This is a genomic window from Rhodopseudomonas sp. NSM, from assembly GCF_052445935.1.
Classification (GTDB): Bacteria; Pseudomonadota; Alphaproteobacteria; order Rhizobiales; family Xanthobacteraceae; genus Rhodopseudomonas.
In genome coordinates this window covers 113,624-228,966 of the sequence record NZ_JBQTCH010000008.1, presented here as the reverse complement: position 1 = coordinate 228,966, position 115,343 = coordinate 113,624, and the positions used below count along the sequence as shown (strand labels likewise).

Annotated in this window: 99 protein-coding genes and 2 tRNA genes (2 of these 101 running past the window's edge); 55 read left to right on the top strand and 46 right to left on the bottom strand. The window is 63.7% G+C overall.

From position 1 onward, the window contains the following. The 5 genes from ACTZWT_RS20190 to ACTZWT_RS20170 all read right to left on the bottom strand — a co-directional run. A protein-coding gene (locus ACTZWT_RS20190) for a Crp/Fnr family transcriptional regulator (RefSeq protein WP_444771466.1) crosses the window boundary here: on the bottom strand, positions 1-468 show its 5' portion. It extends 243 nt beyond the left edge of the window; the window shows 468 of its 711 coding nt (coding positions 1-468); it begins with the start codon at positions 466-468; its stop codon lies beyond the left edge, outside the window. Between the two features lie 153 nt (positions 469-621). Beyond that, positions 622-900, bottom strand: coding sequence for a type II toxin-antitoxin system RelE/ParE family toxin (locus ACTZWT_RS20185; protein ID WP_444771465.1), 279 nt, complete (start codon positions 898-900; stop codon positions 622-624). After that, positions 897-1,124: a hypothetical protein gene (locus tag ACTZWT_RS20180; RefSeq protein ID WP_444771464.1), complete on the bottom strand. Its 228-nt coding sequence runs from the start codon at positions 1,122-1,124 to the stop codon at positions 897-899. The genes ACTZWT_RS20185 and ACTZWT_RS20180 overlap by 4 nt, the downstream gene beginning before the upstream one ends. 43 nt (positions 1,125-1,167) lie before the next feature. After that, positions 1,168-1,446, bottom strand: a complete 279-nt coding sequence (locus tag ACTZWT_RS20175) for a hypothetical protein (protein WP_444771463.1) — start codon at positions 1,444-1,446, stop codon at positions 1,168-1,170. 561 nt (positions 1,447-2,007) lie between these two features. Continuing rightward, on the bottom strand, positions 2,008-5,199 hold the full coding sequence (locus ACTZWT_RS20170; protein ID WP_444771462.1) for a PAS domain-containing protein: 3,192 nt from the start codon (positions 5,197-5,199) through the stop codon (positions 2,008-2,010). A 350-nt stretch (positions 5,200-5,549) separates the two neighbouring features. Between ACTZWT_RS20170 and ACTZWT_RS20165 the strand changes: the two genes are divergently transcribed. The 4 genes from ACTZWT_RS20165 to ACTZWT_RS20150 all read left to right on the top strand — a co-directional run bounded on the left by ACTZWT_RS20165 (position 5,550) and on the right by ACTZWT_RS20150 (position 8,421). Further along, a complete protein-coding gene (locus tag ACTZWT_RS20165) occupies positions 5,550-5,933 on the top strand; it encodes a phasin (protein ID WP_444771461.1) in 384 nt (127 codons plus the stop codon). A 232-nt stretch (positions 5,934-6,165) separates the two neighbouring features. After that, complete coding sequence (locus ACTZWT_RS20160) at positions 6,166-6,597, top strand: phasin (RefSeq protein WP_444771460.1); 432 nt, start codon at positions 6,166-6,168, stop codon at positions 6,595-6,597. Between the two features lie 157 nt (positions 6,598-6,754). Continuing rightward, positions 6,755-6,831 (top strand) — tRNA-His (locus ACTZWT_RS20155). 909 nt (positions 6,832-7,740) lie between these two features. Continuing rightward, positions 7,741-8,421, top strand: a complete 681-nt coding sequence (locus tag ACTZWT_RS20150) for a class I SAM-dependent methyltransferase (RefSeq protein WP_444771459.1) — start codon at positions 7,741-7,743, stop codon at positions 8,419-8,421. Positions 8,422-9,617: 1,196 nt separating this feature from the next. Here the strand turns inward: ACTZWT_RS20150 and ACTZWT_RS20145 are convergent. Then, positions 9,618-10,688, bottom strand: a complete 1,071-nt coding sequence (locus ACTZWT_RS20145) for a nucleotidyltransferase family protein (protein ID WP_444771458.1) — start codon at positions 10,686-10,688, stop codon at positions 9,618-9,620. Beyond that, the gene (locus tag ACTZWT_RS20140) at positions 10,675-11,811 is read right to left on the bottom strand and encodes a PqqD family peptide modification chaperone (protein ID WP_444771457.1); all 1,137 of its coding nucleotides are present in this window, start codon (positions 11,809-11,811) and stop codon (positions 10,675-10,677) included. The genes ACTZWT_RS20145 and ACTZWT_RS20140 overlap by 14 nt, the downstream gene beginning before the upstream one ends. Before the next feature lie 132 nt (positions 11,812-11,943). Here ACTZWT_RS20140 and ACTZWT_RS20135 point away from each other — a divergent pair, with 132 nt between their 5' ends. After that, complete coding sequence (locus ACTZWT_RS20135) at positions 11,944-12,204, top strand: hypothetical protein (protein ID WP_444771456.1); 261 nt, start codon at positions 11,944-11,946, stop codon at positions 12,202-12,204. A 740-nt stretch (positions 12,205-12,944) separates the two neighbouring features. Then, positions 12,945-13,160: a hypothetical protein gene (locus ACTZWT_RS20130; RefSeq protein WP_444771455.1), complete on the top strand. Its 216-nt coding sequence runs from the start codon at positions 12,945-12,947 to the stop codon at positions 13,158-13,160. A gap of 37 nt (positions 13,161-13,197) precedes the next feature. Here the strand turns inward: ACTZWT_RS20130 and ACTZWT_RS20125 are convergent, their stop codons facing one another. Then, positions 13,198-13,590, bottom strand: a complete 393-nt coding sequence (locus ACTZWT_RS20125; RefSeq protein ID WP_444771454.1) for an H-NS histone family protein — start codon at positions 13,588-13,590, stop codon at positions 13,198-13,200. A 458-nt stretch (positions 13,591-14,048) separates the two neighbouring features. Here ACTZWT_RS20125 and ACTZWT_RS20120 point away from each other — a divergent pair, with 458 nt between their 5' ends. Beyond that, the gene (locus tag ACTZWT_RS20120; RefSeq protein ID WP_444771453.1) at positions 14,049-14,429 is read left to right on the top strand and encodes an H-NS histone family protein; all 381 of its coding nucleotides are present in this window, start codon (positions 14,049-14,051) and stop codon (positions 14,427-14,429) included. Positions 14,430-14,578: 149 nt separating this feature from the next. Beyond that, positions 14,579-14,764 (top strand): hypothetical protein, encoded by a 186-nt coding sequence (locus ACTZWT_RS20115; protein WP_444771452.1) that lies wholly within the window; start codon positions 14,579-14,581, stop codon positions 14,762-14,764. Positions 14,765-14,785: 21 nt separating this feature from the next. On the opposite strand, the gene ACTZWT_RS20110 is transcribed toward ACTZWT_RS20115, so the two are convergent. From ACTZWT_RS20110 to ACTZWT_RS20095, 4 genes are all read right to left on the bottom strand, one after another. Then, positions 14,786-16,243, bottom strand: coding sequence for an undecaprenyl-phosphate glucose phosphotransferase (locus ACTZWT_RS20110; protein ID WP_444771528.1), 1,458 nt, complete (start codon positions 16,241-16,243; stop codon positions 14,786-14,788). Positions 16,244-16,412: 169 nt separating this feature from the next. Then, on the bottom strand, positions 16,413-18,407 hold the full coding sequence (locus ACTZWT_RS20105) for a hypothetical protein (RefSeq protein ID WP_444771451.1): 1,995 nt from the start codon (positions 18,405-18,407) through the stop codon (positions 16,413-16,415). Between the two features lie 474 nt (positions 18,408-18,881). Then, positions 18,882-20,021, bottom strand: coding sequence for a polysaccharide biosynthesis/export family protein (locus ACTZWT_RS20100; RefSeq protein WP_444771450.1), 1,140 nt, complete (start codon positions 20,019-20,021; stop codon positions 18,882-18,884). A 249-nt stretch (positions 20,022-20,270) separates the two neighbouring features. Further along, on the bottom strand, positions 20,271-22,661 hold the full coding sequence (locus ACTZWT_RS20095) for a polysaccharide biosynthesis tyrosine autokinase (protein ID WP_444771449.1): 2,391 nt from the start codon (positions 22,659-22,661) through the stop codon (positions 20,271-20,273). A gap of 238 nt (positions 22,662-22,899) precedes the next feature. Between ACTZWT_RS20095 and rfbB the strand changes: the two genes are divergently transcribed. From rfbB to ACTZWT_RS20025, 14 genes are all read left to right on the top strand, one after another. Continuing rightward, complete coding sequence (gene rfbB / locus ACTZWT_RS20090) at positions 22,900-23,952, top strand: dTDP-glucose 4,6-dehydratase (protein WP_444771448.1); 1,053 nt, start codon at positions 22,900-22,902, stop codon at positions 23,950-23,952. A 103-nt stretch (positions 23,953-24,055) separates the two neighbouring features. Continuing rightward, positions 24,056-24,928, top strand: coding sequence for a glucose-1-phosphate thymidylyltransferase RfbA (gene rfbA, locus ACTZWT_RS20085; protein ID WP_444771447.1), 873 nt, complete (start codon positions 24,056-24,058; stop codon positions 24,926-24,928). 589 nt (positions 24,929-25,517) lie between these two features. Further along, positions 25,518-25,847, top strand: a complete 330-nt coding sequence (locus ACTZWT_RS20080) for a hypothetical protein (RefSeq protein WP_444771527.1) — start codon at positions 25,518-25,520, stop codon at positions 25,845-25,847. Continuing rightward, a complete protein-coding gene (locus tag ACTZWT_RS20075) occupies positions 25,825-28,050 on the top strand; it encodes a peptidase domain-containing ABC transporter (protein ID WP_444771446.1) in 2,226 nt (741 codons plus the stop codon). Before ACTZWT_RS20080 ends, ACTZWT_RS20075 begins: the two co-directional genes overlap by 23 nt. A 1-nt stretch (position 28,051) precedes the next feature. Beyond that, entirely contained in the window at positions 28,052-29,479 is a 1,428-nt protein-coding gene (locus ACTZWT_RS20070; RefSeq protein ID WP_444771445.1) for an HlyD family type I secretion periplasmic adaptor subunit, read from the top strand. A gap of 191 nt (positions 29,480-29,670) precedes the next feature. After that, positions 29,671-30,729, top strand: a complete 1,059-nt coding sequence (locus tag ACTZWT_RS20065) for a Gfo/Idh/MocA family protein (RefSeq protein ID WP_444771444.1) — start codon at positions 29,671-29,673, stop codon at positions 30,727-30,729. A gap of 80 nt (positions 30,730-30,809) precedes the next feature. Further along, on the top strand, positions 30,810-32,285 hold the full coding sequence (locus ACTZWT_RS20060; RefSeq protein WP_444771443.1) for an oligosaccharide flippase family protein: 1,476 nt from the start codon (positions 30,810-30,812) through the stop codon (positions 32,283-32,285). Between the two features lie 31 nt (positions 32,286-32,316). After that, positions 32,317-32,823 (top strand): DapH/DapD/GlmU-related protein, encoded by a 507-nt coding sequence (locus ACTZWT_RS20055; protein WP_444771442.1) that lies wholly within the window; start codon positions 32,317-32,319, stop codon positions 32,821-32,823. A gap of 150 nt (positions 32,824-32,973) precedes the next feature. Then, positions 32,974-34,083: a DegT/DnrJ/EryC1/StrS family aminotransferase gene (locus tag ACTZWT_RS20050; protein ID WP_444771441.1), complete on the top strand. Its 1,110-nt coding sequence runs from the start codon at positions 32,974-32,976 to the stop codon at positions 34,081-34,083. A 72-nt stretch (positions 34,084-34,155) separates the two neighbouring features. Continuing rightward, on the top strand, positions 34,156-35,151 hold the full coding sequence (locus ACTZWT_RS20045) for an NAD-dependent epimerase/dehydratase family protein (protein ID WP_444771526.1): 996 nt from the start codon (positions 34,156-34,158) through the stop codon (positions 35,149-35,151). Positions 35,152-35,367: 216 nt separating this feature from the next. After that, a complete protein-coding gene (locus ACTZWT_RS20040) occupies positions 35,368-36,228 on the top strand; it encodes a glycosyltransferase (RefSeq protein WP_444771440.1) in 861 nt (286 codons plus the stop codon). A gap of 212 nt (positions 36,229-36,440) precedes the next feature. Further along, positions 36,441-36,956 carry a UDP-N-acetylglucosamine--LPS N-acetylglucosamine transferase gene (locus ACTZWT_RS20035; protein ID WP_444771439.1) on the top strand — a complete coding sequence of 172 codons (516 nt, stop codon included), beginning with the start codon at positions 36,441-36,443 and terminating at the stop codon, positions 36,954-36,956. Further along, complete coding sequence (locus tag ACTZWT_RS20030; protein WP_444771438.1) at positions 36,953-37,447, top strand: glycosyltransferase; 495 nt, start codon at positions 36,953-36,955, stop codon at positions 37,445-37,447. The genes ACTZWT_RS20035 and ACTZWT_RS20030 overlap by 4 nt, the downstream gene beginning before the upstream one ends. 249 nt (positions 37,448-37,696) lie before the next feature. Beyond that, entirely contained in the window at positions 37,697-38,845 is a 1,149-nt protein-coding gene (locus ACTZWT_RS20025) for a DegT/DnrJ/EryC1/StrS family aminotransferase (RefSeq protein ID WP_444771525.1), read from the top strand. 82 nt (positions 38,846-38,927) lie between these two features. On the opposite strand, the gene ACTZWT_RS20020 is transcribed toward ACTZWT_RS20025, so the two are convergent. Continuing rightward, complete coding sequence (locus ACTZWT_RS20020; RefSeq protein WP_444771437.1) at positions 38,928-40,235, bottom strand: glycosyltransferase family 4 protein; 1,308 nt, start codon at positions 40,233-40,235, stop codon at positions 38,928-38,930. A 208-nt stretch (positions 40,236-40,443) separates the two neighbouring features. On the opposite strand from ACTZWT_RS20020, the gene ACTZWT_RS20015 reads away from it, so the two are divergent. The 4 genes from ACTZWT_RS20015 (at position 40,444) to ACTZWT_RS20000 (ending at position 45,342) form a co-directional block, all read left to right on the top strand. Next, a complete protein-coding gene (locus ACTZWT_RS20015; protein WP_444771436.1) occupies positions 40,444-41,934 on the top strand; it encodes a class I SAM-dependent methyltransferase in 1,491 nt (496 codons plus the stop codon). Beyond that, on the top strand, positions 41,931-43,106 hold the full coding sequence (locus ACTZWT_RS20010; RefSeq protein ID WP_444771435.1) for a glycosyltransferase family 4 protein: 1,176 nt from the start codon (positions 41,931-41,933) through the stop codon (positions 43,104-43,106). Before ACTZWT_RS20015 ends, ACTZWT_RS20010 begins: the two co-directional genes overlap by 4 nt. A gap of 5 nt (positions 43,107-43,111) precedes the next feature. Then, a complete protein-coding gene (locus ACTZWT_RS20005; protein WP_444771434.1) occupies positions 43,112-43,828 on the top strand; it encodes a polysaccharide deacetylase family protein in 717 nt (238 codons plus the stop codon). 107 nt (positions 43,829-43,935) lie between these two features. After that, positions 43,936-45,342 (top strand): O-antigen ligase family protein, encoded by a 1,407-nt coding sequence (locus tag ACTZWT_RS20000; RefSeq protein WP_444771433.1) that lies wholly within the window; start codon positions 43,936-43,938, stop codon positions 45,340-45,342. Here ACTZWT_RS20000 and ACTZWT_RS19995 read toward each other — a convergent pair. Next, on the bottom strand, positions 45,306-46,022 hold the full coding sequence (locus ACTZWT_RS19995) for a hypothetical protein (protein ID WP_444771432.1): 717 nt from the start codon (positions 46,020-46,022) through the stop codon (positions 45,306-45,308). The two genes, ACTZWT_RS20000 and ACTZWT_RS19995, sit on opposite strands and share 37 nt — an antisense overlap. A gap of 177 nt (positions 46,023-46,199) precedes the next feature. Here ACTZWT_RS19995 and ACTZWT_RS19990 point away from each other — a divergent pair, with 177 nt between their 5' ends. The 4 genes from ACTZWT_RS19990 to ACTZWT_RS19975 all read left to right on the top strand — a co-directional run bounded on the left by ACTZWT_RS19990 (position 46,200) and on the right by ACTZWT_RS19975 (position 54,314). Next, positions 46,200-47,228: a glycosyltransferase family 2 protein gene (locus ACTZWT_RS19990; protein ID WP_444771431.1), complete on the top strand. Its 1,029-nt coding sequence runs from the start codon at positions 46,200-46,202 to the stop codon at positions 47,226-47,228. 733 nt (positions 47,229-47,961) lie between these two features. Further along, on the top strand, positions 47,962-50,961 hold the full coding sequence (locus tag ACTZWT_RS19985) for an Ig-like domain-containing protein (RefSeq protein WP_444771430.1): 3,000 nt from the start codon (positions 47,962-47,964) through the stop codon (positions 50,959-50,961). Positions 50,962-51,261: 300 nt separating this feature from the next. Continuing rightward, a complete protein-coding gene (locus ACTZWT_RS19980; RefSeq protein WP_444771524.1) occupies positions 51,262-53,004 on the top strand; it encodes a type I secretion system permease/ATPase in 1,743 nt (580 codons plus the stop codon). Further along, the gene (locus tag ACTZWT_RS19975; RefSeq protein ID WP_444771429.1) at positions 53,001-54,314 is read left to right on the top strand and encodes an HlyD family type I secretion periplasmic adaptor subunit; all 1,314 of its coding nucleotides are present in this window, start codon (positions 53,001-53,003) and stop codon (positions 54,312-54,314) included. The genes ACTZWT_RS19980 and ACTZWT_RS19975 overlap by 4 nt, the downstream gene beginning before the upstream one ends. 66 nt (positions 54,315-54,380) lie before the next feature. Here the strand turns inward: ACTZWT_RS19975 and ACTZWT_RS19970 are convergent, their stop codons facing one another. Beyond that, positions 54,381-55,190 carry a metallophosphoesterase family protein gene (locus ACTZWT_RS19970; protein ID WP_444771428.1) on the bottom strand — a complete coding sequence of 270 codons (810 nt, stop codon included), beginning with the start codon at positions 55,188-55,190 and terminating at the stop codon, positions 54,381-54,383. A gap of 195 nt (positions 55,191-55,385) precedes the next feature. Between ACTZWT_RS19970 and ACTZWT_RS19965 the strand changes: the two genes are divergently transcribed. Continuing rightward, on the top strand, positions 55,386-56,003 hold the full coding sequence (locus ACTZWT_RS19965; protein WP_444771427.1) for a hypothetical protein: 618 nt from the start codon (positions 55,386-55,388) through the stop codon (positions 56,001-56,003). Positions 56,004-56,053: 50 nt separating this feature from the next. Here ACTZWT_RS19965 and ACTZWT_RS19960 read toward each other — a convergent pair whose 3' ends face one another. After that, complete coding sequence (locus tag ACTZWT_RS19960) at positions 56,054-61,585, bottom strand: DUF4082 domain-containing protein (RefSeq protein ID WP_444771426.1); 5,532 nt, start codon at positions 61,583-61,585, stop codon at positions 56,054-56,056. Between the two features lie 513 nt (positions 61,586-62,098). Here ACTZWT_RS19960 and ACTZWT_RS19955 point away from each other — a divergent pair. The 3 genes from ACTZWT_RS19955 to ACTZWT_RS19945 all read left to right on the top strand — a co-directional run bounded on the left by ACTZWT_RS19955 (position 62,099) and on the right by ACTZWT_RS19945 (position 63,996). After that, positions 62,099-62,530 carry a hypothetical protein gene (locus ACTZWT_RS19955; RefSeq protein WP_444771425.1) on the top strand — a complete coding sequence of 144 codons (432 nt, stop codon included), beginning with the start codon at positions 62,099-62,101 and terminating at the stop codon, positions 62,528-62,530. Between the two features lie 114 nt (positions 62,531-62,644). Then, a complete protein-coding gene (locus ACTZWT_RS19950; protein ID WP_444771424.1) occupies positions 62,645-63,268 on the top strand; it encodes an acyltransferase in 624 nt (207 codons plus the stop codon). A 56-nt stretch (positions 63,269-63,324) separates the two neighbouring features. After that, on the top strand, positions 63,325-63,996 hold the full coding sequence (locus ACTZWT_RS19945) for a hypothetical protein (protein ID WP_444771423.1): 672 nt from the start codon (positions 63,325-63,327) through the stop codon (positions 63,994-63,996). Between the two features lie 125 nt (positions 63,997-64,121). On the opposite strand, the gene ACTZWT_RS19940 is transcribed toward ACTZWT_RS19945, so the two are convergent. Further along, a complete protein-coding gene (locus ACTZWT_RS19940) occupies positions 64,122-65,513 on the bottom strand; it encodes an aspartate aminotransferase family protein (RefSeq protein ID WP_444771422.1) in 1,392 nt (463 codons plus the stop codon). Positions 65,514-65,990: 477 nt separating this feature from the next. On the opposite strand from ACTZWT_RS19940, the gene pdxR reads away from it, so the two are divergent. Then, positions 65,991-67,484, top strand: a complete 1,494-nt coding sequence (gene pdxR / locus ACTZWT_RS19935; protein WP_444771421.1) for a MocR-like pyridoxine biosynthesis transcription factor PdxR — start codon at positions 65,991-65,993, stop codon at positions 67,482-67,484. 59 nt (positions 67,485-67,543) lie between these two features. Here pdxR and ACTZWT_RS19930 read toward each other — a convergent pair whose 3' ends face one another. The 3 genes from ACTZWT_RS19930 to ACTZWT_RS19920 form a co-directional block, all read right to left on the bottom strand. Further along, entirely contained in the window at positions 67,544-69,061 is a 1,518-nt protein-coding gene (locus ACTZWT_RS19930) for a serine hydrolase domain-containing protein (RefSeq protein WP_444771420.1), read from the bottom strand. After that, on the bottom strand, positions 69,062-70,426 hold the full coding sequence (locus ACTZWT_RS19925; RefSeq protein WP_444771419.1) for an acyclic terpene utilization AtuA family protein: 1,365 nt from the start codon (positions 70,424-70,426) through the stop codon (positions 69,062-69,064). It lies immediately after the preceding gene. A gap of 111 nt (positions 70,427-70,537) precedes the next feature. Further along, positions 70,538-71,014 (bottom strand): Lrp/AsnC family transcriptional regulator, encoded by a 477-nt coding sequence (locus tag ACTZWT_RS19920; RefSeq protein ID WP_444771418.1) that lies wholly within the window; start codon positions 71,012-71,014, stop codon positions 70,538-70,540. 156 nt (positions 71,015-71,170) lie between these two features. On the opposite strand from ACTZWT_RS19920, the gene ACTZWT_RS19915 reads away from it, so the two are divergent. After that, the gene (locus tag ACTZWT_RS19915; protein ID WP_444771417.1) at positions 71,171-71,485 is read left to right on the top strand and encodes an alanine racemase C-terminal domain-containing protein; all 315 of its coding nucleotides are present in this window, start codon (positions 71,171-71,173) and stop codon (positions 71,483-71,485) included. Further along, the gene (locus ACTZWT_RS19910) at positions 71,482-72,777 is read left to right on the top strand and encodes a D-amino acid dehydrogenase (RefSeq protein ID WP_444771416.1); all 1,296 of its coding nucleotides are present in this window, start codon (positions 71,482-71,484) and stop codon (positions 72,775-72,777) included. The genes ACTZWT_RS19915 and ACTZWT_RS19910 overlap by 4 nt, the downstream gene beginning before the upstream one ends. Before the next feature lie 120 nt (positions 72,778-72,897). On the opposite strand, the gene ACTZWT_RS19905 is transcribed toward ACTZWT_RS19910, so the two are convergent. Further along, positions 72,898-73,482: a DUF4142 domain-containing protein gene (locus ACTZWT_RS19905; protein WP_444771415.1), complete on the bottom strand. Its 585-nt coding sequence runs from the start codon at positions 73,480-73,482 to the stop codon at positions 72,898-72,900. A 294-nt stretch (positions 73,483-73,776) separates the two neighbouring features. Between ACTZWT_RS19905 and ACTZWT_RS19900 the strand changes: the two genes are divergently transcribed. The 3 genes from ACTZWT_RS19900 (at position 73,777) to ACTZWT_RS19890 (ending at position 75,671) form a co-directional block, all read left to right on the top strand. Continuing rightward, the gene (locus ACTZWT_RS19900; RefSeq protein ID WP_444771523.1) at positions 73,777-74,649 is read left to right on the top strand and encodes an SDR family oxidoreductase; all 873 of its coding nucleotides are present in this window, start codon (positions 73,777-73,779) and stop codon (positions 74,647-74,649) included. Positions 74,650-74,759: 110 nt separating this feature from the next. Continuing rightward, positions 74,760-75,065: a hypothetical protein gene (locus ACTZWT_RS19895; protein ID WP_444771414.1), complete on the top strand. Its 306-nt coding sequence runs from the start codon at positions 74,760-74,762 to the stop codon at positions 75,063-75,065. A gap of 177 nt (positions 75,066-75,242) precedes the next feature. Continuing rightward, complete coding sequence (locus ACTZWT_RS19890) at positions 75,243-75,671, top strand: hypothetical protein (protein WP_444771413.1); 429 nt, start codon at positions 75,243-75,245, stop codon at positions 75,669-75,671. Between the two features lie 31 nt (positions 75,672-75,702). Here the strand turns inward: ACTZWT_RS19890 and ACTZWT_RS19885 are convergent, their stop codons facing one another. From ACTZWT_RS19885 to ACTZWT_RS19820, 14 genes are all read right to left on the bottom strand, one after another. Then, on the bottom strand, positions 75,703-75,897 hold the full coding sequence (locus tag ACTZWT_RS19885) for a hypothetical protein (RefSeq protein WP_444771412.1): 195 nt from the start codon (positions 75,895-75,897) through the stop codon (positions 75,703-75,705). A 142-nt stretch (positions 75,898-76,039) separates the two neighbouring features. Further along, entirely contained in the window at positions 76,040-77,155 is a 1,116-nt protein-coding gene (locus ACTZWT_RS19880) for an endo-1,4-beta-xylanase (protein WP_444771411.1), read from the bottom strand. Continuing rightward, positions 77,152-77,562, bottom strand: coding sequence for a hypothetical protein (locus tag ACTZWT_RS19875; protein WP_444771410.1), 411 nt, complete (start codon positions 77,560-77,562; stop codon positions 77,152-77,154). The genes ACTZWT_RS19880 and ACTZWT_RS19875 overlap by 4 nt, the downstream gene beginning before the upstream one ends. An 8-nt stretch (positions 77,563-77,570) precedes the next feature. Continuing rightward, positions 77,571-78,794, bottom strand: a complete 1,224-nt coding sequence (locus tag ACTZWT_RS19870; RefSeq protein WP_444771409.1) for a glycosyltransferase family 4 protein — start codon at positions 78,792-78,794, stop codon at positions 77,571-77,573. Next, on the bottom strand, positions 78,791-80,071 hold the full coding sequence (locus ACTZWT_RS19865; RefSeq protein ID WP_444771408.1) for a glycosyltransferase family 4 protein: 1,281 nt from the start codon (positions 80,069-80,071) through the stop codon (positions 78,791-78,793). Before ACTZWT_RS19865 ends, ACTZWT_RS19870 begins: the two co-directional genes overlap by 4 nt. Then, positions 80,068-80,862, bottom strand: a complete 795-nt coding sequence (locus ACTZWT_RS19860; protein ID WP_444771407.1) for a WecB/TagA/CpsF family glycosyltransferase — start codon at positions 80,860-80,862, stop codon at positions 80,068-80,070. The genes ACTZWT_RS19865 and ACTZWT_RS19860 overlap by 4 nt, the downstream gene beginning before the upstream one ends. 220 nt (positions 80,863-81,082) lie before the next feature. Next, complete coding sequence (locus ACTZWT_RS19855; RefSeq protein ID WP_444771406.1) at positions 81,083-82,519, bottom strand: oligosaccharide flippase family protein; 1,437 nt, start codon at positions 82,517-82,519, stop codon at positions 81,083-81,085. A gap of 3 nt (positions 82,520-82,522) precedes the next feature. After that, positions 82,523-83,578 carry an acyltransferase family protein gene (locus ACTZWT_RS19850; RefSeq protein WP_444771405.1) on the bottom strand — a complete coding sequence of 352 codons (1,056 nt, stop codon included), beginning with the start codon at positions 83,576-83,578 and terminating at the stop codon, positions 82,523-82,525. A gap of 23 nt (positions 83,579-83,601) precedes the next feature. After that, on the bottom strand, positions 83,602-84,681 hold the full coding sequence (locus ACTZWT_RS19845; RefSeq protein ID WP_444771404.1) for a glycosyltransferase: 1,080 nt from the start codon (positions 84,679-84,681) through the stop codon (positions 83,602-83,604). A 9-nt stretch (positions 84,682-84,690) separates the two neighbouring features. Then, positions 84,691-85,977 (bottom strand): VpsF family polysaccharide biosynthesis protein, encoded by a 1,287-nt coding sequence (locus ACTZWT_RS19840; protein WP_444771403.1) that lies wholly within the window; start codon positions 85,975-85,977, stop codon positions 84,691-84,693. Positions 85,978-86,087: 110 nt separating this feature from the next. Continuing rightward, complete coding sequence (locus ACTZWT_RS19835; RefSeq protein ID WP_444771402.1) at positions 86,088-88,409, bottom strand: polysaccharide biosynthesis tyrosine autokinase; 2,322 nt, start codon at positions 88,407-88,409, stop codon at positions 86,088-86,090. Next, positions 88,390-89,661, bottom strand: a complete 1,272-nt coding sequence (locus ACTZWT_RS19830; protein WP_444771401.1) for an outer membrane beta-barrel protein — start codon at positions 89,659-89,661, stop codon at positions 88,390-88,392. Before ACTZWT_RS19830 ends, ACTZWT_RS19835 begins: the two co-directional genes overlap by 20 nt. Before the next feature lie 676 nt (positions 89,662-90,337). Further along, a complete protein-coding gene (locus ACTZWT_RS19825; protein WP_444771400.1) occupies positions 90,338-90,943 on the bottom strand; it encodes a polysaccharide biosynthesis/export family protein in 606 nt (201 codons plus the stop codon). 98 nt (positions 90,944-91,041) lie between these two features. After that, positions 91,042-91,779, bottom strand: a complete 738-nt coding sequence (locus ACTZWT_RS19820) for a metallophosphoesterase family protein (RefSeq protein ID WP_444771399.1) — start codon at positions 91,777-91,779, stop codon at positions 91,042-91,044. Between the two features lie 501 nt (positions 91,780-92,280). Here ACTZWT_RS19820 and ACTZWT_RS19815 point away from each other — a divergent pair. The 4 genes from ACTZWT_RS19815 to ACTZWT_RS19800 all read left to right on the top strand — a co-directional run bounded on the left by ACTZWT_RS19815 (position 92,281) and on the right by ACTZWT_RS19800 (position 96,404). Further along, on the top strand, positions 92,281-93,030 hold the full coding sequence (locus ACTZWT_RS19815) for a sugar transferase (protein WP_444771398.1): 750 nt from the start codon (positions 92,281-92,283) through the stop codon (positions 93,028-93,030). A 155-nt stretch (positions 93,031-93,185) separates the two neighbouring features. Further along, a complete protein-coding gene (locus ACTZWT_RS19810) occupies positions 93,186-93,977 on the top strand; it encodes an FkbM family methyltransferase (RefSeq protein WP_444771397.1) in 792 nt (263 codons plus the stop codon). Positions 93,978-94,034: 57 nt separating this feature from the next. Continuing rightward, entirely contained in the window at positions 94,035-95,360 is a 1,326-nt protein-coding gene (locus ACTZWT_RS19805) for a UDP-glucose dehydrogenase family protein (protein ID WP_444771396.1), read from the top strand. Positions 95,361-95,369: 9 nt separating this feature from the next. Beyond that, positions 95,370-96,404 carry an NAD-dependent epimerase gene (locus tag ACTZWT_RS19800; protein ID WP_444771395.1) on the top strand — a complete coding sequence of 345 codons (1,035 nt, stop codon included), beginning with the start codon at positions 95,370-95,372 and terminating at the stop codon, positions 96,402-96,404. A 64-nt stretch (positions 96,405-96,468) separates the two neighbouring features. On the opposite strand, the gene ACTZWT_RS19795 is transcribed toward ACTZWT_RS19800, so the two are convergent. Then, positions 96,469-96,876 (bottom strand): hypothetical protein, encoded by a 408-nt coding sequence (locus ACTZWT_RS19795; RefSeq protein WP_444771394.1) that lies wholly within the window; start codon positions 96,874-96,876, stop codon positions 96,469-96,471. A gap of 118 nt (positions 96,877-96,994) precedes the next feature. Next, complete coding sequence (locus ACTZWT_RS19790) at positions 96,995-97,123, bottom strand: hypothetical protein (protein ID WP_444771393.1); 129 nt, start codon at positions 97,121-97,123, stop codon at positions 96,995-96,997. Between the two features lie 75 nt (positions 97,124-97,198). Here ACTZWT_RS19790 and ACTZWT_RS19785 point away from each other — a divergent pair, with 75 nt between their 5' ends. From ACTZWT_RS19785 to ACTZWT_RS19775, 3 genes are all read left to right on the top strand, one after another. Further along, complete coding sequence (locus tag ACTZWT_RS19785) at positions 97,199-97,423, top strand: hypothetical protein (RefSeq protein WP_444771392.1); 225 nt, start codon at positions 97,199-97,201, stop codon at positions 97,421-97,423. Positions 97,424-98,000: 577 nt separating this feature from the next. Continuing rightward, on the top strand, positions 98,001-98,396 hold the full coding sequence (locus ACTZWT_RS19780; protein WP_444771391.1) for a hypothetical protein: 396 nt from the start codon (positions 98,001-98,003) through the stop codon (positions 98,394-98,396). 153 nt (positions 98,397-98,549) lie between these two features. Next, positions 98,550-99,230: an AAA family ATPase gene (locus tag ACTZWT_RS19775; protein WP_444771390.1), complete on the top strand. Its 681-nt coding sequence runs from the start codon at positions 98,550-98,552 to the stop codon at positions 99,228-99,230. A gap of 360 nt (positions 99,231-99,590) precedes the next feature. Here the strand turns inward: ACTZWT_RS19775 and ACTZWT_RS19770 are convergent, their stop codons facing one another. Further along, positions 99,591-100,514, bottom strand: coding sequence for a LysR family transcriptional regulator (locus tag ACTZWT_RS19770; protein ID WP_444771389.1), 924 nt, complete (start codon positions 100,512-100,514; stop codon positions 99,591-99,593). A 2-nt stretch (positions 100,515-100,516) separates the two neighbouring features. After that, positions 100,517-101,482, bottom strand: coding sequence for a thioredoxin-disulfide reductase (gene trxB / locus ACTZWT_RS19765; RefSeq protein WP_444771388.1), 966 nt, complete (start codon positions 101,480-101,482; stop codon positions 100,517-100,519). Between the two features lie 259 nt (positions 101,483-101,741). Between trxB and ACTZWT_RS19760 the strand changes: the two genes are divergently transcribed. Next, positions 101,742-102,224, top strand: a complete 483-nt coding sequence (locus ACTZWT_RS19760; RefSeq protein ID WP_322513851.1) for an Lrp/AsnC family transcriptional regulator — start codon at positions 101,742-101,744, stop codon at positions 102,222-102,224. A 27-nt stretch (positions 102,225-102,251) separates the two neighbouring features. Here the strand turns inward: ACTZWT_RS19760 and ACTZWT_RS19755 are convergent, their stop codons facing one another. From ACTZWT_RS19755 to ACTZWT_RS19740, 4 genes are all read right to left on the bottom strand, one after another. Continuing rightward, the gene (locus ACTZWT_RS19755; protein WP_444771387.1) at positions 102,252-102,659 is read right to left on the bottom strand and encodes a DoxX family protein; all 408 of its coding nucleotides are present in this window, start codon (positions 102,657-102,659) and stop codon (positions 102,252-102,254) included. Positions 102,660-102,865: 206 nt separating this feature from the next. After that, positions 102,866-103,342 (bottom strand): transcription elongation factor GreA, encoded by a 477-nt coding sequence (gene greA / locus ACTZWT_RS19750; protein ID WP_322513849.1) that lies wholly within the window; start codon positions 103,340-103,342, stop codon positions 102,866-102,868. 232 nt (positions 103,343-103,574) lie between these two features. Then, the gene (gene carB / locus ACTZWT_RS19745; protein WP_444771386.1) at positions 103,575-106,904 is read right to left on the bottom strand and encodes a carbamoyl-phosphate synthase large subunit; all 3,330 of its coding nucleotides are present in this window, start codon (positions 106,902-106,904) and stop codon (positions 103,575-103,577) included. A 168-nt stretch (positions 106,905-107,072) separates the two neighbouring features. Beyond that, positions 107,073-107,148: transfer RNA gene (locus ACTZWT_RS19740), tRNA-OTHER, on the bottom strand. A 241-nt stretch (positions 107,149-107,389) separates the two neighbouring features. On the opposite strand from ACTZWT_RS19740, the gene msrA reads away from it, so the two are divergent. From msrA to ACTZWT_RS19720, 4 genes are all read left to right on the top strand, one after another. Beyond that, positions 107,390-108,100 carry a peptide-methionine (S)-S-oxide reductase MsrA gene (msrA, locus tag ACTZWT_RS19735; protein WP_444771385.1) on the top strand — a complete coding sequence of 237 codons (711 nt, stop codon included), beginning with the start codon at positions 107,390-107,392 and terminating at the stop codon, positions 108,098-108,100. Positions 108,101-108,131: 31 nt separating this feature from the next. Then, complete coding sequence (gene msrB, locus ACTZWT_RS19730; protein WP_444771384.1) at positions 108,132-108,545, top strand: peptide-methionine (R)-S-oxide reductase MsrB; 414 nt, start codon at positions 108,132-108,134, stop codon at positions 108,543-108,545. Positions 108,546-108,663: 118 nt separating this feature from the next. After that, a complete protein-coding gene (locus tag ACTZWT_RS19725) occupies positions 108,664-108,828 on the top strand; it encodes a DUF3309 family protein (RefSeq protein WP_444771383.1) in 165 nt (54 codons plus the stop codon). A gap of 182 nt (positions 108,829-109,010) precedes the next feature. Beyond that, a complete protein-coding gene (locus ACTZWT_RS19720) occupies positions 109,011-109,301 on the top strand; it encodes a hypothetical protein (protein WP_444771382.1) in 291 nt (96 codons plus the stop codon). Between the two features lie 31 nt (positions 109,302-109,332). On the opposite strand, the gene ACTZWT_RS19715 is transcribed toward ACTZWT_RS19720, so the two are convergent. Further along, positions 109,333-109,674, bottom strand: coding sequence for a hypothetical protein (locus ACTZWT_RS19715; protein ID WP_444771381.1), 342 nt, complete (start codon positions 109,672-109,674; stop codon positions 109,333-109,335). A 248-nt stretch (positions 109,675-109,922) separates the two neighbouring features. Here ACTZWT_RS19715 and ACTZWT_RS19710 point away from each other — a divergent pair, with 248 nt between their 5' ends. After that, positions 109,923-110,324: a hypothetical protein gene (locus ACTZWT_RS19710; protein WP_444771380.1), complete on the top strand. Its 402-nt coding sequence runs from the start codon at positions 109,923-109,925 to the stop codon at positions 110,322-110,324. A gap of 15 nt (positions 110,325-110,339) precedes the next feature. On the opposite strand, the gene ACTZWT_RS19705 is transcribed toward ACTZWT_RS19710, so the two are convergent. Then, entirely contained in the window at positions 110,340-111,533 is a 1,194-nt protein-coding gene (locus ACTZWT_RS19705) for a CaiB/BaiF CoA transferase family protein (RefSeq protein ID WP_444771379.1), read from the bottom strand. 116 nt (positions 111,534-111,649) lie between these two features. After that, a complete protein-coding gene (locus ACTZWT_RS19700; protein WP_444771378.1) occupies positions 111,650-113,146 on the bottom strand; it encodes a phosphomannomutase/phosphoglucomutase in 1,497 nt (498 codons plus the stop codon). A gap of 361 nt (positions 113,147-113,507) precedes the next feature. Here ACTZWT_RS19700 and cysD point away from each other — a divergent pair, with 361 nt between their 5' ends. Both cysD and cysC read left to right on the top strand, forming a co-directional pair. Then, positions 113,508-114,392 (top strand): sulfate adenylyltransferase subunit CysD, encoded by an 885-nt coding sequence (cysD, locus tag ACTZWT_RS19695; RefSeq protein ID WP_444771377.1) that lies wholly within the window; start codon positions 113,508-113,510, stop codon positions 114,390-114,392. Next, positions 114,392-115,343 carry the 5' portion of an adenylyl-sulfate kinase gene (cysC, locus tag ACTZWT_RS19690; protein WP_444771376.1) on the top strand. 941 nt of this gene lie beyond the right edge of the window, so 952 of the gene's 1,893 nt are visible here — the first part of the coding sequence; the start codon lies at positions 114,392-114,394; its stop codon lies off the right edge, out of view. Before cysD ends, cysC begins: the two co-directional genes overlap by 1 nt.

Genomic DNA, 115,343 nt, shown 5'->3' with positions numbered 1-115,343 from the left:
ATGCGCGACGCGCTGCTCGACCTGCTGGGTCGACATTTCGATGACGCGGGAATGGGTTTCCTGCAGCCGCGTGCCGACCGCGCGCAGCGTGTTGGTGGCGAGCGACGGATAGCGCTCGACCAGGCGCGGCCACGCCGCGGTCGGCCACGCCAGCACGACGCTGTCGTCGACCGCGGTCGCCGTCGCCGGATAGTTCTGAAGCCCGATCGCCATCGCCACGCCCAGCGTCTCGCCGGGCGCCACATAGCGCACCACCACCTGCTCGCCGGCCGGCGTCATCTTGCTGGCGCGGACATGGCCGTGCAGCAGTACGAAGAACGAATGCGCCTCCTCGCCCTGTTCGAACACGTTGGCGTTCTTCGGAACCCGGATCGAGCGGGCCTCCCTGAGGATGGCGTCGAGCTCGTCGGCGCTGCAGCCGGCGAACAGCGGCAGCTTGGCAACGAGTGAGATGTCGATGGTCGCCATGCGATCCTGCGGTTGGTTGGTGCGCAGCCAGCTAAATCGCGGATGGCCTGCTGAGGCAAGGGTCGATGAAGTAGGGCGGATAGCGCAGCGCCATCCGCCATTGCGGCGCGGTCGGCGGATGACGCCTTCGGCTTAACCGCCCTACGACACTGCTTACTGCCGAGCGGGCTTGCGGGCGCTGTGGCGGATACCGTGGATGACGATCTCCTGCTCCGTCGCCCGATAGAAGATCAAATAGGGATATGGATACGCCACCACTCGGCGCATCCCCCTCACGGTTGGCCGACCCGCGGCCGGGTGTTGAAGGAGCAGGCCGATGACAGCATGGATGCGCTTCTTGACGTGCAACGCACCCTGCGGTGATCGATCGTCAATGTAGCTTAGAATCTCGTCGAGTTCGGCTGCAGCGCGAATGGTGAAGCGCAGCTTCACAGCCCATGCTTCGCCCAGATCGCACGGACCAGCTCGTCGCTGGCGAATTCGCCATGCTCGGCCTGTGCCAGTGATTCATCGAACGAAGCGGCTTCTTCCGGCGTGAGATCCAGGGTTGGCTGCTCGACCCCGACGAATTGCAGCAACAGCCGCGCCAACTCATCCTGCCGATCGGCGGACAGCTCTCGGACGGATTCGATTGCCTGGTCGAGAAGTCTGGTCATTCAGAAACCATAGCCGATTTCCCAATTGTCAGATAGCCTTGGCTCAGGTCGGCAATCCGTTTAGGTCATAGCCAAGAATATCGTCGGGGCTCAGCCCGGTGTCCGGTAGTGCGGCGTAGCGCGCGCCGATCTCCAGCAACTTTGCGGCGATCTCGGATGGTGCTCGACCAGCCGACGCCGGCGAGGTCGCCGGGCCGTTCGGCGCGTCGGCGTCATCCGTGTGTTGCTCGCGCTTTCTGCCATGGCGACCTCTGCAACGATGCCGACAAACTCCCCCGGCATGGTGCGGCGACCATGCGGCTCGATGAACGGCGTCGATCATAGTCCTTGGTCCTGACGAATGACATTGCCGCATTGATGGCTGCGGCTCGGCGAGGCGCGCAAAATAGCGATTGACAATTCTTGCGTATCATGATTATATTCCCATCACCTCATCCCATCGAGGGGCGTTTCCTGGGACGCTTGGAGATGTGGGGTGAGGCGGTGGCGCCTGCGGGCGGGGGCAGACGTGCTCCCCGCCTCCGGGAGGCCGAGGGGACCGACCGCCGCTACTACGAGCGGCCGCCGCTTTCGTGTCTGGACGGGGGCGCCAGAGGCGGGAGAAATCCCCGCAGATCCGCGCACCCGGAAGAACGGCCTGAGGCCAAAAATCGCTACGGTGGAGCGTCGAAAGGCGTTTCCGCGGCCTCTGCGGTCCGGCGATCCGGACCACATGCTGCGGCCACTACGACAAAGTCGCGCCTTTCGGCGCTCCGCCTCCCTCGGCTTGATGCCGGTGCGGAGGCCCCCGGAACCGGCCGCTCACGCAATCGGATTTGCGGGCAACGCATCGGCGTGCCCGCGCACGGCCGTGCTACGTGTTATTTCGCTTCCCGCGTGACGCTCACGCCTGCGCGGTCGCGTGGGAAAATACGACTTCGATCAGCGTGCCGGATTGCGGCGCGCTCTTGATGTGGAACTGGGCGCGGTTGGCTTCGACCAGCGCCTTGGTCAGCGACAGGCTGACCCCGGAGGCTTCCGAGCGGTCGCTCGGCGCCGGGGTGCTGAACGGCTGCAGCGCTGCGGCGATTTCGTCGTCGTTGAGGCGATGGCCGGTGTCGCGCACGCGCAACACCACTTCGCCGAAATCGCTCAGCGCGGTCGAGACGATCACCTGGCCGCCGGCATTGGCGAGATGGATCGAGGTGCCGATCAGGTTCAGCACGATCTGCCGCAGCGCCTGCGCGTCGGCTGTGACGCTCGGCAGCGCGTGCGCCAGCGAGCTGCGGATGATGATGCGCTCGCGATTGGCGCGCGGCTGCATCACCGCGACGCATTGCTCGACCAGTTCGTTGAGGTTCTGGCTGGTGAAGGCGAGGTCGAGCTTGCCGGTCTCGATCCGCGACAGATCGAGCAGGTCGCCGACGATGCCGATCACGCGTTCGCCCGAGGCGCGGATGTCCTTCAGGTAGTCGGCGTAGCGTTCGTTGCCGAGCGCGCCGAAGCGCTCCTCGATCATCACTTCGGCGAAGCCGATGATGGCGTTCAGCGGCGTGCGGATCTCGTGGCTGAGCCGCGCCAGCACGTCGGCTTTGGCGCCGGCCGCGCGATCGGCGAGCTTGCGCACCTGGTCGAGTTCGACCTCGATCCGGCGCGCCTGCGACAGATCGCGGAACACCGCGAAGTAATTCGGTCCTTCGGGCTGTGTGCGGCCGATCGTCATCGTCAACGGAAACAGCCCGCCTTCGCGGACGCGGCCGAGCGCCTCGAGGCCGTGATCGAGCAGGCTCTCGGCGCTGCCGCTCTTCACGCTGTCGAAATAGGCGCGCACCGCATCGTTGCTCTCGGGGGCGAACAGCTCGGCGATGTTGAGCCGGACCAGATCGTCGCCGTCATAGCCGAACAGCGCCTCGGCGCTGCGATTGCAGGCGCTGATGCGGCCGGCTCCGTCGAACATCAGAATGCCTTCGGCGGTGGTGTCGAGGATCGCGCCGAGTTCTTCCGCATTGGCGTGGCCGACATCCGACGGCGCATGCGCCTCGGGCGCGATCGATGCCGCGGCGACGACGCTGCTGGCCTGGTCTGCGGTGCCGGAGAAGATCAGCGCCAGCGCCTGATCGCCGTCCCATTCGATAGTGTGCAGCCGGGCTGCGGTCGGCGCGGAATAAGGCGTCGCGACGGTGATCGGCGCGCCGGTTTCCGACGTGCCGCTCGAACCGCCGGCTCCTTCCTCGACATACAGCGCATCGAGGCCGCCTTCTTCTTCGAGCGCCGCGAGGCTGGCATGGCCCATCCGCTGCAGGAATGCGGCGTTGGCATAGAGCAGGCGGTCGAGCCGATAGATCAGCACGCCGACCGGCATCAGATCGAGCAGCATGCGGTCGCGCGCGCTGTCGCCCTTGGCCGGCGTCGCGAGCGGCGCGAGCCAGTCTGCCTTCGGGGCTTCGGGTTCGGACGGCACAGCGGGTTCGTCGGTCGAGGCGTCCGCGTCGATCGACGCCGTTTCGGCGAGGGGCGTGTCGTCGGCCGGCGCGTCCGGCTTCTCGTCGTTGGCGGCCTGCGCGAACAGCCGCTCGGCGGCGCCTGCGGCTTCGCTCTCCAGCCGTTCCGCCAACTGCCGCGCCAGTTCGTTGAAGGCGCTGTTCTCGACCGGCGTCAGCGCCGGCGAACGGGCGTCCTGGACGGGCCGGAACGGAAGAACGTTTCTCGGGGTTTCCACGATGATATCCGATTGTTGTTGTTGGTCAGGCGTGTCGGTCCCGGGCGCTCGATCAGCATCCGGGGTGAGCGTTGCGTCGCGCGGCGTCGAATCCGCCGACAGCGACCGCGGCGGATGTTCGCCCGCATCGTCGCGCTGGCGCAGGGCCGCGAGCCGATCGAGGCCGTCGAGATCGCGGCAGACGCCGAAGCCGCGATAGAGAATGAAGTTGCCGTCGCGGTCCTGCACAGGCAGGCCGGACATTTCCACCGGCAGACGAAAGCTGGCGCCGTCGGCCGGCCATTGCAGCGTGACGCCGCTCCAGGTGCGGCGCGACGTAATCGCCTGCGCGAAGCGGTCGTCGGGATCGAGCGCGAGCGCTGCGCGGATCTCGGCCCATGGCCGACCGAGATGCGCGGCCGTGCGCGGCCCGATCAGACCGATGAACGCGTCCGAATTCACCGCGAAGCGGCTGTCTCCGTCGAGCTGCCAGACGAATCGCAGCGGATGTTGACGCGGCGGCAACGGCAAGGGCGTTGCCACGTCGTCCTGCGGCTGCGCCGGCGCGCCATCGGCTTGCGGCTTCGCCATCGTTTCGTCGAGCAGGGTGAATTCGGCCGGGGCCTCGCTGATGGTGTCGATCGCCTCGTAGTCCGGGACGTTCGATTCCGGCGGCGCCGTCTCGCTCGGCGCATCGATCGGGATATCGGACGCGACGGGCGCGGACTCGGCAGTCGGGACGTCCGGCTCGTTCGGCTCGAGCAGTGCCACCAGTCCGATATCGCTGCCGCTGCCGACGCGTTGCAGCACCATCCGGCCGATCCCGATCGGCGTTTCGGAGCGGCCGTTCTGCAGCGCATCGGCGCGGGCCTGATCGAGGCCGGCTTCGGTCAGGTTGCGGAAGCCGAGCAGGGTGCGCGCCGCCGCGCTCGAGCCGACGAACAGACCGTCCCGGCCGAACGCCGCGATCGGCGTGTCGCTGCCTTCGACGAGGGAGCGCAGCCGGTCGACCAGCGGCATCGGCCGGCCGATCGGTTCGACGGCGGCGATCAGCACGCCGGAACTGCCGTCGGCGAATTCCAGTCGCGTGCAGGCGCAGGTCACCAGCGCGCCGAGCCGCGCGCCGAAGCCGCGCAGCCGCTCCAGCCGCGTGGCGCCGTTCGGCGGCAGTTTGCCGGCCAGTTGCGCAACCAGCCGGCGATGCGGATCCGCCGGGCCGAAGATTCGCGCGCCGAGAGCCCTGCCGTTGTCGGCGCCGAATAGCCGGGTGCCGACCGGGTTGGCCCACAGCAAGAGGGTGCCGTCGACCGACCACAGCCAGACTGGCAGCGCGCCGGTGGCGTGAACCGCAAGCCGCGGATCGTCGACCCCTCGCAATTGAAAATTCGACCTCGTCATCGATGCCCGCGCGGCGTTCCCGTCCGGTTCCGGGCCGCTCGCCTTCGAGAGGCGCGGCCGGCAAAGAACCTTAACAATTCATTATCGCTTTCGGTCGACCCCAGGTCCATGATTGCCGGAGCGCTATCCCAACCTAAGCGCGGATAACCTTAATTCGGCCACCTGGAAGAAACCTTGTCGGCGGCGTTCGCGTTGTAAGGTTGCAAAAAATGTTCGTTCGGTCACGATGCGCCAGGCTGCCATCGGTCGGTCACACCAGCGATGCGAGAGAGCATTAAGGTGGCTCCTGACCGGATCGGCGGTCGAATCGGGTGGGGCCGTCGAGGCCCCGGGCGCGACAGGAGTGGATCATGGATCAGGATGGACGTGACCGTTTCGAAATTCCGAAGGAAATGCGCTCCGTAGCCGAGGCCGGCTTCGACCAGGCACGCAAGGCGTTCGAGCAAATGCTCGCCAACGCCCAGCAGACCGCCACCACCATCGAAGACCGCGGCGCCACCGTCCGTGCCAACGCCCGGGAGATCACCACCAAGGCCGTCAGCTTCGCCGAACGCAACGTCTCGGCGGCGCTCGATTATGCCCAGCAACTGGTCCATGCCAAGGACCTCGGCGACGTGCTGCGGCTGCACAGCGAATATGTCCAGGGGCAGATGAAGGCGCTGGCGGAGCAGGCGGCCGAACTGGGCCAGGTCGTAACCAAGGCCGCGCAGGATGCGTCCAGGCCGAAGAGCTAGGTCCCCCCATCCCTCGGATTTCTGATCGTCAGCCCCAATTCGGTCGCGGATTGGCGAGGATCTTGGCAGTGCAATGCAAATCTATGTTGCAATGCACAAAATGTGAGTTATTATAGGCACGAAAGGATGACCAGCGCGGGTTGTCCTTCCCCAGACTCGGCGTTCGGCCCATTTTTTGATCAGGTCTTTCGCGCGGGTCACTTCGATTTCCCCACCACCGAAGGATGTCCCCATGGCCGATTCGAACGATCCGTTCTCCACCGTCATGCCGTTTCAGCTTCCGGAGCAGATGCGCGCCTTCGCCGAGAAGGGTGTATCGCAGGCTCGCGAAAGCTACAGCAAGTTGCGCGACGTCGCCGAAACCAACAACGGCGCGATCGAGGCGGTGTTCTCCTCGGCCAGCAAGGGCGCGACCGACTACTCCACCAAGGTGTTCGACTTTGTAAAGACCAACACCAGCGCCAATTTCGATTTCGCGCACAGCCTGTTCGGCGCCAAGACCCTGCCGGAAATCATGGAAATGTGGACCTCGCACGCCAAGAAGCAGGTCGAGGTGCTGACCACCCAGACCAAGGAACTGACCGAGCTGAGCCATAAGGTCGCGTCCGAGACCGTCGAGCCGATCAAGGCCAGCGCCTCGAAGATGTTCACCCCCGCCGGCTGATCCTGCGCCACTCGTTCGATTTCGAAAGCCCGGGCATCGTCCCGGGCTTTTTTGTCGACGCCGACCCACGACATTCGTCGGAGGGCCGTTCGCGGCCTTGCCAAAGCGCGGCGTTGCACCTAGTTTCCGCCCGTTCGCGGCCCCGGCTGCGCCGGATGCAGTTGTAGCTCAGTTGGTTAGAGCGCCTGTCTGTGGAACAGGAGGTCGGTGGTTCGAGCCCACCCAACTGTACCAGCAACATCAGGCACTTGCTGCCAGCCTCACTGCAGGCGATGAGCGCTACCTGCGCTCGACTGCCGACTGGTTTCCACGCGAAGTCTTTCTCCACGCGAAGTCCCGCCCTCGTCGCCTCAGGCCCTCTTGCAGGAACGCATCCTCGCCGCTGTGGAGTGATCCCGATGCCGAGCGACACCGATATATGCGGCAGGGTTTGCAGCCTGTCGCTGCAGTTCAGGAAGTTCTGCGATGTGATCCGTTCAGCGGGCATCCGAACTGCGAGCGCGACGAGACTTAGCGTCTTCTCGGCGAGGACTTCAAAGCGGGCCGGCGTCGCATTCGGGTCCGAGCCTCCGCTCTAGCCACCGCGCGGCGCATTTCCTGAAGCTGCGCGAGTTCGAGCAATATTCTCGCTCGATTCTCGATCAACAGCTTGAGGCGCCGCCTGCACTCTCGGGCTCGTGAGACCATGGGACGCGGTTCCGACATCTCCAGAAATATGCAAATTATCGAATACAAAATCCCCGGAGCCGTCAAAGCGAACCCGATTTAAACCCTAATTATTTAGATTACCGCGCAAGCATTTAATCCGCCGAGCGAAGGCCGGTGGAGGGAGAGAGCCAAGGGCCTGGGTAACTATTTTCGCCGGATAGGCGGCGCTCATGGCCATGAGTGCATCATTCTACTGATCATGATCATGATCGCGGGGGAGCTGTCGGGCGGCCGGCGAAAGCTGCTACACGATCATCGCTGCTATCAGCTCAACCGGTCGGACGCGCTGCTGCGTCATGCTGTCGCTTACGAAAATTCCGGGCGGGCTTGCGACCTCGCGCGAGACAGTGGCAATATTGGAGAATGCTTTCCACTCTTCAATATCACGCGTGGAGGCGTCTACGCGCTGCATATTACGCATTCGGGCTTGCCCGGATGCCATTCGGCGGCGCACTCGCGCGCGCAGTCGGTGCATGGGAGACAGCGCAGGGATTCGGTGACAGTCCGAAAGAAAAATCGACCTGGGACGCCGAATATGGCGATGGGCGCTGGAACTACATTGGGCAATTGCACGAAAACAGCCGTTACTGGGCGATCATCGGCTACATGGATGCATTCCGGCGCGACGGTGAGTACCTCGATGTCGGCTGCGGCGACGGGGTGCTGTTCAGGCGCTTCAGAGCGCTCGGCTATCAGCGCTATGTGGGAATCGACATTTCCGACGTGGCGATCGAGAAGCTCGCTCCTCATCAGGACGATCGTACTATATTCGCCCAGGCGGACGGCAACGTTCACGAGCCGGAAGGCCGTTTCGACGTCGTCGTCTTCAACGAGTCGCTGTACTATTTGCGTGACCCGATACGCTCGCTCGAGCGCTATGCGCAGTCGCTGAAGCCGGGCGGCTGCATCATCGTCTCGACCTACACCGCGTCGCGGCGCTCACGAGCGGTGTTGCGGGAGGCCAAGCGAGCGTTCGAGGTCGTCGACGAAGCCCAGACCACCCAGGGTCTCAATTCATGGCTTTGCACGGTCTTCAAGAAGACGAAGACAGCCGTGGCCACGCTCCTCGTTGGCGCGGCGGCCGACGTTGGAGATCTTCTCGCCCTTACAACCTAGGCGAGCGGATGTCTTGAAAAGCAGCCGGCGGCCTGCATTGAATGAACGCCGCCCAGGCGGTGAATTGGGGATGAGACCGTTAGGGCGCCTCAGAGCCTGCCAAGCGGCGCCCGCGCATTCACCACTCCGCATTATTTAAGAGGGCAATAGGACAATCGGTTGAACCTGAACATGTCCTGTTTCGACCTATTTAGCGGGACGGCCGTTGTCCAGAAGAGGGTGCAATGAGTGCTTCGCTGGAGCAGCTTGCTACGATGGTCGACGTCTTTGAAGGGCTGGCGACGGAGGTGCGAGAGTTAATTTTGCTGCGCGAGATCATTGCGAGCCGATCTGTGGAGCAGCGGGTATCGCCTTCTCCACGGGCCGCGGCTCGGCCACGTGTTGTAGAATGCCTCCCGAATGCGAGACGGCGCATTTCCCATTCCAAGGCCCGGGCGGCGAGGTCTCCGGCGTCAGCCTGATCCAACGCCGCATCACCCTGGATCCATCGCGGACCGAGGCATGCGGATTGATCCGCGCTAAATCATCGTTTGGCCTGCTATGATCCGTGCGCCGATCGCGGCGAACCGTGTGACGAAAATCTCGCACGGCCGATTTCGATATAGCCTCCGGCTGAAAGCCCCGACCCCGCACCTCCCGCTATCTGCACGAAGATTAAATCTCCGGCGCATAATAATCGTTAATCTGCGGCGCGCTCCCGGCGGGCCGGCAGCCGCGTTCGTCGGTGCGGGATTCTGTTGCAATGCGCCGCAAGCATGACGAGGCGCGCGACAAAGCGTCGTGCAGGTGATTCACGCGATGACAGCTATCGACGGCGTGCGCGGCGCGACGCCGGAGCCCTCGCCGCCGGCCTTCGTCGTCTCGATCGGCAGAACATGTCCTCTGCCTGAGCGACCGTTTCCCGTAGTTCGTAAAGGTCTCTCATGAGAGTCTGCATGGAGGCGGAAACCTCAGCCAAACGCTGGGCCGCATCACTAATACGCGCAAATGGTTTCACGGTTGCCACCGATTTACTCTGCCCGCCAATCAATTGGTTCTGAGCTTCAAAGACTCTGAGACAAACTAACGATCGAATGCAGGTCATTACTCGATCCGGAAGGAGAGACAAATTAAAAAATCGGATAATTCTTAATAGCGCTATTCTGCACCCGCAAAGTCCCGCTCGTCTAACCGATTCGTGCACCGATTTCCCGAGTTCAGATCTTTCCAGCGCGATATCCATGAGACAGCGACATTAAAAAGCGCAGGGTCCCAAGTCGGGGAAGCCACCGGCCCTTGCGGTCGCCGGACGGCTGCTGTGCCGCGGGCGCGCGACGATGGCTTCGGTAGTCGAGCAGTCCGATCGGCAGGAGAAAATAGCGGATCTGCGGGATCCGGGCCTGCAGCAATTGGCGCCAGACCTGAACTCTCGGGACCAGCCGCTTCGGATAGTGATCTGGCCAAGGCAGATCGAATAGCATGGTGAGAAGCAAGAGTTGGGTCTCGACAGCATTCCGCGCCAGGCTGCCCGACACCATCGTCATCAGGCCGTCCCATTGGACGCCTCCCGGCGCGGTGATCAGTGCGCGCAGATCCAGCAGATGTCGCAGGTCGATGCTGCCCGTCCAGTAATCATGGTCCTGAAACTGATCGTGCATCACGAAGATCAGCGCCTGGAGCTCCGGCGAGGGGACCAGGACATTGGCCGCGCCCAGCTGGCCGGCCCGCAGGTGAGACCGGAGGTCGGCGGTGGTCTGGTCGAGGAAGGAATGGCCCGGAAACTCGCGGTGCAAATCGATCATGCCGACGTCGGCGGGGCGTTTCAGGTCAGCGCACCATTTCTTCTGCTGCCCGTCCGCCTCGTAGTCGACATTGTAGCCGATCGACGCCAACGCCTTCATGGCGGCGTCGATCTCGTCGGGCCGTACGACGATGTCGAGATCGGACATCAGTCTGCGCGCGCGACCGGACGGCGGGCTGGTCGCCAGCATTGCGGCTCCCTTGACGAGGAGCGGCGTAATTCCGGCGCCGTTGAGCGCGACGACGGCCTCTTCGAGCTGGGCGCTCAGACGATCGTTCCGGATCGCGTTGCGCTCGTGCAGCGCGTGGACATAGTCGGCAACCTCGTCGGGAATCGCGCCGCGTTGCGCAGTGACGAATCCGATCAGCGACGGCGTCGTCAAGGTGTGGTTGGCGAGGCCGATAATGGCCTTCCAGTCCGCCCGCTGCGGCACCTCGCCCTTGAGGCAGTCGCACAGCGGCAGCAGGGCGCGGCTAAAGCTCGCCATCGCGCAACTCGATCAGCTTGCCGGTTGCGTCCGTGGCTTCTGCATACTGCAACACGAACGCGCGGGTATGCGAGACCAGCCTTTTCAGGATTCGGAAGCCGTCACCCGTCAACTTGCCTTGGGTTGCGAACGACGCCGCGATGATTCGTTTGAGGGTGTCGAGTTCGTTCAGTTCGGTCAACGCCGGAGGCGTCCGGTCGGATCCGCGTTCGAGGAACACGATCCAGTCGACCGGGATCGCTCCTTCGTGGATATGGGCTTCGACGTCGAGATATCGGACCGCGTGACCGTCGAGCCGATCATGGATCGGAACGCCGCCCGCGCCGAGCCGGACATCATCGATCAGCGGCCACGAGTTCGATTTCAGCGTCGGCGTAAACGGCGCCCCGCGGATCCAACCGTCGGTGCCGATGAACACGATGTCGTCGGTCGCATAGCCGAAGCCGGCTTTCAGCAGGTGCATCGTCAGGGTGCTCTTGCCCGTGCCCGGCGGCGCGCTGATCAGCAGTCCACGGTCGCCCGACGTAACGGCGGCCGCGTGGAAGATCACGTCGCGCCCATCGCCGGCGAGCAGCAGATGCTCGATGACATAGGCCTTGAACGTCGGCGCCAGTTCGTTGATCGCGCAACCCAGAACCTTGCGGCCATCCCGCATCACGATGGATGTGTCGCCGACCCGGTGAACCGTAAAACGCGCGTCGACGCTAGCGGCCCGGGACGTCGTTGCGACGAAAAGTGACCGGAGGTGATTCATGATCTGCACATCCGATGTGCGGATTTCAATCGACGTTCGACCGACCGGTGCGGTGAAGACAAAATCTGCGGCGTCGATGCACGGGACGATGAGTCCGGCGCTGAGCCATTGGTTGAGCGCATCGCGCAGGCTCTCCCGTGCTGCGGCGGGAGTTAGTCCGCGCTCGGCCAGTTGGCCGGAAATCGCGTCGAGCGGCACGGCATCCTGCAGACTGCACCAGATGAAGGCCGCGACGTCGTTCAGCTCGAGCAGTTGCTGGTCGTCCTCGCTGAACAGGACGGGCAACTGATCGATCAGCGCGAACGACGTGCCGGCGGCCGGGCGAAGCACGGCGAGGTCCGGCGAGGAGCCGGTGGGGGGCGCGTGCATCGCGGGCGATCGGTGGGGTGCGGAGGCTTCCACAGGACGACCATCATTCGACTGTTTCACTTGACATTGAGTGTTAGCGAGATTTAAATTAAATCGCAATAATCCATTATATATTAAATGTGGAATTCGCACATGTCAGCCGAGAACGATCACAAGGTGGAAGGTCAGGACCCGTTGGACGAGGATCGGCGGAAGTTTCTGGCCGCATGCGGGAAGTTCGCTGTGGTCACTCCGCCGGTCTTGACGGTCCTGTTGTCGACGTCGCTGAATTCGGAGGCCGTCGCCGGGTCTGGCGGCGGGCGGGGGGGCCCCCCGCGGGGCGGCCCGCCGCGAGGCGGCCGGGACCGCGATCTGCTCGAATGGCTGGAACGGATCCTCAGCAAATTCTTCTGAGGTCGTTGACGATGTCGCAGCGGCGTCGGTGACGCTGTCTCTCCGGCGCTTCGGTGGGATCGCCGGGACATTCGGGGGCATCGGACGCGACAGGCGTCCCGCGATAGGCCAGTGCCGTGGAGCAATCCACGCGGAGCTCGTCCTCATTGTCGCAGCGTACAGGGGCGGATCCCGAACCGGCTGATCTTGCGGGACGCCGTTCGCTCCCGAAACGTTCAGCAAGGGTCTCTCACATGTCGGAATCCTGTCGGTCGCGGGCCTCGTGGCCTCGACCGGTCGAGTCCGTGCGGCGGATTGATGGGGTCGGCCGATGAGACTGGTTAATCAACCCGAGCGATCAGTTTGCGGCGAACGGGAATCGATCCGCGTTTTCAACTGATGCGAGATCCGGCCGCGGACGGCGGCTCATGGCCGCGCGCCAATGCTGACCCGATCGACCACGATATCGGGGGTGGGCCGTCATGACGAGAGCTGCCGCCACTTCGTCGTGGTAGGGCATCGTCGTCGGAGGTGTGCGATCCTGCGCGCGGGCGACGTATCAATTCATCCAAACCGGACCGAAGAACCGCTGTCTCGCAGGCGATTCCTGTGCGCGAGCGCGCGATGTCCTCCCTTCATTCACACATTCGTCAGAGCTTCGTTTTCTTTGCGAAGTATGGTCGGCGGCGTTGAACCTCTTGGCCGGTTGGCAAGCCAAATAGAAAGCCGATCGACCAAAGCTGGAACGGAGAGCGCCGATAATGTCGACCAGTGACACGCCCGCGGATCGAATCGCCATTTCGATCGTCTGCTTGAGGAACGCCCGGGCAGGCCTGAACCTCGTTGCTCAGCCGCACGACAGCCCCGCCGTCAGGGCGCGGATCGACATCTGTGATGAACTGATCAGCCGGGTCGGAGAGATCGATCGAACGCTGAGGCAGCTGTCGTCGGAAGCGGTTGGCGTCGAGCAGCGTTGAAGGACGCTACGATAGCCTGTCGCGGCAATGCTGTGGGTCACGACGACGGTTCGGTATCGTCAATCGGCTTCTGATCGCCGTCGTCATCGGCTTTCTTGATCTTGAATTCTTCCAGGACATGGCCCTCCTGCAGAGCGAGGGCCAGCCAGCGGGGCTTCTTCCCCCGCCCCGACCATGTCTCGTTCGGCTCAGAGGGATTGAAGTATTTCGGGACCACTTTGGGATATTTTCGGCGCGAGGGACGCTTGCGGAAGCTGTCACGTCCTTCGGGCTCGGAGGTCTCGGTCTGGTTCAGTTTCGCAAGCCGTTTCTCGAGTTCCCGCTTCTCTCCGAGAATCCGATCGGACAAGATCTTGGTGAGCTCTTCATGAATGGTCCAGAGTTCGTCGAACTGCATGGCCTCCAAATCTGGTAGCTCTGGCTTGCGCATCTACTCTCAGCGTCCCTTGCCCGAAACAATCAGTTTGAATCCACGAGGCGCGGATCCATGGCGCGTCGAGCCCTGGATGCCGGTCGTTAATCTCGATATTATAATAGCATCTGATTTTAATATAAACTAGTTTATTCTATTAAAGCGCCCGCCTTCCGGACGCAGAATAAATGGCTATTTAAATCGAGGTCCCGCCCGATGCGGAATCGTCGCGGCGATCCGGCCGAAGGGCCAGACGCTTCGGTCTCCGGCAAGCGGGCCATTCCGTTCGGGGTGGGCCGAATCCGGACTTTCCAGGAAATGAAGGGGTTTCAATGGGTTGGCTTAAATTGGATTAGATGTCGCATCCGTGGATTATTTTGAGTTTAGCCTTGTTCGACTCGGCAAATAGCCTTATTTCCGGAACAAGTGTTGCTGGAATGCGACGTGTTGCGACGGACTTAAGTTAGGGCGAACGGATGTCGACCAAGAAGCTTGATCTCGAATCCATGTCGGTGGACGATCTTTGGTCGCTTCACGAGAAGATCAGCAGGATCTTGTCGGCTCGGATCACGTCGGAGAAGCAGGAACTGGAAAAGCGCCTGGCGGTTTTGAACCGGGGGCGGACTGCGATCGAAGGTAGCGATTCGGATCAACCCTTTGATGGGCATGACAAAGTCCGACGGAAATATCCCCGGGTGTTCCCCAAATATCGCAACCCGGCGACGCCGTCCGAGACCTGGTCCGGCCGCGGCAAGCAGCCGAGATGGCTGGTCGCGGCGATCAAGTCGGGGCGCAAGATCGACGATTTTCGTATTCGTGACGATGCGAATGCCAAAGGGCGCCGCCAGCGCGCCTGATCGGTTCGGCCACTCGATCGGTAGCTCATTCTTCCGAATCTGATTCTTCCCAATCTCGTTTCTCCAGTTAACCATCGGCCGAGTTTCGCGTCGGATGTCGGCCGAACCGGTTTAAACTCTCCGTCTGGTTGTTCACCCGGAGAGTGCAGATGGCTGATCTCGATTGGCATCGGCTTCGAATGGAATTGACCGCCGCCCTGCATCGTCGTCCCGGCGCCACCGACGCCGAGGCCGACCAGGGCCAACCTGGATCGGCAGTCCCCAAAGACGAGTCGGATCTGCTGCTCGAGCACATCGCCCTGGCGCTTGCGGATCGCTCCGATCGGGAGACTTGAGGCGCAGACCATGCGCTCGGCTCAAAACGCGTTGCGCCCGCGGATCAGCTCGAGCGGTGTCTGGGCCAGGATCATCAGATCCAGGCCGAGACTCCAGTTGTCGATGTAGCGCAGATCCTGTTTGACGCGTCGTTCGATCGAGGCCGGCGTTGGCGTTGGTCCGCGATACCCCTTGATCTGGGCGAGGCCGGTCAGGCCGGGCTTCACCCGCCGGCGATAGGCGTAGTTGCGGACCGCCTTGTCGAATTCATTGTCGTGGGCGATGGCATGGGGCCGGGGCCCGACCACCGACATGCTGCCCTCGAGCACATTGAGAAGTTGCGGAATCTCATCGATGCTCGTCCGGCGCAGCCACCTGCCGAGCCGCGTCAGCCGCGCGTCGTCGGCTTTCGCCTGGACGACGTTGGGCCCGTCTTCCAGCACCGACATCGACCGGAATTTGTAGATCGTGAAGCGGCGCCCGTTAAATCCGCAACGTTGCTGCTTGAACAGGACCGGGCCGCGTGAATCCAGCTTGATGGCCACGGTCACGATCAGCAGCAAGGGTGACAGAACCGCCAGCACGGTGGCCGACAGGCAGATATCCAGGGCACGTTTCGCGAACAGTTCCACCGGCGACAGCGGTCCGCGCTGCAGTTCGACGCAGCGCGCGCTGCCGAGCTCCACGGAGGGCCGGTGGAAGAGGTCCGAGCTTGCTCCGGTCGGCACCAGCCGGACGCGCAGCGGCAGCACCCGAAGGGCCGCAACGGCGCGCTTCATCCGAGACCAGTGATCGGGGCTCACGCCGAAGAAGATCTCGCGGACCTCGGTCTCGCGGGTGTGGTCGATGATCCTGCCGATCAGTTCTTCCTGCCGCCGTTGCGACGAGCGGGAGACCGGCAAGGTGAAGTGTTTTTCGATGAAGTAGCCGAGTTCGCTGAGCGTGTTGACGAGGTCGCGGCCGGCTTCGTCCGTGATCAGGACGATCTTGCGGCCGGAAAAGCGACGCTCGGCGAGCCCCTTGCGCAGCGCATTGCGAAGCAGAACGCGCTGGGCGATCAGGGTCATCAATCCAACGGCTCCGAAGATCAGCGCGAACTGCAGCGGGATCTCGTCCTTCATCTGCAGGGTGAAGGTGGTCGCCACGAGCAGGCCGAAGACGCCGAGCCAGATGGCGCAGACGGCGCGAACCTGATTGCGGAGCTCGAGCAGGGCCTTGGGCATGTACATGTTGCAGGATTTTGCCACCGCGGCGAATACCACCGAGGTCGGCAGCGCCACGCCGGCCAGCCGCGCAATTTCCTGCGACGTGCCGAGCAGGAGCATGTGGGCAAATGCCGCGACGAGGCTCGCGACGAAGATTGTGGCGATATCCGCCAGCAACGCCAGCAACTCGACCGAATCATATTGAACTGGCCACTTCTTGTCCCGGGCCGGGCCGTTGGCCAGACCCGAAATGGACGCGGCCTCGAACTCGAGCCGTCTCCTCAGGGTGTGCATGGTCGCCACCAATTATATTAAAAATTAACTGTTAATTATAATTATATGGAGGCAGTTAATTTGCAAGTGGTTTATTAAATAATTGTCCGTCGGATTAAATTATTCCCCAGGGTTTGGAGGTCGGCGAGGGCCCGACCACCCGCGCGTTTGGATGCCGGACCTTGCTCGATCATGCTCGAGGCGAGCCGGCGCGGAGATTTTTCAGGTAGGCGGGGTCGAGCGGAGTGACGGTCTGTTCGACAAGGCGCCTGCCTGCGGGAGAGGCCCATCGATAGGCCGCGCTCAACGCGGGGCGAAGCTCGGTGGACCGCGTCAGCACGAAGCGGATATCGCGGCGGGCCATGTCGGCGAGTTCGTCGTCGCCGGAGAGTGCCGCCAAGCGCAGCACCTGCGACAGCCGCAACGGCAGCAGCGCGGCATGATCGGGAGCCGTGTAGTAAGACATCTTCAGCAGCGCCCCGACATTGCAGGCCGGCAGCTTCAGCCGTTCGCAGGACGAGGCCAGCATCAGCCACGCATCGCCGCGATGCGGAGCGTAGTGCAGGGCCTTGAGCAGGCTCGTCGCAACGCCGGCGTTTCGCCCGTCGCCCGCTTCGAGCTCGAGCGCCGGGTCGGTCCACAGCATGCCCGCATGGGTGAACGCGGCGTCAGCCCAGAGGTCGCCTCGCACGGCCGCCAGGGACGCCGACCTCAACGCCATGTCCTGATGCTGCCGCGGGACGGTCGCATGCCGCTGATCGCTGGGGAAACCGATCGCGGGCGGGCGAGAAATCTCCGGCAGGAGAATCCAGGCGCCCTGTCCCGCCAGCAGCAGCCCGGCGACGCCGACGACGACATGCGGCCACCGCGCGAACGATCGGGGGTCGGGGGGCTCCGCCGGCGATTGCAGCGGGGCGGAAGCCGCGGAAGCCGGGGGCGTCTCACGCTTGCTGTGTGACAGGCCCAGCCCGAGCGTGGCGCTCAGAATGACGGAAGCTGCGAGCGAGAGGCCGCCTTCGCTCGATAGCGCCGAGAGCAGCAATGCCGCAATGCAGCCCGCGCCCGCAGCCGCGTAGACATAGTCCCGCCCGCGCTGCAGCGCGCCCTTCAGCAGAAGCAACGCCCATGAAGCGGCGGTCAGGACGGTCAGCCACAGAAACGGCCGCCCCATTTCGATGGTCAGCGTCGCGGCAGCCGAAGCGGCCGGCGCGGTCGCCCCCTCGCCGTAGATCGGCGCAAGCGCCGAGAGCGTCCCGGCACCTGCGCCCAGCAGCCTGGCGTCGTCGGTCATACGCGTGATGAAATCGCTTTCGGCGCGGCCGGGCATGAATGCAATGAAGGTTGCGAGGGCGAGCGCAAACACCGCGGCGGTCCCGGCCCGGCCCCAGGAACTGAGATGGGCCTTGCGAATAATCAGCACGGCAAGCACGACGCTGGCACCAAACACGGCGGCGAACAGCGTGGTCGGATCTCCGTTGGAGATGACTGCGGCGAAATTGACGAGCAATGCAGCGACCGCAACGGCGAACGCGGCGGGCGAAGAGGCTGCCGGCTGACGGGGACGCGATCGGCTCGGCCGCGCGCGTTCGTATTCCCGGATGACCGTCGCTGCGGTCAGCACAACGCCGAAGACGCTGATCGTCTCGGCGGCACCCTGCGCTGCCGACGGCAGGAAACGGGCGGAGTCCGGAACAGGGAGGTAACTCGCGAGTCGTTGCAGCGAGACCACCGTCGCAATTCCGGTCAGGACGAGGAGCAGTCGTTCGGCGTCGCGGCGATGCTGCGCAAGAACGACCGCGAGCAGGGCGATGACGACCATCGACGTCAGGCGGCAGATGGCGAGGAAGGTCACCCCGGTATCGATCGTGACCGAGCCGGTCGGTGCTTCTCCGATGGCCGCGGCGGCGCTGCTCCAGATCGGGTTGATCAGCGGGCCACCCGACATCGGCGCGATCTGGACAAGCATCACCAGAAAGGCCCCTGCCAACCCGACGAGGATGACCGGATGTGCGAGGCGCGGCAGCCTGGATTGATCCCAGGATGGAGACGTCGCAGCGGCAATCGCCAGGGTGGCCGCCGCGAACAGCGCAACGATCCCGCCGGCAGCCGCGCCCTGGGCGATGAGGAGCGCCGGAACGGAGATGATCAAGCCGCAATACATCAGAAACGCAACGTTTGCGCTCATAGCTGCTCCCTGGACATCAAATGAGATCGGCGGCGGACCCGCTCGCCACGAATAAATAATTAAATAAATATAATCCGATATAATAGATTTGCGCAATGCGGGCAGAAGATGCGTTCGGCGGCGCAACCGCAACAACGACCGCGGTGGTCTGGAGGCCGGCCGCTCGGCCCGACATGGAGACGGAGACGTTGCAGGCCGCTGCCGGGCTTGGTTGGAGCGGCCGCCGAGACGGGGTCGGTCCGCTCGGCGCCGCCACCAACGGCCTCGCTCACGCCTTTGGTTTGGGTTCAAAGCCGCGGTCGTGAGCAGGCCCGTCCCATCCCCTTCGAGCCGAAGCTCGACAGCCTCAGCCCCGCCGGCCGGACCGTCGGCCAGAGTGTCCCCAAGCGATGTGCAGTAGGGGGCGCGCGGAGGAAACGCGCCAAATCGTCAATCTGACGCTCCGGTTCTGACATTGTCAGAACCGGATGGGCCCTAGCGGGGGGCGGTGGTGATCGGCGTCGGCGTTGTGATGATCGTATTTGTACCGCCGCTGATCGCGGCCTTCAGCGCGTAGCCATTGATCGCGTACAGGATCGGGTCGTTCGCCGTGGCCATGATGGTGCGCAGGAAGACCAGGAACTTGGTGGTCTCGACGGCACCTGCGTTCGAGATGAAGATCACGTCCTTATTGCGCATCTCGAAGGACTGCGTCAGGAAATACCCTCCGGGATCGCGCAGGTTGACCGAATACACCACCGGCACGATGGGACCCTCGAACCGGGTGACGTCGACGCCGAGCTGGCGCGCGACTTCCCTGGTTTCCCCCCTGTAGAGGAAGACGGCGCCCGGATCGGCCTGATCGTCGGCCAGGCCGCCGACCTTGCCCACCGCTTCGGCGAGCGAAATCCGCCATGCGTCGAACTTGTACTGGCCCTGATTTCCCGCGGCGCCGAAGGCGACGAAGGTCTGGGCCTGATTATACAGATAGATGACGTCGGCCGGCAGCACGTAGATGTTGTTGGCGGGCTCATAGACAAGAGCGCCGAAAGGGACGCTCGCCCGGTGACCCTGGCGCTCCAGGGTGACCCACATGTCGTAGCCCTGAGAAGCGGGGCCGCCCGCGCGGGCGATGACGTCGACGATACGCTCTCCGGACGGGCTGGCCGGGAAGCGGCCTGACGCCCTTACATCGCCCAGCACGCTGATCAGCGAGGTTCGCTGCTCGACCACGGACACCACGACCTGGGGTTCGATGGCGCGATTCTTGAGCGCTTCAACGATGGCGCGCTGCACTTCGGCCGGGGTACGTCCGATCACCCCGATCGGTCCGGCATAGGGAACGGTGATGTTGCCGCGGTCGTCGACGGCCTGGTTCGGGATGACGACAAAGTTGCCGGGCCGCACGCCCGCCTCGGCGGGGATGAACAGGCCGCCGGCTGCCGCCTCGAAAATAGTCACGCTGACGATGTCGCCGATGCCGAAGCGGAACGCCTTTGGCGGCGCACGGTTGGCGAAGGCGGTGGACAGCCGCGGCGCGTGCCGACCAAGCACCTGAACGACGTCGGGGGTCAGGCGCACGACCGCATAAGGAAGGCTGTCCGGTTCGGCATTCTTGCCGGTCCGGATGTCCATGCTCTGCGGTCCGCTGGCCGGCATGATCGAACAGCCTGCGCCAGCCAATGAAAGAGCTGCGATCCAAAGCATCGCAAGACCGTGACGAAAACTGCTCAGGAGAGCCCCCAACAAAACTAACCACGCAGGGGCACAGAGTCGCATCCCTCGTCGATTCAAACCAGCTGGATATTGTGCTCTTTTAAATTGAGTTTCCTAATGTTGCGCTGCCGCCACATAATCACATCGGGGGGAACAGGCGCGGCGTGGTCACTTCCCGTCCTGATCGACGTAGCCGTACCTTCCGTAGTGCTCGGTATCATAATAATCGCTGTGCGGGCTATCATAACGCTTCATGACGTTCATATCGATCTTGTTGAGCACCGCGCCGAGGATCGCTTCACCGACATTGGGCGCGGTGTGCAAGGCGTGCTGGACGACGTCGATCTTCGTCCGCCCCCACTCCACCACCAGGACGAAACAATCGACCAGGGACGTCGTCGCCCGGACGTCGACGATCGGTGCCAGCGGCGGAAGGTCGACGATCACATAGTCGTAGCTCGCCCGGAGCTTGTCGAACAGCGCGCGGGTCGGCTCCGCCGACAGGATCTCGCTGGTGTGGAACAGCGGCCCCTTCTTCGCGATCGGCAGCAGTGTGAGCCCTGTGCTTTTGTCATGCCACGTCACCTCGTTGAGCTGCTTGGCCCCGGCGATGATCTCGATCAGGCCGGCCGTTGCTGCAGGTGCGAGACTCATCGACAGGGACGGGTTACGCAGATCGCAATCCACCACGATGACGCGCTTGCCGGCATGGGCGATGAGCTGGGCCAGCGACGCCGCGATGGTGGTTTTTCCTTCATTCGGCAACGACGACGTGATCCCGACGATCTTGTGAGCGGCGGGGCTCTGGTTCAGGTCGATGGCCAGCTTGATGGCCCGGATCGACTCGGCGAATCGGGACAGTGGCATCGCCGTCGCCGCCCAATAGCCGATGGATCGCCGCGATATGGTCCGGACCTCGTTCCCGGGCGGCGGCGGGCTCGCCGGTGCCGGCGGGTCGACGTCCCTGAGCAGAGGCACCAGCGACAGGCAGGGCAACCGCAGCGCCGCTTCGAGCTGAGCCGAGGTCCGGAAAACCCGGTCCATCACATCCCGCAGCAAGCCGAGCCCGACGCCCAGTCCCAGACCGGCGGCGAACCCGAACGCGATGATGAGCGACGATTTGGGCTTGCTCTTGCTCGGCGGCGGCGAGGCCGAGGCGATGATACGCGCGCCCGCGCTGGGGAAAGATTCCTGCTGAACCGACCCCATGTAGCGCTGCAGGAAGCTCTCATACAGGCTGCGATAGCTCTTGGCGCTGGTTTCGAGCTCCCGCATCGTCAGTTCCGCCGAGTTACTGGTGCGCGACCGCGACACGGCCGAAGCGAGCTGGTTCTCGATCTGCTGCTGTTTCTGCTTGGCGATCTCGTAGTCGCTCCGGCTGGTCTCGGAGAGGCGGCGGACTTCCTCCACGATCGAGGTGCGGATGTCGCGCATGCGGTTGCGCAGATTGATGACGGCGAGATGGCTCTTGCCGAACCGGGACGACCAGTCGGATTCCCGTCGGGCATGGTCGAGATACTGCTGGCGCAACGTGTTGATGATCGGATTGAGCAGCACCTCGGAGCCGGGCGAATCGATGCCGCCGAGGCTCAGGCTGTCCGGCGTGACGGCATGAATGACTTCTTCGAACCGGTTCAGGCGAGCGAGGCTGTCCGAGGTCAGCGCGCGTGCCGCGACCAGCCGGCTGTTGAGTTCGGCGATCTGCTGGTCGTCGATCAGCTTGCCGTCGCTGACGACGAGATTGTTCTCCGACTTGAAGGCATTGACCGCGCGCTCGGCGGTCAGCGCCTGTTGACCGAGCTCGCGCAGCCGGTCCTGCAGCCAGGCCGTGGCGTTCTTGTTCGCCTCGAATTTCGCGTTCAACTGATCGAGGATGTACTCGTTCGCGACGGCATTGGCGATCTCAGCCGCCCGGTCGGCCGTGCTGGCATTGTAGCTCACCTCGATCACATTGCTCATCCCGACACGGTTGGCGGTGAGCCGGTCGGCGAATGCGAGGGCGAGCTGGTCGGCCGTGGCGGTCTCGTCGGCGACAGGCTCAAGCGGCGCCATCGACAGCCAGGCCCTCACCCGGCGGAAGAAGGCGCGGAGACGGTCCGACGACTTGAAGTCTCTGTCGTCATAAAGCTTCAGCTTCTGGATGACCGCCGTGGCGACGGCCTTGGACTTCAGAACCTGGAGCTGGGTCTCGATCTGGACGGAGTCGATGGCGGCCTCGGCGACCAGCGATTGTTGCTGGACGAATGCCGTTTTCTGATTGCTGAACAGGATCTTGACTTGGCCGGTGAAGGTCGGGGTCGCCGTCTTCAGGTAGATCCCGGCACCGACGACCGTCAGGATGGTCGAGAAGATGATGACCGCGTACTGGCGCCGGAGGAATCCGATGGCGAATTCGACGAGCTGCCCGATCCCGCCGCCGGCGCCTTCTTCGCCCTGCGGGCCGTCAAACAGCGGGACCATCCTTCCCGTTTGCAGGATATTGCTTTGAAGCATTGGAAACCCACCAAGTCGTCGGTTGAGTCGGGGAGAAAGCCGTTCACCCGCATGCACACCGGCCACAAAACATCCGGTCGCCGCTCGTCCCGAGATTTAATACTATTATTATCAATAAAGAAAGCGGTTGCAAAAATTAAATATTTATAATTCAATTCGGGTCTGTTCTGGCGATTTTGGTTAATTTCCATCCGTCGCAACCATCTGATCTGTCGACCGGTTTGTCGCTTCGACCGGATTTGGACTTGCCGAGCGTCCAGGCCGCCAGGTGGGCGCCCGCCCGGATTGAATATGAGGCATTATAATGCGTGTGTTGGTGACCGGCGGCGCCGGATTTATCGGATCGGCGGTGTGTCGTCAGCTCGTGCTCCAGCACGGCGCGGACGTGATGAATGTCGACAAGCTCACCTACGCGTCGAACCCGAGGTCGCTCGATGCGGTCGCCGAAAGCCCTCGTTACAGTTTCCGTCGTCTCGACATCTGCGATCGCCAGGGTCTCGACCGGGCGCTGGCGGCCCACCAGCCGGAGGCCATTATCCATCTGGCTGCCGAGAGCCATGTCGATCGGTCGATCGCCGGCCCGTCGGAATTCATCAATACCAACGTGGTCGGGACCTACACGCTGCTGGAGGCGGCGCGGGAGTATGTCTCGGGCCTGCAGGGCCCGCGCCGCGCGAATTTCCGCTTCGTCCATGTCTCGACCGATGAGGTCTACGGATCGCTGGGGGCGACCGGGCTGTTCGTCGAGGAAACGCCCTATCGGCCGAGTTCGCCTTATTCGGCGAGCAAAGCCGCGTCCGATCACCTCGCCCATGCCTGGTACACGACCTACGGGCTGCCGGTCATCGTCTCGAACTGCTCGAACAATTATGGGCCGTATCAGTTTCCGGAAAAGCTGATTCCGCTGATGATCCTGAACGCCATCGAACGGCGTCCGCTGCCGGTCTACGGCACCGGATGCAACGTCCGCGACTGGCTCTATGTCGAGGATCATGCCGAGGGATTGATTCGTCTGCTGACCCACGGCCGGCCCGGGGAGAGCTACAATTTCGGCGGCAATTGCGAGCGCAGCAATCTCGATGTCGTCAATCGCATCAGCGAATTCTGTGACGAGCTGATCTCGCCTGATTCCCCGACGCGGTCGCTGATCACATTCGTCGAGGATCGTCCCGGTCACGATCTGCGCTACGCGATCGACGCCAGCAAGGCGCGCCGCGAACTGGGCTGGCAGCCGCGCAGGACGTTCGAGGAGGGATTGAGGGCCACGGTCGAATGGTATGTCGAAAACGGCGCCTGGTGGGCCTCGCTGCGCTCCGGCGTCTATGGTGGTCAGCGGCTCGGGCTGCTCGGCGCATGATCGCATCGCAGCCCGGAGCGTCCGCAGGCGACGCCGGGCCGTCTCGCCGGCAAGGCCGCGCGCAAGCCCGGCGAGCCGGCCAAATCTCACCGGAGAGCGGACTATGCTGAAGGGAATTGTGCTGGCCGGCGGCAGCGGAACGCGCCTCTATCCGCTGACGCTCGGCGTCAGCAAGCAGCTCCTGCCGATCTACGACAAGCCGATGGTGTATTACCCGCTGTCGACGCTGATGCTCGCAGGGATCAGAGACATCCTCGTCATCACCACGCCTGCGGATCGAGCCCAGTTCGAGCGGCTGCTCGGCGACGGCAGCCAATGGGGCATCCGCCTCAGCTATGCGGAGCAGCCGAAGCCGTCCGGACTGGCGGAAGCATTCATCATCGGCCGCGAATTCATCGGATCCGACAGGGTCGCCCTCGTTCTTGGCGACAACATCTTCTTCGGCCATGGCTTGCCCGAACTACTGGCGCGCGCGGCGCAGCGCGAGCAGGGCGCCACGGTGTTCGCGTATCACGTTCGCGATCCGGAGCGATATGGCGTGGTGTCGTTCGACGCCAACGATCGGCCGGTGACGGTGGAAGAGAAGCCGGCGGCGCCGAAATCGAACTGGGCGGTCACCGGCCTTTACTTCTTCGACAACGACGTCGTCCGCCATGCCGCCGACGTCAAGCCGTCGGCGCGTGGCGAGCTCGAAATCACCGATCTGCAAATGTGCTACCTCGCCACCGGCGCGCTCCACGTCGAACGCATGGGGCGCGGCTTTGCATGGCTCGACACCGGCACGTTTCAGTCGCTGATCGAGGCCGGCAGCTTCGTCCAGACGCTCGAAACGCGGCAGGGCATGAAAGTGGCCTGCCTCGAGGAGATCGCCTACAGGCAGGGTTTCATTCCGCGCGAGCGCCTGCTCGAACTGGCCCGGGGACTCGAGAAAAGCGGTTACGGGATCTATCTGCGCGACCTGGCCCAGACCGCCTGACCGCGCCGGCCGCCCCTCAGCGGGGATTTAATTTTATAATAATTTAATTGACCGTCGGACTAATCCCGATTATTTATTTCCCCATCGATATTGTCTCTGTCAGTGGCTGGCGGTGCTTTTGGTCATGTCGAATTGGGCAACGATGATTCGGCCACAAGATCCTCCTCCGGACCGGCACGGAGAGAATTTACTATATTTTTCAAGGCGTGATGGCGATCTTGTCCGATCGGCGGAAGCGGTCGACGAGGCGGTGACGGCTGTCCGCCCATCGCCGCGAGGCGCGCCGAAGCGCGCGTCGGGGAGTATTGAAATTAAATCGGCGGGTCCGGCCGAACGGGCCGCCGCTTCCGCCTCGCGCTATTCGCCTCCGGACGCGGATCCGGGCCGGGCCGCTTGGAAAGCTGCAACCGCGGACACCGACACTTGGCCGGGTGCCGAGAACCATCGGCGCGCGCCGGACGGACTGCGCGCAACGGCAGCGTCCCTGACGAGTCGTCGGGGCGGTCTCCGAGCAGCGGATCCGACATCATGTGCTGCGGCGTCGATGCCGTCGCTGCAGACGAATTTCACGGGCCAGGGAGAGAACGCGATGCATGCCGAAATCTATACTGACGGAATCGAGGAGATCACGGTCGGCGGGTCGATCGTGCGTGTCGATATCGTCAGCCTCTCGCCCACCGAGCGTGACGCCAACAATGCGCCGAAGAAGGTCTTTCGCCAGCGTCTGATCTTTTCCATCGAGGCGTTCGCCAACTCCGTCGAGGTTATGCAGAACGCGCTGCAGGGGCTGGTCGATGCAGGCGTGGTGAAGCGCAACGCTCCGCGATCGCCGTCGGACGTGATGTCCGGCAATCCCGATATGACCGGATCCGCCTCGCACGCGTCACGGAATCCCAATGCTTCATCCAATTTCCGCTAACGACGAGCCCGCCCAGCCTGCTCGCGAAAGCGAGGCCGAGGCCGATCCGGGCGTCGAGAACCGCGTCGCGGTTCAGACAGCGCTGCACTGTCTGGAATTCGTAGCGGTGCGCCACGGCGTGGATCTGTCGGTCGAACAGTTGAAGCATGCGCACGCCGTGGACGGCACCGCGCTGCCGGTGCAGGCCGTGCTGCGGATGGCCAAGCAGGCCGGGCTGAGGGCCAAGACGGCGAAGCTGGACTGGCAGACCCTGGTGAATCTCGGGGAAGCTTTCCCCGCGATGGTCCAGCTCGCGAACGGCAATTGGGTGGTCGTCGCCGGCGCCGGCGGCGCCAGCGAGGATCCCCGCGTCAGTATCATTGATCCGCTCGCGGATCGGCGCGACGAGCCGCTACTCGTCGACCAGCAACAGTTCTGCGCCAACTGGAACGGCGATGTTCTGCTGATCAAACCGGATCAGAAGGCCGCGACGGGCGAGAACAGCTTCGGCTTCCGCTGGTTCGTCCCCGAACTCCTGCGCGAGCGGCGTCTGTTCGTCGACGTCGCGGTCGCCGCCATCCTGCTTTACGGCCTCGGCCTCGTGGTCCCCATCTTCTTTCAGCTCGTGATCGACAAGGTGCTGGTGCACGAGAGCTTCACGACCCTGTACGTTCTTGCGGCCGGAGCCGTCGCCGCGCTGATCTTCGATGCGATCTTCAGCTTCCTGCGCCGATATCTGATGCTGTATGCGACAAACAAGGTCGACATTCGCGTCGCCACGAAGACCTTCGGTCATCTGCTCGGACTGCCGGTGACGTTCTTCGAGCACATCTCGGCAGGTGTGTTGATCAAGCATATGCAGCAGGCCAGCCGCATCCGGGAGTTCCTGACCGGGCGGCTGTTTCTCACCTTCCTGGACGCGCTCTCGCTGCTGGTCTTCATTCCCGTGCTGGCGATGTACAGCCTCAAGCTGACCGGGCTGGTACTGGCCTTCACCTTTCTCAGCGGCGCGATCGTGGTGCTGCTGATGGGACCGTTCCGGCGTCGCCTGTTCAGCCTGTATCAGGCCGAGGGCACGCGCCAGGCTCTGCTGGTCGAGACCGTGCACGGCATGCGCACGGTGAAATCGCTGGCGATGGAGCCGCTGCAGCGCAAGGTCTGGGACGATAGCTGCGCGCAGTCGGTGTCGATGCGGTTCAACGTGGAGAAGATCTCGGCCGGCGCGCAGTCGGTCACCGGTTTTCTCGAGAAACTGATGACGCTCGGCATCATCGGCCTCGGCGCCCTCGCTGTCTTCAGCGGCGAGATGACGATCGGCGCGCTGGTCGCCTTTAACATGCTCGCCGGCCGTGTGTCGGGACCGTTGGTGCAGATGGTGACGATGGTGCACGAGTATCAGGAGGTCGCTCTGGCGGTCAGGATGCTCGGCGAAGTCATGAACCAGGCTCCGGAGCGCGAAGCGCTGCGCAGCGGCCTGCGCCCGGACATCAAGGGAAGCATCGAGTTCGAGGGCGTGTCCTTCCGCTACGGCCCAGACGGCGCCGCGGCCCTCGATGACGTGTCGTTCTCGATCGCGCCGGGACAGGTGTTCGGAATCATCGGTCGGAGCGGCTCCGGAAAGACGACGCTGACGCGCCTGATGTCGGGTCTGTATCCCGTTCAGCAGGGACTGGTGCGGATCGACGGTTATGACGCGCGCGAAGTCGACCTCGTCCACCTCCGCAAGAATCTCGGCGTCGTCCTGCAGGACAGCTTCCTGTTCCGCGGCACGATCCGGGAGAATATCGCGCGCGTGAAGCGCGACGCGACCTTCGCCGAAGTCGTCCAGGCGGCGCAACTCGCGGGCGCCGACGATTTCATCCAGCGACTGCCGCGAGGCTACGACACGCTGCTCGAGGAGGGCGCCTGCAACCTGTCCGGCGGACAGAAGCAACGGCTGGCCATCGCGCGTGCGCTGATTGTCGATCCACGCATCCTGATCCTCGACGAGGCGACGAGTTCACTGGACTCGGAGAGCGAAACCGTCATCCGCCGCAATCTGCGTCGGATCGCGGCCGGGCGAACCGTCATCATCGTCTCGCACAGGCTTTCGATGCTGGCGGAGGCCGACGCCATCCTGGTGATCGAGGGCGGTCGCATTCTGGATGTCGATCACCACGACAAGCTCATCACCAAGTGCAGCCTGTATCGGCATTTGTGGAACCAGCAGATGAAGGCGGCCTGAGATGAATCTCGACCTGCGCGCGACACCGCCCGGCCCCGCGGCAGGCGGCCCCGCGAGCTCCGAACGCCGCAAGCGACCGGGCACCGGCGCCGCGCGCATGCGCCGTCCCGAGATCGTCGGTGAATTCCAGTCCGATGCGGTGGAGATCGAAGAGCGCGCGCCGCCGCGCGTCGCCCGGCTGACGCTGTATTGCGTCGTCGCGCTGATCTTCGCTGCGATCCTGTGGGCCTCGCTGTCTCGGGTCGATACGGTCGTCTCGGCGCAGGGAAAGCTGACGACGACCCATCCGAACCTCGTGCTGCAGCCGCTCGAGACATCCGTCATTCGGCAGATGCACGTCCGGGCCGGCGATGTGGTCACGCAGGGCGATCCGCTGGCGACCCTCGATCCGACATTCTCCCAGGCCGATCTCGACCAGTTGCGCGTGAAAGTGGCGGCCTTCGATGCGACGATCGAACGGTTCAGGGCCGAGCTCGACGGGCGCGACTACGTGCTGTCGGATCCGGCCAATCCCGATGCCATCCTGCAGAGCAAGCTGTTCGCGCAGCGCAAATCGTTCTACGCGACGCAGCTGACGACGTTCGACGCCCAGATCGCGAGCGCCCGCGCGGTTTTGCAGACCGGCCAGGACGAGGAGACGGTCCTCACCCAGCGGCTCGAAACGATGAAATCCATCGAATCGATGCGCACCAGCCTGATGGCCAAGGAGGTCGGATCCAGGCTGAATTTCCTGCTGTCGAAGGATGCGCGTCTCGAGGTTGAGAGCAACTTGTCGCGGACGCGGGGCAATCAGGTCGATGCCGTGCACAAGATCGAAAAGGCCAACGCGGATCGACAGGTCTTCATCGAGGAATTCAAGCGCGCCACCTATCAGGATCTCGTCGAGACGCTGAGCAAGCGCAGTGGTGCGGCGGAAGAGCTGAAGAAGGCCGAGCTTCGCCGTCAGCTCATCGTTCTGACGGCCCCGATCGATGCCGTCGTGCTGGAGATCGCAAACCGGACCGTCGGATCGGTGGCGAAGGAAGCGGAGACATTGTTCGTCCTCGTGCCGCGGAACGTGCCGCTGCAGGTCGAAGCCAATATCGAGGGCCGCGACATCGGCCAGATCACCGTCGGGCAGGCGGTCCGCCTGAAGTTCGAGGCGTTCCCGTTTCAGAAATACGGAACGGCAACGGGCGTGGTCCGCGTCGTCAGCGAGGATGCTTTCAATCCCGACGCGAAGACCGACGCGGCGCGCCGCAGCCCCGCACCTTATTATCGGGTTCTGGTGGACGTGACCGACAGCAAGCTGCGAATTCCGTCAGGGCAGGTTCAGCTCATTCCCGGCATGGCGGTGACCGCCGAGTTGAAGGTCGGACAGCGCCGCGTGGTCTCGTATTTCCTCTACCCGCTGCTCCGCGGCCTCGACGAGAGCATCCGGGAATATTGAGCGCGCGATCCGACCGGGGGGTGCGGCCCGCGGCTACGATGGGAATCGGCTGAATTTCGTCGCCAATCGATACGCAACGGTCGTCCGCCAAGACACGTAAACTATGTTAAATTATTCATTTAAAACTAGTTGCAATTAAAACAGGAATAAACAACAATAATCAAAATTAAATAGCGGGGTTGGCGAATTTCATGACACATGGCCGCGTTGGAATTGGCGTCGTCGGATACGGCTATTGGGGGCCGAATCTCGTACGCAACTTCGTCAGCAACCCTTCCGCCCGTGTCGTCGGCGTTGCCGACCTCGATCCGGCGAAGCTGGTGGCGAGCAGTCATCTCTATCCCGGGGTGGCCACCACCAATCGCTACGAGGATCTGCTCGAGGACCCGAGCATCGATGCGATCGCCATCGCGACGCCGGTTCGCACGCATTACGACCTGGCGATGGCCGCGCTCAAGGCCGGCAAGCACGTCCTGGTCGAAAAGCCGCTCGCGCCGAGCGCCGATCTGGTCAGTCGTCTGATCGACGAGGCCGACCGCCGAGGCCTGGCGCTGATGGTTGATCACACCTTCCTGTATACGCCGGCGGTGCAGAAGATTCGCGACCTGATCGCTCAGGACCAGCTCGGCGACCTCTATTACTACGATAGCACCCGCTCGAGCCTGGGGCTGTTCCAGAGCGACGTCAACGTGATCTGGGACCTGGCGGTCCATGACATCTCGATCATTCAGTACCTCCTGAATGAAGATCCCGTCGCCGTGTCGGCGACGGGATCGTCCCATGTCGCCGGATCGCCGGAGAACATGGCGCATATCACCATGTTCTTCGAGAGCAAATGCGTCGCCCATGTCAGCGTCAACTGGCTCTCGCCGATCAAGGTGCGACAGACCTTCGTCGGCGGCAGCAAGAAGATGATCGTGTATGACGATCTCGAGCCGACCGAGAAGATCAAGGTCTACGACAAGGGCATCACCCTCAATGAATCGCCGGAGAACGCGCATCAGTTCCGGATCGGCTATCGGGCCGGCGACATGTGGGCGCCCAACATCTCGACGAAGGAGGCCCTGCAGACCGAGGTCGAGCATTTCCTCGAATGCGTGCGGACCGGCGCGACGCCGATCTCCGATGGCCTGTCTGGCCTCCGGGTCATCGAGGTGCTGGAAGCCGCATCGCGCTCGATCGCCGATCACGGCAGGCCGGTCCGTCTCAAGCAACCGCGCCGGATTTCCGAGGGAGTCCGGGTTGCCTGATGTGACGGGCGCTCCCCATCCTTCGTCTGTCCGGTAGCTGCGGCGGCATCGCGATGAATTCTGTCCAACGCTCAATCTTCATGTCCGCGATCGAGCGCTACGCCAGCCTGTTGCTCTTCTTCGTCTCGACCGCCGTGCTGTCGCGACTGCTGACGCCGGCAGAATTCGGAACCTATGCGGTCGTGACGGCGATCACCTCGGTGTTCGCGGCGTCGTCGCAAGAGTTCGGTGGCGCGAACTATCTCATTCAGAAGGAGTCCCTGTCGGAAGGCGATATCCGGACGGCGTTCACGGTCACGCTCGGCCTGTCGCTCGGCATCGGCCTGGGCCTGTACCTGCTGAGCGATGTGGTGGGAACGATGTCCGGCTCGGGCGACCTGAAGGCCGGCATCGCCGTCGCGGTCCTGAATTTCGCGATCATGCCGTTCTCGATGACGATCATCGCGCTGCTTCGCCGCAACATGCAGTTCGGCGTCATCGCGGCGAGCAATCTGTCGTGCAATTTCACCATCGTGGTCGTTTCGATCGTGCTGGCCATGATGGGTTTCAGCTATCTCGCCCCGATCTGGGGAATGATCGCCGGCAGCGCGGTGCAGGCGGTCCATCTCGTGGCCCTCCGCCGCGACCTGCGGATCTTCCGGCCCTCGTTGTCGGGCTGTGCGGGGATCGTGCGTTTCGGCCTGTATTCGAGCGGTGTCGTCCTCATCAATGTCTTCTATAATTCGGCGCCGCAACTGTTCCTCGCTCGCATACTGGATTTCGCGGCTGCCGGCCTGTACAGCCGGGCCGTCAATCTCACCCAGGTGTTCGACAAGCTGGTGACGCAGGTGATCGGTCCGGTCATCATGCCGGCGATCTTTGCCCAGACCAGCGTGGGGGGAGACCTGAAGCGCATCTATCTGCACGCGGTCACGCTGCTCACTGCTCTGCACTGGCCGGTTCTGACGGTGATGGCCGTCATGGCCAAGCCGATCATCCTGGTCTGGCTCGGGCCGTCCTGGCTCGAAGTGGTCCCGCTGGTGCAATTCCTCTGCGTCGGGAGCCTGTCGCTGTTCGCCGCCAGCCTGACCTATCCGGTGCTGGTGGCCGCCGGCAGCGTGCGCGATACGCTGGTGTCGTCGCTGATTTCGCTGCCGCCCTCGCTCCTGGTGGTTTTCGCCGCGTCCTACGCCGGCGTGGAGGCGGTCGCCGCATCGGCATTGCTGACACTCCCCTTCCAGGCCGCCGTGGCCATTCACTTCGTCAGTCGGCATCTGAACCTGCGCTGGGCCGATATCGCTGACGCGATTTGGAAGAGCGGGATCGTCACGCTGTGCAGCGGCGCAACCGCCGCGATCGGCGCCGGACTGATCGAATACGGGATGATCGGTCCTGTCGCCGGAATTCTGGTCGCGGCTGCCGCCACGGCGGGCGCGTGGATCCTCGCCCTGATCGCCGTGAAGCATCCGCTGCTGCCGGAGCTCGGCGCGCCGGCCAGACTCGTGTTGTCCGTCGTCGCTAGATTCGGCGGCGTCGTTCGCGGTGCGGCGGCGCGGGCCAGTCGCAATGCTGTTTGAAGAGTCCTCGTAACGCTTTGGAGAAGAGGCGATGCCTATCGCAAAAGACGTGCAACTTGGTCGCGACGTGCGGATCTTCCATCCGGATCTCGTCAATCTCTATGGTTGCTCGATCGGGGACGAAACCAGGCTGGGAACGTTCGTCGAAATCCAGGCCGGCGCCAGCATCGGCGCGAGGTGCAAGATCTCGTCGCACAGTTTCATCTGCGAAGCCGTCACCATCGAGGACGAGGTGTTCGTCGGACACGGCGTGATGTTCACCAACGACAAATATCCGCGGGCCACGACGGCGGACGGGCAACCGCAAGGACCTGCCGATTGGACGGTCGAGCCGACCCGGGTCGGCAGGAGGGCCTCGATCGGCTCCAACGCGACCATCCTGTGCGGCATCAGCATCGGTGCCGGAGCCATTGTGGGCGCCGGCGCGGTCGTAACGAAGGACGTTCCGGCCGGGGCCGTGGTGGCGGGGGTGCCGGCGCGCATTCTGCCGGCATCCAAGGCTGCGCCGTTGATCGCGGCCGCGCGCCGCACCGCATAGCCGCGCGGCGATTCACCAAAACGTCGATTCGGGATAATTCGCCTAGATAATCGTTTTCATTTTATGTCTCGTGTGATTTAATTTGAATAATACATTTAAATTAAATCGGCCGACGCACGCCGGCGCCGCCACAGCAGAGGACATCGAGCATTGGTACCTTTTCTGGATTTGAAAGCGCAGTATCGCCAGATCAAGCCCGAGGTCGACGCCGCGATCTCGCGCGCCATCGAGAGCACGCAGTTCGTGTTGGGACCCGAAGTGTCGGCGTTCGAGAAGCGCTTTGCCGAATACTGCAGTGTCGGTCACTGTCTCGCGGTCAATAGCGGGACCTCCGCGCTGCATCTCGCCTTGGTCGCGGCCGGCGTCGGGCCTGGCGACGAAGTCATCACCGTCTCGATGACCTTCGTCGCGACCACCGCCGCGGTGCTCTACAGCGGCGCGAAGCCTGTCTTCGTCGACGTCGATCCCGTGACCTGGACGATGGACCCGGCCCAGGTCGAGGCCGCAATCACCGAACGGACAAAGGCGATCCTGCCGGTGCATCTGCATGGGCTGATGGCCGACATGGACCCGATCATGGAGATCGCGCGCCGCCGCGGCCTGGTCGTGATCGAGGATGCCGCGCAGGCGCATGGCGCCGAATACAAGGGACGGCGTGCGGGGTCGATCGGCGATTTCGGCTGCTTCAGCTTCTATCCGGGCAAGAACCTCGGTGCCTATGGCGAGGGCGGCGCGGTCGTCACCAATCAGCCCGAATTGGCCAAGCGGGTCGCGCTGCTGCGCGACTGGGGCCAGGAAACCAAATACAACCACGTCGTCCCCGGCTACAATTATCGCATGGACGGCATCCAGGGCGCGGTGCTGAACGTGAAGATGAAGTACATCGAGGCCTGGACCGAAGGGCGCCGCGCGGCGGCGGCGGATTATGATCGCCAGCTCGCGAAGCTGGAATGTGTGCGCCCGCAGCCGCCCGCCCACAGCCGGCACGTCTATCATGTCTATGCGCTCTGCCTGCCGAGGCGCGACGAGACGCTGAGCGTGCTGCAGCAAGCCGGCATCGGCGTGGGGATCCACTATCCCGTTCCCGTGCATCTGCAGAAGGCCTACGCCGATCTCGGCTATCGCGCCGGCGATCTGCCGGTCACCGAGGGGCTCGCCAAGCGCTTCCTGTCGCTTCCGATCTATCCGGAGCTGCGGCCCGAGCACGTCGCCGAAGTGGTCGACCAACTTCAGAAGATTCGTTTCGTCGAGGCTGCGTAAGTCCCGCGCGAGACGGCGGCGCCTGCGCGCCGCCGTCGGCGGTTCCAACAACAGGAGAGCGTCTTGGCCGATCTGAAGGGAAAGCGAATTCTGGTCACCGGCGGGGCCGGGTTCATCGGTTCGCATATCATCGACCAGTTGTGCGACGAGGGCTGCGTCGAGATCGTCGCACTCGACAACATGATCAGAGGACGGCCGGAGAATCTCCGACGGGCTCTCGATCGCGGACCGGTCCGGCTGGTGCAGGGCGACATCCGGGACAACAGGCTGCTCGGTTCGCTCGTCAAGTCGGCGGATATCGTCTTTCATCAGGCCGCGCTGCGAATTACCCACTGCGCCGCCGAGCCCCGCCTTGCCAAGGAAGTCATGGTGGACGCGACCTTCGACCTGCTCGATCTGTGCGTCAAATACAACATCGAGAAGGTCATCGCCGCGTCCTCGGCGTCGGTGTACGGCATGGCCGACGAGTTTCCGACGACCGAGCGGCAGAGCCCCTACGACAACAGGACACTCTATGGCGCCGCAAAGGCCTTCAATGAGGGTCTGCTGCGCGCCTTCAACGACATGCACGGGCTCGACTACGTCGCGTTCCGCTACTTCAACGTCTACGGCGATCGCATGGACATCCACGGTCGCTACACCGAGGTTCTGATCCGCTGGATGGAACGGCTGGACGCCGGGCTGCCGCCGGTCATCTTCGGCGACGGTCGGCAGACCATGGACTTCATTCACGTCCGGGACGTCGCGCGGGCCAACATTCTCGGCGCCCGGGCAGAGGCCACCGACGAGGTGTTCAACGTTGCCAGCGGCACTGAAACCAGCCTGGCGCAACTCGCGGCGGCGCTGGCGTCGGTGATGGGCCATCGCGGTCTCGCACCCGAATTCGCGCCGGAGCGTTCGATCAATCCGGTGCCGCGCCGGCTGGCATCGACAGAGAAGGCCGAGCGGCTGCTCGGGTTTCGGACGACGGTGCAGCTCGAACAGGGCCTGGCCGATCTGGTGGAATGGTGGCGGTCCGAGCGTGCGTCGCTCGCCGCGCCGCGCCAACAGGAGGCCGCCGTCTCGTAGGTCCGGGTGTGCGCTGCCCGCGCGCGGAAACTCTGCGCGTCGGGCCAGGGAGGGTCGAAGGCATCAACCTGGATGCGCCGGCGAGATGCGGGCGACCCGTGCGGGCGCGATTGCGGCGCGCCTACGCGATGAGATCGAAGGAGCCGTCGCGTGTTCGACGAACCGATGGCGGCTTCAAGGACGTAGCGCAACTGTCTCGCTTCGACGTGGTCAGCCATGATCTCGATTGTCGTTCCCGCTCACAACGAGAGTTCTGTGATCGGGCGGACGTTGAACCAATGGATCGCCGATCCCGCCTCCGACGGGATCAGCGCTGTTGTCGTTTGCAACGGCTGCACGGACGACACGGCAATGGTGGCCCGGACCTTCGGCCCGACCGTCGAAGTGGTCGAGACCGAGATCGCCAGCAAGACTCACGCGCTGAATCTCGGCGACCAGGTGTCCGGCGCATTCCCGCGAGTCTATGTCGATGCGGACATCGTCATCTCCGCCGATGCCATTAGGGCCCTGGCAAAACGCCTCGAGCGAGGCGACGTGCTGGCGGTGGCACCCACGGCGGATATCGACCTGGCGGGCTGTTCCTGGCTGATCCGCAAGTACTACGAGATCCGCGCCCGGCTGCCCTCGTCGCGTGAAGGGATAGGCGGATCCGGCGTCTATGCGCTGTCGGAGGCGGGGCGGCGCAGGTTCGGTCAGTTTCCGGACGTCGTCGCGGACGACACCTTTGTCCGGCTTCAATTCAAACCGTCGGAGCGGGCGACGCTTCCCGACGTGGTCTCGAAAGTGTTTCCTCCACGCACCGTGCCGCAACTGATCGCGGTCAGGACGCGCGCCCACAGGGGGACGTTCGAACTCGCTCGGCGCTTTCCGGAGCTGAGCACGAACAACGGCGAGTCGAACAATCGATCCCTCGTGACGCTCCTCGCGGAGCCCCGCCTGTGGCTCGGCCTGATGATCTATTGCTCGATCAACTACGTCGCACGGCGCCGGGCGACCAGGAGCGCGCGAATCGGAGCGCCGCGATGGCAGCGGGACGAGACCTCCCGTGCGGTGCCGTCCGCCGATTCCGCGAAGTGAACGCTGCGATATCAGGGCGTCTCCCCTTGTCATTATCCAAGTAAAATACGATTTAATATAAAGCTTGATTAAAATAATCCGGATATATAATTTAACTGACGATTAAATAGATAAACAGCAGGCAGGCCCCGCGACGCCGGTCCGATCGCCATCCGATCAAGACTCACCGTCGTATCTTCGCAGAGCTTGCGGCGTTTTCAGGAGGTCAGCCGATGGTTCTGAAACCGATCCTTGAAAAGAACACGTCAGCGGATGGCAGCGCGCCGCAATCGCGCGGCAAGCGTCCGAAGCTGCTCGCGGTCGCTTCGGGAGGCGGCCACTGGGTGCAGTTGATGCGTATCAAGCACGCCTTCGAAGATTGCGAGGTCACCTTCGTCACCGTGCACGAATCCTATCGCGCGCAGGTGCCCGAGCATAAATTCTACTTCGTCAATGATGCCAATCGCTGGACGAAGTTCGCCCTGTTGAAGGCGGCCCGCCGCATGGCCTGGATCGTCTGGACCGAGAGGCCGGATATCGTGATCTCGACCGGTGCCGCTCCGGGATATCTGGCGCTGCGGTTCGGTCGGCTGATGGGCGCACGGACGATCTGGCTGGATAGTATCGCCAATGCCGAGCAACTCTCGATGTCGGGGGACCGGATCGGCCGTTGCGCCGACCTGTGGCTGACGCAGTGGCCGCATCTGGCGCGCCCCAATGGTCCTCATTACTCGGGGTCGGTGCTATGATTTTCGCAACGGTCGGGACGCAGGGAAAATTCGATCGGTTGATCCGGACGATCGACGGGTGGGCGGGCGCGCATGGACGCACCGACGTGTTCGCACAGACAGGTCCGTCGAATTATCGCTCCGAACACATCCGCACGGAGCAGTTCATCGATCCGTCCGAATTCCGCCGACGGGTGGAGGCCGCCAGCCTGGTGGTTTCCCACGCTGGCATGGGCTCGATCATTACCGCGCTCGAGCTCGGAACACGCGTCATCGTCATGCCCCGGCTGGCGCGACTCGGCGAGCATCGAAATGACCACCAGCTCGCCACCGCGAAACGGTTCGCGGAGCAGGGCAGCATCATGGTGGCCTTTACGGAGCAGGAGCTTGTCGACAAGCTGGATCAATTTCAGGTCTTGAGCGAAACCGAGCGGCTCAGCGCACAGGCGTCGCCGACCCTGATATCGACCATTCGGACTTTCATCGAAACCGGCCGGTCGTCGTCGGCCTAGGTCCGTGGGAAAAGATGGAGCAGCACCGACGGGACCGACCAGGCCGGCAAGACGACGTTCGCGATACTCGGCCAATCGCCCCCGGATCGCCGGCAATCGCAACCCGAAATCAGCAGGACGAGCAGACCGATGAAGGAAGCACTGCAGCGATCAGAGGCCAGAAGCGGGCACCATCAGGTTCTCCCTTCCGCTGAAGGAGTGGCGAAAACCACGCTGATGGCGGGCCTGAATGAAGAACAGTCACGCGCCATGATCCCGATCGCCAAGCCGTGTGTCGGGCCGGCGGAAGCCGACGCCGCGCGCGACGCCGTGCTGTCCGGCTGGCTGTCGCAAGGCCCGCAGGTCGCCGCTTTCGAGCGCGAATTCGCAGCGGTGGTCGGCGCCGGATATGCCTGCGCGGTGTCCAATTGCACGACCGCGCTGCATCTCGCGCTACTCGCGGTGGGCGTCGGACCGGGCGACGAGGTCATCACATCGAGTCACTCCTTCATCGCCACGGCCAACAGCATCCGGTATTGCGGCGCAACGCCGATCTTCGTCGACATCGATCCGGCGACCTATAACCTCGATCCGGAACGCGTCGCCGAGGCGATCACCGGACGCACCCGGGCCATCCTGACCATCCATCAGATGGGGATGCCGTGCGATCTCGAAGCGCTTCTTGCAGTGGCGCACCGGCATGGAATTCCGGTGATCGAAGACGCCGCCTGCGCGATCGGCAGCCGAATCGCCATCGATGGCGACTGGGAGTATGTCGGCAGGCCGCGCGGAGCCGTCGCCTGCTTCTCGTTTCACCCTCGCAAGGTGATCACGACGGGTGAAGGCGGCATGCTCACGACGTCCGACCCGGAGATCGACCGCAAGCTGCGGCTGTGGCGTCAGCACGGCATGAATGTTCCCGATACGGTGCGGCACAGCTCGCCGCAGGTGATCTTCGAGGACTATGTCGCGGTCGGCTTCAACTATCGCATGACCGATGTGCAGGCCGCCGTCGGCCGCAAGCAACTGGAGCGGCTGCCGGATGTGGTAGCGCGGCGACGTGCGATCGCGAGCCGGTACAGAGAGCTGCTCGCCGGTCTCGACGGGCTGACGCTACCGTTCGAGCCCGAATGGGCGCGCTCGAACTGGCAGAGCTATTGTGTGCGCCTGCCCGACAGGGTGGACCAGAAGACGGTCATGCAGAACATGCTCGATCAGGGGATCGCCACCCGCCGAGGCATTATGTGCTCGCACCGTGAGGCTCCTTACGCGAGCGATGAGCGTCGGTACAGCCTGCGCCAATCGGAATTCGCCCAGGATCATGCGATCCTGCTGCCGATCTATGCGCAGATGACCGAGGACGAACAGGTGCGCGTCGCCGAGGCGCTGCGCGCGGAGCTGGAGCGGCGTCGGTCCTGACAGGACAGAACCAGCGCGCCGGCTTTCCGTTGGACGCGACGTCGTTACACGAGTCGGTGTCCGCTTCGCTCGCAATCGCTCTCTAGGCCGACGGATGAGCGACCTGTTGCTCGGGTTTGCCGACCGGCGTTGCGCCGTTGCTGCCGGTGTCGAAAACCGCGGCGATGACCTGCCGCTGGTTCTGATCGTCGGTCGCACCCGCTCCGGTCCATTTGAGATACCTTCGTCGAATCCGGTTGCCGGCCACGCCGGCCGCGACATGCAGCGCTTCGGGAATCAGTTGCCTGGCGGCGACCGGCGTCTGAATGGCCGAGACGTAGATGCCTTCGACGATTTCGGCGGCACGGCCAAGGCTGAAGCGCGACTGCACCAACTGACGGCCAAACGATCCGAGCTGGCTGCGTATCTCGGGTGAGCCAACGAGCCGCTCCAGCGCCCGGTGGAGCGCCGGCGCTCCCGTTCCGAGCGAACCGGCACCGAGACCGTACCAGCCCTGTCGCAGAAACATCGGCGCGCTCTCGGGCGTCAGCAACTCGCTGAATCCCGACTCGCCGACCACCACGAGCGGCTTGCCGAACGCCATCCCCCGCAGTGCCGAGCCGCCTTGCCCGACGATGATGTCGGCAGCCGCGTAGGCGGGGCCCGGGTCGGCCATCTCACCCGCCAGAAGCACGGCTTCGTAGCCGGCGTCCGCATTGGCGCTGGCGGCGCGGCGGGCGACGTCGTCGCGCGCCCGGCCGTCGCCCACGATCACCAGCCGCATCGGGTTGCCGGCTCGGGCAAGCGCGCGAACCGCGTCGCACGCCGTCAGCAGGCCCTCGAGCTTGAGGTCCGGCACCAGCCGGCAAATCATGGCAATGACGACTTCGTCCGGCCGGATGCCGAGGCGCGCGCGAAAAATCCGGCCGTCGATCGAGGGGTTATCAGCCCCGGTGTCGACCGGCGGCTCCAGCAGGTAGACGCTCCGATAGCCGGACGCGACAGCCGAGCGGCGAATGAGCTCGGTCCCCACGGTCAGGTGCGTTCCGCGCGGCAGGAAGGGGACCACCGACATCGACATGATGGTGCCGACCACGGGCGTGCGATGCCGCAGCGTCGCCCCGAAGAACGCTTCGACGATCGGCGGCCATTCGTGGCCGTGGATGACGTCGATTCCGCGGCGTTTGACCAGATCGCCGAGGATGCCGCTCACTCGCGGAGACGGCCGGCTGCGATGTAGCGGCAGTTCGACGTGTTCGAGGGCCAGATTGCGCACCCGTTCCATCAGCGGCCCCGGTTCGGATGCGACGATGACCTCGTGGCCGCGGTCGCGAACCGCACCGGCCAGCTGAAGAGCATTGATTTGTGATCCCCCCACTTCCATGGAATGTGGATAGAGAAGCACCTTCATGGATCCCAACTCCTTCACGGCTTGGACTGCAGGCTAGCCGATGTGACGCCTCTCCCGGAGTATATTGATCGGTAATATTAAATAATCAAATTATATCGATGGCGCATTGATGATTCATTGAATTTAAGCTATTAAATAATGATTATCGCTTAGAAAGACTGCGGATCGGATTTTCGCGCCGGTTGCGCAAGCCAGGACGATTGCGCCGATGAACTTTCCCGTTGAGCTTTCGACATTGCCTGCGTACCGGGCGATCGGAAGGAGTGGCCGGCTGAGCGTGCTTGTGGCGTTGGCAAGCTACGGCACCTCCAACAACAGCCATCTGGACCGCCTCATTCGCGAATACGGGTCCATGCCGTTCGACGTCGATATCGTGATCCTGTCGAACATCGAAAAGAAGCCCGCGCCGGGGATCGAGTGCCGGGTCGGCCTGCCGAGCAAGGATCCGTGGTCGCTGCCGTTCGCGCACAAGGCGCTGTTTGCGGAGCGTGTCGATCGCTACGATCTCTTCATCTATTCCGAAGACGACATCCTCATCACCGAAGGGCAGTTGCGCGCCTTTCTGGAGGTCACCGCAGCGCTGCGCGAGGATGAAGTCGCCGGCTTTATTCGCAAGGAGCAGAGTTCGGATGGTCGTATCAGCTATCCCGACATGCACGATGAATTCCATTGGGATGCTGCGTCTCTCAGATCGAGGGCGGAATTCGTCCTCGCCCGATTCACCAACGAGCATGCGGCCTGCTATGTCCTGACGCAAAGCCAGTTGCGCAAGGCGATCGCGTCCGGCGGCTTCCTGGTCGAGCCGTATGAGTGGAAGCACGATCTGCTTTGCACCGCCGCGACCGATCCCTATATCCAGTGCGGCTTCACGAAGCTGGTCCCGGTGTCGCGTCTGGACGACTTCACCGTCCACCATCTGTCCAACAAATACGCCGGCAAAGTGGGGGTGACCGAAGCGGAGATGCGCGCCCAGGTCGACACTCTGCTGCAACTCGCGGCGGGACCGGGCGCACCGGCCGCGCTGCTCGAAGGCGAGACCAAGCTGTGGCGCCGCATGTACTCGAAGGACTACTATGAGCGTCCGAGTCGGGATCTGATCGCCGCAATCCCGCCGGGCGTGCGAACCGTGCTTTCGGTGGGATGCGGCTCGGGGGCAACCGAGTGTGCGCTTGCGGAGCGGGGCCTGCAGGTCGTCGCCGTGCCGCTCGACCCTGTCGTGTGCGGCCGTGCGGCGGACAAAGGCGTCGAGATGGTGTTCGGCGATTTCCGCATCGCCACCGAAAAACTGCGCGATCAAACGTTCGACTGTATCCTGTTTGCGAACGTGCTCCACCTGGTTGGCGATCCGGTCGAAGTGCTCTCCATGTTTCGCAGCGCTATGGCGGAAAACGCGGTGGCGATCATCCAGACCCCGAACATGCGCAGCGTCCCTGAACTGCTGCGACGGCTCCGCCATCCCCATCGATATCGGGGGCTGGAGAGCTATCATCGCTCGGGCGTTCATATCAGCAGCATCGCAAGAGTCAGGGACTGGTGCGACCGATCCGGTTTGACGGTGGATCGAACCGTCGGGATGCCTCACCCGCGCGCCGCATTCGCACGCGGCCGTTCCGAACTCCTCGATCTGGCGATGTCCCCGAACTTCATCGCCGTGGCCAGGAAGGATGCTTCCGCGAAGGGAGCGCGCGCCACGCCATGAGACTGGAAACAGAGCGCATCGTGCAGAGCCGCACCCGGTCAACGCGCATCGCGTTCGCCACGATCGGCGACGCGAAACAGGTGCGGTTCTGGTCCGGCACGCCGTTCCATATGTCGAAATCGCTCGCACGCGAGGGAAACGACGTCGTCCATATCGGTCCTCTGAACGCATCGAGCTTACCGTTCTACAGAGCCTATTCGAAGGTCTGCCGGACCTTTCGCAGGCCGGGGATCTCTCCGTTTCATGCCGGACCGGTCGTCGCGCAATATGCGGCCGACGCCTCCCGCAAGATTCGCGCGCTCTCTCCCGATGTCGTCTTCGCGCCAGCCGGATCCACCTTTGCCTGGGCCGTGCCTGACGGGGTCCCTCTCGTCTACGCGTCCGACGCGACCTTCCGGCTGGTCGACGACTACCACCCTAACTACCGCAACATGAACGGCGCGGCCCGGGAGATGGCTGACCGCCTCGAGCGGGACACCATCGCGCGCGCGGACCTGCTGCTCTATCCGTCGGAATGGGCGGCTGAATCAGCCGTCAGGCATTATGGTGCGGATCCCCGGAAGGTGCAGGTCATTCCGTGGGGCGCCAATTTCGAACAGCCGCCGGATCGCGCCTCTGTGTTCGGGCCTCGCAAGCCGGGCCCGTGCCGGCTGCTGTTCATCGGTGCCAATTGGGAGGAGAAGGGCGCGGACATTGCGGTCGGCGCGCTCGACGAATTGAGCGCAAGAGGCATAGACGCCGAACTGGTGATCTGCGGATGCACACCGCCGAGGCCCGTCGCCCGCGACGGCCTGACGATCATTCCATTCCTCGACAAGAACGATCGCGACCAGCGCAACCGGCTGGGCCAGCTCTATCGTGACGCGGATTTCTTCCTGTTGCCGACACGGGCGGATTGCTACGGCATCGTGTTCTGCGAGGCGGCGGCCCATGGCGTGCCGAGTATCGCGCCGGCCACGGGTGGCATCGCGGGTGCGATCCGGGACGGCGAAACGGGCTTCCTGTTGCCGCCGGACGCCACCCAAGCGGACTACGCCGCGGTGATTGCCGCGGCCTTTGCGAATCCGGACCGGTCGACGCGCCAACGGCAAGCATGTCGTGACGCTTACGAATCCCGGTTGAACTGGGAGGCGTGGGGCCGGCGTGTATCAGACCTGATTCAGACGCTATGATTGTCATGAACTACCATGAGCTGGTGCCATCCTCGCCCTCGAATGCGTGGTGTCTCACGCATCAGGCCTTCGAGTCGCATCTGGCGCTTTACGGCGAGAGGCTGGTCTCGCCCCGGGATTTCCTGGAGCGCTGCGATGATCCGGCGGCATCCGGCTCCGACGCCGTCGTGCTCACGTTCGACGACGGCTTCCTGTCGGACTACACGCACGTCTATTCCCGGTGCATGGCGGCAGGCGGGATCCCGGGCTTCATGTCCTTCATCCCGGTGGAGTTCGTCGGTGCGCCGGGTCGGATGAACTGGGAGATGATCAGGGAGCTGAACGGGGCAGGGGTCGCGATCGGCTCGCACGGCATGGCCCATGTCGATCTGACCGCGGCCTCGGACAGCGAACTCGATCGCGAGCTCATCGTCTCGAAATCGATGCTGCAGGATCGCCTCGGAGCGCCGGTCAGCCTCTTCGCCTTCCCTTACGGGCGCTTCTCCCGACGCGTGTGGGATGCCGCTCTGCGGGCGGGATACACGCACCTCTTTACCATCCAGCTCGGGCATCATCGCGGCTTCGAATCCTTCCTCTATTCCCGCCTCTGCCTGACCAACGCGATGGACGAAGGCTACATGCGACGACACCTGCATGATCCGGACGCGGCACGCGGTGCTGCCTGGAAGATGACTTCAAAGCTCGGGCTGTATCGCCACGCAATGCGTTTGCGGTATCGCTGACGCAGTCGACGACTTCGCAATGACGGCGCCAGCGCGACCGTCGAACTGGCCGACATCGGACGCGCTGTTTGCGCCGAAGCGGCAGAGACAAAGATCGAGGATGCGGCGTGAAACGCACGGCAACACTGGCGCCTCACAGGATCGAAAGATCGCTGCCGTCCGCCGCCGGACAGGTCGGCACGGCGGCGCAGATGAGGCGGGGCCAAAAGCCGTCTGCGCTCGTTCCGCTCTTCATCTTCTCGCTGGCCCTGCCGTTCTTCTTCTTCATCGGCCCGACCCGCATGTCGCCTTACCGGCTCGTGCTCGTCGTGATGTTCCTTCCATGCCTGATGGCGTGGCTGTCCGGATCGCTGGGGCGACCGCGGCTGCCCGACATCCTGATGCTGCTGACGGCGACATGGGGCGGAATCGTCCTGGTGAGCACCCACGGCACCGACAAGGGGCTGCAATCAGCCGGCATCTTCATCATCGAGACGTTCGGGGCGTACCTGCTCGCGAGGCGATACATTCGAGATGCAGCCGCGTTTCAGCAGATGGTGCGATATCTCGCGGTCATGGTCATCGTGCTGCTGCCATTCGCCGTCTACGAGAACGTTACCGGCTCGGCGATCCTGATCGAACTGTTCGGCAAAATGTTCTCCGTCTACGACGTGGTCGGCGACGAATCCCGGCTCGGTCTCAGACGGGCGCAGGGCCCGTTCGAACATTTCATCCTGTTCGGCGTCGTATGCTCAAGTGCCTTCGGCCTGAGTTACTACGCATACGGCGCGGCGTCGCGTTTCCGGGGGAAGCTGGCGTCCGGTCTCGTGGCGATGGCGGTGTTCTCCTCGCTCTCCTCCGGCGCCCTGCTGTCGGTCGCCGTCCAGGTGATCTTGATCGTCTGGGACAAGATCACCGCGAGCATGGCGCGGCGCTGGGCGATCTTCGCTACGATCCTGATCACCGCGTTCGTGGTCGTGGACTTCGCCTCGAACCGCACGCCGTTCGAGGTCTTCATCTCGTACCTGACGTTCAATGCGGACACGTCGTATATGCGCGTCCTGATCTGGCACTACGGAACGGAATCGGTGATGCTTCATCCGATTTTGGGACATGGCCTGAACGATTGGGAGCGCCCGACCTGGATGGGCGGCAGCATCGATAATTTCTGGTTGGTCAACGCCGTTCGCTATGGGATTCCGGGCTGCTTGTTCATGATCGGCAGTTTCATCGCGCTGTGCCTTGGGCTGGGTCGATTGAAGCGTCTCTCGGTCCAGGCAGCCCAATGCCGCAAGGGTCTCATCATCACGCTTTGCGGATTGGCGCTCTCGCTTTGCACGGTCCACGTCTGGGATGCTCCTTACGTCCTGATCATGTTCCTGCTCGGGGCGGGGGGATGGATGTACGATTGCAACAACGAGGCGCCGGTCGCCGCATCAGCGGCGCAAAATGCCCATCGGCATCGCGGGGCGCATGCCGCTGCTATGGCCAAGCCCTTTCATGGTCGCGGGATGAGATCGCCGAGGACCAGTTGATCGCCGCTCCAACTTGCCCAGCGCACGTTCTCCCATCGGGTGATGCTGATACGCTGGCCCTTGACGGTGTCGAACGCGTAGGGGCCGTACTGGAAAGAGCCGCGGACGAAATAGACGTTCTTCAGGCTGACCGACGATCCGCCGTCCGCGGGGATCCGAAGTCCGTAACCACCCCCATCGAAAAGGACATTCTCCAGGACATGCGAGCCCCGCCAATTGTCCGCCGAGAAGTAACCTGCGGTAGTGGACCCGGCCATCCTGAACGTCGAATTCTTCACCGTGACGGTGCCCTGGCTTCCAGGCGAGTAGCACTGCACGCCGTCGGCGTGATCGCCACCGATTCCGGTGGCGGCAACGTACACCCAGGTCAGGTTGATATTTCCGCTGACGCAGCGGATCCCTTCCCTCGACTGGATGCGAACCCTCAGCAGATCGCAGGAGCCGCCGCAGGTGATCGTCGGTTCGCCGGAATTCTCGACGATCGACGCATCGGTTCGCGACGAACCCGGCGGCAGTTTGATCCGGCCCGAATGACTGACGACCTTGGCGTAGATGGGATCGTCGAAGCTCAATGGTACGGCGGCTGCGGGCGCGGGATCGGATGCGGGGACGACCGTCGGGACGGGTTCGGCGATGGCGGTGCCTGCCGATGCCAGCGTCAGTATCATCAGGTAGCGCATGAAAGCTCCGAAATCAGTGTGTGATATCTCGAAACGGAAATGAATACGTCGCTGAACGAATATAGACATCTGTCAGGCGGATGGAAATTATACGAGGCGCGGCGATCTGAATGATCGCGTGGGCCTCGCGTCGATGAGGGCCGCTGACCGGCGGCAAATACAAAGGGTGTCCGGGATATGTCGAGTGCCAGCGCCAGACTTGCCGTCATCATCGTTTCGTACGGCAATCCGGACGATGTCGAGCGCTGCCTGACATCGCTGGCTGGTTCGGACTGGGACGAGTTCGAGGTCTTCATTTGCGAGAACGCCGGCGTCGCAGCCTACGACAGGCTGGTAGCCAAGCTTGCGGGGCCGGATCGGCTGTTGCAGCCGATCCCCGGCGGCGCGGACATTCTCGATCGCTCACAGAAGCGGCTCGTCTCGGTCGCAAAATGCCGATTTCAGCGTCGAGCGAATATCGTCCGGATCGGGCTGGCGACCGAGAATCTGGGTTACGGAGGCGGCGTCAACGCGTGGCTCGAGCCGTTGCTCGGGGTGCCCGGCTGGGAGGCGGTGCTGGTTCTCAATCCCGACACCGAGGTGAATCGGCGCAGCCTGTCCGAATTGGTCGCAAAGTCGGCCGAGGGATTCGGCATGGTCGGCGCAAGCCTGGTGTTCGACGACACGCCGGACAGGATCATCAATTACGGCCTGCACTGGTCCCGCATGACGGGTCGGGTCGTCGCCATCGGACGGAATGCACCGCTCGGTACCGTACCGTCGGCCGAGGTCATTGCCAGAATCGATGCGGTAAGTGGCGCGTGCGTTCTGGCGACGCGCGCCTTCGTCGAGGCGGTCGGGCTGATGGCCGAAGACTATTTCCTCTACATGGAAGATCTGGATTGGGGACGCCGTCGAGGGACCCAGCGCATCGGCTTCGCAAGCAAGGCGATCGTGCGCCACATTGGCGGAACGACGATCGGCTCGGCGGTCGCCGTCGAAAAGCGCTCTTATCTCTCGATCTATCTGTCTGCCCGCAACAGCATCCTGTATGCGCGGCGGTTCGCGGGCTGGCGCTGGATCTGCCATTTCGGCGTAGGACTGCTGTTCGCAGCGCGATATCTGGCGAAGGGTTCGTCCTCCGCAGGCCGGGTCGCGCTGGCAGGCCTGCTTGATGGTGCGAGAGGCAAGACGGGGCGCCCGGATGTTGTGCCCGGAGCACGATAGCTGACACCGGCATCGGCCGGCGTCCTGTACGCGCCGTTTCAGCTTGGCCCCCGTATTCGCCCGCCCTCGGTCTGCGGTCGTCCGATGTGCCGCACGTGATGGACGGGCCTGCGGCACAAAATATCGGCGCGACGCGATCGTACGCAACTTTTTTTCGGGCAAGGCTGCGACCGGTTGGCGCGGGCCGGATCCTCGGACCTCGATAGCGATGCCGACCGGAGCCCTCCATCACGGCCGGGAAACGTCGGTCTCCGATCGGCGAGCCGACTTTCGTCTGAGAGGACTCACGATCCGCGATTGACGACGGACTCCCGCGTCCCCGCCGAAGCGGATTCGAGGCGTGACGTCGAACAAGTAATCGCGCGACGAATTAAATCGCGGGGCCAAATAATCTTCGTTCGCATTAAATATTTTGAATCCAAGTTCGATCGGGTGCCCGAGATCTTCGACGCGGGTCGCTTGTTTTCGTGATCAAATTAACTGAGACGAAATTGCGCGATCTTATATTTTGAGGCATCTTCCACTTCTGGCTATCGCTTCCTGATTGCGCTGAGACTTAACCGGGCTAGCTTGCAAATCACCTTCGGTGGGCCGTGATGTTGTCCCAAAAAAGCCTCTGCTTACCATCAAGACGCTCTCCACGATGCGCCATCGCGGGGAGTGCGGAGTATCGCCGCTCTGGAGTGGGACTTGAGCGTGGCGCGGGGACAACAGAGACCACCAGGAGAAGTAGATGTCAGGAATTCCTCTGAGCTGGAATGACCCAATCTTCAGTGGCGTTGCTAATTCGGGATCGGTCGTCATCAAGAATGGCGGCACGCTTTCGAACAAGAGTATCACGGACACCGGGAATACCGCATCGGTCGTTGGCACGGGGTCTTTCACGCTCGACAACGTTCGCATCAGTTCGGCCGAAGGCGTGCGCGTTGGCGGCAGCGGCAATATCGTCATCAACAATTCGTACATCGAATCGACGGGCAAGGCGGGCGATCACGCGGACAGCATCCAGGCCTACGCACCCGGCTCCAATGGAAATCTGACGATCACCAACACCGCGATCGTGGCGCACGAGAACAATGCCACGGCCGGGATGTTCATCGCCGATAATTACGGCGGCTCGGTCACCCTGAACAATGTGATGTTCGACGGCGGTCCGTTTGGTTTGCGCATTGCGGCCGACAATCAGGATATCACCCTTGCGCTCAAGGACGTCTATTTCGTCGGGCCTTTTGAATACAACGCGTTGCTGTTGCAGGAGGTCAATGCGGATATTCACATCGTTCAGTGGGAAAACGTACGCTACGCGACCATTGTAGATGGGCAACTGGTTCCGGGCGCGCCCATCGCGGCTCCATTTGCGGTGGAAGGTCCGAGCACCCCACCCGACGACATCGGGTTGGACACTCCTGAAATTGGTCTGTGGTCGCCGGACAGCGGCAAGGTTGGTGACGGGGTCACAAACGCCAACAAGGTGACTCTGCAGGGCACCGCCTCCGCCAACACCACGATCAAGATCTTCGACGGTGGCAAGCAGATCGGCACCGTCGGTGCGGATGCCGGCGGAAACTGGAAATTCACCAGCGCTGCCCTGACCGACGGAGCGCACAAATTCACGGTGACATCTTCCACGTCGACAGAGACGAGCGCCGCGTCGGCAGCTCGGACCGTGGTCGTCGATACGGCTGCCCCGGTCGCGCCCACACTGGTCGTGTCGACGTCAGCTGCGGCGTTGGCGGCGTCCCAGGTGGCCGTGCTCACGGGCACGGCGGAAGCCAATAGCACCATCAAGGTGTTCGACGGCTCCGCGCAGATCGGCACAGCTTCGGTCAATGGCAGCGGAGTCTGGACCTTCACCACGGCAACTCTTGCCACGGGCAATCACAGCTTCGCGGCCAGGGCCATGGATGCGGCCGGCAATACAGGCGCCGCGTCAGCGGCTGTCGCGGTGACCGTGACGGCGCCCGCACCGACGCCCCAGCCGAGTGCGCCGACGATCGCGTCCGTCTCCAACGACAGCGGCGTGAAGGGCGATGGCATCACCAACGACAATACGCTGACGCTGACCGGAACGGCCGCGGCGGGCGGCACGGTGAAGATCTATGATGGATCGTCCCAGATCGGCACGACCAAGGCTGGCTCAGATGGCTCCTGGAGTTACACGACATCGGCCCTGACCGATGCGAAACACACCCTGACGGCGACGGTGACGAGCAGCTCCGGACAGGTCAGCGCGGCGTCAGCGGCTGTCGCGATGACGGTCGATACCAAGGCGCCGGGCGCGCCGACGATCGGGACGGCGAGCGCCGCCCAGTCGACGTCCACTTTGAAGGCAGTATCGGTTGACACCGGGACGATGGTGAACCTGTCCGGCACGGCGGAAGCCAGGAGCACGGTCGATATCTATGACGGCAATACAAAGATCGGGAGCGTCGCAGCCGGTTCGACCGGTGCCTGGAACTTCTCAACCGATCAACTGTCTTCCGGTCAGCATACGCTGACGGCCAGGGCGACCGACGTCGCGGGCAATGTCGGAACGACCTCCACCGCGCTGCAGGTCAACGTGACCGGATCCTCCTCGGCTCCGCCGCCGGCCCCCAAAATCGTGTCGTTCTCCAATGACACCGGCAAGGCCGGCGATGGCATCACTAAAGACAAGACGTTGAAGCTGGATGGCACGGCGGCAGCCGACAGCAAGGTCACCGTTTTCGACGGTAACAAGGCGATCGGATCCACCGTTTCGGATAGCAGCGGAGCCTGGAGCTTCACCACCGCGGCTCTCAGCGACGGCGCACATAACCTGACGGCCAAGGTGACGGACAGCAAGGGTCAGACCGGCGCGGCGTCCTCGGTGACCGCAGTGACGGTCGATACGTCCGCCCCAAACGCGCCGACACTGGGTGTCTTCTCTTCCGATGGCAAAGCACTCAGCGGCTCGACGACGGTCGACGACTTCCTGCTGAAGGGAACCGCGGAGGCGAACAGCCTCGTCAAGATCTATGATGCAGGCAAGCAGATCGGTTCGGCGACCGCCAAGGGCGACGGCACCTGGAGCTATCAGACCGGTGATCTGTCGAATGGCGATCACAAATTCGCGGCGATCGCTTCGGACAGCGCCGGCAATGCCAGCGCGGCATCGTCGGCGAAGTCGATCTCCGTGATCGATCCTCCGAGCGCGACGTCGGGAGTCGATCTGACCGACGCATTCCAGGGGTGGAATAATTCGCTCGTCATCAAGGGGACGGCCGACGCTTACAGCCAGATCAAGATATTCGACGGCTCCAAGACCATCGGAACGGTCAAGGCAAATGCCGACGGCGATTGGTGGTTTGGCACAGGGGCGGTCTCGTCCAGCACGGTTCACACTTTCACGGCGAAGGGACTCGATAGTTCCGGGCAGGTGGCCTCAAGCTCCGGAAGCACGATCGTCGGCACCTACGGAGCCAATACGCTCAAGGGGACGTCGGCGGACGATATCCTCATTGGCAACGGTCATCGGGATACTTTCGTGTTCGCACCGGATTTCGGCAACGACACGATCAAGGATTTCTGCGCGAGCGGGCCGTCGCATGACGTCGTGCAGTTCAGCAAGAGCGTGTTCGATAGTTTCGCGGACATTCTGTCTCATGCGACGCAAAGCGGCCAGGATGTTGTGATCGCCGCCGGCAACGACTCGCTGACGCTGAAGAATACGAAGATTGGTGCACTGGACAAATCGGACTTCCAGTTCGTCTGAGATGTCGGACTGGACTATCCACGCGAAGGGTCTGATTGGCGTCTCGATTCAGGGGGGCTGAATCGAGACGTCTGAAGGGGGACACGGATGACCAACTTTGGATGGCGGAGAGAAATGCCTCCGCCGGGGCGTGTGCGGTTCAAGAGGACGCCGCGCCTCGCGGACATATCGCGCATGTTCGGGGCTGTGCCGCGGGTGGCGATGGACGGCGCTCCGAAGTCTGGCCCGCGGGGGCCGAAGCCTTCGACCTCCGCGACGCAGAACAGGATTTCGCATCATCTCGATCAGATTCGGCAGAAACTGTTTTCCGGCCGGCTCCGGCCGGTTGAGGACTTTTCCTCACCGAGATCGGAGATCGCGGGCTTTCTCAGCTCCTGTCGTCAGATCTTCTGGGCGATGGCGATATTCAGCGGCGTCAGCAACATCCTGATGCTGACCGGCTCGTTCTTCATGTTGCAGATCTACGACCGTGTCCTGCCGAGCCGAAGCATACCGACGCTGATCGCGTTGCTCGCGCTGGCGATCGTACTCTACTTTTTCCAGAGCGCGCTCGATCTGATTCGTACGCGGATCAGCGCGCGCATGGGACGGCATCTGGACGAGACGCTGGGCGAGCGCGTCTTCGATGCCGTCATCCGCCTGCCCCTGAAGACGAGGGGAGATGGCGATGGGCTGCAGCCCATCCGCGATCTCGACCAGGTGAGGGGCTTCCTGGCGAGCGGTGGCCCGTCTGCATTGTTCGACATGCCGTGGATGCCGGTTTATCTGGCCATCTGCTTTCTGTTCCATTTCTGGATCGGCGTGACGGCATTGGTCGGGGCGCTGGTTCTGGTCGTGATCATGATCATGACCGAGTTGCGCTCGCAGGGGCCCGCAAAAGCGTCGGCGCGTTTCGCCATTCAGCGGAATTCGCTGGCGAGCGAGGGGCGGCGCAACGCCGAAGCGCTCCACGCGATGGGGATGCGTCGGCTGGCGGCTGCGCGCTGGCGCGAAGCCAATCAGAAATATCTCGCAGCCAGTGAAGCCGCGAGCGACGTCGGCAGTGGACTGGGTAACATGTCCAAGGCGTTCAGGGCGATCCTGCAGTCGGGCGTGCTGGCGGTCGGTGCGTATCTGGTCATCAATCAGGAATCGACTGCGGGGATCATCATTGCGGGCTCGATTCTGACCTCCCGGGCTCTGGCGCCGGTCGAGACCGCCATCGCCAACTGGAAGGGCTTCGTGAGTGCACGGCAATCCGGGCACCGCCTCGATCAGCTCCTGACGCTGCTGCCGAAAGAAGAGGACCCGCTAGCGCTGCCGGCGCCGGTCGAAGCGATCGCGATGGAGCGCGTCTACGTCAATGCGCCGGCGTCGGATAGAGCCGTCCTCAACGACGTCTCGTTCAATCTGAGAAAAGGCGACGGTCTGGGCATCATCGGCCCGAGTGGGTCCGGAAAGTCGTCGCTGGCGCGGGCGCTGGTCGGTGTCTGGCCTCAGATGCGCGGCAAGATCACCCTCGACAATGCCGCGCTCGGGCAGTGGTCGTCGGAAGCCCTGGGCCGACACATCGGCTATCTGCCGCAGGATGTCGAACTGTTCGACGGCAGCATTGCGGTGAATATCGCGCGGTTCGATCCCAATGCCAGCCCGAAGGCGGTGCTTGCGGCGGCGCGCGCGGCCGGCGCCCATGAACTGATCCTGTCGTTTCCGGACGGCTACGGCACCAAGATCGGCGAGGGCGGCATGTCGCTCTCGGCGGGTCAGCGCCAGCGCATCGGACTGGCGCGGGCGTTCTACGGCGATCCTTTCCTCGTCGTTCTCGATGAGCCGACCTCGAATCTCGACGCCGACGGCGAAGCCGCATTGACCGAAGCAATTCTCAACGTGCGTCGCCGCAATGGGATTGTCGTGGTGATCGCGCATCGGCCCAAGGCGCTCGATGGCGTCGATCATGTCCTGGTGATTGCGAACGGCAAGGTGCAGTCCTTCGGCAGGAAGGAAGATGTTCTGACGAAAGTGCTTCGCGCGGCGCCGCTGAAAGTCGTGGGAGAACGCGGATGAGCAGCTCGGGAAGTCCTGCGCTTCATTCCATCCAGCGCTACATGATCGGCGGCGCGGTGCTGGTCGTGCTGGTCACCTTCGGTATCGGCGGCTGGGCTTCTACCACCGAGCTGTCGGGAGCGGTGGTGGCGCAGGGCGTGATTGTGGTCGATTCGAGCGTCAAGAAGGTCCAGCATCCGACCGGCGGCGTCGTCAGCGAACTCCGCATCAAGGAAGGCGATCGGGTGAAGGCGGGTGACATCTTAGTGCGCCTCGATGAGACCCAGACACTGGCCAACGCGACGATCATCATCCAGAGCTTCGACGAGTTGCAGGCACGGCAGGCCCGTCTGGAAGCGGAGCGCGATGGCGCCGACCAGATCGTGTTTCCGGGCGTGCTGCTCGAGCGTGCAAAGGACACCAGGTCGGAGGCTGCCCGCGCGATAGCCGCTGAGCGGAGCCTGTTCGACGTCCGGCGGCTGTCGCGCAGCGGACAGAAGGCCCAGCTCAGGGAACGGAGCTCCCAGCTCCAGAACGAGATTGCGGGCTATTCGGGTCAGCTCGCAGCCAAGCAGAAGGAAGTCGGTTTCATCTACCAGGAACTCGAGGGCGTTCGAACGCTTTGGCAAAAGAACCTGGTGCCGATCGCACGCTTGACCGCATTGGAACGGGACACGGCGCGCATCGAGGGCGAGCGCAGCCAGTTGTCCGGGATGATCGCTCAGGCGAAAGGCAAGATTTCGGAAATCGAGCTGCAGGCAATCCAGATCGATCAGGATCTGCGCACGGAGGTCGGCAAGGACCTGATCGAGACGCGCTCCAAAGTTTCCGAACTCTCCGAGCGGAGAACCGCCGCCGCGGATCTGCTCAACCGCATCGACATCCGCGCGCCGCAGAACGGACGGGTGCACCAGTTGACCGTCCATACGGTCGGGGGCGTGATTTCGCCCGGCGAGCAGATCATGCTCATCGTGCCCGACAACGATGCGCTCGCGATCGAGGTCAAGATCGCGCCCCGCGACATCGATCAGCTCTACATCGGGCAAAAGGCGATCCTGCACTTTGCAGCCCTCAACCAGAGAACCACGCCCGAGATCGAAGGAGACGTGGTGCTGGTGTCGGCGGATCTCACCCAGGATCAGCGCACCGGAACGAGCTACTACAACGCGCGCGTATCGCTGAAGCCCGACCAGGTGGCGCGGCTCGGAGACTCCAAGCTGGTGCCCGGCATGCCCGTCGACGTGTTCGTCCAGACGCCGGGCCGGACCGTTCTGGCATATCTCATCAAGCCGCTCAGGGAGCAGGCCGAGCGCGCGATGAAGGAGCGATGACAGGGACGTCGCGCACACCGCATGTCAGGCGCATGTCAGGGCGGCGGGCACTCCATTGCCGCCGCTTCATCGGCGGGTCCTCGGCTGGCTTCTGTCGCTCCCGCTCCAGTCACGCGTATCGATCAGCGGCACGATGTCCGGCCCCTCGATCATGATGCAACTCAGGCGCCCTGTCGCGAAGGCCCCGGTATCGATGTTCGCTCGATTCGATCGCACATCCGGTGCGCGAACGGGTGTATGTCCGTGGACGACGAATTTCTCGAACGGCAGGCCGTGATCGAGGAAGTCTTCGCGAATCCAAAGCAGATCGCCTTCGGACTGTTCCTGCAGCGCCACGCCCGGCCGAATTCCCGCATGGACGAAGAGGAAGTCGCCACACGTAAACGACAGCGGCAGCGATTCGAGGAATGCGCGGTGCGGAGTTGGTAGTGCATCCTGCAGTTCCCGTGACAGCCGTTCGTGGTCGCCGTGGCTGCGGCTGAGGGACGGCCTCAGTCCATAGGACACCAGCGTCTCGAGGCCGCCGAACGATCGCCATTCGTCCAGCGATCGGGGGTCGGCGAGGAAGCGTGGGATGAAAGTCTCGTGATTTCCCTTCAGAAAGACGACTTCCCGCTTCCGCGCGAAAGCCAGCAGCATGTCGATCGTGCCTCTGGAGTCCGGCCCGCGATCGATATAATCGCCGAGGAAAACGACGATCGATCGCGCGCATTTGTACAGTTTCTCGTCGGCTTCGATTTGTGCCAGTTGCAGTGCGAGAAGATCCTTGCGGCCGTGGATATCTCCGATCGCGTAAATTCGAATGCCGTCCGGCAAACTGGCTTTCCTCGACGATTTCGCTTCACGTTGCGGCTTCCACACGGCGGGGTCCTGCATTGACGATCCGGCGGCGACGGTGCCGGAGTGATCGCGTTCAGTGTATTATATCCGATTTGTATCGATTTAAAAATCGACCGAAACTCGATGCGCGACTGGAGTGCAGCGCCTCTAAATCGCCGGGTTAGATGTCGGTTAAGGATTAATTGCGATATTCCGTGCTGTCAGAACGGGGCACGCGATACGAGCATGACAATGTCGCCAGCATCCGACGCGCAGTATCAGGACTTCGGTGCGATCGAGGCCGCGGTGAGGGAAACGGCACGTGGCCGCGCGTTTCTCGCCAGTTTCGCGCGGCGCGTCCAGCAATCAGACACGCTGACCTTGCTCACCATGCTCGGTCGGTTGGAGCAGGTGTCACAAGACCTCGCCTTGCGCCTGGCCGAACTGGAAGGAGCGAGCGACCCGCTATCCGGTCACTCGCTCGTTGCCAAGCCGGGCCCCCGGAGAGGGGCTGCGCTGGTCCAGGTCGGTCTATCCGTCCCGACGCCCGCGAGCGTCGACCAAGACGCAGGCACCGATCGGGCACGAAGTGTTCAAGTCCATTCCTCATTGGAGGCGCGCAACAACGCGACCATGGAGCGCATCGACGATCTGGCCGTGGCGCTCCAGAGCCTTCATCAACAGGCTGTGAGGCTGGCCTCCCAATACGACCATGTCGACGCGCCATGCGGTCCGGCATCCTTGGCGATCGACGCGCGGCCGGTCGCCGCGGCCGACAACGCGGTGCTGCCGCCGCGCTCCGGCGAGCAGGATGTCGCGGACGATGAGGTGCTCGAGCGGATCGCCGAGGCGCTGGGACCGGCACGGTAGAGCGCTTTCGCGAAGAATACCCATCAGGTCGAAGCTCCGGAACCGGCGACTCATGCCGCCAGTTGCGGACGGAACAGCACATCGACGCCGTAGCCCGTGGAGTTGTACGTGTTGGACGGAAACAGCGATTCGCTTCCATAGGCATAGACGCCGTTGCCGCTGATCAATGCCGATGACGGCGCAGTGAGTGGTCCATTGGTCACAGAATTGGCGAACAGGCCCGGGTCGGCGGAGTAGTATCCGGCCGTGTGGTAGGAGGCGATATAGGTCGTGCCGGCGGTGATCGAGACGGGCGACGCGAACTCGACCTGCTGCCAGCCGCTCGAACTTTCATTGCTGAAGGTCGCCGTCGCCATCAATGTGCCGCTCGCGGTCCAGAGGTTGGCCGTGTGCGTGCCGATATTCTGCGGTCCCTTGTAGAACCGTATGCCGGTGATATCACCGTTGGTGGACGACTGGAATTTCAGCCCGAGTTCGACAGGGTTTGGATCATTGACGGTGACCAGGCTCGGCGTGGAATTGGCGCTGAACAGACTCACGGTCGCCATCGGGTCGGTGACGCTCAGCGTCACGCCGGCGTCGGCCGTGCCACCCTGCCCGTCGGAGACGGTGTAGTGGAAAGCGGCCGACCCGACATGCCCGTCCGCCGGGGTGAAAGTGATCGTGTTGGTCTGGGCATCGAAGGCGACCGTGCCATTCACGGCATCGCTGACGCCCGTTATCGTCAGCGGGTCGCTGTTCGAATCGCTGTCATTGGCCAGCAGCGCCGATGCGTTGATGGTGTATGGCGTGTTCTTGGCGACGGTGAAGCCATCGTCGTTGACCGCGATCGGCGCCTGGTTGGTGCCGCCGCTCGCGGGGCTGAACACGACGTCGACCCAGTAATTTGTCGCGCCGAAAGAGGAGGTGGGGAACAGGTTGCCGTTGCCGTACGCATACAGGCCGTTTCCGGAGCCGGGCGCGGTGAGAGGCCCGGCCGTGTGGTCGGTGTTAAAATATCCGCCGGTCGAGGTGTAATGACCATTGCTGTGGTAGCTGGCGACATAGGACGTCCCGGCCGTGACGCTGACCGGGCTGTTGAAGGTCACCGTCTGCCAGCCGCTTTCCGATTCATTGGTGAAAGTCGCCGTCGCCAGCAGCGTGCCGGTGCTGGTCCAGAGTGAGCCGGTATGCGTTCCCATATCGCCGGCGCCCTTGTAATACTTGATGCCGGTGATCGTGCCGGACTCGGCCGTCACGAAGCGCATGCCGAGATTGACCTGAACCGTGTCCGGATCGGAGAGGTTCGCGGGGGTATCCGCGCTGGAGAACAGACTGACGCCGGATGCCGGCGGGATGACGTTCAGGCTCACGGTCGCCGCTGCCGACCCGCCGCGCCCATCGGACACGCTGTAGCTGAAGCTCGCCAGCCCGACATAGCCGGTGGTCGGAATGAACGTAATGGCATTGGTCTGCGCATTGAAGGTCGCAATGCCGTTCGAGGCGCTTCCGGCCACGATGCCCGTGATGGTCAGCGGATCGCCATCGGCATCGACGTCGTTGGCGAGCAAACTGCCCGCCTGAATGTTCAGCGCCGTATCCCGCACCGTGGCGAAGCCGGCGTCGTTGTTCGCGACGGGCACCGTGTTGGGGAGAGCCGTGACGTTGAGGCTGACCGTTCCGTTGGCGGTGCCGCCGTGGCCGTCGGAGACGGTGTAAACAAAGGACGCAGGTCCCGTATAGCCCGCGGTCGGCGTGAAGCTGACGGTGTTGGTCTGAGCATCGAAGCTTGCGGCGCCGTGCAACCCGCCGCTCACGCCGGTGATGGTCAATATGTCGCCGTCGAGATCCGTATCGTTCGCGAGCAGCGCGGAGGCGCTGATCGTCAGAACGTCGTTCTGCACGATGCTGAAGCCGCTGTCGCTGGTCGCCACCGGCGGATTGTTGGCGGAGGCCGTGACGGTCAGATTGACCGTGCCGGTCGCCGTGCCGCCCTGGCCGTCCGAGATGGCATAGGTGAAGGAGGCCGGACCGGTATAGCCCGGCGTCGGCGTGAAGGTGACCGAGCCCGTATTGGAGATCCAGGCGGCCGTGCCGTTGACGCCGACGCCCGCGCCGGTGATCGTCAGGGTGTCTCCGTCGGCGTCGGTGTCGTTGGCGAGCAGGACCGAAGCCGGAATGCTCAGCACGGTGCTCTGGGGCGTGGTGAAGCCGCTGTCGGTGGTCGCGACCGGAGCGCTGTTCACCGGCTCGACCGTGTCCGAATTCAGGATGACATCCACCCAATAATTAGTCGCGCCGAACGTGTTGGTCGGGAACAGATTGTCGTTGCCGTACGCATAGACGCCGTTGGTGCCTCCCGGCGCGGTCAGCACGCCGTTGACGTGGTCGGTCGTGAAATAATTCGCGGTCGACACGTAGTGCCCGTTGCTGTGGAAGCTGGCGACATAGGTCGTCTGCGCGGTGATCGCGACCGGACTGTCGAATGTCACTGTCTGCCAGCCGCTCGCGGTTTCATTCGTGAACGTCGCGGTGGCCAGCAGAGTGCCGTTCAAGCTCCACAGCGAACCCGTGTGGGTGCCGGTGTCATTGGCGCTCTTGTAATATTTTATCCCGGTGACGAGGCCGGCGGCCGATGAGGAGAACCGGACGCCGAGATTGACTTGCGCGGTGTCGGGGTCGCTCAACGTCTCAGGCGTGTCGGATGCGCTGAACAGCGTCGCATTGTTGGACGGAGGGGCGACATTCATATTGACGATGGCCGAGCCCGTGCCGCCGCGGCCGTCGGAGATGGCGTAGCCGAATTGGGCTGGGCCGGTGTATCCGGGATTCGGCGTGAAGGTGATGAGATTGGTCTGGCTGTCGAAGCTGACCGTTCCGCCCGAAGCCGAGCCGACACCGCTGATGGTCAGGATGTCGCCATTCGGATCGGTATCGTTGGCGAGCAACTGCGCCGCAGAGAATGTCGCCGCGGTGTTGCGTATGACGGTGAAGCCGTTGTCGTTCGTACCGATCGGTGACTCATTGACGGTGTTGGTGGGGCTGAAGATGACGTCGACCCAATAATTGGCCCCGTCCGAGGGGGTCGCCGGGAACAGGGTGTCGGCACTGTAAGTGTAATAGCCGTTGCCGACCGCCGCCGTCAGCGGGCCGACCGTCCGCGACGATGTGAAATAGTCGGGGGTGACGGCATAATGGCCGTTGCTGTGGTAACTCGCGACATAGCTCGTTCCCGCCGCAATCGAGACCGGGTTGGCGAACGTCACGGTCTGCCAGCCGCTCGCGGATTCCTGCGTGAAGGTGGCGGTGGCGAGCAGTGTTCCGGTGCTGCTCCAGAGCGAGCCGGTATGGGTGCCGCCATCGCCGATGCTCTTGTAGTATTTGATGCCGACGATGGTGCCCGACTGGGATGACGTGAAGCTGATGCCGAGGTTGACGAAGCCGACATCGGTATCGGTCAGGATGGTCGGCACGTCGGACGACGAGAAAAATGACGTCGTCGGCGCGGCGGCGACGTCGATCGTCGTGCCCGAGCCGACCTGCTCCATGTTGACGCTGTCATCGACGGCGCGCGACAGAATCGTATAGGTGCCGCCCGCGAGCGGGGTCCAGTTGTAGCTCCAGGTGTCGAAGCCGGTCGCGCGATGCCACGTGAGCCCCCCATTGGTGGACACTTCGACGACCGCGACGCTGCCACCACCGCTATCGACGGCGGTGCCGGTGATCACGATCGGCTCTGCGGCGGTGAACGATCCGCTCGCGAGCGGCGAGGTGATGGTCGAGGTCGGCGCAGTATGATCGGTGGTTTGCGAGGCGACGACCAGACTGGCCATCAGCGTCTGCGGTTGAACGCCCATGTCGGCAAAGAGATTGACCATTGCCTGCTGGACGTTCGGATCGGTCGGCGTCGCTTCATTGTCGTGGTGCGAATCGAGCCCCCAGGTCCAGTAGACGGTGCCGGCGCCGAACACCAGCGCGCCGCTGGTCTGATCGCGGTACAGCGTCAGGCTATGCGTGGCCGTTCCGGGGCCGGTGGTGTTGCCGTTGTCGAGCAGTAGCGTATCGACGTCGAGCGTCGTCGACGACAGCACGATCAGCCCGGCGGGACGGTGGCCGTTGTCGAGATCGGAATCCCATTCGTAGCCGAGCAGGTTCGGCACGAGGGAATAGGTCTGTCCGGCCTCAATGTCCCCCACCGCCGTGTTGTTCCAGAAGCGAAACTGCGACAGGTCGTAGGGAATCGTGATCGTGTCGAGGCGGTACGAATCCACGGTGAAGATCGTCCCCGTCAGCGCGTTCTCGGGCTTGCCGGCTCCGTATTGAGGATCTCGCCAGGTCCCGGTGGTGTGACCCGGATCAACGTCCGCATTGGCCCAGGTCTCCTTGTAGGAAACCATCGTCTTGTAAGGCGTGCCTGTTCCGTCGATGCTGTTTTCCCAGCGGACCTCCCAATACATCTCGTTGCCGCTCAGGAAGGCGAGATTGACCCCGGCGTCGCGCGCCGCCTCGACATTGGAGCGTTGATCCGCCGACCAGTACTCGTCGTGACCGATCGACAGGAAGATCTGGCTGTTCAGCAATTGCGCGCCGTCGCGGGCGGTATCGATACCGGAGATGTAGTTGACGTCGTATCCGTTCTGCTCGAGCCAGCGGATCGTCGGATATTCCGCCGCGAAGATGAAATCCTGCGGCCCGGCCGAGTATCCGCCGTCGCGCGTGATGATCGGTCGGTTGTAGCTGACCGCGCTCGCCCGGCCGGCATGGCCGGCGGCGTCGATCCCGCCATAGAGGTTGTAGCCTCCCCACCAATTGTAAGCCTGCCACGTGGTGTCGGAGGTCTGAAACGTGATGTCGCTGGGCGCGTCGTCATCCCTGACGATGAACGGGATGATGTTCTGGCCGCCGGTATCGAGACGCGTGAGCTCCGCAAAATAGATCCCGGACACCGCGTCCTCGGGAACGTCCCAGGAGGCCGATACCGACCAGTTTCCTGCATCGACCAGCTTCGTGGTCGGGTCGAACAGCGGGATGGGCTGGCTCTGCGGCGTTGCCAGGTTCTGCGTGAAGCTGGTGACGAGTCGCGCGCCGTCGCCGTTGTAGTAGCCGAGCCGGTAGATATCGACTCGGTAGTTGGTGGCGTCCGTATTGATCTTGAAGTCGACGCGCTCGCCATTGTCGAGCGTGAACTGGGCGGCGAATCCTTCGATACTCGAATCGGCCTGGTCGATGAGCCAGACGCTCTCCGGCGTGCCCTGCTTCATGTTTTCGAGCACGATGGCATTCGGAGTCACGTTGTTCGTCGTCGCGGCCGACGTCGGCGCATCGATCGACGAGGTCTGGACCTGCGCAGCGGCGAGATCGATCGTCAGCGGGGCGATCTCGACCGGTCCGCCGTTCGCCGTGTTGTAGTACTCGAGGACCTTGGGCGCATAGCCTGACGGACTGCCGTCGGCCCTCACGGCTCCACCGACCCTGATCGAGCAGACCGTGCACGCCCGGCCGGTGCAGGAACCGCAGGCCGATTGCAGGGAGTCTTCCTGCCACTGCGTCGACCACGCATCGATGCTCGGGGGTGGGGAGCTTTCGCCAACGGAGTCCGTCATCCTCATCTCCGACTATATAATTAATTATTGAATGTTACTAAAATTATCCGACATGTCACGCGGCAAATTAAATAGATATTAAAATTAACTGGGGATCCGAGAAGGGAGCTAACGAGTCAGTTAGTCGAGTAATTACAGATGTTTATGCCTGATTACGCTGAAATCGCGGGGCGGCACAGGTGCCGTGGCGAAATATTTCTGTTTGTTGACTTATTTAAAATGAAATGGATTGATGTCGGCGGCAACGGCGTGTGGCCGGAGTTGGGGCGCAGCCTCTGGCCGGATCGGGCGCAGCAGAGCGAGCGTCGACCGTACTCGGTGACGCTGGGGAGCGGCGGCGCCGGGGGGCGCGGGGAAGGTGGAGGCGAGCGGCTGTTGATCGGGTGAAGCTGTATGTATGCGAGAACCAGTATTGAGATGCGGCCAGATTCCCAACGAGGCGACAATCCAGCGAGCGACGGCGCCGGCAACGTGGTCGCCCTATCGCGCGGGAGCAATCCTCGGAGCGCCGCAGTGAAGCAGCGATCGGCGGGTGGCCCGGATGACCAACTGGCTCTCAGCGCTGCCGAGATTGCCCTGATGTGGATCTTGCATCATGCAACATTGCCCCTGACGCCTCAGCGATCCCTGGTCCGCGACATTGTCGAGTTCTTTCCGGTTGCGTTGAAGGCGCTCTCCCGCACGGAGAGTTTGCGGGGCGCGAGGCAGTCCGAACTTAGGTTGATCTATTTCAAAGGATTGATCGTGGCGCAGACGCACGCGAAACAGGAGATGATCGATGCCATCAGGCGCGCCGACCGAGAGCTCGACGAGGCGATGACGATTAGTGCCGCGCCGCCGGACGCTGCCGTGCGGCGTTTCGACGCGCATTCGCATCCGGCGGATCAAGACACCCTTGCGCAGATTGCCGACGCATTGGGACGTCCGCCCGGATCCGTTCAGTAGACGGCGAGAGGCTGTTTTGCGAGCGACCGGCGAGAGGCAGGCGACGGCTCGGGGCACGCCGCCGGGATCGGTGGATCAGTTCGGCCGGGGACGCCTTGATGGGGGATCGATCGAATGCTGAAGCGAGCAGCACCCGCGAGGGGCGCGCGCCAGGGAGTTGTATGGATGGATGACCAGCTTGCGAACGCGCGCGGCATGACCGAAGAGAACGAGGCCGATGAATGGCTGGCGCGGGTGCGCCGCTATCTGCGCGTGCTGACGCTGCGAAAGAAGCAGCAGTTCAATCGCCGGGTGTCGATCGGTGACCTGTTGAGCGAACGCGCTGACAATGCCGCGGCCTATGGCTTCGGTGAGGGGACCACGATGTACGACAACGTGCTCGTTCTCGGCGACGTGCAGGTCGGCCTCCACACCTGGATCGGGCCGGGCTGCATCCTGGACGGCTCCGGCGGCGGCCTCCGCATCGGCGACCATTGCTCCCTGTCGTCGGGTGTCCAGATCTACACCCATCAGACGGTGAGACGATCGGTCTCGATGGGGACGGAACCGATCGAATACGCGCCGACCCGCATCGGAGACGGGGTCTATCTCGGCCCCAACGTCGTCGTCCAGATGGGAGTGACGATCGGTGATCGGGTGGTGGTCGGCGCCAATTCGTTCGTGAACCGCGACATTGCGTCCGGTCTGAAAGCGTTCGGTACGCCGGCTCGCGTTGTTGGAGCCGTCGGCTTTGATTGAGTGCAAGCGTTCGTGCTGTTTCCCCCGTACCAGCACGATGTCCTAGGGTGTCTTTGATGTTCGATGGAGTTTCGCACAGCCGTCTCGATGGAAGCAGGCTGCTGCTCTCCGGGGATCACGCGCGCTGGAAGAATCTGGAACTGGACGGCGCAATTCAGTATCTGCGCGGCACGAGCAATGATCTCGTCGTGCGAACCACCACCGAGTTCGACAATGTCTGGCAGGCCGGTGGCGAAAGAATCAGCGCCGAGCTCTACGTCCGTCATACCAACTACATCGAGAGACCGACTCTGAGGCCGGTGAGCCTGGCGGAGAAATCGGCCACGCGGTTCGGGATTTCGGCCGAGATCTCGTTCGCCGGACAGCACGTCTACGGCTTCGAGGGCGAGCGGTTTCTGGGGCGCGCCCAGAGCGCGTTCTTGTACGTCGTTTCTGCCGACCGAACGCGGGCCGCCGTCGAGTTTCATGGCGGTGACGAAGCCAGGGGAGGCTCGCCCTTCCTGAACATATCGATCCAGCTCTCCTATGACGTGTTCCAGTCGACCTTCAAGCCCTTGTGGCTCGGCGCGCAGCGTGCGGCCATCGATGTCACCGTCGGCGTCTGCGGATTCCGGCAGACAGGTTCATCGCTCGATCAAGACGATACAGGTGATTTCGTGATGGCGAGCGGGGCCTGGTCGGCGGAGCTGAAGTCACTCAGCCTCGCGATCTCGAGCCCGCCATCGTGATCGCGGGCGCAGGATTCGGCAGCCGTCGTCGGCGTTCGATCCGTGTTCGCGGAATTCGCCGCGAGACGCTTCCGCGCAGGGCCTGGCGCGCGGAATCTGCCGACGGAAAGAGGAGGGCTATCGCTTCACGTCGCGAGTCCCTGGCCCTTCGCCCATGTGTAAGTGTCGTCCAGCGCCTTTGAAAACATCGACAGCATCAGGTCGACTTCGCTCTTCGTGATGATCATCGGCGGGCAGAACGCGAAGGTGTCGCCGAGATTGCGCGCGATCAGCCCATGCTCGTGGCTGCGCCCGGAAAGATAGGCGCCGACCTTGCCGACCGGATCGAATTTGCGCTTCGACGCCTTGTCGGCGACGAGTTCGACGGCTGCGATCAGTCCGTCACCGCGAACTTCGCCGACCATCGGATGAGACGCGAATGCGCTCAGGCCCTCACGCATATAGGCGCCGACCTCCCTGGCATTTGCGACCAGGCCACGTTCCTCGATGATGGCGAGGTTTTCCAGCGCCACGGCGGTCGCGACCGGATGACCGCCGGCCGTGAGGCCGTGCGCAAAGGTCCCCAGCGCGCCGGCCTTGTCGGCGATGCCCTGATACAGCTGCTCGGAAAAAATCACCGCGCCGAGCGGCTGATAGGACGAGGTGATCTGCTTGGAGACGACCAGGATGTCGGGCTCGACCCCGTAATGCTCGGAGGCGAACATCGTGCCCAGCCGGCCGAAGCCGGTGATCACCTCGTCGACGACCAGCAACACGTCGTATTTGCGGCAGACTTCCTGCACCCGGGGCCAGTAACCGACCGGCGGAACGATGACGCCGCCGGCGCCCATCACCGGTTCGCCGATGAACGCCGCGATCGTGTCCGGGCCTTCGGCAAGGATGGTGTCCTCCAGCTCCTTGATCAGCCGATCGGTGAACTGTTCTTCAGTTTCGCCGTCGCGGCCGAAGCGATAGTAGTGCGGGCATTCGAGATGGATCACCGGAATTTTCGGAAGGTCGAACGCGTTGTGGTTCGCGGGCAGGCCGGTCAGGCTTCCGGAGGCCACGGTGATGCCGTGATATCCGTTCTTGCGGGCGATGAACTTCTTCTTCTCGGGCCGTCCGAGGCTGTTGTTGTAGAACCAGACGAGTTTCACGACGGAGTCGTTGGCCTCCGAGCCGGAATTCGAAAACAGCACGTGGCTCAACTGGCCCGGCGCCATGGCGCAAAGCTTGTCCGCGAGCCTGATCCCCGGCGAGTGCGATTTGTGCGCGAACAGATGATAGAACGGCAGCATCGACATCTGCTTCGCCGCGGCTTCGACCAGCCGCGGCTCGCCGAACCCGACGGCCACACTCCACAGGCCCGCCAGCGCCTCGAGATAGCGCTGCCCGTTGGTGTCGTAGACGAACACCCCTTCGCCGCGCTCGATCACGACCGGCCCGACCTGCTCGTGCTGGCGCGGGTTGGTGTAGGGATGGAACAGATGCTGGATGTCGAGTTCGCGGAGTTCTCTGCTGAGGATGGTCTCGTTCATGGCGCTCTTTCATTCAGGTCGAAAGGTGTCGAAGCCGGCGGCGTGGTCAATTGGTTCGTTATGGCACCGGCCTCGGCACGCTGTCGCGCGCGCCGATAACGGCGGCGATATCGGCGCGAGCGCATAGGACTGCCGTGCTCCTTCAGCATCTGGTTCCGCTGCTGTGGGCGAACCTTGCGCCCGTGGACGAACGTACCACCCCGCATGCGGCATTGGCAGTCACCTTCGCATCGCCGGGACACGAGCCCGTTTCGCGCGCCCGATCGGCGACGGGCTCAGATTCGCCGCGAAACGGCGGACGGCGACGTCGGCCGCGATCGATCCGCGGATCTCGGAGCTGCCCTTGGGCCGCGGTAAGCGTCTTCGGGTGGGTCATCAGGATCCAGGTGAGGTACCTATGTGGCCCTATCATGCGGACGAAAGTTGCTGTTTCATAAAGCCAGCACCCCCTTTCCGTAAGGCCAGGCAGGACTCTCGATGCAATCCGACGAAGACCGGCTGATGTGGAAGGAACTGCTCGGCCGCAGCGCCAAGGAGGGAGTCCAGTTGCAGGCGCAATTGCGCAATGCCTTCGTCGACGCCATCGTCGACGGAAATCTCCCCGCGGGGCGCAGGGTGCCGTCGAGTCGTGAACTGGCGAGCCTGGCCGGCGTGTCGCGGACGACAGCGTCGCTGGTGCTGGAGAAACTGGCCGCGGACAGCTTTCTGGAGGCGCGTCCGCGCAACGGCTTCTATGTGTCCTCCGCGCTGAAGCGGCGACAGGTCACCTTCGGACGCTCCGTCGACAACGCCGACCGGCCGGACTGGGCTGCGCGCATGGTCCACGCCGAGGTTGGATATCCCTGGCAGGAGCGGCCACAAGGCTGGGAGAGGTGCAAATATCGCTTCGTCTATGGCGAGGTGAACCCCCAGACGTTTCCGTTCACGGACTGGCGGGACGCCAGCCGATCGGCGCTGACCAGCCCGGCCATCCAGCATTGGGGCCAGGACAGCGGAGGCGAAGACAGCCAGCCGCTGATCGAGCAGATCATCAACAAGATCCTGCCGCGGCGGGGCATCGCGGCCGCGGCCGACCAGGTGATGCTGACGCTTGGAACGCAGCACGGGCTCTATCTGCTCGCCCAGACCTTGCTCGGCCCCGGCCTTAAGGTCGGTGTCGAAGAGCCCGGCTACATGGACGCGCGCTTCATCTTCCTCCGCAGCGGCGCGGATCTCATCTCCATCCCGATCGATGCCTTCGGCATGACGATCGACAAGCGGTCGACCGATTGTAACTATCTGTATTGCACGCCGAGCCATCAGGCGCCGACCGGCGTGACGATGAGCACGGAGCGGCGTCTGTCGCTGCTCACCCAGGCGGTCGTGCAGGACCAGATCATCATCGAGGACGACTACGAGCCGGAACTGAAATATGACGGCGCCGCCGCGGCGTCGCTGAAGGCGATGGATCGGTCGGGTCGGGTGATCTATCTCAGCAGCCTGTCGAAGCTGGTCTGCCCCGGCTTGCGGATCGGCTATCTGGTCGGCCCCGAGACGCTGATCGCCGAACTCAAATCGCTGCGACGATTGATGCTGCGGCAGTTGCCGGGCAACAATCTGGCCAGCGCCGCGCAGTTCATCCGGCAAGGGCACTACGACCGCTTGATGACCGAGATGCGCAAGTCGCTCGAGGCGAAGGCGAAGCTGATCGTCGATACGCTCCGCAAGGAACTGCCGATAGCGGAATACGCGGCGCCGACTGGCGGCTCGGCGATCTGGATGCGGATTCCGGGATGCCGCAACCCGTCGAAGCTGCGCGCCGCCTGCTTCGATGCCGGGGTTCTGATCGATCCGGTCGAGCCCTATTTCGCCGTCGCCCCGAAGGAGACCTGGGTGCGGTTGAACTTTGCGTCGATACCGAAAGAACTGGTGGAAGCCGGCATGGTCGTGTTCGCCCGGACCGTGAGCAAGCTGCTCCGGAGCGGCGGGTAGCGCGACCGTGCCTGCGCTGCGGTCCCAGATGTTCCGCAGTGACGGGGCGTACGGCCGGACTAATCGTAGCCCCGCAGCGCCGATTTCACCGCCTCGGTGAAGGCGACCACTTCCGCCACCCGGTCGTGCTCGCCGGGTCCGCGATATCTCGGCTGGGGAAACGCGCCGAGCGTGACGATGGCGAGCCGCTCGGCGCGGTTGATGTAGATCCGCTGTCCGGCGAAACCCACGGCCGTCATCGCGCCGTCCTCGGCGATCCACCAGGAGTAGCCGTAGCCATCGAGCGCCCCGGAGGTGATCTGGGGCATCAAAGCGCGGTCGGAATCGGAGAACGTGTAGGTCCGGCGATTGGCGTCGTCGTTCCATCCTTCCGGCAGCAGGCGCGCGCCGTCGACGACGCCGTCGTCGAGCACGAATTGCGCGAAGCGGCCGAAATCGCGCAGCGCGATGCCCGCGCGGCTGCCGCCGATCTCCAGTCCGTCCGGCGACTCCAGCGTGTAGAAGGCGTCGAATTCCATGCCGCAGGGCTGCCAGATCTTGCGCGACATGTAGTCGGCGAGCGGCATGCCGACAGCGCTGCGCAACACCGCGCCGAGCAGGAAGGTGTCGCCCGTGTTGTAGTGCCAATGCGCGCCAGCTGGATGTTCGCGTGGCAGCGACCTCAGCAAGGCAAAGACTCCGCCGGGCACGCCGTCGGCGAGGGATTTGCTGTAGCAGTTCACGTCCGACTGCTTGTCGGTGTAATCTTCGTTCCATCGGATGCCGGAGGCCATCGTCAGCAGGTGCCTGATCGCGACCTCTTCGTAGGCGGAGCCGGCGAGCGACGGCACGTAGGTCGTCACCGCGTCGTCGAGCGAATGGATCGCACCGTCCTGCAGCGCCACGCCGACCAGGGTCGCGGTGATCGACTTGACGGTCGACATCGTGCTCCAGCGATCGGACGGCAGCAGCCCCAGCCCGTACTGCTCGATCACGACCTTGCCGTTCTTCAAGACGAGCAGTCCGCTCAGCGAATTCCGGTCGATAAACTCGTCGAGCGAAAAGGTCGCACCGCCGCTCCGGTAGCTGACCTGGACATGCTGTCCATAGCTGAGAGGGCGCGGCGAAGGACCTTTGCGGATGACGCGTGAATTGAACAGTCTGTCGACGATGCGATAGCCGTAAGCCTGAACATTCGGCGGCCACAGCAGAAAGTCCTCGGCCTTCGGCAGATGCGCGGTCGGCCGCGCCGGAGTTCCCGGCCTGATCGGATTCGTCGCCGCGTAGCCGGGCGGCGCCGGCACGTCCATCTCCAGCAGCGCCGAACTCAGCGACTTGCCGTGGCTGTCCAGCGACAACGATCTGGCGACGCCGCCGCCGAGCGCGTCGTCGAGCACGAAGTTGAAGGAATGGATGCTCGGCAGTTCGTAGCGTTCGACGGCGCCATGCACGATGCCCCGGAAGTGCGCCTTGACCCGCTCGGCCGTCACCACCTCGCGGAGATAGTCGTAGTGCGACGGATCGTAGGGGATCAGGGAGATGTTCGACCTGTTGCCTTTGTCCCCGGTGCGCGAATGCGCCAATTCTCGAAGCTTCATTCAAGACTCCAGCATGGTCACGACGGGAGTAGTCTGCTCGCGGGGGATCAGCACCGATTGCACTGCGATCACTTCGCGGACGAGTTGAACGACGCCGCCTCCGCCGGCCGGACCGTTGGTGTAGAGCGACTCGACCTCCCGGGCGAGGGCCTCGGCCAGTGTGCGGGTCGCGAACCTGGCGGCGATCCGCAGCCGGATTTCGTAGGGATCGCCCATGCCGCCGGCAAGGCGTTGCCCGTGCAGCGAGTCGACGCCGATCAGATCGACCTTCAGTTCATCGACGGCGACGCCGGCGCGCGCCAGCCGCTGGCGCACGATGTCGCCGGCCAGTCGGGCCCTGGCGACCGCGCCGCTGCCGCCATACGAAATCTGCCCCTCTCCGATATAGCCGTCCCGGTAGGCGACCGAGACTTTCAGGGTTTCGGGCCGGGGCGTTCCTTTGGCGCCGGTGAGCCGAACGCGGTCCTCGCCAATTTCCTCGATGCGGACCTCCGAGAAGTCCGCGACGACATCGGGCTGATAGTACGCGCGCGGATCGTGGATCTCGTAGAGCAATTGCTCCTTGCAGGTCGCCGCGGTCACGCATCCGCCCGTGCCGGGCAGCTTGGAGATCACCAGAGCGCCGGTCTCGTCGACCTCGCCGATCGGGAAGCCGAGATTGCCGAGATTCTCCACGTCCTTGTAGCCCGGGTCGGCGAAGTAGCCGCCGGAGACCTGACCCGCGCATTCCAGCATGTGGCCGATCAGCGTTCCCCGCCCCATCATGGTCCAGTCCGTTATCGACCAGCCGAATTCGTGCACGAGCGGGCCGAGAAACAGCGCCGGGTCCGAGACGCGCCCGCAGATCACCACATCCGCTCCCGCCTCGAGCGCCTCGCAAATGCCGGACGCGCCGAGATAGGCGTTCGCTGCGACGATCTCGTTCGACAGGGCGCTGAGCGGATCTCCCGATTCCAGAAAGCGGGCGGATGAGCCTTTCAATCGCGCCAGCACGTCATCGCCTTCGAGCACGGCGATCTTGAGGTCGGGAATGTTCAGCTCTCTGGCGATGCGCTGCGCCAGCCGCCCGGCCGCCGCGGGGTTGACGGCCCCCATGTTGGTGACGATGCGGAAACCCTTGTCACGCTGGATCGGCAGGACGGCGCGCATCCGCGCCTCGAACATCGGATCGTAGCCGAGTTCGGGCGAAAGCTGCTTCTGCTGTTGCGCGAGGGCGATGGTGCGCTCCGCCAGGCATTCGAAGATCAGGTAGTCGAGCTCGCCGTCCTGCGCCAGATCGAGCGCGGGTTCGATATGGTCGCGCGCAAAGCCCGCGCCCGCCCCGAGCCGAACCACCCGCTTTCCCTTGCTATCCATGGTGACCATGCTGTGTCCCGGCTATTTGCTTTGGTGGTCCGTCGGCTGGCGCAGCCGACGCCCGAATGCCCGAGGTCTGGGTTGTGATGCGGGAGCCGCACGCCGGCGCTCGCAGTCCGGCTAGCCGCCGAGCGCGGCCGGCGAGATGCTGCGTTCGATGACGCTGCGCATGACGAAGCTGGAATGCAGCCGCGACACCCCCGGCATCCGGGAGAGATGTTGCTTGTGGATGCGCTCATAGTCCTGCATGTCGCGCGCCTGCACCTGCACGAGGTAGTCGTCGTTTCCGGACATCAGGTAGCACGACACGACATCGGCGCATTTGACGATCTCGCGTTCGAACGCGGACAGCGCATCCTCGCTCTGCTTGTCGAGGGTGATGTGCACCAGCACGGTCATGGTGAAGCCGAGTTCGGCGGCGTCAACCTTGGCCGAGTAACCCGTGATGACGCCGCTCTTCTCGAGCTGGAGCATGCGCCGCGTGCAGGCCGTCGGCGACAGCCCGACCCGTTCCGACAGAACGACCTGGCTCATCCGCGCGTCCTGGACGAGATGGCGGAGGATCTTGCGATCGATCGGGTCGGTTTCTGCAGCCATTGGCGTCAAATCACTCCCGCCGGGGGAATTTCGATAAAACCTGGCAAAGAACGCAAGATTCCATCGTGGGATGCATCATTACCACGAATATTCGCCAAGAACCACCACGCCCGTCCTGACATCCTGTTGCCGGCGACAGTGGCAGAGGATCGGGACGTGAGCGTCGAGATGAGGCAGGGGCATCGTCATGCCGGGGCGACACTGACCGTCGATCTTGCGGCCATCCGGTGGAATTATCGCTGTCTGGACAGCCTCACCATCGCTCTCGGCGATCTGCCAGACGGGAGCCTGGCGCGCGGTGCGGAGATCAAACTGATCGGGCCGCATCAGTCGGTCGACGAGCTCGCCTCCGCGAGCGGCACCATCGGCTACGAAATCCTGACCGGGCTCGGCGATCGCTACCGACGAATCTATCGCGACGTCGCTGATCGGCCGCAGGGTGGTGAATTCCTGAAAGAGATGGTGCCATGAGGGTTCTGGTCCTGGGTGCCGGCGTGGTCGGCGTCACGACGGCGTATTATCTGGCCAAGGCCGGCTTCGAGGTCACCGTGATCGACCGTCAGCCCGGCCCCGGCCTGGAGACGAGTTTCGCCAATGCCGGCGAGGTCTCGCCCGGCTATGCCTCGCCGTGGGCTGGCCCAAGCGTGCCGCGCAAGGCGATACAGTGGATGCTCGATCGTCACGGACCGCTGGTGGTGCGGCCGCAGGCCGATCCGGCGATGTGGCGCTGGATATTCCAGATGCTGCGCAACTGCACCGCGAGCCGCTACGCGCTCAACAAGTCGCGGATGGTCGGCGTCGCCGAATACAGCCGGGACTGTCTGCGCGCCCTGCGTGCCGATATCGGCATTGCTTACGACGAACGCAGCCGGGGCACGCTTCAACTGTTTCGCAAGCAGTCGCAGCTCGATGCGATCGGCGGCGACGTCGATATTCTGCGTCAGTACAATGTCCCATTCGAGGTGCTGGATCGCGCCGGCTGCATTCGCGCCGAGCCCGGACTGGCCGCGGTGCAGAATGCGTTCGTCGGCGGATTGCGACTGATCGACGACGAGACCGGCGATTGTCATCTGTTCACGCAGCGGCTGGAGGCTGTCGCCGCCGCGCTGGGCGTGAAGTTCGTATATGAGACGACGATCCGGAGCATCGATACGCAAGGCAGTGCGGTGACCGGGGTGACGACCGACAAGGGCAGGTTCGTGGCCGACCGCTACGTGATGGCGCTCGGCAGTTTTTCGCCGCTGCTGTTGAGGCCGCTCGAGGTCGATATTCCGGTCTATCCGGTCAAGGGATACTCGATCACGGTGCCGATCGTCGACGAAGCGATCTCGCCGCAATCCACCGTGATGGATGAGAGCTATAAGGTCGCGATCACGCGGCTCGGCGATCGCATCCGGGTCGGCGGAACGGCAGAAGTCGGCGGCTACCAGCCGCGATTGCCGCTCAACCGGCGTGTGACGCTGGATCGGTCGCTGACCGATCTGTTTCCGGGAGCCGGCGATCTTTCAAAGGCGACGTTCTGGAGCGGACTGCGCCCGATGACGCCCGACGGCCCGCCGATCATCGGGCCGACGCGGTTCGACAACCTTCACCTCAACACCGGCCATGGCACCCTGGGCTGGACCATGGCGTGCGGCGCCGCCCGCGTGGTGGCGGACCAGATTCAAGGCCGCGAGCCCGAGATCGACGCGCGGGCCCTGTCGATGGCGCGCTACGATCAGAAGATCGGTCCGGCGAGTTGGAAACACTTGCCGCGGAGCTGAGGCGGGTTCGCCCAAGATTGCGTGAAAATCGCGCGCTCGGAGTTCCGGTTCTGACAGAACCGATACTCCGAGGCTTGCGCCACCGTGATGCGAGCGTCCGCAACGCGGCATTCGCGGTAATTACTTGGACGTTGGTGCGGCCGCTGCCTTTCCGCTGTTCGGGTTGAGCGTCTGCGCCATTTCGAGATGGTGCTTCAGCGCCGGCAGGGTCTTGGCCGCCCAAGCCTTCAGTTCGGGATGGTCGCCGCTCGCGGCATAGCCTTCGAACAGCGCAATCGCTTGGTTGTGGGCCTCGACCTGCTGCGAGGCGTACAAGGCGGCGAACTCGTCGCCCCGCGCCTTGTTCAGTGCGTCGTATTTTGCCTGGTGCGCGGCATCGAGTTGACTCGGCACATCGACGTCGAACTTTCCGACCACGATGAAGCGCTTCAGCTCGGACGACGTCTTGCCGTGGTCCTCGATCATCCGTGCGGCGAAGGCCTTCTGCTGCTCCGTGCCGCGGGCCTCAGCCAGCCGGGCCGTCGCAAGCTCGAACAGGTCGGAGATCGCGACTTTCGAGATGAATTGCTGCGTATTGGCGCTGATACTCGGCGATGCGGCCGTGCCGGTCTGAGTGGTTGCCGGCTGGGCGGACACGTGGGTCGGGAACGCATAGGCCTGGGCCGCGAGCGTGAGGCAGCTCAGTGCAATGGCGGCGCGTTTCATCGTGGTTCCTTTCGGTCTCTTCATCCATGGAGCGGGCAGCCGGCACAAGTCCGACATCCCGTGTTGCGGCTTCAAGCCACGAGAAGACGAGCGGTTCCTTGGCGCCCTCGAGGTTGCCAGGGGCAGAATGGCGCAGGCTCTCGCGGCGGCGATGATCGCGACATCGACGGGGAGGGGCCGTGGTGCGGACCGCGGCGAGCTGCGGCCGCCGAGGATTCACGTCGCCACCATTCGCTCGTAACAAGGAACGAGGCGCGCTCGGATCGATTGATGTTGGATTCTGGAGGAACCACCATGCCATCGACGTTGCCATCGACATTTCCGAAGCCGCCTTATCCGGCGCAGCAACAATCGATGCCGGGAACAACAGCCGACATGAATCCGCGGCCCGACCACGGCGAGACCAGCTACAAGGGGGCCGGCCGGTTGAAGGATATGAAGGCTCTCATCACTGGCGGCGACAGTGGCATCGGTCGCGCCGTGGCGATTGCCTATGCGCGCGAGGGCGCCGATGTTCTGATCTCGTACCTGAATGAAACGGAAGATGCGGCGGAACTGAAGGCGCTGATCGAGAAGGAGGGCCGCAAGGCCGTTCTGGTGGCCGGCGATCTGCAGGATCCGGCGCATTGCCAATTGGTCGTGAAGCGGGCGGTCGACGAACTCGGCGGCCTCGATATCCTGGTCAACAATGCGGCGCACCAGGCGGTGTTCAAAGACATCGGCGACATCAGCGACGAGGAGTGGGAGTTGACGTTCCGGGTGAACATCCACGCCATGTTCTATCTCACCAAGGCGGCCGTGCCTCACATGAAGCCCGGCAGCGCCATCGTCAACACGGCGTCCGTCAATTCCGACATGCCGAACCCGTCCCTTCTCGCTTATGCGACGACAAAAGGGGCGATCCAGAATTTCACCGCCGGGCTCGCCCAGATGCTCGCCGAGAAAGGCATCCGCGCCAATGCGGTGGCGCCTGGGCCGATCTGGACGCCGCTGATTCCCTCGACGATGCCCGAGGACGCCGTGGTGAATTTCGGGAAGAATGTGCCGATGAAGCGCGCCGGCCAACCGGTGGAACTGGCGACCGCCTACGTCATGCTCGCCGACCCCCAGTCGAGCTATACGTCCGGAACGACAGTCGCGGTGACGGGAGGGAAACCCTTCATCTGAGCGGGCGTTGCCGAGAGGCGCGCAGTTGGCGAGCGGCCGCTTCGCGCTCGGCATTAAATAGCTGGTCCGTGTCGTGACGCGCGGGCTGATGGAAAAGGGAGACGCGGCAAGTGCAACAGGCGATCAGCGGAGAATTTTCCACGAGGCGAGGCGCAGAACTCGCCGTCGAGCAACTCGTCCAGGAACACGGCATCGACCGGGCGGCGATCGCCGTGATGGCGCGCGGAGAAGCCAACAGTTCTGGTTCGAAGATCGCCGGCGCGGATGCCGAAAGCGGCCATCCCGGCGTCGAGAAGCAGGGCGCCCCGGAATTGAACGGAGCAATCGACGTGTCGATCGCCTGCAGTCCGTCAGAAGTGCAGGTGGTCGAGACGGCTCTGAAAAAAGCCGGCGCGAATCGGATCACCAGAGGCTGAAGAGAAGCGCGGGCCGCCACGATGTGGCCGGCGCCCCGCCGACTCGGGCTGTGGCGTCGACCATGTCGGAGGCGGCGGACGTCTTGCGGCAGGATGCCGATTGAAATCACCCGGATGTTCGTGGTAACGGCGGTGATGGCGTAGCCTCATTGCCGTGTCCGGGCTGTGGTGAACTGGATGTCATACGTCCGGCTGCCCGTCGTCCATTTCCCGGCAGTCTCGCCGCCAACACCCCGCCCGATCTGGGCTGTTGTGTGTCACGTTGTTATTTCGAGCAAGCATGTGCAGTCCGCATCAGGCGACCGGCCGCAGATTTTCACGCTCGAGATCGATGGCCGGCCGGTGCTGTCCTTCGAAGCAACCGATTTGTCCGAAGCGCAGGGCATCGCCCGGGACACCGACCTTCGAACCGATCTTTGCGCTCTGACGTCTCGGGGAAGTGCGATCTGTTCGGGCACGGCGATGCTCGCCGCGCGTGCGGCGAACGCGGCTGAAGCTGCGGTGTTCGAGAACGCCCTTCGACTCGCTCCGGCATCCGACGAGCCGACGATGGCGTTCCTGATCGCGATCGACGGGGTGACGGTGATTTCGGTCGGGCCGGATTGACCTCACCCGACGTGGCATTCCGCGGTGCGGTTCAATCCTTCCACGGACTGAAGGATCTGGTTTCACCGGGCCTCAATGGCCCGAGATGGCGCAGCACGCTGTCGTAGCCGCGATCGGTCGTCTTGTAGACCAGCGTATCGTCGATCGCCTTGCCGTCGCGGCCCCGGCGCAGGCGCAGCAGCAGCGTGCCGTCGTTCTGAAGCGTCGCCGTGCCGCTGAATGGCATCGACGGCCTCGCATCCGAGGGCGACGGCTTGACCTCCTGTGCGACCGCCAAGCTGCTGCTTGCGATCGATAGCAGGACGGCGAAACGCTGCAGCGGGATCATCATCGGATGCTTGTTGTTCGGCGGCTGTTGATCCGATGCCTCAGCGCGATCGCCCGGACGTCGAGGGTTGGGCTCGCGGACCGGCGCTTTCGAGCGCCTGTGCGATCGTGGTCCACAGCGGCTTCGGCTGCAGATTGTCGTCGTAGGGCAGCGGTCTCGCCAGCCAGGTCTTGTCCTTCGCCATGCCGCGCCAGAACGAGTATTTGTCCGCGAGCTGCCAGGTGATGAGCGCCTTGACGGCCGGATGGCGCAGCGTCGGTTCGAGGAATCGCTTCGCGGTCTGCGCCACCGCCGCGTCGCGCTCGGCGATGTCCGCGGGCAGTGACGTATCGTCGACATCGAATTCCGTGAGATAGATGTCGACGCCGTGATCCGCGAGCTGGTGCAGAAATTCGCTGAAGCGTCCGGGGTCGTGCGGAAATTGCGGCCGGAGGTGGCTCTGCAGGCCGACCACGTCGAGCTTGGCGCCGGCGTTCTTGAGATCGGCGACCAGCTTCAGCAAGCCGCTCCGCACCGCGAGTCCGACCTCGTCGTCGCGCTCGGTCTGCGCTTCATTGAGCACCAACGGGGTTTTCGGATCGACCGCGACCGCCCGCCTGAACGCGCGCAGAATGTAGTCGGTGCCGAACGCGTCGTACCATGGACCGACGCGAAAGCCGCCCGGGGCGCGATGGCCGGGCCAGAACGGCTCGTTGACCAGATCCCACGACTGCAGCCTTCCGACGTAGCGCGCCACGACCTCGTCGATGTAGGAATCGAAATACGAGCGTCGCTCGGCCACGCTCATGGCCTTGACCCAGGCCGGGACGCTTTCGTTCCAGATCAGGCAGTGCCCGCGCATCGCGATCTTGTTCTGATCGCAGAAGGCCAGCAGCCGATCGGCGGCGCCGTATTGTTTCGGGCCCGCCTGCGGCGCGATGCGACTCATCTTGAAGGCGACGTCTGTGGTGATGATTTTGGTCTGCGCGACGTAGAGCTCGCGGTAGGCGGCGTCCTTGTCGATCTCCTGCGCGGCGGCGGAGCCGAACATGATGCCGTTCCTGGCGGCGATGGCCGCGAGACTCCGGGGCGCCGCGGCATCGGCAGGTCGCAGGCTGGAGGTGGCGAGGCCGGCGGCGGTCATCTGCAAAAGGCGGCGACGAGAGATGTTGTTCATTCGGCAAGCCCCTTGATCTTCTGGCACGATGTGGACGACGTCGAGGAGATCCGGACGATGCTCGCCATCGATCCGATCTGCGCGCGCTCCCGCCTGGTGAAGAAATGCAGTGTCGCGCGCGGAAAGGCGTCGCAGAATTGCGACAGCGTTCCGGCGGTGGCGGGGATGGTGTCCTGCTTCGGAAGAACGCCGATTCCGCCGTCCTTCAGGACGTAGGCGTCCTTCACGTTCGACATCGCCCCCGCAGCCAGGCACGTCCTGAACAGATCATTGTAAGCCTTGGCGGGCCTGGTGAGGTCGCCGGAGTTGAGAAGATATTCGTGGCTCTTGCTGCAAGTGTCCGCCGCGGCGGCCGCGATGCTGAACGGCAGGATCAGCCCGGCAATGATGCAGACGAGCCGCTTCATCGCTGCCCTCAAACCGATGTCGGCTGCGCCATCGCGCCGACCCGGCGCGCGTCGAAGACAGCGCCTGGAATGTCGACGCCGGCGTCCGTGTCGGCAGATCCGCCCAGTTGGTAGGTCGCGGCGGCGCAGCGCCGCCACGACAGGTGCCGCGCATGCGCCTGAGCGCCGGCCGCGAGCGTGCGCCTCAGTTCGTCATTCCCGGCCATCGTCGCGATCGCGTCGGCGATGGCTTCGCTGGACGGCGCGACGAGCAGGCCGCTTCGATCGGCGACGACAGCATCGGAGACACCGCCGATGTCAGTTGCGATGCTCGGCAGCCCGGCGGCGCCGGCTTCGAGATAAACCAGACCAAATCCCTCGACGCGACCGGATGGGTCGGGGATGCCGGTGAGGCAGAAGAAATCGGCCGCGCCGTAGAGGTCGCGAATGTCCCGATCCGGCAGCGCGCCCAGAAAGCGAACATCGCAGTCCGTCGTCGTGGCGATGCCGCGCAATTCGTCGACGTAATCGGCCTCGCCCTCCGGGCCGATCACCAGCCAGGCGATCCGCCGCCGCAGCGTGTCGGGGAGCAGCGCCAGCGCCTGCAGGGTCTTCAAATGTCCCTTGCGCCGCGTGATCCGTGCCACGGTCACCATGACGATGCGATGGTCGTCGAGCCGAAGCCGCGCGCGCGTCGCTCCGCGCGCTGCGCGATCGCCGAACCAGTCGTCGGAAACACCGAGCGGGATCGCGTGAATGCGCTGGGGCTCGACCGAAAATCGCTGCCGGAACAGCTCTCGTGTGAAGCGGCTGTTGGCGGCGATCGTGGTGCGCGGGCCGAACACCCCTGCGCCCTTGATCGCGATGCGCTTGAGGGGAGTCTGGGTCTCGTTGACTTCGGTGCCGTGGACTGTGGCGATGATGCTGGCCCGGGTCAGTCGCCGCGACAACGCCACCGGAATGAAGAACGGCCAGTCCGCGGCGTGGACGACATCGTAGCAGTCGGCGCCGATCAGCCGGCGTGCCAACCTGATCTTGGCCGGAAGCTGCCGCATGGAATGCAGCCCGCCCCGATAGCGCCGCACCTCGAACGGCAGGTGCCGGTCGTTCGCGCTGTTGTCCGCGCCGTAGTCGGGCGCGACCACCGTCACCGCCGCGCCCAATTCGGTCGCGGCCGCCGCGATCTCACGCGCGTAGGTTCCGATCCCGCCGGCGGCGGGCGCGAATTCGCTGGTGAGCAGCAGGATCCTCACCACGCGCCCCGACCCGCAGGCGCGCTGATCATGCCGCGCGAATCCTGGATATCCTGATGATAGCGGAAGACGCGCGCGAGCTGCTTGCCGGGCGTGAAATCGGAAATCGATCCGGCGATCCGCGTCGCATCCATGTCGCCGGCGGCGATCGCGTCGCGAACCTCGATGAAGCGCTGGGCAAGAGCCTCGGCGATGTCGTCCTGCGAACCGTCTCGCCCGATCAGATAGCCGCTGTCGCCATCGTGGATCACGGGCTCCAGCTGCGGCAGGTGCACGGCGATGACGGGGCGCCCGACCGCCAGCGTCTCAAGTACGCAGCGGGGCATGCCTTCGAATTCGGAAGTGAGGATGCCCGCATGCGCGTGCGCCAGCGTCGCCGCCATGCCGGCCGCGTCCTTGAAGCCGTGCAGCACGGCGATGTCGTCGATCTCGGCGAATTCGGGGAATCGCCGCGGGTCACTGGTGCCGACATAGTGGAATTCGACCCCGCCGTTCAACAACTGCTTGAGGCGGGCGACGGTGCGGAACATCAGGGGCGGATTCTTGAACTCGTCGAGCCGGCCGGCGAAGACGACGCGGAACGTCGTCACGTCGCGCGGCAGCGGCTGGGGCTGGAAGATGTCGGTGTTGACCCACGTCCACAGCGTGTCGATCTTGCTCTTCTGGTGCGGATAGGTCTGCTGCAGTCGTTCGGTGATGAAGGGGTTGACGCAGAGAAACTTCGCACTGGTCGTCACCGCGAACCGCTCTCCGGCATTGTGCACGAACGAGTATTTTCGCAGCAGCGAATCCATCTTGAGCTTTGGCGCGCCTTCGCCGTGCAGCATCTGCACGAACGGCAGCCGCAGGATCACCGGCAGCCAGGAGAATTCGACGCGGCGCAGATCGATCGTGCATCGTCGCGACCGGATCAGCCGCGCGACCTGCCCGAAATGGCGCAGCAATGCGACGAAGAACTGGCCGGTGAGCGAGCCGCGAATGCTGCGCGCTGCTTCACGCGCCTGCTGGTCCGAGTAGTGCAGGATCGGCAGAAAATCGAACGTCCGGCCGCGAAAGGTCAGTTGCTGGACCTTCCCCAATTCGAGATCCCCCTTCGAGTCGACGCCGATGAACAGCAGGTCGGTGTCGTCCGGATGGAATGTGATGAAATCGCGAATGTAGGTCTCGAGCCCGCCGACCTTCTCGCCGCGCGGATCGAACGGATGGATCAGGCAGATCTGGTAGTGCGGCGGCTTCAGATTGCGGGCGCGCAGCCCGAGGGTCACGGTCGAAATCATGCGGCTTTGCTTCTGCGGGCTTGAACGATCTGGGGAAGGGTGCGGATGACGAGACGGGGAACGATCGCGATGCATCGGGCGTAGCGAGGTCCCAGGCGGCGAGGGTTGCGCAACATGCGCCAGGCCCATTCAAGCCCGACCTTCTGCGTGATCGACGGTGCACGCGTCTGGGTTCCTGCGATGAAGTCGAGCGCCGCCCCGATGCACAGCATGCCGGTTCCCTGCAGCTCGTCGAGGCAGCGGGCGGAGAATAACTCTTGCTTGGGGGCGCCGAGCGCGACGAAGCACAATTTGGCGCCGGACTTGCGGATGAGATCGATCGCGACATCCGCCTCGGCCGAGGACGGGTCGAAATCCCTGCCTGGCGCGTAGTAACCGGCAATCTGCAGCCCGTTGTATCTTTCGACGAGGCGACTGGCCGTCAGTGCGAGTGTCGATTCGTTCGATCCCAGCAGAAAGATCGACAGTCCCTTCTGCTGCGCGGCCTGACACAGCGGCTCGACCAGATCGGCGCCGGTGGTTCGTTCGATCGGCGTTCCGAGCAGGCGGCTCAGCATCACGATCGGAAAGCCGTCGGCCGTGACAAATCGTGCGCGACGATAGGCGGCGCGAAAATCCGGCCGTTGCCGGAGTTGCACGACGTGATCCAGGTTGAGTGTGCACACGCTGAAGTTGTCGCCGTCCTGCGCGGCCGAGACGATCGACGACACCGCGTTCGACAGCGAAGGAACGTTGATAGCGATGCCGTCAACGGTGAGATCCTGGGATCGTTCCGGACTATCGTCCAACATGATGGTCCCCCGATGACACAATCAAGACACGCATCTGCAGGTCAATGGAAGACGTGCCTGCTACACGAGCGACATGCTCGGCGTCGCATCCGTCGCGAACATCAACGAGTGAACAGAAGCATTGCGACGCAACGATGGCGTTGCACAAACAACGATGCTGAACTTGTCAGCAGCGCCGCCTTCGAGTCGTTCATGGAAGATGGGATGCGATGACCTGATATCAGGAGTCGACGGGTTGTCTACGAACGCGCAGCACCTTCAGCAGCACAGGTGCATAGAGAAGCGTCATGACGGCCACATAGGTCGCGCCACCTCCGGCTATATGCATGACGAGTGCCGGCAGAGAAGGCGCCTCGCGGAACACGTGCAGCACGAATGCCATTGCGGTCGTTGCGATCGCGATTTGTGCGAGATGCCGAACCGGGAGACGCAATCCAAACTTCGAAAAGCCGATCGTGAAGCTGACGATGGCTGCGGCGAGTCCTGAAACCACCGTTGCACCGGCTGCGCCGACCAGGCCCCAATACGGAACGAAGACGAGGCTGAGTACAACGGTCATGGTCGCGTCGATCGCGGCGGCGACGACCACCAGCCCCGTCCGGTTGTGCAGCAGAAAGCTCTGATCGACGAAGTGAGCGCGCAGGCTGCGGATCGAGCCGGCCAGCATCGAGAGCGGCAGGATCGCCAGCGTCACGTCCTGGAACGTGCGCGCGATCAGCAGATGAACGATCTCGTTCCTGAGCATGAAGAGTCCCGCGACGGTCGGCGCCAGAATTGCGATCAGGAGCGCGCTGTTGTCGGCGAGCTGGCGCATCGCGACCTTGCTGCCGTGACGTTCCATGCTCCTGACGGCGAGCGGGAATGCCGCAGCGGTGACCAGCATGGCGGCGAAAGCGGCGGTGCGCTGGCCGAGGCCGTAGCCGACGGCGAACAGGCCGGCGGCCGCCACTCCCTGCATCTCGTTGACGACGAAGCGCGACGCGTTCAGGCCGATCCATCCGAGCGCGCCGCCGGCGATCAGCGGAACTCCGTAGCGCGCGGCGTGATCGATGATCGAGCGATCCAGCGGCCAGACGCCGTGGCCGACTCCGATCCGCGGCAGCACGACGATCACGGCGATGAACTGCGCCAGCGCGTAGCCCGCCAGCGGCCATTGCGCCGCCGGTCCGTTCAGCCGGATCAGCAGCAGGCCGATCGCGAAGCCGAACAGGGGCCCGAACACCTGCTGTATGGTGTAGACGCCGATCTGTTGACGAATGCGCGCGCGTTCGCCGATGTAGAGATTGAGCGTCCTGCTGACGACATAGGCAATCGTCGCCGCAACCAATCCGGCGTCCGCGTTCGGGGCGATCACCTGAAACAGAATGACGACGACCGCGAGGCCCTGGATCAGGCAGGACACGAGCACGACCGCGTTCTCGGTCGGAAAGAAGCGAGAGGTCGGGTCGTCCTGATATCGTCCGAAGAACCGCAGCGTGTATTGCGACCACCAGGCGAGGAACGCGATCTGCAGCAGCTCGTGCGTCGCGGTCACCAGCGTGATGATGCCCAGCGTCGGCTCGTCGACCACATGGGTCCAGACGACCATAGCCACCAGCTGTGCCAGCGGGCCGATCACCTGGGCCGGCAGATAAAGCACGGTGTTTCGCAGCAGCATCGCTCAGGCTCCCAGCCAGCGGCGCAGTCGGAACGGCGCGATCTGCCGAACCGCAATCAGCGCAAGGATGCTGCCGGAAGCGGCGACCGCGAAGGTGACAGAGGAGGCCATGGCCGGTCCGGTTTGCCGGAGGGCGGCGAAATGATCGCGCACGGCCATCACGATGAAAATGTGCCACAGATAGATGAAGTAGCTGCCGGAGCCGAGCCAGGCGAGAGCTCGTGATTGCAGGCGTAGGCCGAGCAGCAGGCAGCACAGCAGCCCCGCGTAGAGCAGAAAGGCGACCGAATCGTAGGTGGCGGCGTCGCCGATGCCGGTCAGCCGGATCGCCGCGTAGAGGACGAAGGCGACCACGGTGGCACCGGCCAGCAGCAGGCGCCGGCCGGCGATTTCAGGCCCGCTTGTGGACAGGCCCGCGAGCACACCGATCGCCATGAAGCAGAACCAGAACGGCAGGTCGCGAAGCCGGACCTCCTCGACGAGTCCCTCCGAGACGCCGAACCTGGACAACAGCGGATCGACATAGCTGCCCGCCAGAACGCCGAACCCGATGGCCAGAAGCAGCACCGTCGCGAGGTGTGGGGCGCGTCTTTCCGGATCGGCCGGAGCGGTTGCGTAAACCAGCCACAGCACGAGGGTGCAGCCGATATAGACGAATACATAATAGTAGACGAACACATAGGCGAGGACGAAGCGTGCGGCCGTCGTGGTCAGCCGATGGTCCATCGCCGGATTGTGCGCGGCCATGTAGATATAGGCGGCGGAGAAGGCGATGGCGTAGGGGATCAACGCGGCCTGTAGTCGCTTGCCGATCGGCACCCGGCCGGACAGGGCGGTCAGATACCCGGACGCGAACAGGAAGATCGGCACGCAGGGCCGCAGCATCGCGTCCACCGCGATCTGCCACCCGCCGGGCGGCTGCGCCAGCGAATGAATGCCGATCACCATCAGGATCGCCAGCCCGCGCATGGTGTCGATGCCGAGGTCGCGCGCCGCGGCTTGCGAGCGGGCGCGACTTCCGGCGATCGGCTGGAGCGTTGGTGCGGCCAGGGATGTCATCGCGTGTGCCCCGCTGGTCTGAGTCAGCGCTCGACGGCGGGACCGCCGGCATGAACGGCGGACGCGGCAGTCCGGCCCGCGGCCAGGCGACCGATCAGTTCGATCACTGCGGCATGATCTGCGCTCGCCAGCGTGTTCCAGCGTTGCAGATTCTGATCGGCGTGCGCGGCGTAGCGGGATCGCCAGTGCCGCTCCGAAACCAGGCATTCGATCGCTGCCGCGGCAGCGACGGGATCGGCCGGGTCGATGTAGACGCCGGACGTATCGAGTACTTCGCGAAACACCGCGGCATCCGGTGCGACGATCGGCAGGCCCGCATATTGCGCCTCCAGCAATGGCAACCCGAGCCCCTCCTCGTGCGAGGTGCAGATGAAGACATCGGCGCTGTCGAGCAGCTCGCGGACGCGCCCGGCCGACTGGTAGCCGTGCAACGTCACGCCGGCGCAGCGCGCGAGTGCCTGCGCAGCGTCGCCCCAACCGTCGCGGCCGACGATATCGAGCGTTACTTGCGGGAAGCCGCGCGCGCGCAGCGCCTCGACGATCCTCGCCGCGGCCATGAAGTTCTTCCGCGGCTCGACCGTGCCGAGCGCGATCAGGCGCAGGCCTTGTGTCGGCCGCTCCGACCGGTCGCCGGGGCTGGCGTCGAACACGTTGCGGACCGGCGGCCGATACAGCGTGATCGATGCGTCGGATCGGCAATGCGCCGAGAGCTTGTGCAGCGTGTCGCGCGAGTTCGTCAGAAAGCGCGGATAGGTTCGCACCGCAAAACCGAAAGGGCGCGCCATGTAAAGCCGCGCGCGTCGATTGAGATCGGCGGTGCGGGACAGCAGAAAGACGTCGTGAATATAGGGCAGGACGCGCGCGGCGAACGGCCTGAGCAGCGGACTCGGCGGAAAGCCGGGGCACAGCAAGAACGACGAACTGAACGCCATCCGCAGCGGCAGGCCGAACGTCTGGGTCGTCACCATCTGCGCCACGCCGCCGGCCGTCACCGGCACGACGTCGAGCGGCGCGAGCGCCGCGCGTGAGAACAGCTCGAGCGTGATGCGCTCAAGTCCGGTGACGTGACGTCCGAGGTGGGTATGATCGACATAGATCGTCATGGGGCGTCCTCAGGAAGTCGCCGGGATCGGCCGAGCCCGCAACGGCGAGCGCAGTGCTCGCGCTGCAGTCCGAGCCCGCGGAAGCAGCAGCGCGATCAGTAAGACGAACTGCGCGAGTTGAATGTTCTTCGACGAGAAGCTCACCGAACTCGCTGCGATCGCGAGCATCAGCACCAGGATCGCCCAGGCGCCGCCGCTCGCCCGCTTCAGGACCTCGATCAGAAAGGCCGCCAGCCCGATCGTCAGCAGCACCGTATGGATGATGCCGAACTGGACGATGCACGACACCCAGAAATTCTCGATGCCGAATTTGAGGCCGGCGCCATTCTGCAGGGCCGCGGCGCGAGCCGGGTTCGGGCCCAGCAGCAGCTCCTGCCAGTCGAACTGGGACAGCAGATTGAACGTGGCGAGGCGCGCCGACGCGCTGCCCTTGTCGGACGAGAAGCGCAGCAGCATTTTGTCGAAGAAGCCGAGATCGAAGGCGACGAAGATGCCGGCGGCTCCGACGAATGCCAGGCCGATCAGCGCGACGACGGCGAGCAGCGGGATTCGGGCTCCGCGCAGCAGCCTGACGAACTGGAACGTCGCGGCGACGGCACCGAGCAGCAGCACCGTCACCAGCGCGGTGCGTCCGCCGAAGGCCATCAGCGACCCGAGCGAGAACGCGATCAGCGGCACGCGGATCAGCGCGGGCGAACAGATCGACGGCTGGAAGATCAGCGCGAGGACATAGCCGGCGATGACCCCCGAGGCGGTGAGCGGATGTCCCAGCAGGGCGGCCGACCGCCATTCGCCGAGCACGACGACGTCGCCGACGGTCAATGGAAACAGGCGGTGGCCCGAGCCGTATTCATAATAGCCGATCGCGATGTTGATCAGGATGGCCGCATGAAGCGCAAGGATCACGGGCCGCCTCTGCCGGGCCGACAGCGCCCAGACCACAAGGGCGAGCAGCAGGGGCAGCAGAAAGGTGTCGATGATCACCGTGAACGGGCGATCCAGCGTGATCATCTGGATCAGCAGACACAGCCAGCAGAACAGATAGATCAGCAGCAGTTTCGCGCCCGAGATCATCCGCGTGAGTTCGTCGATCGGATCGGCATTTCGGATCAGCAACAGCCCGAAGGCGAGGACGGCGAAATAGGTCGCCGGATGCAACTTTTCGTAGAAGGCGCCGCCGCTCGTCAGATAATGGAGTCCCCAATGGGTCAGCATCGTGGTGGAGACGCAGAAGATGCCGATCACGGCGAGCATCATTGCGGCGACGATGGCGACGTCGATGATCTGTGCCGACATGCCGGCGGCGGCGACTGATGGCGCGCGCGAAGGGCGGCCGAAGGCGACAGCCGTGGGCGCGCCTTGAAGAGCGCGGGGCACGGTCGGAAACGTGGAACGGCCGGCGCGCATCACCGCGTCGCTCCGATCTTGAGCGGGGCGGCTGCGTAAGGCTTGAGATAGGCCGAGCTCTGGTAGTAATCGTAGAACCGCAGCCGGCTCATGTCGACCTTGGTCAGCACCGTTCCCAGAATTCGGTCGCGAACCGGCTCCAGCAGGTCCATGGTATGCGCCAGCACCTCGCTCGGCGTCTGATCCCATCCCAGCGCCAGCACGATCCGATCGGACAATTCCGCCAGCGCGCGGCCGTCGACCAGCGGCACCAGCGGCGGGGAGTCGATGATGATCATTTCGTAGCGCTGGCGGAATTCGTCGATCAGGTCGACGATCCGGTCGGAGAACATCAGCTCGGTGATGAGATCGATGTCCCTGACGGCGGTCGACGGCAGCACCGACAGCCCGGTGCTGGCGTCGACGAGAACCGCGCGCTCGGCGCTCGCCGCACCGCTGGCGAGTTCGATCAATCCGGCCTCGGCGCGCGGACACAGCGCGCGCGTCACCTGCGGGTTCCGAAGGTCGCCGTCGATCAGCAGCGTGCGCAGTCCCAGCACCGCCAGCGATTGCGCGAGGTTGACGGCCAGCGTGCTCTTGCCTTCGCTGTCGAGCGCCGAGGTGACGACGACGACCTTTACCGGGTGGGTCCGCATCGTTCGCTGCAAAGCCAGCCGGACGGCGCGGACGGCTTCCGCAAAGAAGGTTCCCGGCGCCTCGATGGCGTAACGCATCAAGGGAGGCTGAAGTCCGGCCGGAAGCAGCTTGGCACTCCTCGGATCGTGCTGGGCGAGCTGGTGGCGTCCGAGTTTCGCGCGACCGGCCAGTTCACCGCTGCTGATCAGCGGGATTGCGGCCAGCGACGGCACGCCGGTGATCTGCTCGGCCTGCTCCAGCGTCTTCACCCGCCGGTCGAGATAGTCTGCCAGAAAGGCGAGCATGCAGCCGAGCCCGAGCCCCAGCGTCAGCGATAATCCCAGCAACAGGAACTTCTTCGGCCACGACGGCGCGATCGGAATCCGGGCGCGGGCGACGACGTGGGAATCAGGCAGTTCGAGGCTCTGCTGCGCCGTGCTCTCTTTGTATCGCGCGAGATAGGACTCGTAGAGCGTGCGATTGGCCTCGGCCTCGCGCTGCAATTCCCGTAAGCGGACCTGGGCCTGCCCCGACGTCGTCGAGACGCCCTGCAACTGATCGAAGCTCTGCTGCAGCGACGCTTCCCGGGATCGCGCGACTTCGAAATCGTGCTGCGTGCTCTGCAGGATGCGCTGCAATTCCTCGTTGATGAGGCGTTGCGTATCGCGCAATTGCGCGCGCACATTGGCCACGATCGGATGGCGCGGCCCGTATTTGCTGAGCAGGTCGGCCTCGTTCTTGGCGATGTCCGCGTATTGCGTGCGCAGCCGCGCGATGACGTCGGACGAGATCGCCGCATTGATGCTGCCGGGATCGGCGCCCGCCTTGGTCAATTGCAGGGTTTGCTCGTATTTGGCACGAGCCTCGGCGGTGGCGACGCGCGCGCTGATCAGTTGATTGTTGAGGTCGGTGATCTGCTGGTCGTTGACGGTGACGCCCTGCGCCACTTTGAGATTGTTCGCGGAACGGAAGTCCTCGACGGCCTTTTCCGAGGTGACCACCCGGGATTTCAGTTCGTCGATCTGACGGTTGAGCCAACTCGATGCGATCTTCGTCGCGGTGTTCTTGGCGCGCACTTGCTCTTCGAAATACGCCTCGGCCACCGCATTGGCGATGTCGGCGGCCTTCCGCGGCGACTCCGAGCTGACGTTGATGTCGACGATGAACGTCGTGCCCTGGCGAGAGACCTTCATCCGCCTTCGCAGATTGTCCGCCGCTGCGGCCTGCTTCGCATCTTCCGGGTTTGCGCCGTCCGCCGGCGCAGCGGCCCGGAACAACTGCCTGATCCGATCCAGCAGCGTCGGAGCCGGGACGAATTCCTCGTCCTCCGTCAACTTCAACCGGACGACGACACGTTCCAGAATCGCGACCGACTGAATCAGCTGCGCTTCGCTGTCGATCGTCGCATCGTCGGTTCCGTAGTTCGACGACTGGATCGCCGACTGGTTGGATTCGATCGCCGTGGCGCGCCGCGGATCGACGAACACCGTCGAGGTGGCCGTATAGAGGGTGGTGGCGAAGACAAAGCTGTAGATCAGCGCGATCGCCACCAATGCGAGCGGCGGCGCCGCGACGAGCTTCCAGCGCCGGCGAAGGATCCGTCCCAGTTCGCGGAGATCGACGCTCGGCTGTACCGATTGGTCGGACGCGGCGCGCGGCGCCTGTTCCTCCAGCCCGGCCTTCGAATCAAAATTGCGCTGTAACATTGAGCCCGACCTGATGCTTGTCGAAGGTGAACAGGGGAATGTCGCTGTCGCGGGACGTGTAGCGGTGATAGATCGAGATCGTGCCGAAGCGGTTGAGCATGTATTTGAGGGCGGCGTCGGTCGAGACGACGCGATCGTTGCGGGCGACGCCGAAGAACTTGTCGGTCTCGTAGCCGCCCGCCAGGGAGAGAACGACGTTGCGGCGGAGTTCGTAATCGAGCCCGAGCTGCACCGCGTTGGCCAGCACTCCGGTCGAACTGGTCTGCGACGTCTGGGTGACGATCTGCTCGGCCTTGAAGTGAATGTCGAGCAAGCGGGTCGGCCGCCACGTCAGCAATGCCCGATACGATGGGCCTTCGACGGTGCCGATCGTGGGATCGACGAAGCGCTGCTGGACGTAGCCTGCCCCGAATTCGCCGGTGACGAGATTGCTCAAAGCCAGCGTGACGCCGGAAAGCGCCCGATAGCCTTGCGAATCGAGCGGCGATCCAGGCCGGCCCCGCACGTCGCGCTGGTTGCCTTCGACCGCGGCGAACCATCCGAACATCGGTGACACCGCATAGTCGGCCCGGCCGTGGAGCGAATAGACCTGGCCGTCGAGGGCGTCCTGAGTGATGACGGAGCCGTCCTGCGCCCGCGTCGATCCGTAGTTGTAGGCATCCGTGCGAAACCCGACCGAGGTCGTCAGGCGATTGAATTCCTTCCGAAGGCTGATGTCGCCGGAGAAGAAATCGTAAGGCGTCGGCTGAACCGCGCCGTTCGGCGATGTCAGTGAACCGACGCCGACATTGAGATGGGCGATCTGGAAATTGGTCAGGATCGTGGTGTCGCGCGAGACGTCGTACCAGGCGTTGCCCTTGAGGCTGGCGTTGGTCTGGTCGAGGCCCGGGTTGGCTTTGTAGGACAGTTGCTGGGCGTCGAGCGTCACGTCGATTCCGTGGCGACCCCAGAGGGTGCGCGCGCGGAGCGAGGGTTCGAGTGTGGCGGCGATATCCGATCGCTTCATGACGTTCGACGCGAACACGTTGCTGTCATACAGAGCCCCCGCCGTGAACGACGGGTAGAACATCCAGGATCCGTAGCGAATGCCGACGCGTTCGTAGCCGGGCTGTTGCCTGTTCTTCACGGGCGTGTCCTCCGGCGGCACGGCTTCGCGCTGGTCCCGATCAATCAGTTCCGGCAGCGGCGTCGGATCGAACATCCGCTGGGCATTCCAGGGCGGCGCCACGGTTTCCGTCGTGAGCGGAACCACCTGGGCATTCGACGGCGATGCCGCGGTGATTGTGATCGCCGCCGCAGCCGCCGGTGCAAATATGAGGCCAGCCGCCCGCGATGGCTTGCGGCCGGCAAAAACGACATCGGCGCCGACGCGCGAATGTGCTGACGCACGACCCATCACTTGTCCCTTGGAGCAAGCGACGGATGCCGCTACTCGAACACGCCATCTCGAGTGCAATTCGCGAACGACCGCGAAGTCGTCCACCACCTCGAATGCACCTACCATGTCGCAACGTTCCGAAGTTCTGCGTCCTGAACTTCGGTGAGACGAGATGGCTGCCGCACCGCAACAGAATTGCATCGCAAATCGACCGCACTGTGGCAGAGCGCGTGGCGACTACATGAAACATGCGCGGGCGCGGGTAACTACACGATCGCCGGTGTGGCGGAGGAGTTCGCAAGGCGTAGTTGCGCGCATGCGCCTGAATACGCGCCGGATTGGGGAGCGGTGCGACGGCAATTGTGGCGAGGTTGAGTGCGATCGAAGGGAAGAAATGTCGTCGACGGAACGAATAGCGGCGTCGAGCGATGGGTGCCGTCAGGTCGCAGCTTCGCCGCATTAGGCGTCAAATGATTGCGCGGCGCGCATCGGGATCAGGCGCCGAGCGCAATGTTGCGGCATCTGCCCTGCTGCGGCACTGATGGTGCTTTCAGAAGAAGCGTTCTGGAATGCGAATATTGTCGCCTGGAAAAACGGCAACAGGTGCATCGAGCGGATACACCTCTTCTGCGGTTCCGCCCGCTCGTCGCAGATACACTTTGTTTTCATTCGCGCGATAGGTGAATCCGCCGGCACTCGCAACGGCATCGAGGACTGTCAGGCCCAGTCGATAGGGATACTCGCCACCCTTTTTGACCTCTCCGAGGATGTAGTAGGGCCGATACAGCGCGACCTCGACGTTGACGCGAGGATCGCGGACGATTCCCTTCGCGAGTGCCGAGGTGATCGATCGCTCCAATTGCTTTGTGGTGAGGCCGGCGGCCCTGACGTGGCCGGCGAGCGGAACGGAGATCTGGCCGCCGCTGTCGACTTCGTACTCACCGGAAATGTCGGGCTCGCCATACACTTTGAGGCGAATGCGGTCGTTCGGGCCGAGCAGATAGGTCGCGGCGGTCGCGACGGTCTCACGCGGGTGTTGGGCATACACCGCGGTGGCGGCGGCGACGCTGAAACTCGTCAGCACAGCGAACAGTGCCATCAGAGCGAATATAATGTGTCCATAGGACCAACGCGTCGCGCGAGATCTCTGCTGCATCGATCTGTCCCCGAGTAGTCTGGCGGCGTGATCATCGGGACAAACGCGGCAACAATGTGAGGCGTCGAGTGCGAGCCGGGAATTCTGCCGGTCGACAATCAGAGCATCTGAACCGACGAACCCTCGAGCACGAGGCACGTCAGCACGCCCGACTTCCATGCGCCGGTGTCGATATTGATCCGATTGGGGCGAATGTCCGGATGCGGGACCGGGGTGTGGCCGTGCACGATCACTGCCTCATGCATATGCGGCCAATCGAGAAAATCGTTGCGGATCCACATCAGGTCGGCCGGATCCTGCAATGCGACAGGGACTCCCGGACGGATGCCGGCGTGGACGAACAGGTAGTCGCCGCAGTGAAACGACGTGCGCAGACATGCGAGAAAGAGTTGATGCGCGCGTGGAAATACACGCATGAATTGCTCACGGAGCGCATCGGCGTCGATCTTTTCGGGCTTCGAGGCAGGCGACAGTTGATACGAGGCGAGCGTGTTCAGACCCCCGAGTTGCAGCCAGCGCTGGAGTGCACGCGGGTCGCGGAGAAAATTCTCCATCAGTTCCTCATGGTTGCCGCGTAGGCAGATCGCCCGCTTTCTCACCAGTCGTCGACAGAGAATGTCGATGGCCGCACGCGAATCCGGCCCGCGGTCGATGTAATCGCCGAGATAGACTTCGATGGCGTGGCGTACCGGACGTCGGCGCTGATCGTCGTCGATGAGATCGGCGATTTCGGCCAGCAGATCGGCGCGTCCATGAATGTCGCCGACCGCATAGATCCTGGTCGCGGGGGGCGTCGATGCGGCGCCGGAGATTTGCGTCGTTTGATGTGCTGGCATTGGTCACAGCGATCATGGAAGCGCCGGGCCGTCAACATCACGCTACGGCATTGCCGTGCGGGTTGTAGCGTTGAAGGGCCGCTGTGGACCCGGGGACCGGTCGATGGGTGAATCGGCAAATGACGTATTCCGTCTGCCGTGCCGAGCGTCATTCAACCGTCACTCGCTGTCGATCTCGTTGGGGTGCTCGGCATCCGCCCCGGTACACGTGAAATAGAGAATCTATATCGCGACGTCGGATACCCGCAGCTCGTTTCGTGTGCAATGCGTCGTAAGCTGTTATCAGCAAGCGTATTTTCGTGCGATGCACAAGCGGCGATGAAATGATCCTGTCGTTTGTGGCCTGAAACCGACCAGTTGTCGCCCAATTTCTTCCAAGAACTTCCAGGATGCTGACCATCGGAAGCTCTGACCATGAAAGACGAGCTGTGCGTCTGCGAAGAGGTGGGCGCTATTGCCGTCGACTAGGCCTTGCCCAATCCAAGAAGGAGCGAGCACACAATGGCGTCTCCGTTCGTAGCCAAGTTTGCACAGGCCGAGGTCATCCCGCTTCGTCGAGAGCGGAGCGTCATTTCGGCGAAGCCGATCGAATGCGGCGACAGCCGCTATCGCAGCCGGCATCCGCGTCGGGCAGCGCGAACCGAGCCGGCCGCCTCGCTTGGGAAGCGTCTGTTCGACATCGTGGCAGCGGGTGGGGCATTGCTGGTGTTCGCGCCGGTTCTGATCGCCATTGCGGTTGCGATCAAGCTGACGTCGCCGGGGCCGGTGCTGTTCGTTCAGTCGAGATACGGATATCGCAATCGGTTCTTCAGGATCTACAAGTTCAGAACGATGCGCGTCGACGCCTGCGACTCGCGCGGCGTGAAGCAGACGGTGCAGGGCGACTCGCGGGTCACCTGGATCGGCCGGCTCCTCCGCAAGACCAGCATCGACGAGATCCCGCAACTCATCAATGTGCTCAAGGGAGACATGTCGCTCGTCGGGCCGCGCCCACACGTTCCCGGGATGCTCGCCGCGGACGTGCCCTATGAGGACCTGGTTCCGTACTATTTCCATCGCCATTCGGCGCGGCCCGGAATCACCGGGCTGGCCCAGGTCAACGGCTGCCGCGGAAGCACCGTCGAGGCCGGTCGCGCGATCTCGCGGATCGACTACGACCTCGTCTATATCGAGCAATGGTCGCTTGGCATGGACATCATGATCATCCTGCGGACGATCCGCCGCGAATTCCTGTCGGGAAGCGGATTCTGAAGACGATAAGCCGAATAGCGATCGTGGTGATCGGTGCGACGGCGGGGCGTTCCGGCGCGATGCGGTCGACGATGCCGCGATAGCAGTGTCGGGAGGTGCAAGTCCGGAAGTTCACGTGATGGTGGCGCGCTGATGGCGCAAGAAGGGGGACGGCGATGGGCGTTGCGCAACATGCGAAGGAACTGGTGAAGGATGCGTTTCCGTCGGTCTGGCTGCACTGGCATTTCATGCGTCGTCCGAAATCGGCCGAGCAGGAATTGATGGTTCTCGACCGGATCGTTCCCGAGGGCGCTGTGACGGTGGATGTCGGCGCCAATTGCGGGCTCTACACCCGCAAGCTGGCGCGATTGTCGCGGAAGGTTCATGCTTTCGAGCCGTCGCGCAAGATGGCCGATCTGCTGCGCCGGACGTCGGCACCGAATGTGAGCGTCCACGAGATTGCGCTGTCCGATCGATCCGGTGAAGCTGACCTGATCGTGCCGAAGGACGATGACCAGTTGATCTACGGCCTCGCGTCGCTCGAATCCGGATCCGCAGCGCAGGGCAGAACAACCGTCGCGATGAAGGTGGCGACCGCCCGGCTCGATGCGGTCGTCGAGGACGATGTGGCCTTTGTGAAGATCGACGTCGAGGGGCACGAACTGAACGTCCTCGAGGGAGCGTCCGGTCTGCTGGACAGATGCCAGCCGGTTTGCCTGATCGAGGCAGAAGACCGGCATCGCGCGCAGGCCACGCGCAAGGTGTTCGAGTTGTTCGATCGACGCTCCTATCGCGGCTATTTTCTGAAGAACGGCGCCGCGATTCCGGTCGCGCAATTCGATCCGGCCGAGATGCAGGACGCCGACGCGCTGCTTCCAGACGGCGGCCGCAAGCATGGAAAGTTCTACATCAACAACTTTTTCTTTTTCCCGCCCCACATCGACGGCGCCTCGATTCTGAACGGCTGAACCCGTCTCGTCGCGTCGGTTTCAAACCGCTGCCGTCCGGCAGCAGCTAGGATATTCATGCGTATCGCGATGATTGGAGCCGGCTATGTCGGGCTGGTGTCGGGCGCCTGCTTCTCCGATTTCGGTCATCACGTCACCTGCGTCGACAACGACGCGAGCAAGGTCGAGGCGTTGAGGCACGGCCGGATTCCGATCCACGAGCCGGGTCTGCCTGATCTGATTGCCAGAAACGTGGCCGGCGGCCGTCTGTCGTTTGCGTCAGATCTCGATCGGCCGGTTGCGCAAGCGGACATCGTCTTCATCGCGGTGGGAACGCCGTCGCGTCGCGGCGACGGTCACGCCGACCTGTCGTATGTGCACGCGGCGACGCGGAGCCTGGCGAGGGCGCTCGACGGCTTCACCGTGATCGTGACCAAGTCGACGGTCCCGGTCGGGACCAGCGATGAGGTCGAACGGATCATCCGCGAGGAAAACCCGCATGCGGATTTCGCGGTCGTGTCGAATCCCGAATTTCTTCGGGAAGGCGCCGCGATCCGGGATTTCAAGCATCCCGACCGCATCGTCATCGGCGTCGACCAGGAGCGGGCGCGGCAGGTCATCGCCGAAGTCTATCGGCCGCTGCATCTCAACGCCTCGCCGATTCTCTATACGGATCGGCGCACCGCGGAGCTGACCAAATACGCGGCCAATGCGTTTCTCGCGACCAAGATCACCTTCATCAACGAGATCGCCGATCTCGCCGAAAAGGTCGGTGCGAACGTTCAGGAGGTCGCGCGAGGCATCGGTCTGGACAACCGCATCGGCCCGAAGTTCCTGCACGCCGGCCCGGGCTTCGGCGGATCCTGCTTTCCGAAGGACACGCTGGCGCTGATCAAAACCGGGCAGGACAACGAGACCCCGCTGCGGATCGTCGAGACGGTGGTTGCGGTGAACGATCAGCGCAAGCGCGCGATGGCCCGCAAGGTGTCCTCTGCGTTCGGCGGCAACGGGAATCTGCGTGGCAAGTCGATTGCGGTGCTGGGCGTGACGTTCAAGCCGAACACCGACGACATGCGCGATTCGCCGGCGGTTCCCCTGATCACGGCGCTGCAGGATATGGGGGCACAGGTTCGCGTCTATGATCCGGTCGGCATGCCGCAGGCCGAAAAGGTGATCGAGAACGTCACGTTCTGCCGGGATGCCTATGATTGCGCGCGCGGCGCGCATGCCGTGGTCATCGTGACGGAGTGGGAACAGTTTCGCGCGCTGGATCTGAAGGAACTGGCATCGATCATGGCAAGCTCGGTGATCGTCGACTTGCGCAACGTCTATTCACCGGAGGAGGTGATGCGCAACGGCTTCCATTATTGCGGGGTCGGGCGTGCCATGCCGCTGGCCTATTGAGGTGTCGCGATGATCGACGCGACGACGACGAACGGGTCCTCGGTGCTGGTCACAGGGGCGGCCGGCTTCATCGGATTCCATCTCGCGCAACGCCTGCTTCAGGCCGGGCGGCGTGTCGTCGGAATCGACAATCTCAATTCCTACTACGACCCGGCGCTGAAGCGCGCGCGGCTCGGCATTCTCGGCGACGACCCTGCGTTTCGCTTCGTCGAGTTGGATCTGGCCGATCGCCGAGGGATGCGGGACCTGTTTGCAGCGCAGCGTTTCCCGGTCGTGATCCACCTCGCAGCCCAGGCCGGGGTCAGATACTCGCTGCAGAATCCGCACGCCTATGCGGATTCCAATCTGGAGGGATTCCTCAACGTGCTCGAGGGTTGCCGACACGGCGGCTGTGATCACCTGCTGTTTGCATCGTCATCGTCGGTCTATGGGGCGAACACCAAGCTGCCGTTCTCCGTGCACGACAATGTCGATCATCCGGTGAGCCTGTATGCGGCGAGCAAGAAGGCGAACGAGCTGATGGCGCACGCCTACAGCCATTTGTACGGGATTCCGGCCACCGGTTTGCGGTTCTTCACGGTCTATGGCCCGTGGTACCGGCCCGACATGGCGCTGTCGATCTTCAGCGACGCCATCGTCAGCGGGCGGCCGATCAAGCTGTTCAATCACGGCCGGATGCGTCGCGATTTCACCTATGTCGATGACGTCACCGAAGCGATCGTCCGGCTGATCGAGCGGGTGCCTTCGGCCGATCCGAACCGATCTGAGGTCGGGCTGCATCCGGGAGTCAGCGCCGCCCCCTGGCGAATCTACAATATCGGAAACAACAAGCCGGAAGAGCTGACCACCGTGGTCGAACTGCTCGAGGCGGAGTTCGGCCGCAAGGCCGTCAAGGAACTGCTGCCGATGCAGCCGGGCGATGTTCCGGCGACTTATGCGGATATCGAGGACCTTGCCCGCGAGGTGAATTTCCGACCGGCAACGTCGATCGAGGACGGTGTTCGCCGCTTCGTGTCGTGGTATCGGGCCTATTGGCGCGTCTAGCGCATGATCCCGAAAAGTGGACGCCGACTGTCGTCAACCTCCGGACGCACGCCGTGCGCTGGAGCTACGACGATCTCGGCGTTTCGACGCTGACCGCGGTTGTCGTGTGATCGGGGAAACGGCTCGCCAGCGCGGCCTTCAGAAACTTGAAATGTCCGATGCTGACTTCGAGTTCGCGAAGGCGTCGTTCGCCGTTGGCGATGTCGGTGTTGAGCTGATTCTGAAGCTCAGTATTGGCAGGCTCCCGATCCAGATACTCGTCGGAGTCGTTTCCCGCCGTGATCGCCGCGCGGGCAATCGCATCATTGACGCGTTGAGCGAGGCCGGCGTGTTCGGCCTGCGCGGACCTGAGCGCGTCGTCGATCGATCCTGCAACCGAGGCGACGCGCGCGGCATCCGTGGCCATATCCCGGGTCGACGAACGAGCCTTGAACTGCGCTTCGGGATTTGTTCGGGTGAACAGCTGGAACATGTGTCTGCAATCAAATTGACGGGGGTCGACGCCCGGACGATACAATTTCACCGCTCTAATTGAATTGCAACCAGCCGGTTTGTGACGAAATTGTGCCGTGTCCGATCGGACGTCGCGGTCAGAATCGTCGACCGATCACGATCGCCGTCGCGAACACCGACAGCCTCTGCTGATCCGCCGACACCCTCCGCTTCAGATAGATGAATTCGATCGGGACACGCGCATCGCCCTGAATGCTGCAAGCCATCAGGCGGGAACGACGTTCCGGCGCAAACGTTGCATCGCCGCAAACCTTGCATCGCACTGAGCCGAGGAGGGCGTCATGGGTGATTTCGAGCCGAGTGACGAGGCCATCGCGGTCCTGGTCGATATCGCACGAACCGCGGGGCGCGATCTCAACGCGGGGCAGAGACTGGAGCTGGATCATCTGGTGTCGCAGGGTCTCGTCGCCGTCGCATCTACGGGGCAGGGCTCACGCAGCTACGAAGTCACCGCCAAAGGGCAGACGCTTCTCGACCGGCGCGGCGTCGGCGCCAATGAGGCGTGATACGCCGGCCGGCGGTTCATCGTGCGACGCGCTGCAGCTTGCCATGCGCGCGCGGCTCCCTCACAATTCGGCTCGGTAGCTGGAGCAGGCTTTGTTCGCCGGGACCACTTTCTCGACTGGACGAAGACTTTCTTCGTGGTTCGAAGACGGGGGGCGCATGGGATTTGATGGCCGGATCGGGGCTCTACTGGTGGCTGCGGGTCTGCAACTGGCATGGTCGACAGGTGCGACGGCCTACACGGCGGATCAACAGCAGGCGTGCAGCGGGGACGCGATGAGATTGTGCGGTGCGTTTGTGCCGGACGTCGATCGGATCACTGTTTGCATGGTTCAGAACAGGTCGCTGCTCACACCGGCCTGCCGGGTCCATTTCGGGCCGCCGCCTTCGCGCGTCCGTGCGGACAGATCGGTTCGGCCCCGGCCAGCCGTTGCCAGGCCAGCCGTTGCAAAGCCAGCCGTCGCCAAGCCGAAACGCGCCCAGAAGCAGCGCGAGCGACGCTGACGGGCCGACTCCGAATCCTGTAATGCTCTGGCAACCGTCGTGCTCCCATCCTATCTCCTTGGGATGGAGAAGAATGTGAACGAACCGGATCATCGCGCGGAACTCGATCGCCATCTGGCCTGGTTCGAGTCGAAGCTGCCGCCGAAGCCTGCGCACCTCGTCGGTTGGCTGCGCAGGCCGTCGTCGAAATACGTCCGGCTGCCGGTCGGGGTTCTGCTGATCGGGGGCGGCGTCTTCAGCTTCCTGCCGGTGCTGGGGCTGTGGATGTTGCCGCTGGGTCTCGTCCTGATTGCGCAGGACGTACCTGCACTGGAGAAGCCGACCGCACGCACCCTGGGCTGGGTCGAGCGGAAATGGGTCGAGCGGCAGCGCAAGAAGGGCGTCGATATCACCCCGTTCGCTCCGGATCAGGAAGCCGCCGGAGCCGCGACCGCGTCCGACGCTGCCGGCGAATCACGCATGAAGGCGTGATATCCGGCGGATGGCAAGCGATTAGTGTGACTCAAAAGCCAGCCTGCCGATGCAATCTGGCGAGGCGTTAGTCACTGCCTGCAATTTTAACTTCCACGAATCAGCGTCCTGATTCACCTTGTTTGCTATAGGTCAATCGGGAGGCCACATCTTATGAACGTCATCGTCTTTGCATCGCGTAAGGGCGGCTCCGGGAAGAGTACCCTGACCGCTCACTTGGCTGCTCATGTCAATAAAGCGTCGCGACCATGTCTGCTGATCGATGCCGATCCGCAGGGGTCACTGACGTTGTGGCACAAGCTGCGTGGTACCAACGAGCCACCGCTGCGCACCGCGACGCGATCGGTCGGCGAGATCGTCGCATCCGCCAAGCGGGACGGCATCGAATGGGTGTTCATCGACACCCCTCCGAATTTGTCCGCGGTGGTGGAGGATGCGATCCGCAATGCCACCATGGTGATCATTCCGGCGCGTCCCGGTGTGTTCGACGTCAACGCGGTTCAGGATACGATCCAAACCTGCCGCGCCAATCGCAAGCCTTACGCCATCGTGCTCAACGGCGCGCCGGCGCTGCGTGACGAGGTCGAAAGCCGGATCGTGACGATCGCCCGCGACGCGCTGGCGAAGTTCAAGGCTCCGGTCTGGGGCGGCCAGATCACCAACCGCGCCGACCTGCTGATGGCGCTCGGCGAAGGTCAGGGCGCTCGCGAGTATGCGGCAGAAGGCCGCGCCGCCTATGAGGTCAATCGTCTTTGGGCGGCCATCGAACGCTCGGTGAAAGCGATCCGCGGGGCTGGTTCGGCCGGCGGAGCCATGCACAAGCAGGCCGCGTAAGTTTTTTCGACTCAGGCGCGCGGGGTTCCGCGCGTCCATTGCCAGATCCAGGCCGCGTGTTTGCCGCGCTCCTCCCGGTTGTCGACTTTGGAGTTCGAGAGGCGTTCGGCGCCTCGTCGAATCCACGCATCGCCGAACTGAGGCATCGTCCAAAAAAAACCGGGCTCGCGAGGAGCCCGGCTAAGGTCGTGGCCAAGTGGGCCGACACAATCACCTTCCAAGAGGGATAACTGAGACTCCACACCACTGGAGGAGGGGGACATGCGTAGTGCGAACCCTCAGTGTGAAGCCATTTGATCTGCGAACACGCATTGCAGCAAGCGGGGCGCCCGCATGTCAGTCATGCGGGGACCGGGGCCTTCAGCTCGGCCAGCGCTGCGCCTTGTTGACGACGAAATCGCGGAACACCTGAACCCGCGCCACCGTCTTCAATTCCTCCGGATAAACGAAGTAGGTGTCGAGCTGGATCGAGTCTTCCTCGCCGAACAACTGCACCAGCCGGTTCGGATCCTCGACCAGATAGTCCGGCAACGCGGCGATGCCGAGGCCCTGCTGACAGGCGCGCACCAGTCCGAGGATGTTGTTGACCTTGAAGTAAGGCTCGCGCGGACCGGAGCCGTTGCGGCCGGCGTCGACCAGCCAGCTCCGGTTCTGCAGATGCTGCGGCACCTGACTGTCGCTGAGCATGATCAGCCGGTGATTGTCGAGCTCCTCCAGCGTCCGCGGCGTGCCGAAATGCTTGATGTATTCCGGCGAGCAATAGGCGTGGAAGCCGATCGAGAACAGCTTGCGCTGGATCAGGTCCGGCTGGGTCGGCTTGCGGGTGCGGATCGCGACGTCGGCCTCACGCATCGACAGGTCGAGTTCTTCGTCGGTGACGATCAGCGAAATCCGGATCTCCGGATACAGCGCGGTGAATTCGCCGAGCCGCGGCACCAGCCAGTGGATGCCGAGGCCGGGCGTGGTGGTGATCTTGAGGTCGCCGCTCGGCCGCTCGCGGCTGTCGGTCAGCTTGGCGCGGGCGGCCTGCAGCTGCATGAACACGTCGTGCGCGGTGCGGAATAACAGGTCGCCCTGTTCGGTCAGGATCAGGCCGCGGGCGTGGCGGTGGAACAGCGACACCGACAGCTCCTGCTCGAGCGCGCTGACCTGGCGCGACACCGCCGACTGCGACAGCCCGAGCTGCTCACCCGCATGGGTGAAGCTGCCGGCCTCTGCGGCGGCGTGGAAGACCTTGAGCTTGTCCCAATCCATATCGGTGAACCCGTCGCGGTGTCGAGCCATGGCTACTCCGCCGCCTCGCGTTCGCTGGCCCGCAGCGCGAGGAAGCGCTCGGCCTCCAGCGCGGCCATGCAGCCGAGGCCCGCAGCGGTGACGGCCTGGCGATAGGTTTCATCGGCGACATCGCCCGCGGCGAACACGCCGGGGACCGAGGTCGCGGTGGAGTTCGGCGCGACCTCGACGTAGCCGGACGGCCTCAGCCTGAGTTGGTCCTTGACCAGTTCGGTCGCCGGCGCGTGACCGATGGCGATGAACACGCCATCGGCGCGAACCTCGCTGAGTGCACCGGTCTTGACGTTCTTCAGTCGCACATGCGTGACCTTGGTCGGGCCATCGCTGCCGCAGATCTCGTCGATCGCGCTGTCCCAGATCACCTTGATTTTCGGGTGCTTGAACAGGCGGTCCTGCAGGATGCGCTCGGCGCGGAAATGATCGCGGCGATGCACGATGGTGACGCTGGTGGCGAAGTTGGTCAGGAACAGCGCTTCCTCGACCGCGGTGTTGCCGCCGCCGACCACGACGACGTCCTTGCCGCGATAGAAAAAGCCGTCGCAGGTGGCGCAGGCCGAGACGCCGAAGCCCTTGTAGGTCTGTTCCGAGGGAATGCCGAGCCACCGCGCCTGCGCGCCCGTGGCCAGGATCACCGTATCGGCGATGTAGACGTCGCCGCTGTCGCAGGTCAGCCTGAACGGGCGCTGGCTGAGGTCCAGATCGACGACGAGGTCGGTCACAATGCTGGTCCCGACGTGCCGGGCCTGCCGCTCCATCTGCTCCATCAGCCAGGGGCCCTGGATGACGTCGGCAAAACCGGGATAGTTCTCGACGTCGGTGGTGATGGTGAGTTGTCCACCGGGCTGGATGCCCTGGATCAGGATCGGCTCGAGCATGGCTCGCGCCGCATAGATCGCGGCGGTGTAACCGGCCGGCCCGGAACCGATGATCACAACTTTAGCCTGGACTCGACTGGGCACGTTTCAGCTCCCCAGAGATAGGGCGGCGCGAAGCAGGAATTGGCCTGGCAGGGGCATCGCCGTTGGGCGGAAGATTTTTCGTTCGGAAGTCTATGTCATCTGGGGAGCTATGCAAGATTTGCAACACGTCTGTGCAGGATTTCCCACCATGTTTGGCAAACGAGTTGTGAGCATCGCGAAATAAAATTGCGCATGTTTGAACAAGTACGTTATGAGGGGGACGATTTGCCGCCCAGACCGCAACACGGGATTTCGCCGCGTGTCCAAGAGCCTCGATCAGATCGACCTCAAGATCCTTCAGGAGATTCAGGAAGACGGCCGAATCACCAATGTCGAATTGGCGAAGCGGGTCGGCATCTCGCCGCCGCCCTGCCTGCGCCGGGTCCGGACGCTGGAAGAGGAAGGTTACATCCAGGGCTATCGCGGACTGCTCGATCCGGCCCAGCTCGGCTTCGACGTGACGGTGTTTGCCTCGGTGCATCTGTCGAGCCAGGCCGAAGCGGATTTGCGCGGCTTCGAGGAATTCGTCCGCAACGAGCCGCTGGTCCGCGAATGCTGGATGTTGTCCGGCGAGGTCGACTTCATCCTGAAATGCGTGGCGCCGGACATGGCGACATTCCAGAATTTCGTCGCTCATCTGACGGCCGCGCCGCACGTGCGCAACGTGCGGACCTCGCTGGTGCTGCGCAATTCGAAATATGCCCCGGCGGTGCCGCTGGAATTGAAGGCGGCGGCGACCTGAACGGACGCCACCGCAACGCTGTCCGTGTCAGCGTGAGCGGATCGCCCGGTCGAGACTGATCGGCCCGCCGCCGGCCGTTGCCAGATACAGACAGGCGAAGCAGAACAGGATCGCCGCGGTGCCGCCGTTCAGCAGCGGCAGCCAGACCGGCGTCTCGCCCTTGAACATGTGGCCGAGGAAATACGCGAACGCCATTTCGCCGGAGAGAATGAACGCCACCGGGCGGGTGAACAGTCCGAGCATCAGCAGCGCACCGAGCACCAGTTCGAGCGTGCCGGCGGCCCCGATCAGCGAGAACAGTTCGACATTGGCGAAGTAGGGAACGGCGGGAAATTTGAACAGCTTCGCTATGCCGTACTGAAGCAGCAGCAGGCCGGTGATGAAGCGAAACAGGCTCAGGACGAAAGGCTGCCACTTGGCTGCGAAGCTGTCCACGTTCGTTGATCCCCCTGCACGATGTGATCGCCGGTGGATACTTGGCTGCGCGCGCAATTTCCATCCGCCGCGGATGAGCCACACGGACAAGTGATTTCAGTTCCGTCTCGCGTGATCGCTCCGGCCCGCGCCACAGCAGGCCCGGCTTAGCAAAAAGGCCGCCCGCGGCGGCCTTCAGCTCGATCGTTCTGCCGTAGTAGCGGGCGTCAGCGCCACTCGACCTTGGCGATCTCGTAGGCCTTGGCGCCGCCCGGGGCGACGACCTCGACCGACGTGCCCTTGGTCTTGCCGATCAGCGCGCGGGCGAGCGGCGAGGTGATCGAGATCTTGCCCTTCTTGGCGTCCGCTTCGTTTTCGCCGACGATCTGCCACACCGCCTTCTTCTCGGTATCCTCGTCGATCAGTGTCACGGTGGCGCCGAACTTGATGGTGTCGCCGCTGAGCTTGCTGATGTCGATGATGTCGGCGCGCGCCAGCTTGTCCTCGAGCTCGGCGATGCGGCCCTCGTTGTGCGACTGCTCTTCCTTGGCGGCGTGATATTCCGCGTTTTCGGACAGGTCGCCATGCGAGCGCGCCTCGGCGATATGCTCGATGATGCGCGGACGATCCACCGACTGGCGCTGCTTCAATTCGTCCGAAAGCGCGGCGTAGCCGCCCGCCGTCATCGGTACCTTTTCGACCATCTTGCCTTCATCCTTCAGCATTCGTCGCGGAGCGCCGCTGTCTGCGCATCCGCGATGTCGTCAGCTTACAAAAAGGGAGCGAACCGCCAAAGCGGTGCCCCGAGAATACTTCCAGCCGTACCCTGGGTCGCCGCGAAACGCCGGATAAAACAATCCAGATGCTGGCGGGTTCCCGTCCTGCCGGCGTCGTTTGCCAATCAGTTTGCCGGGCGCGCCACGCACCCGGTGATGATCAGGTCTCGGAAAAATAGCTCTGCAGGGTCCGAACCTCAAGGTCTCCGCCCAGATAGGCCCGGATTCCTTTTGCGGCGGCCACGGCCCCGGAAAGAGTGGTGTAATACGGAACCTTATGCAAGAGGGCAGCACGTCGCAACGACCGGCTGTCGGCCAGCGCCTGCGGACCCTCGGTGGTGTTGAACACCAGCTGCACCTCGCCGTTCATGATGGCGTCGACGATGTGCGGCCGGCCTTCCAGCACTTTGTTGATCTTTTCCGCCGGGATACCGTGGTCGCTGAGATAGCGCTGGGTACCCGAGGTTGCGATCACATTGAAACCGACCTCGTGCAGCAGCTTCACCGCATCGGCGATCCGGGTCTTGTCGCTTTCGCGGACCGACACGAACACCGTGCCCTTGCGTGGCACGCGCGTGCCGCCGCCGAGCTGGCTCTTGGCGAAGGCGATCTCGAACGAGCGATCGAGCCCCATGACCTCGCCGGTCGAGCGCATCTCCGGGCCGAGCACGGTGTCGACGCCGGGGAAGCGCGCGAACGGAAACACCGATTCCTTGACGCCGACATGGTCGAGCTTGCGCTTCTTCAGACCGAGGTCGGCGATCTTCTCGCCGGCCATGATCCTTGCGGCGAGCTTCGCCACCGGCATGCCGATCACCTTGGCGACGAACGGCACCGTGCGCGAGGCGCGCGGATTGACTTCGAGCACGTAGATCTCGCCGTCCTTGATCGCATACTGCACGTTCATCAGCCCGACGACGTCGAGCCCCAGCGCGAGCTCGCGGGTCTGGCGTTCGAGTTCGGCGATCATCGGCGCATCGAGCGAATGCGGTGGCAGCGAGCAGGCCGAGTCGCCGGAGTGGATGCCGGCTTCCTCGATGTGCTCCATGATGCCGACGATGAACGTGTCCTTCCCGTCGCACAGGCAGTCGACGTCGATCTCGGTGGCGTCCGACAGATAGCGGTCGAACAGCAGCGGATTGGTGCCGAGCACGGTGTTGATCTGGCCGGTCTTGTCGTTCGGATAGCGCGCCTTGACGTCGCCGGGCACCAGCTCGGGCAGGGTGCCGAGCAGATAGTCGCTGAGCTGATTGTCCTCGCGGATGATCTGCATCGCGCGGCCGCCCAGCACGTAGGACGGGCGCACCACCAGCGGCAGGCCGAGTTCGGCGGCGACCAGGCGGGCCTGCTCGACCGAATAGGCGATGCCGTTCTTCGGCTGCTTGAGACGAAGTTTGTCGAGGATGCGCTTGAAGCGGTCGCGGTCCTCGGCGAGGTCGATCGCGTCCGGCGAGGTGCCGAGGATCGGCACGTCGGCGGCTTCCAGCGCACGCGCGAGCTTCAGAGGGGTCTGGCCGCCGAACTGCACGATCACGCCTTTCAGCGTGCCGTTGCTGCGCTCGGTGTCGATGATCTCGAGCACGTCCTCGGCGGTCAGCGGCTCGAAATACAGCCGGTCCGCGGTGTCGTAGTCGGTCGACACGGTTTCCGGATTGCAGTTGACCATGATCGATTCATAGCCGGCGTCGTGCAGCGCGAAGCAGGCGTGGCAGCAGCAATAGTCGAATTCGATGCCCTGGCCGATCCGGTTCGGGCCGCCGCCGAGGATGATCACCTTGTCCTTGGCCGAGGGGTGGCTCTCGTCCGACGCGGGGCCGGCGAACGGCGATTCGTAGGTCGAATACATGTAGGCGGTGGGCGAGGCGAATTCCGCCGCGCAGGTGTCGATCCGCTTGAACACGGGACGCACGCCCAGCGCGCGGCGCATGGCCTTCACCTCGGCCTCGGTGGTGCCGGCCAGCACTGCGAGGCGGGCGTCGGCGAAGCCCATCGCCTTCAAGGTCCGCATTCCGAACGCATGGTCCGGCAGGCCGCTGGCGCGGACCTTGTTCTCCATCTCGACGATGCCGCGCAACTGCGCCAGGAACCACGGATCGATCTTGCAGGAATTGAAGATCTCGTCATCGGTCCAGCCGAGCCGCATCGCCTGCGCGACCTGCAGCAGCCGGCTCGGCGTCGGGGTGCCGAGTGCGGCGCGGATCGCGTTCTTGTCGTCGTCGCGGCCGAGCCCGTCGATCTCGATCTCGTCGAGGCCGGTGAGGCCGCTCTCGAGGCCGCGTAGCGCCTTCTGCAGGCTCTCCTGGAAGGTGCGGCCGATCGCCATCACCTCGCCGACCGACTTCATCGAGGTCGTCAGATTGTGCGAGGCGCCGGGGAATTTCTCGAAGGCGAAGCGCGGAATCTTGGTGACCACGTAATCGATGGTCGGCTCGAACGCCGCCGGCGTGGCGCCGCCGGTGATGTCGTTGGCGATTTCGTCGAGCGTGTAGCCGACCGCGAGCTTTGCCGCGACCTTGGCGATCGGGAAGCCGGTGGCCTTCGAGGCCAGCGCCGAGGAGCGCGACACCCGCGGGTTCATTTCGATCACGACGAGCCGGCCGTCGTCCGGATTGACGGCGAACTGCACGTTCGAACCGCCGGTCTCGACGCCGATCTCGCGCAGCACCGCCAGCGAGGCGTCGCGCATGATCTGGTATTCTTTATCGGTCAGCGTCAGCGCCGGCGCCACCGTGATCGAATCGCCGGTGTGCACGCCCATCGGGTCGAGATTCTCGATCGAGCAGACGATGATGCAGTTGTCCTTCTTGTCGCGGACAACCTCCATCTCGTATTCTTTCCAGCCAAGGATGGATTCCTCGATCAGTACCTCGCTGGTCGGCGACGCATCGATGCCGCTCTCGACGATCTCGATGAATTCCGCCTTGGTGTAGGCGATGCCGCCACCGGTGCCGCCCATCGTGAAGGACGGCCGGATCAGCGCCGGGAAGCCGATCTCGTCGAGCGCGCGCAGCGCGTCGGGCAGGTTCTTGACCTGGCGCGAGCGCGGCGTTTCGAGGCCGATCTTGGTCATCGCCTCGCGGAAGCGCTCGCGGTCCTCGGCCTTGTCGATGGCGTCGGCGGTGGCGCCGATCATTTCGACGTCGAACTTCTCCAGCGTGCCGAGCTTGCGCAAGCTGAGCGCGCAGTTCAACGCGGTCTGGCCGCCCATCGTCGGCAGCAGCGCGAAGCCGCCGGGAATGACGTAGCGTTCCTTCTCGACGATCTTGGCGACGATCTCGGGCGTGATCGGCTCGATATAGGTCGCGTCGGCCAATTCCGGATCGGTCATGATCGTGGCCGGATTGGAATTGACCAGGACGACCCGGTAGCCTTCCTGCTTCAGCGCCTTGACCGCCTGAGTTCCGGAATAGTCGAATTCACAGGCCTGGCCGATCACGATGGGACCGGCGCCGATGATGAGGATGGTGGAGATGTCTGTACGTTTGGGCATCAAATCTCGCTGACGCGGGCGGAAATCGGGCACAAAAAAAGGGCGCGCAGCCGCGCGTCCCTTGTTCTACAAGCGCCGGGCTTCCCAGGCGCGCGGCCGTGTCTTAGACCAGTTTCCGCGGCCGCGAAAGAGCTTACAGCCGCCCGTCAACCACCAATTTCGGTGTGTTGGAGGCCCAGCCTGGACTTGAACCAGGAAAAAAGAGCGTTGCACCGCCCCCGCGTTGATCTTCCGCCACCGGGCCGACCGCACTGTGGCGCTTCGCGGCCCGACGATCCAGCGCGAAGCTGAGTTAACCTTACTTGCTGTGGAACCGACCGCCTGGTGGGCGCAGCCCTCACGGCCTGCGGCCTCACGCACTCGTGTCCCCCGTTTCGTAACAATCGGCGCGGAGCTGCGTATCTTGAACAGCCGCGGGTGACGGCGCGGGCCGCAACCGCCCGCCGTCCGTCCCCGCAATGCCATCGAATCCGCGAGGAAAGCCCATGCGCTCCATCAGCCGTCTTGCTCGTCGCGCCGCCGCCCTGGGCGCGCTGGCGCTGTCCGCCGCCTTTGCACCCGCGCTCGCCTCGGAGGAGGCGGTGGTGATCCCGCCGCCGGCGGTCGACGCCAAGCCGGCGGACGGCACCCAGACTGCCGTATTTGCGGGGGGCTGTTTCTGGGGCGTGCAGGGCGTGTTCCAGCACACCGCGGGCGTCGTCAACGCCGTGTCGGGCTATTCCGGCGGCAGCAAGGCGACCGCCAATTACATGACGATCTCGACCGGCGTCACCGGCCATGCCGAGGCCGTGGAGATCAAGTACAACCCGAAGCAGATCAGCTACGGCAAGCTGCTGCAGATCTTCTTCTCGGTGGCGCACGATCCGACCCAGCTCAACCGGCAGGGCCCGGATTCCGGCACGCAGTATCGCTCGGCGATCTTCACCCTGAACGATGAGCAGAAGAAGGTCGCGGACGCCTATATCGCGCAGCTCGATGCGGCGCGCGTCTACAAGAAGCCGATCGTCACCAAGGTCGGCGCGCTGGAGGGCTTCTATGCCGCGGAGGCGTATCATCAGGACTATCTGACGCTGCATCCCACCCAGCCCTATATCGTCTATAATGATCTGCCGAAGATCGACAACCTGAAGAAGCTGTTCCCGAAGGACTATCTGGAAAAGCCGACGCTGGTGAGCAGCGCCAGGGTCACGAACTAGCGGCGGGTCGCCCACAGGTTCAGGAGTTGCCATGACCGATACCAAGACGATGCCCGGCAAGGTCGCCAAGAGCGAGGCCGAGTGGCGCAAGGAGCTGACGCCGATGCAGTATGCCGTGTTGCGCGAAAAGGCGACCGAGCGTCCGTTTTCCGGCGAGTACGACCACGATCATACCCCCGGCACCTATGTCTGCGCCGGCTGCGGCCAGACTCTGTTCGAGTCCGACGCGAAGTTCGATTCCGGCTGCGGCTGGCCGAGCTTCACCACGCCGGCCGCTGACGGCCATATCGACGAGGAGCGCGACGTCAGCCACGGCATGGTCCGCACCGAGGTAATGTGCTCGCGCTGCAGCGGCCATCTCGGCCACGTCTTTCCCGACGGCCCCGGACCGAACGGGCTGCGCTACTGCATCAATTCGGCCGCGCTGAAGCTGAAGCCGAGATAGTCCCCCACCCTGAGGGGAGCGGGCGCGGCGCGCGGGTCGCAATCGCCGAGATCAGGCATATCATTTCTCCAGAGCCGGAGCGGCGCTCGCGCCCCGCCACCCGGCCGGGGAGGGCGATATGTCGATCGCAATCATTCTCATCGTTGTCCTGATCATCCTGATGCTCGGCGGCCTCAGCCAGCGCTTCGGCGGTTACGGCTACGGCCAGGGCCACGGCCTGACCGGCCTGATCGGCGTGGTTTTGATCGTGATTCTGGTGCTCTTGCTGCTCGGCAAGGTCTGATACCGCCATCGGCTCCTGCAGGGGATCGGCCGCGGCCGGCGCTCGCGCGTTCGCCGGCGGGGTCGCATTTTTCCACAGAATGCCTATATCTGATGGTGCATCCATCGGGCGTTGCCTGGCTGCCCGCAGTGGCGCGGCTGACGCGCCCGATTCACCCATTTTGTCAGAAGGTTAGTCGCGTCATGGCATTCAGCTTCGAGACTTCCGCCGAATTATTTCCCGCAGCGATCCGGAAAAAGAAGCGGGCCGGCTTCACCTATCGCCGGTTCGACAATGCAGCCGACGCGGTGCGTTTCGCCATCGAGGAACTGCCGGCGGATTCGCTGAACGGCGCCTATCTGCAGGTCGACGAAGCCCGGTTCGACCAGAAGGGCATCCGCTCGCTGTACGAGAGCGAAACCTTCCCGCTCGAGCGCAAGCTGCCGGTCGCCGAGCCCGAGGCCGTGCAGGACGTCAAGGAAGACGCCGCCTGATCGCAGGACGAGCGCGGCCTTGTGACAAAGGCTACAGCGGTGCGAAGGAGTGCTGTTCGCAGCGATCTATGATCGCTGCGGGGCGCGACGATACAAATTTAACGTCGCGATAGAAAAGCGCGTAGGTCTGCCTGGATTGTTCGGGCGAGCTACTCCGCACGCAGACGATCCACGGCGCGACGGTGGCAGGCTCGGCTTCGATCGGCCCTGCGACTTCGAGAGGTTCGGCCAGTTTGGCTTCGCCTGCTATCCTCTTGATATCGGCGGTCGCGGTCGTGATGCTCGGCGCCTGGTTCGCCGGCTCCGGGATCGCTTCCAGGACCGAGCATGACGCCAGTGCCAGACAACCGATCATGGCGGCAAGATTACGCATCGATCTGCGATGTCCCCGGTGAATGCTGTTACTCCCGCTGCCTATATCAATCGGCCGCTGATAATCAACGCGGGTCAGCGAAGATGCGCGGCTTCGATCGTAGCCGTGTCGCGCGGACAACACACATCGCGCAGGGCGCCGTGCAGCGGTGATCGAAGATTAGGCACTGAAGATTAGGATCTGCGGCACAGAAGCGCTGCATCCATATTTCAATTCTCATCGTGCAGGGATCCGGTTAGGAAGATCCTATGCCGCGATCCGTCCGCCTTATCGCATCGTTGTTGGTATCAGTTCACCTGTGTGGCTGCGCGGTGGATGCCAATATCGGATTCGTCCCTGATTTCATGAAGCAGCCGGGTCCGCGGCAGCCGGTCGCCGAGGCGCCGCCGGATCTGGGCAGGCTGCTGCAGGGGAATCTATCGGCGGTTTTTCTGCAGGGCTCCTCGCCGACGAATATCCGCTTCTCGCCCCCTGTCGCCGGAAAATACGGCGGATGGGACACTTGCGTGAAAGGCGAGGTGGTTGGCGTGACGGGGCAGCCGCTCGGTGTTCAGACGTTCCTCGTCAACATCGATCAAGAGCGCGTCGGACGGCGCGAGCGGGTCGATGCCGGGCACTGGTGCGCGCGTGAAAGCTACAAGCCGATCTGACCTGGTCCACCGCGCTCAGACCACCTTGTTCTGCCTGAGCGCAGCGATTTCGCCGCCGCTGAAGCCGAATTCTGCCAGCACCTCGTCGGTCTGTTCGCCGAACTCCGGCGGTCGGGCCGCCATACGCGTCGGCGTGCGCGACAAGGACACCGGCTGGCCGACGAGCCGGATCGTGCGGCCGTCCGGATTGGGCACGTCCTGTGCGATGCCGAGGTGGCGGACCTGTTCGTCATCGAACATCTGATCGACACTGTAGATTGGCCCGCACGGAACGCCGGCGGCGTTCAGCGTTTCGACCCAATACGCACTGGTCTGCCGTTCTGTGAGCGCGTTGATGTCGGCGTTCAGCGTGTCGCGGTTGGTCGAGCGCGCCGGCGCGGTCGCGTAGTCCGGGTTGCTGATCAGTTCGGGCGCGCCGAGCGTTTCGGCGCAGCGCTGCCAGATCCTGCCGCCGGTGGTGGCGATGTTGATGTAACCGTCCGCGGTTCTGAAGACGCCGGTGGGGATGCTGGTCGGATGGTTGTTGCCGGCCTGCTGCGGCACCTCGCCGTCCATCAGCCAGCGCGCGGCCTGGAAATCCAGCATGAAGATCTGCGCCTGCAGCAGCGAGGTCTGCACCCACTGGCCCTCGCCGGAGACGTCGCGTTCCAGCAGCGCCGTCATCACGCCGAGCGCGCAGAACAGTCCCGCGGTGAGATCGGCGACCGGGATGCCGGCCCGCATCGGCCCTTCGCCGGGCGCGCCGGTGATCGACATCAGCCCGCCCATGCCCTGCGCAATCTGATCGAAGCCCGGCCGGCCGGCATAGGGGCCATCCTGACCGAAGCCGGAAATGCTGCCGAGGATGATGCGCGGATTGATCGCGCGCAGGCTCTCATAGTCGATGCCGAGACGCGCCTTGACGTCGGGCCGGAAGTTTTCGATCACGACATCGGCCTTGGCGACCAGCCGGCGAAACACCGCGAGGCCTTGAGGTTGTTTCAGGTCCAGCGTCATCGCCCGCTTGTTGCGATGCAGGTTCTGGAAATCCGAGCCGTGGCGCGGGCCGCCGGGCTGCTCGCCGGTGGCATCGCCGGTCAGCGCGCCGATCTTGATGACGTTGGCGCCCCAATCGGCGAACTGCCGCACCGCCGTCGGCCCGGATCGAACCCGCGTCAGATCGAGCACGGTGAAGCGCGCAAGCGCCTGCGAGGCGCGAGGAAAGGTCATCCGGAACTCCGAGCGTGCGGTCGATCGAGCAGCCGGCGCCGTGCAGCGCCGCCGAGAGAGTCCGGCGCACGGGCCGGCGCGTCAAGCTCGGGAAACGCTCCTTCGGCCGCGATGGCTCAGATCGTCTGGTTGTAGGCGCCGACTTCGGGATGCTGGCGCAGCACGACGTTGACCGCCTCGAACATCTCGTGCATCCGCGCTTCGGACACCGGGCTCTCGACCACGACGACGAGCTCGGGCTTGTTCGACGAGGCGCGGACCAGCCCCCAGCTGCCGTCCGCGCAGGTGACGCGGACGCCGTTGACGGTGACGAGATCGCGGATCGGCTGGCCGGCGACCTGGTCGCCATTGGCCTGCGCCGCCTCGAAATGCTTCACCACCGCGTCGATCACGCCGTATTTCTTCTCGTCGTCGCAATGCGGCGACATCGTCGGCGACGACCAGGTCTTCGGCAGCGCGTTCTTGAGGTCCGACATCGACTTGCCGGGCGCGCGATCGAGCATCTCGCAGATCGCGATCGCCGACACCAGACCGTCGTCATAGCCGCGGCCGGGCGGCGTGTTGAAGAAGAAGTGGCCCGACTTCTCGAAGCCGGCCAGCGCCTTCAACTCGTTGGTGCGACGCTTCATGTAGGAATGGCCGGTCTTCCAATATTCGGTCTTCGCGCCCTGCGCCTGCAGCACCGGGTCCGTCGCGAACAGCCCGGTGGACTTCACGTCCACCACGAACTGCGCGTTGAGCGTGATCGCCGACATGTCGCGCGCCAGCATCACCCCGACCTTGTCGGCGAAGATCTCCTCGCCGGTGTCGTCGACCACGCCGCAACGGTCGCCGTCGCCGTCGAAGCCGAGACCAATGTCAGCCTTGTGCTGCAGCACCGCGTCGCGGATCGCGTGCAGCATTTCCATGTCTTCGGGGTTCGGGTTGTATTTCGGGAAGGTGTGGTCGAGCTCGGTGTCGAGCGGGATCACCTCGCAGCCGATCGCTTCCATCACCTGCGGCGCGAACGCGCCGGCGGTGCCGTTGCCGCAGGCGACCACCACCTTGAGCTTGCGCTTCAGGCGGACGCGGCTGGTCAGATCGGCGATATAGCGCGCCGGATAGTTCTCGTGAAAGACGTAGGAGCCGGCGCCGCTGGCGAACTGCGCGCCGAGCACGATCTCCTTCAGCCGCCCCATCTCGTCCGGGCCGAATGTCAGCGGCCGGTTGGCGCCCATCTTGACGCCGGTCCAGCCGTTGTCGTTGTGCGAGGCGGTCACCATCGCGACGCAGGGGACGTCGAGATCGAACTGCGCGAAATACGCCATCGGCGTCACCGCCAGCCCGATATCGTGCACCTTGCAGCCGGCCGCCATCAGTCCCGAAATCAGCGCGTATTTGATCGACGCCGAATAGCCGCGGAAATCGTGGCCGGTGACGATCTCCTGCCGCTGCCCCAGTTCGGCGATCAGAGTGCCGAGCCCCATGCCCAGCGCCTGCACGCCCATCAGGTTGATCTCTTTGCCGAACAGCCAGCGCGCGTCGTATTCGCGAAAGCCGGTCGGCTTCACCATCGGCTCGGATTCATAAGCGTAAGTGTTGGGCTGCAGGGTCGGCTTGGGCGTCGGAAACATCGGGAAAGCCTTGCACTCAACGGGACAGACAGGGCGGATGCCTTAGCGAATGTCGCTGCGGTTGGAAAGTCGGAATGCAGCGGGCTCCGGCCGATTGATCAAATTTGACCGAAACACGCGTCGCTGTCGTTGGAGCCGGAGGTTGTCGGCCGCGCAATTGTCCCGCTCGCGCGTTGTTCCCAGTATCGGGTGGAACTGAGCCAATGTGCAAACAGGAACGTGGACAGTCGGCAGTCTTTCAGCTTGCCAACATCGAAATACCACATTGCGCCAACGACGATTAGCTCTGGTGCTATTGAAGGATTGCGCCCCGCGTTGCGGTCGCGATAACTTTCAACCCTATTGGACGGGGCGAGTTGCAGTGAGCTATCTGGAGTCGGAAGCTATCGAAATTCTGCGCGAGGTCGGTGCAACGGCCCGCAATCCGGTGATGCTGTATTCCATCGGCAAGGATTCGTCGGTTCTTCTGCACCTGGCTCGCAAGGCTTTCTTCCCCGCGCGGGTTCCGTTTCCGCTCCTTCACATCGACACCGGGTGGAAATTCAAGGCGATGTACGACCATCGCGACCGAATCATCAGCAAGCATCGGCTGCGCCTGATCACCTATAAGAATTGCGAGGGTGAGGCAGCGGGAATGAGCCCGTTCACGCATGGCAGCGCCCGCTTCACCGACGTGATGAAGACGCAGGCGCTGCGGCGCGCGCTCGATCAATATGATTTCGACGTTGCCGTGGCGGGCGCGCGGCGGGACGAAGAGAAGAGTCGCGCCAAGGAACGTATCTTCTCGGTGCGCGGGCGGAACCATGGTTGGGATCCGAAGGCGCAGCGTCCTGAACTGTGGGCCTCGTACAACACCCATACGCGGCCGGGTGAGACGATGCGGGTGTTCCCCCTGAGCAATTGGACGGAATCGGACATCTGGCAGTACATTCTCTCCGAGGGGATCGACATCGTACCCTTGTACTTCGCCGCGGAACGCCCGGTGGTCGTGCGTGAGGGACAGTTGTTGATGGTCGACGACGATCGCTTTCCCGTCCGGGACGGAGAGGTCGTGGAGACCCGGCGGGTGCGTTTCCGGACGCTGGGGTGCTGGCCGCTCACAGCGGCGATCGAAAGCAATGCGGCGACCATCGCGCACGTCATCGCGGAAACAGCGGTTGCACTGACCTCGGAGCGCTGTGGACGCCTGATCGATTCCGATGGCGCCGGCTCGATGGAGCAGAAGAAGCGCGAGGGCTATTTCTGATGGAAGACTCCGCAGTCCACGAAGTAACCGGCCGGTCTGCCGGAATCCGCAAGGATGTTCTCCGCTTCATGACCTGCGGCAGCGTCGATGACGGCAAGAGCACCCTGATCGGGCGTCTGCTCTACGACTCCAGGAATGTCTTCGAAGATCAGTTTCAAGCTTTGAAGAAAGAATCCCCGAAATATGGTTCGCGGACCGAGGGGGTCGACCTCGCGATGCTGGTGGACGGTCTTCAGGCCGAGCGCGAACAGGGGATCACGATCGACGTCGCGTATCGTTTCTTCGCCACGAGCGAGCGTCGTTTCATCGTCGCCGATACGCCGGGGCACGAACAATACACCCGGAATATGGCGACGGCGGCGTCGACCGCTGAGCTTGCGGTGTTGCTGGTCGATGCGCGGAAAGGAATTCTGACGCAGACGAAGCGCCACAGCCGGATCGCCGCGATGATGGGAGTGAGCCGCGTGCTGCTCGCCGTCAACAAGATGGATCTCGTGGGCTTCGATCGGGCGACGTTCGACGACATCGTTCGCCAGTATGGCGCCTTTGCATCGGATCTCGGCTTCGCCTCGATCGATGCGGTTCCGGTCTCGGGATTGCTGGGTGACAACATCCTGGAGCGCAGCGGCGCTATGCCGTGGTACGAGGGGGCGTCACTCCTGAGATGTCTCGAACTGGTCGACGCCGAGACGTCGACGCCGCGGCATTTCCGCATGCCGGTGCAATGGGTGATGAGAGACCATCCGAATGGTCGGGGCCATTGTGGGCGGATCGCGGGCGGTCATGTTCGCGTCGGCGACGTCGTCCAGATCGCTCCGTCGGCCTGCAGAACGCGCATCGGATCAATCCAGAAAGGCTTCGAGCGGGTCGAAACCGCCGGCGTCGGCGATTGCGTCGTGCTCACCTTCACCGAGGAGATGGATGCGGGCCGCGGCGCCGTGATCGCGGCCG

Coding starts and splice junctions, on each gene's coding strand:
- ACTZWT_RS19815 (WP_444771398.1), top strand. CDS start 92,281: ATGGCGTCTCCGTTCGTAGCCAAGTTTGCACAGGCCGAGGTCATCCCG.
- ACTZWT_RS19820 (WP_444771399.1), bottom strand. CDS start 91,779: ATGCCAGCACATCAAACGACGCAAATCTCCGGCGCCGCATCGACGCCC.
- ACTZWT_RS19855 (WP_444771406.1), bottom strand. CDS start 82,519: ATGCTGCTGCGAAACACCGTGCTTTATCTGCCGGCCCAGGTGATCGGC.
- ACTZWT_RS20110 (WP_444771528.1), bottom strand. CDS start 16,243: ATGCACACCCTGAGGAGACGGCTCGAGTTCGAGGCCGCGTCCATTTCG.
- ACTZWT_RS19705 (WP_444771379.1), bottom strand. CDS start 111,533: ATGACCTTTCCTCGCGCCTCGCAGGCGCTTGCGCGCTTCACCGTGCTC.
- ACTZWT_RS19900 (WP_444771523.1), top strand. CDS start 73,777: ATGCCATCGACGTTGCCATCGACATTTCCGAAGCCGCCTTATCCGGCG.
- ACTZWT_RS20140 (WP_444771457.1), bottom strand. CDS start 11,811: ATGCACGCGCCCCCCACCGGCTCCTCGCCGGACCTCGCCGTGCTTCGC.
- ACTZWT_RS19925 (WP_444771419.1), bottom strand. CDS start 70,426: ATGGTCACCATGGATAGCAAGGGAAAGCGGGTGGTTCGGCTCGGGGCG.
- ACTZWT_RS20010 (WP_444771435.1), top strand. CDS start 41,931: ATGAGACTGGAAACAGAGCGCATCGTGCAGAGCCGCACCCGGTCAACG.
- ACTZWT_RS19945 (WP_444771423.1), top strand. CDS start 63,325: ATGTTCGATGGAGTTTCGCACAGCCGTCTCGATGGAAGCAGGCTGCTG.
- ACTZWT_RS20120 (WP_444771453.1), top strand. CDS start 14,049: ATGTCGACCAAGAAGCTTGATCTCGAATCCATGTCGGTGGACGATCTT.
- ACTZWT_RS19785 (WP_444771392.1), top strand. CDS start 97,199: ATGGGTGATTTCGAGCCGAGTGACGAGGCCATCGCGGTCCTGGTCGAT.
- ACTZWT_RS20125 (WP_444771454.1), bottom strand. CDS start 13,590: ATGCGCAAGCCAGAGCTACCAGATTTGGAGGCCATGCAGTTCGACGAA.
- ACTZWT_RS20030 (WP_444771438.1), top strand. CDS start 36,953: ATGATTTTCGCAACGGTCGGGACGCAGGGAAAATTCGATCGGTTGATC.
- ACTZWT_RS19720 (WP_444771382.1), top strand. CDS start 109,011: ATGGCATTCAGCTTCGAGACTTCCGCCGAATTATTTCCCGCAGCGATC.
- ACTZWT_RS20015 (WP_444771436.1), top strand. CDS start 40,444: ATGAACTTTCCCGTTGAGCTTTCGACATTGCCTGCGTACCGGGCGATC.
- ACTZWT_RS19885 (WP_444771412.1), bottom strand. CDS start 75,897: ATGCCATTCAGCGGCACGGCGACGCTTCAGAACGACGGCACGCTGCTG.
- carB (WP_444771386.1), bottom strand. CDS start 106,904: ATGCCCAAACGTACAGACATCTCCACCATCCTCATCATCGGCGCCGGT.
- ACTZWT_RS19715 (WP_444771381.1), bottom strand. CDS start 109,674: ATGCGTAATCTTGCCGCCATGATCGGTTGTCTGGCACTGGCGTCATGC.
- ACTZWT_RS20105 (WP_444771451.1), bottom strand. CDS start 18,407: ATGAGCGCAAACGTTGCGTTTCTGATGTATTGCGGCTTGATCATCTCC.
- greA (WP_322513849.1), bottom strand. CDS start 103,342: ATGGTCGAAAAGGTACCGATGACGGCGGGCGGCTACGCCGCGCTTTCG.
- ACTZWT_RS20180 (WP_444771464.1), bottom strand. CDS start 1,124: ATGACCAGACTTCTCGACCAGGCAATCGAATCCGTCCGAGAGCTGTCC.
- ACTZWT_RS19960 (WP_444771426.1), bottom strand. CDS start 61,585: ATGACGGACTCCGTTGGCGAAAGCTCCCCACCCCCGAGCATCGATGCG.
- ACTZWT_RS19825 (WP_444771400.1), bottom strand. CDS start 90,943: ATGCAGCAGAGATCTCGCGCGACGCGTTGGTCCTATGGACACATTATA.
- ACTZWT_RS20070 (WP_444771445.1), top strand. CDS start 28,052: ATGAATCTCGACCTGCGCGCGACACCGCCCGGCCCCGCGGCAGGCGGC.
- ACTZWT_RS20165 (WP_444771461.1), top strand. CDS start 5,550: ATGGATCAGGATGGACGTGACCGTTTCGAAATTCCGAAGGAAATGCGC.
- ACTZWT_RS20035 (WP_444771439.1), top strand. CDS start 36,441: ATGGTTCTGAAACCGATCCTTGAAAAGAACACGTCAGCGGATGGCAGC.
- ACTZWT_RS19930 (WP_444771420.1), bottom strand. CDS start 69,061: ATGAAGCTTCGAGAATTGGCGCATTCGCGCACCGGGGACAAAGGCAAC.
- ACTZWT_RS19810 (WP_444771397.1), top strand. CDS start 93,186: ATGGGCGTTGCGCAACATGCGAAGGAACTGGTGAAGGATGCGTTTCCG.
- ACTZWT_RS20020 (WP_444771437.1), bottom strand. CDS start 40,235: ATGAAGGTGCTTCTCTATCCACATTCCATGGAAGTGGGGGGATCACAA.
- ACTZWT_RS19985 (WP_444771430.1), top strand. CDS start 47,962: ATGTCAGGAATTCCTCTGAGCTGGAATGACCCAATCTTCAGTGGCGTT.
- ACTZWT_RS19770 (WP_444771389.1), bottom strand. CDS start 100,514: ATGGCTCGACACCGCGACGGGTTCACCGATATGGATTGGGACAAGCTC.
- ACTZWT_RS19860 (WP_444771407.1), bottom strand. CDS start 80,862: ATGTTGGACGATAGTCCGGAACGATCCCAGGATCTCACCGTTGACGGC.
- ACTZWT_RS19940 (WP_444771422.1), bottom strand. CDS start 65,513: ATGAACGAGACCATCCTCAGCAGAGAACTCCGCGAACTCGACATCCAG.
- ACTZWT_RS20130 (WP_444771455.1), top strand. CDS start 12,945: ATGTCGACCAGTGACACGCCCGCGGATCGAATCGCCATTTCGATCGTC.
- msrA (WP_444771385.1), top strand. CDS start 107,390: ATGCGCTCCATCAGCCGTCTTGCTCGTCGCGCCGCCGCCCTGGGCGCG.
- ACTZWT_RS19850 (WP_444771405.1), bottom strand. CDS start 83,578: ATGACATCCCTGGCCGCACCAACGCTCCAGCCGATCGCCGGAAGTCGC.
- ACTZWT_RS20075 (WP_444771446.1), top strand. CDS start 25,825: ATGCTTCATCCAATTTCCGCTAACGACGAGCCCGCCCAGCCTGCTCGC.
- ACTZWT_RS19710 (WP_444771380.1), top strand. CDS start 109,923: ATGCCGCGATCCGTCCGCCTTATCGCATCGTTGTTGGTATCAGTTCAC.
- ACTZWT_RS19910 (WP_444771416.1), top strand. CDS start 71,482: ATGAGGGTTCTGGTCCTGGGTGCCGGCGTGGTCGGCGTCACGACGGCG.
- ACTZWT_RS19840 (WP_444771403.1), bottom strand. CDS start 85,977: ATGTCGGCACAGATCATCGACGTCGCCATCGTCGCCGCAATGATGCTC.
- ACTZWT_RS20145 (WP_444771458.1), bottom strand. CDS start 10,688: ATGGCGAGCTTTAGCCGCGCCCTGCTGCCGCTGTGCGACTGCCTCAAG.
- ACTZWT_RS19890 (WP_444771413.1), top strand. CDS start 75,243: ATGTCATACGTCCGGCTGCCCGTCGTCCATTTCCCGGCAGTCTCGCCG.
- ACTZWT_RS19790 (WP_444771393.1), bottom strand. CDS start 97,123: ATGGCTTGCAGCATTCAGGGCGATGCGCGTGTCCCGATCGAATTCATC.
- ACTZWT_RS19845 (WP_444771404.1), bottom strand. CDS start 84,681: ATGACGATCTATGTCGATCATACCCACCTCGGACGTCACGTCACCGGA.
- ACTZWT_RS20100 (WP_444771450.1), bottom strand. CDS start 20,021: ATGGACATCCGGACCGGCAAGAATGCCGAACCGGACAGCCTTCCTTAT.
- ACTZWT_RS20025 (WP_444771525.1), top strand. CDS start 37,697: ATGATCCCGATCGCCAAGCCGTGTGTCGGGCCGGCGGAAGCCGACGCC.
- ACTZWT_RS19865 (WP_444771408.1), bottom strand. CDS start 80,071: ATGATTTCGACCGTGACCCTCGGGCTGCGCGCCCGCAATCTGAAGCCG.
- ACTZWT_RS19875 (WP_444771410.1), bottom strand. CDS start 77,562: ATGAAGCGGCTCGTCTGCATCATTGCCGGGCTGATCCTGCCGTTCAGC.
- ACTZWT_RS20170 (WP_444771462.1), bottom strand. CDS start 5,199: ATGACGAGGTCGAATTTTCAATTGCGAGGGGTCGACGATCCGCGGCTT.
- ACTZWT_RS19965 (WP_444771427.1), top strand. CDS start 55,386: ATGTCGCCAGCATCCGACGCGCAGTATCAGGACTTCGGTGCGATCGAG.
- ACTZWT_RS19975 (WP_444771429.1), top strand. CDS start 53,001: ATGAGCAGCTCGGGAAGTCCTGCGCTTCATTCCATCCAGCGCTACATG.
- ACTZWT_RS20065 (WP_444771444.1), top strand. CDS start 29,671: ATGACACATGGCCGCGTTGGAATTGGCGTCGTCGGATACGGCTATTGG.
- ACTZWT_RS19970 (WP_444771428.1), bottom strand. CDS start 55,190: ATGCAGGACCCCGCCGTGTGGAAGCCGCAACGTGAAGCGAAATCGTCG.
- ACTZWT_RS19725 (WP_444771383.1), top strand. CDS start 108,664: ATGTCGATCGCAATCATTCTCATCGTTGTCCTGATCATCCTGATGCTC.
- ACTZWT_RS19880 (WP_444771411.1), bottom strand. CDS start 77,155: ATGAACAACATCTCTCGTCGCCGCCTTTTGCAGATGACCGCCGCCGGC.
- ACTZWT_RS19990 (WP_444771431.1), top strand. CDS start 46,200: ATGTCGAGTGCCAGCGCCAGACTTGCCGTCATCATCGTTTCGTACGGC.
- ACTZWT_RS20005 (WP_444771434.1), top strand. CDS start 43,112: ATGAACTACCATGAGCTGGTGCCATCCTCGCCCTCGAATGCGTGGTGT.
- pdxR (WP_444771421.1), top strand. CDS start 65,991: ATGCAATCCGACGAAGACCGGCTGATGTGGAAGGAACTGCTCGGCCGC.
- ACTZWT_RS20115 (WP_444771452.1), top strand. CDS start 14,579: ATGGCTGATCTCGATTGGCATCGGCTTCGAATGGAATTGACCGCCGCC.
- rfbB (WP_444771448.1), top strand. CDS start 22,900: ATGCGTGTGTTGGTGACCGGCGGCGCCGGATTTATCGGATCGGCGGTG.
- ACTZWT_RS20040 (WP_444771440.1), top strand. CDS start 35,368: ATGATCTCGATTGTCGTTCCCGCTCACAACGAGAGTTCTGTGATCGGG.
- ACTZWT_RS19950 (WP_444771424.1), top strand. CDS start 62,645: ATGCTGAAGCGAGCAGCACCCGCGAGGGGCGCGCGCCAGGGAGTTGTA.
- ACTZWT_RS19700 (WP_444771378.1), bottom strand. CDS start 113,146: ATGTTTCCGACGCCCAAGCCGACCCTGCAGCCCAACACTTACGCTTAT.
- ACTZWT_RS20060 (WP_444771443.1), top strand. CDS start 30,810: ATGTCCGCGATCGAGCGCTACGCCAGCCTGTTGCTCTTCTTCGTCTCG.
- ACTZWT_RS20135 (WP_444771456.1), top strand. CDS start 11,944: ATGTCAGCCGAGAACGATCACAAGGTGGAAGGTCAGGACCCGTTGGAC.
- ACTZWT_RS20055 (WP_444771442.1), top strand. CDS start 32,317: ATGCCTATCGCAAAAGACGTGCAACTTGGTCGCGACGTGCGGATCTTC.
- ACTZWT_RS19835 (WP_444771402.1), bottom strand. CDS start 88,409: ATGTTACAGCGCAATTTTGATTCGAAGGCCGGGCTGGAGGAACAGGCG.
- ACTZWT_RS19795 (WP_444771394.1), bottom strand. CDS start 96,876: ATGTTCCAGCTGTTCACCCGAACAAATCCCGAAGCGCAGTTCAAGGCT.
- ACTZWT_RS19805 (WP_444771396.1), top strand. CDS start 94,035: ATGCGTATCGCGATGATTGGAGCCGGCTATGTCGGGCTGGTGTCGGGC.
- ACTZWT_RS19775 (WP_444771390.1), top strand. CDS start 98,550: ATGAACGTCATCGTCTTTGCATCGCGTAAGGGCGGCTCCGGGAAGAGT.
- msrB (WP_444771384.1), top strand. CDS start 108,132: ATGACCGATACCAAGACGATGCCCGGCAAGGTCGCCAAGAGCGAGGCC.
- ACTZWT_RS19905 (WP_444771415.1), bottom strand. CDS start 73,482: ATGAAACGCGCCGCCATTGCACTGAGCTGCCTCACGCTCGCGGCCCAG.
- rfbA (WP_444771447.1), top strand. CDS start 24,056: ATGCTGAAGGGAATTGTGCTGGCCGGCGGCAGCGGAACGCGCCTCTAT.
- ACTZWT_RS19995 (WP_444771432.1), bottom strand. CDS start 46,022: ATGCGCTACCTGATGATACTGACGCTGGCATCGGCAGGCACCGCCATC.
- ACTZWT_RS19800 (WP_444771395.1), top strand. CDS start 95,370: ATGATCGACGCGACGACGACGAACGGGTCCTCGGTGCTGGTCACAGGG.
- ACTZWT_RS20160 (WP_444771460.1), top strand. CDS start 6,166: ATGGCCGATTCGAACGATCCGTTCTCCACCGTCATGCCGTTTCAGCTT.
- ACTZWT_RS20080 (WP_444771527.1), top strand. CDS start 25,518: ATGCATGCCGAAATCTATACTGACGGAATCGAGGAGATCACGGTCGGC.
- ACTZWT_RS19920 (WP_444771418.1), bottom strand. CDS start 71,014: ATGGCTGCAGAAACCGACCCGATCGATCGCAAGATCCTCCGCCATCTC.
- ACTZWT_RS20175 (WP_444771463.1), bottom strand. CDS start 1,446: ATGATCGACGCCGTTCATCGAGCCGCATGGTCGCCGCACCATGCCGGG.
- ACTZWT_RS20150 (WP_444771459.1), top strand. CDS start 7,741: ATGCCATTCGGCGGCGCACTCGCGCGCGCAGTCGGTGCATGGGAGACA.